Annotated in this window: 108 protein-coding genes and 1 pseudogene (1 of these 109 running past the window's edge); 44 read left to right on the top strand and 65 right to left on the bottom strand. The window is 70.1% G+C overall.

The window, feature by feature from the left end:
• Together ACFXI3_RS15650 and ACFXI3_RS15645 are read right to left on the bottom strand one after the other, a co-directional pair.
• On the bottom strand, positions 1 to 2569 hold the 5' portion of the coding sequence (locus ACFXI3_RS15650; RefSeq protein WP_378400049.1) for a hypothetical protein. 698 nt of this gene lie to the left of the window's left edge; 2569 of the gene's 3267 nt are visible here — the first part of the coding sequence; its start codon is at positions 2567 to 2569; its stop codon lies beyond the left edge, outside the window.
• A gap of 198 nt (positions 2570 to 2767) precedes the next feature.
• Positions 2768 to 3742 carry an alpha/beta hydrolase family protein gene (locus tag ACFXI3_RS15645; RefSeq protein ID WP_378400048.1) on the bottom strand — a complete coding sequence of 325 codons (975 nt, stop codon included), beginning with the start codon at positions 3740 to 3742 and terminating at the stop codon, positions 2768 to 2770.
• A 130-nt stretch (positions 3743 to 3872) separates the two neighbouring features.
• On the opposite strand from ACFXI3_RS15645, the gene ACFXI3_RS15640 reads away from it, so the two are divergent.
• Positions 3873 to 4505, top strand: coding sequence for a transglycosylase SLT domain-containing protein (locus tag ACFXI3_RS15640; RefSeq protein ID WP_378400047.1), 633 nt, complete (start codon positions 3873 to 3875; stop codon positions 4503 to 4505).
• A gap of 28 nt (positions 4506 to 4533) precedes the next feature.
• Here the strand turns inward: ACFXI3_RS15640 and ACFXI3_RS15635 are convergent, their stop codons facing one another.
• Genes ACFXI3_RS15635 through ACFXI3_RS15620 form a run of 4 tightly spaced genes read right to left on the bottom strand, consistent with a single transcriptional unit; the run spans position 4534 to position 7709 of the window.
• Positions 4534 to 5217, bottom strand: a complete 684-nt coding sequence (locus tag ACFXI3_RS15635; protein WP_378400046.1) for a hypothetical protein — start codon at positions 5215 to 5217, stop codon at positions 4534 to 4536.
• Positions 5214 to 5636 carry a hypothetical protein gene (locus ACFXI3_RS15630; protein WP_378400045.1) on the bottom strand — a complete coding sequence of 141 codons (423 nt, stop codon included), beginning with the start codon at positions 5634 to 5636 and terminating at the stop codon, positions 5214 to 5216. The genes ACFXI3_RS15635 and ACFXI3_RS15630 overlap by 4 nt, the downstream gene beginning before the upstream one ends.
• Entirely contained in the window at positions 5633 to 6031 is a 399-nt protein-coding gene (locus tag ACFXI3_RS15625; protein WP_378400044.1) for a DUF6389 family protein, read from the bottom strand. The genes ACFXI3_RS15630 and ACFXI3_RS15625 overlap by 4 nt, the downstream gene beginning before the upstream one ends.
• Positions 6032 to 6053: 22 nt before the next feature.
• Complete coding sequence (locus ACFXI3_RS15620; RefSeq protein WP_378400043.1) at positions 6054 to 7709, bottom strand: hypothetical protein; 1656 nt, start codon at positions 7707 to 7709, stop codon at positions 6054 to 6056.
• A gap of 322 nt (positions 7710 to 8031) precedes the next feature.
• Between ACFXI3_RS15620 and ACFXI3_RS15615 the strand changes: the two genes are divergently transcribed.
• Positions 8032 to 9222, top strand: coding sequence for an epoxide hydrolase family protein (locus ACFXI3_RS15615; protein ID WP_378400042.1), 1191 nt, complete (start codon positions 8032 to 8034; stop codon positions 9220 to 9222).
• A gap of 11 nt (positions 9223 to 9233) precedes the next feature.
• Here ACFXI3_RS15615 and ACFXI3_RS15610 read toward each other — a convergent pair whose 3' ends face one another.
• Complete coding sequence (locus ACFXI3_RS15610; RefSeq protein WP_378400041.1) at positions 9234 to 10124, bottom strand: helix-turn-helix domain-containing protein; 891 nt, start codon at positions 10122 to 10124, stop codon at positions 9234 to 9236.
• A 38-nt stretch (positions 10125 to 10162) separates the two neighbouring features.
• Between ACFXI3_RS15610 and ACFXI3_RS15605 the strand changes: the two genes are divergently transcribed.
• Positions 10163 to 10564, top strand: a complete 402-nt coding sequence (locus tag ACFXI3_RS15605; RefSeq protein ID WP_378400040.1) for a nuclear transport factor 2 family protein — start codon at positions 10163 to 10165, stop codon at positions 10562 to 10564.
• A 3-nt stretch (positions 10565 to 10567) separates the two neighbouring features.
• Here ACFXI3_RS15605 and ACFXI3_RS15600 read toward each other — a convergent pair whose 3' ends face one another.
• The 3 genes from ACFXI3_RS15600 to ACFXI3_RS15590 form a co-directional block, all read right to left on the bottom strand.
• On the bottom strand, positions 10568 to 11050 hold the full coding sequence (locus ACFXI3_RS15600) for a hypothetical protein (protein ID WP_378400039.1): 483 nt from the start codon (positions 11048 to 11050) through the stop codon (positions 10568 to 10570).
• 235 nt (positions 11051 to 11285) lie between these two features.
• Entirely contained in the window at positions 11286 to 11711 is a 426-nt protein-coding gene (locus ACFXI3_RS15595) for a hypothetical protein (RefSeq protein WP_378400038.1), read from the bottom strand.
• 170 nt (positions 11712 to 11881) lie between these two features.
• Positions 11882 to 12529: a hypothetical protein gene (locus tag ACFXI3_RS15590; RefSeq protein ID WP_378400037.1), complete on the bottom strand. Its 648-nt coding sequence runs from the start codon at positions 12527 to 12529 to the stop codon at positions 11882 to 11884.
• A gap of 68 nt (positions 12530 to 12597) precedes the next feature.
• Here ACFXI3_RS15590 and ACFXI3_RS15585 point away from each other — a divergent pair, with 68 nt between their 5' ends.
• Entirely contained in the window at positions 12598 to 13077 is a 480-nt protein-coding gene (locus ACFXI3_RS15585; RefSeq protein WP_378400036.1) for a hypothetical protein, read from the top strand.
• Between the two features lie 137 nt (positions 13078 to 13214).
• Here ACFXI3_RS15585 and ACFXI3_RS15580 read toward each other — a convergent pair whose 3' ends face one another.
• Positions 13215 to 13661: a hypothetical protein gene (locus ACFXI3_RS15580; protein ID WP_378400035.1), complete on the bottom strand. Its 447-nt coding sequence runs from the start codon at positions 13659 to 13661 to the stop codon at positions 13215 to 13217.
• Positions 13662 to 13931: 270 nt separating this feature from the next.
• Between ACFXI3_RS15580 and ACFXI3_RS15575 the strand changes: the two genes are divergently transcribed.
• A complete protein-coding gene (locus ACFXI3_RS15575; protein ID WP_378400034.1) occupies positions 13932 to 14096 on the top strand; it encodes a hypothetical protein in 165 nt (54 codons plus the stop codon).
• Positions 14097 to 14178: 82 nt separating this feature from the next.
• The gene (locus tag ACFXI3_RS15570) at positions 14179 to 14823 is read left to right on the top strand and encodes a carbonic anhydrase (RefSeq protein WP_378400033.1); all 645 of its coding nucleotides are present in this window, start codon (positions 14179 to 14181) and stop codon (positions 14821 to 14823) included.
• Here the strand turns inward: ACFXI3_RS15570 and ACFXI3_RS15565 are convergent.
• Together ACFXI3_RS15565 and ACFXI3_RS15560 are read right to left on the bottom strand one after the other, a co-directional pair.
• Positions 14745 to 15086: an NIPSNAP family protein gene (locus ACFXI3_RS15565; protein ID WP_378400032.1), complete on the bottom strand. Its 342-nt coding sequence runs from the start codon at positions 15084 to 15086 to the stop codon at positions 14745 to 14747. The two genes, ACFXI3_RS15570 and ACFXI3_RS15565, sit on opposite strands and share 79 nt — an antisense overlap.
• A 7-nt stretch (positions 15087 to 15093) precedes the next feature.
• Positions 15094 to 16044 (bottom strand): NADP-dependent oxidoreductase, encoded by a 951-nt coding sequence (locus tag ACFXI3_RS15560; RefSeq protein ID WP_378400058.1) that lies wholly within the window; start codon positions 16042 to 16044, stop codon positions 15094 to 15096.
• A 136-nt stretch (positions 16045 to 16180) separates the two neighbouring features.
• Here ACFXI3_RS15560 and ACFXI3_RS15555 point away from each other — a divergent pair, with 136 nt between their 5' ends.
• The 3 genes from ACFXI3_RS15555 to ACFXI3_RS15545 all read left to right on the top strand — a co-directional run bounded on the left by ACFXI3_RS15555 (position 16181) and on the right by ACFXI3_RS15545 (position 20371).
• A complete protein-coding gene (locus tag ACFXI3_RS15555; protein WP_378400031.1) occupies positions 16181 to 17161 on the top strand; it encodes a GlxA family transcriptional regulator in 981 nt (326 codons plus the stop codon).
• A gap of 522 nt (positions 17162 to 17683) precedes the next feature.
• Positions 17684 to 19297 carry a M4 family metallopeptidase gene (locus ACFXI3_RS15550; protein ID WP_378400030.1) on the top strand — a complete coding sequence of 538 codons (1614 nt, stop codon included), beginning with the start codon at positions 17684 to 17686 and terminating at the stop codon, positions 19295 to 19297.
• Between the two features lie 108 nt (positions 19298 to 19405).
• Entirely contained in the window at positions 19406 to 20371 is a 966-nt protein-coding gene (locus tag ACFXI3_RS15545) for a M28 family metallopeptidase (RefSeq protein WP_378400029.1), read from the top strand.
• Here the strand turns inward: ACFXI3_RS15545 and ACFXI3_RS15540 are convergent.
• Both ACFXI3_RS15540 and ACFXI3_RS15535 read right to left on the bottom strand, forming a co-directional pair.
• Entirely contained in the window at positions 20362 to 22383 is a 2022-nt protein-coding gene (locus ACFXI3_RS15540; RefSeq protein ID WP_378400028.1) for a hypothetical protein, read from the bottom strand. The genes ACFXI3_RS15545 and ACFXI3_RS15540 overlap by 10 nt on opposite strands.
• Positions 22384 to 22506: 123 nt before the next feature.
• Positions 22507 to 23169, bottom strand: a complete 663-nt coding sequence (locus tag ACFXI3_RS15535) for a GntR family transcriptional regulator (RefSeq protein ID WP_344273208.1) — start codon at positions 23167 to 23169, stop codon at positions 22507 to 22509.
• Between the two features lie 171 nt (positions 23170 to 23340).
• Here ACFXI3_RS15535 and ACFXI3_RS15530 point away from each other — a divergent pair, with 171 nt between their 5' ends.
• From ACFXI3_RS15530 to ACFXI3_RS15515, 4 genes are read left to right on the top strand one after another with little or no spacing between them, the layout of a single operon-like run.
• On the top strand, positions 23341 to 24354 hold the full coding sequence (locus ACFXI3_RS15530; protein WP_378400027.1) for an ABC transporter substrate-binding protein: 1014 nt from the start codon (positions 23341 to 23343) through the stop codon (positions 24352 to 24354).
• Between the two features lie 4 nt (positions 24355 to 24358).
• Positions 24359 to 25171, top strand: a complete 813-nt coding sequence (locus tag ACFXI3_RS15525) for an ABC transporter ATP-binding protein (RefSeq protein WP_378400026.1) — start codon at positions 24359 to 24361, stop codon at positions 25169 to 25171.
• Positions 25172 to 26761, top strand: a complete 1590-nt coding sequence (locus ACFXI3_RS15520; protein ID WP_378400025.1) for an ABC transporter permease — start codon at positions 25172 to 25174, stop codon at positions 26759 to 26761.
• A gap of 46 nt (positions 26762 to 26807) precedes the next feature.
• Positions 26808 to 28028, top strand: a complete 1221-nt coding sequence (locus ACFXI3_RS15515; protein WP_378400024.1) for an amidohydrolase family protein — start codon at positions 26808 to 26810, stop codon at positions 28026 to 28028.
• Positions 28029 to 28040: 12 nt separating this feature from the next.
• Here the strand turns inward: ACFXI3_RS15515 and ACFXI3_RS15510 are convergent, their stop codons facing one another.
• On the bottom strand, positions 28041 to 28850 hold the full coding sequence (locus ACFXI3_RS15510; RefSeq protein ID WP_378400023.1) for an IclR family transcriptional regulator C-terminal domain-containing protein: 810 nt from the start codon (positions 28848 to 28850) through the stop codon (positions 28041 to 28043).
• Positions 28851 to 28978: 128 nt separating this feature from the next.
• On the opposite strand from ACFXI3_RS15510, the gene ACFXI3_RS15505 reads away from it, so the two are divergent.
• From ACFXI3_RS15505 to ACFXI3_RS15490, 4 genes are all read left to right on the top strand, one after another.
• The gene (locus ACFXI3_RS15505; protein WP_344273192.1) at positions 28979 to 29542 is read left to right on the top strand and encodes a flavin reductase family protein; all 564 of its coding nucleotides are present in this window, start codon (positions 28979 to 28981) and stop codon (positions 29540 to 29542) included.
• Positions 29543 to 29565: 23 nt separating this feature from the next.
• Positions 29566 to 31134, top strand: a complete 1569-nt coding sequence (locus ACFXI3_RS15500; protein WP_378400022.1) for a 4-hydroxyphenylacetate 3-hydroxylase family protein — start codon at positions 29566 to 29568, stop codon at positions 31132 to 31134.
• A gap of 79 nt (positions 31135 to 31213) precedes the next feature.
• Positions 31214 to 31951, top strand: coding sequence for an adenylyltransferase/cytidyltransferase family protein (locus ACFXI3_RS15495; protein WP_378400021.1), 738 nt, complete (start codon positions 31214 to 31216; stop codon positions 31949 to 31951).
• Between the two features lie 97 nt (positions 31952 to 32048).
• Positions 32049 to 32537 carry a carbonic anhydrase gene (locus ACFXI3_RS15490; protein WP_344273183.1) on the top strand — a complete coding sequence of 163 codons (489 nt, stop codon included), beginning with the start codon at positions 32049 to 32051 and terminating at the stop codon, positions 32535 to 32537.
• Here ACFXI3_RS15490 and ACFXI3_RS15485 read toward each other — a convergent pair.
• The 6 genes from ACFXI3_RS15485 to ACFXI3_RS15460 are packed head-to-tail and all read right to left on the bottom strand — an operon-like array spanning position 32534 to position 38339.
• Complete coding sequence (locus ACFXI3_RS15485; protein WP_378400020.1) at positions 32534 to 33700, bottom strand: ROK family protein; 1167 nt, start codon at positions 33698 to 33700, stop codon at positions 32534 to 32536. The two genes, ACFXI3_RS15490 and ACFXI3_RS15485, sit on opposite strands and share 4 nt — an antisense overlap.
• A 53-nt stretch (positions 33701 to 33753) precedes the next feature.
• Entirely contained in the window at positions 33754 to 34107 is a 354-nt protein-coding gene (locus ACFXI3_RS15480) for a 4Fe-4S dicluster domain-containing protein (RefSeq protein ID WP_378400019.1), read from the bottom strand.
• Entirely contained in the window at positions 34104 to 35681 is a 1578-nt protein-coding gene (locus ACFXI3_RS15475) for an FAD-dependent oxidoreductase (RefSeq protein WP_378400018.1), read from the bottom strand. Before ACFXI3_RS15475 ends, ACFXI3_RS15480 begins: the two co-directional genes overlap by 4 nt.
• The gene (locus ACFXI3_RS15470) at positions 35681 to 36520 is read right to left on the bottom strand and encodes an ABC transporter permease (RefSeq protein WP_378400017.1); all 840 of its coding nucleotides are present in this window, start codon (positions 36518 to 36520) and stop codon (positions 35681 to 35683) included. The genes ACFXI3_RS15475 and ACFXI3_RS15470 overlap by 1 nt, the downstream gene beginning before the upstream one ends.
• Positions 36517 to 37335: an ABC transporter ATP-binding protein gene (locus tag ACFXI3_RS15465; protein WP_378400016.1), complete on the bottom strand. Its 819-nt coding sequence runs from the start codon at positions 37333 to 37335 to the stop codon at positions 36517 to 36519. Before ACFXI3_RS15465 ends, ACFXI3_RS15470 begins: the two co-directional genes overlap by 4 nt.
• On the bottom strand, positions 37335 to 38339 hold the full coding sequence (locus ACFXI3_RS15460; RefSeq protein WP_378400015.1) for an ABC transporter substrate-binding protein: 1005 nt from the start codon (positions 38337 to 38339) through the stop codon (positions 37335 to 37337). Before ACFXI3_RS15460 ends, ACFXI3_RS15465 begins: the two co-directional genes overlap by 1 nt.
• 234 nt (positions 38340 to 38573) lie before the next feature.
• Between ACFXI3_RS15460 and ACFXI3_RS15455 the strand changes: the two genes are divergently transcribed.
• Both ACFXI3_RS15455 and ACFXI3_RS15450 read left to right on the top strand, forming a co-directional pair.
• Positions 38574 to 39500, top strand: a complete 927-nt coding sequence (locus ACFXI3_RS15455) for a TauD/TfdA dioxygenase family protein (RefSeq protein ID WP_378400014.1) — start codon at positions 38574 to 38576, stop codon at positions 39498 to 39500.
• A 258-nt stretch (positions 39501 to 39758) separates the two neighbouring features.
• The gene (locus ACFXI3_RS15450) at positions 39759 to 40523 is read left to right on the top strand and encodes a helix-turn-helix domain-containing protein (protein ID WP_378400013.1); all 765 of its coding nucleotides are present in this window, start codon (positions 39759 to 39761) and stop codon (positions 40521 to 40523) included.
• Here the strand turns inward: ACFXI3_RS15450 and ACFXI3_RS15445 are convergent.
• From ACFXI3_RS15445 to ACFXI3_RS15420, 6 genes are read right to left on the bottom strand one after another with little or no spacing between them, the layout of a single operon-like run.
• Entirely contained in the window at positions 40490 to 41386 is an 897-nt protein-coding gene (locus tag ACFXI3_RS15445; RefSeq protein ID WP_378400012.1) for an acyl-CoA dehydrogenase family protein, read from the bottom strand. The two genes, ACFXI3_RS15450 and ACFXI3_RS15445, sit on opposite strands and share 34 nt — an antisense overlap.
• Positions 41386 to 42453: an acyl-CoA dehydrogenase family protein gene (locus ACFXI3_RS15440; RefSeq protein WP_378400011.1), complete on the bottom strand. Its 1068-nt coding sequence runs from the start codon at positions 42451 to 42453 to the stop codon at positions 41386 to 41388. Before ACFXI3_RS15440 ends, ACFXI3_RS15445 begins: the two co-directional genes overlap by 1 nt.
• Positions 42454 to 42458: 5 nt before the next feature.
• Positions 42459 to 43247: an enoyl-CoA hydratase/isomerase family protein gene (locus ACFXI3_RS15435; RefSeq protein WP_378400010.1), complete on the bottom strand. Its 789-nt coding sequence runs from the start codon at positions 43245 to 43247 to the stop codon at positions 42459 to 42461.
• Complete coding sequence (locus ACFXI3_RS15430) at positions 43244 to 44014, bottom strand: enoyl-CoA hydratase family protein (protein WP_378400009.1); 771 nt, start codon at positions 44012 to 44014, stop codon at positions 43244 to 43246. Before ACFXI3_RS15430 ends, ACFXI3_RS15435 begins: the two co-directional genes overlap by 4 nt.
• A complete protein-coding gene (locus ACFXI3_RS15425) occupies positions 44011 to 45285 on the bottom strand; it encodes an MFS transporter (protein WP_378400008.1) in 1275 nt (424 codons plus the stop codon). The genes ACFXI3_RS15430 and ACFXI3_RS15425 overlap by 4 nt, the downstream gene beginning before the upstream one ends.
• Before the next feature lie 40 nt (positions 45286 to 45325).
• Positions 45326 to 46501: a CaiB/BaiF CoA transferase family protein gene (locus tag ACFXI3_RS15420; protein WP_378400007.1), complete on the bottom strand. Its 1176-nt coding sequence runs from the start codon at positions 46499 to 46501 to the stop codon at positions 45326 to 45328.
• A 100-nt stretch (positions 46502 to 46601) separates the two neighbouring features.
• On the opposite strand from ACFXI3_RS15420, the gene ACFXI3_RS15415 reads away from it, so the two are divergent.
• On the top strand, positions 46602 to 47540 hold the full coding sequence (locus ACFXI3_RS15415; RefSeq protein ID WP_378400006.1) for a LysR family transcriptional regulator: 939 nt from the start codon (positions 46602 to 46604) through the stop codon (positions 47538 to 47540).
• A gap of 122 nt (positions 47541 to 47662) precedes the next feature.
• On the opposite strand, the gene ACFXI3_RS15410 is transcribed toward ACFXI3_RS15415, so the two are convergent.
• Positions 47663 to 48487 carry a DUF72 domain-containing protein gene (locus ACFXI3_RS15410; RefSeq protein ID WP_378400057.1) on the bottom strand — a complete coding sequence of 275 codons (825 nt, stop codon included), beginning with the start codon at positions 48485 to 48487 and terminating at the stop codon, positions 47663 to 47665.
• A gap of 74 nt (positions 48488 to 48561) precedes the next feature.
• On the bottom strand, positions 48562 to 48891 hold the full coding sequence (locus ACFXI3_RS15405; RefSeq protein ID WP_378400005.1) for a hypothetical protein: 330 nt from the start codon (positions 48889 to 48891) through the stop codon (positions 48562 to 48564).
• Positions 48892 to 49254: 363 nt separating this feature from the next.
• Between ACFXI3_RS15405 and ACFXI3_RS15400 the strand changes: the two genes are divergently transcribed.
• Together ACFXI3_RS15400 and ACFXI3_RS15395 are read left to right on the top strand one after the other, a co-directional pair.
• The gene (locus ACFXI3_RS15400) at positions 49255 to 49971 is read left to right on the top strand and encodes a GAF and ANTAR domain-containing protein (protein ID WP_378400004.1); all 717 of its coding nucleotides are present in this window, start codon (positions 49255 to 49257) and stop codon (positions 49969 to 49971) included.
• The gene (locus ACFXI3_RS15395; protein ID WP_378400003.1) at positions 49968 to 50741 is read left to right on the top strand and encodes a GAF and ANTAR domain-containing protein; all 774 of its coding nucleotides are present in this window, start codon (positions 49968 to 49970) and stop codon (positions 50739 to 50741) included. The genes ACFXI3_RS15400 and ACFXI3_RS15395 overlap by 4 nt, the downstream gene beginning before the upstream one ends.
• Positions 50742 to 50748: 7 nt before the next feature.
• On the opposite strand, the gene ACFXI3_RS15390 is transcribed toward ACFXI3_RS15395, so the two are convergent.
• Positions 50749 to 51003 carry a hypothetical protein gene (locus tag ACFXI3_RS15390; RefSeq protein ID WP_378400002.1) on the bottom strand — a complete coding sequence of 85 codons (255 nt, stop codon included), beginning with the start codon at positions 51001 to 51003 and terminating at the stop codon, positions 50749 to 50751.
• Positions 51004 to 51226: 223 nt separating this feature from the next.
• Here ACFXI3_RS15390 and ACFXI3_RS15385 point away from each other — a divergent pair, with 223 nt between their 5' ends.
• Entirely contained in the window at positions 51227 to 52195 is a 969-nt protein-coding gene (locus ACFXI3_RS15385) for an NAD(P)H nitroreductase (protein WP_378400001.1), read from the top strand.
• 210 nt (positions 52196 to 52405) lie between these two features.
• Positions 52406 to 53347, top strand: a pseudogene (locus tag ACFXI3_RS15380) (LacI family DNA-binding transcriptional regulator); the annotation flags it as partial.
• A 38-nt stretch (positions 53348 to 53385) separates the two neighbouring features.
• On the opposite strand, the gene ACFXI3_RS15375 reads toward ACFXI3_RS15380, so the two are convergent.
• On the bottom strand, positions 53386 to 53853 hold the full coding sequence (locus ACFXI3_RS15375) for a hypothetical protein (RefSeq protein WP_378400000.1): 468 nt from the start codon (positions 53851 to 53853) through the stop codon (positions 53386 to 53388).
• 170 nt (positions 53854 to 54023) lie between these two features.
• On the opposite strand from ACFXI3_RS15375, the gene ACFXI3_RS15370 reads away from it, so the two are divergent.
• The 4 genes from ACFXI3_RS15370 to ACFXI3_RS15355 are packed head-to-tail and all read left to right on the top strand — an operon-like array spanning position 54024 to position 59053.
• Positions 54024 to 55529 carry an ABC transporter substrate-binding protein gene (locus tag ACFXI3_RS15370; RefSeq protein WP_378399999.1) on the top strand — a complete coding sequence of 502 codons (1506 nt, stop codon included), beginning with the start codon at positions 54024 to 54026 and terminating at the stop codon, positions 55527 to 55529.
• On the top strand, positions 55526 to 56464 hold the full coding sequence (locus tag ACFXI3_RS15365) for an ABC transporter permease (RefSeq protein WP_378399998.1): 939 nt from the start codon (positions 55526 to 55528) through the stop codon (positions 56462 to 56464). The genes ACFXI3_RS15370 and ACFXI3_RS15365 overlap by 4 nt, the downstream gene beginning before the upstream one ends.
• Positions 56461 to 57294: an ABC transporter permease gene (locus ACFXI3_RS15360; RefSeq protein ID WP_378399997.1), complete on the top strand. Its 834-nt coding sequence runs from the start codon at positions 56461 to 56463 to the stop codon at positions 57292 to 57294. The genes ACFXI3_RS15365 and ACFXI3_RS15360 overlap by 4 nt, the downstream gene beginning before the upstream one ends.
• Before the next feature lies 1 nt (position 57295).
• On the top strand, positions 57296 to 59053 hold the full coding sequence (locus ACFXI3_RS15355) for a dipeptide ABC transporter ATP-binding protein (RefSeq protein WP_378399996.1): 1758 nt from the start codon (positions 57296 to 57298) through the stop codon (positions 59051 to 59053).
• On the opposite strand, the gene ACFXI3_RS15350 is transcribed toward ACFXI3_RS15355, so the two are convergent.
• The 6 genes from ACFXI3_RS15350 to ACFXI3_RS15325 form a co-directional block, all read right to left on the bottom strand.
• The gene (locus tag ACFXI3_RS15350) at positions 59040 to 59630 is read right to left on the bottom strand and encodes a dihydrofolate reductase family protein (protein WP_352267611.1); all 591 of its coding nucleotides are present in this window, start codon (positions 59628 to 59630) and stop codon (positions 59040 to 59042) included. The genes ACFXI3_RS15355 and ACFXI3_RS15350 overlap by 14 nt on opposite strands.
• Positions 59631 to 59744: 114 nt before the next feature.
• Positions 59745 to 61109 (bottom strand): hypothetical protein, encoded by a 1365-nt coding sequence (locus ACFXI3_RS15345; RefSeq protein WP_378399995.1) that lies wholly within the window; start codon positions 61107 to 61109, stop codon positions 59745 to 59747.
• Positions 61110 to 61283: 174 nt separating this feature from the next.
• Entirely contained in the window at positions 61284 to 61763 is a 480-nt protein-coding gene (locus tag ACFXI3_RS15340) for a DoxX family membrane protein (RefSeq protein ID WP_378399994.1), read from the bottom strand.
• 108 nt (positions 61764 to 61871) lie between these two features.
• The gene (locus tag ACFXI3_RS15335) at positions 61872 to 62339 is read right to left on the bottom strand and encodes a DUF3291 domain-containing protein (protein WP_378399993.1); all 468 of its coding nucleotides are present in this window, start codon (positions 62337 to 62339) and stop codon (positions 61872 to 61874) included.
• Positions 62340 to 62371: 32 nt separating this feature from the next.
• Positions 62372 to 63016 (bottom strand): helix-turn-helix transcriptional regulator, encoded by a 645-nt coding sequence (locus ACFXI3_RS15330; RefSeq protein WP_378399992.1) that lies wholly within the window; start codon positions 63014 to 63016, stop codon positions 62372 to 62374.
• Positions 63017 to 63047: 31 nt separating this feature from the next.
• Entirely contained in the window at positions 63048 to 63548 is a 501-nt protein-coding gene (locus ACFXI3_RS15325; protein WP_378399991.1) for a MarR family winged helix-turn-helix transcriptional regulator, read from the bottom strand.
• 128 nt (positions 63549 to 63676) lie between these two features.
• On the opposite strand from ACFXI3_RS15325, the gene ACFXI3_RS15320 reads away from it, so the two are divergent.
• Entirely contained in the window at positions 63677 to 64612 is a 936-nt protein-coding gene (locus ACFXI3_RS15320) for an NADP-dependent oxidoreductase (RefSeq protein ID WP_378399990.1), read from the top strand.
• 52 nt (positions 64613 to 64664) lie between these two features.
• On the opposite strand, the gene ACFXI3_RS15315 is transcribed toward ACFXI3_RS15320, so the two are convergent.
• Positions 64665 to 65921: an alpha/beta hydrolase gene (locus ACFXI3_RS15315; RefSeq protein ID WP_378399989.1), complete on the bottom strand. Its 1257-nt coding sequence runs from the start codon at positions 65919 to 65921 to the stop codon at positions 64665 to 64667.
• A 95-nt stretch (positions 65922 to 66016) separates the two neighbouring features.
• Here ACFXI3_RS15315 and ACFXI3_RS15310 point away from each other — a divergent pair, with 95 nt between their 5' ends.
• The 4 genes from ACFXI3_RS15310 to ACFXI3_RS15295 are packed head-to-tail and all read left to right on the top strand — an operon-like array spanning position 66017 to position 68205.
• Positions 66017 to 66454 (top strand): MarR family winged helix-turn-helix transcriptional regulator, encoded by a 438-nt coding sequence (locus tag ACFXI3_RS15310; protein ID WP_378399988.1) that lies wholly within the window; start codon positions 66017 to 66019, stop codon positions 66452 to 66454.
• Positions 66455 to 66513: 59 nt separating this feature from the next.
• Entirely contained in the window at positions 66514 to 67170 is a 657-nt protein-coding gene (locus ACFXI3_RS15305; RefSeq protein ID WP_378399987.1) for a TetR/AcrR family transcriptional regulator, read from the top strand.
• Between the two features lie 7 nt (positions 67171 to 67177).
• The gene (locus tag ACFXI3_RS15300; RefSeq protein WP_378399986.1) at positions 67178 to 67684 is read left to right on the top strand and encodes a pyridoxamine 5'-phosphate oxidase family protein; all 507 of its coding nucleotides are present in this window, start codon (positions 67178 to 67180) and stop codon (positions 67682 to 67684) included.
• 26 nt (positions 67685 to 67710) lie between these two features.
• Entirely contained in the window at positions 67711 to 68205 is a 495-nt protein-coding gene (locus ACFXI3_RS15295; protein WP_378399985.1) for a nitroreductase family deazaflavin-dependent oxidoreductase, read from the top strand.
• A gap of 26 nt (positions 68206 to 68231) precedes the next feature.
• Here ACFXI3_RS15295 and ACFXI3_RS15290 read toward each other — a convergent pair whose 3' ends face one another.
• Entirely contained in the window at positions 68232 to 68693 is a 462-nt protein-coding gene (locus tag ACFXI3_RS15290; protein WP_344273074.1) for an Asp23/Gls24 family envelope stress response protein, read from the bottom strand.
• A 185-nt stretch (positions 68694 to 68878) separates the two neighbouring features.
• Here ACFXI3_RS15290 and ACFXI3_RS15285 point away from each other — a divergent pair, with 185 nt between their 5' ends.
• Complete coding sequence (locus tag ACFXI3_RS15285; protein ID WP_037812879.1) at positions 68879 to 69088, top strand: CsbD family protein; 210 nt, start codon at positions 68879 to 68881, stop codon at positions 69086 to 69088.
• A 57-nt stretch (positions 69089 to 69145) separates the two neighbouring features.
• Here ACFXI3_RS15285 and ACFXI3_RS15280 read toward each other — a convergent pair whose 3' ends face one another.
• The 5 genes from ACFXI3_RS15280 to ACFXI3_RS15260 all read right to left on the bottom strand — a co-directional run bounded on the left by ACFXI3_RS15280 (position 69146) and on the right by ACFXI3_RS15260 (position 74285).
• Complete coding sequence (locus ACFXI3_RS15280; RefSeq protein WP_378400056.1) at positions 69146 to 69955, bottom strand: alpha/beta fold hydrolase; 810 nt, start codon at positions 69953 to 69955, stop codon at positions 69146 to 69148.
• 212 nt (positions 69956 to 70167) lie between these two features.
• Positions 70168 to 71559, bottom strand: a complete 1392-nt coding sequence (locus ACFXI3_RS15275) for an MFS transporter (RefSeq protein WP_378399984.1) — start codon at positions 71557 to 71559, stop codon at positions 70168 to 70170.
• 37 nt (positions 71560 to 71596) lie between these two features.
• Positions 71597 to 72619 carry an ADP-ribosylglycohydrolase family protein gene (locus ACFXI3_RS15270; protein WP_378400055.1) on the bottom strand — a complete coding sequence of 341 codons (1023 nt, stop codon included), beginning with the start codon at positions 72617 to 72619 and terminating at the stop codon, positions 71597 to 71599.
• Positions 72620 to 72633: 14 nt separating this feature from the next.
• Positions 72634 to 73569, bottom strand: coding sequence for a carbohydrate kinase family protein (locus tag ACFXI3_RS15265; RefSeq protein WP_378399983.1), 936 nt, complete (start codon positions 73567 to 73569; stop codon positions 72634 to 72636).
• A complete protein-coding gene (locus ACFXI3_RS15260; protein WP_344273053.1) occupies positions 73566 to 74285 on the bottom strand; it encodes a GntR family transcriptional regulator in 720 nt (239 codons plus the stop codon). The genes ACFXI3_RS15265 and ACFXI3_RS15260 overlap by 4 nt, the downstream gene beginning before the upstream one ends.
• A gap of 525 nt (positions 74286 to 74810) precedes the next feature.
• On the opposite strand from ACFXI3_RS15260, the gene ACFXI3_RS15255 reads away from it, so the two are divergent.
• The gene (locus ACFXI3_RS15255; RefSeq protein ID WP_378399982.1) at positions 74811 to 75395 is read left to right on the top strand and encodes a helix-turn-helix domain-containing protein; all 585 of its coding nucleotides are present in this window, start codon (positions 74811 to 74813) and stop codon (positions 75393 to 75395) included.
• A 43-nt stretch (positions 75396 to 75438) separates the two neighbouring features.
• Here ACFXI3_RS15255 and ACFXI3_RS15250 read toward each other — a convergent pair whose 3' ends face one another.
• A complete protein-coding gene (locus ACFXI3_RS15250) occupies positions 75439 to 76605 on the bottom strand; it encodes an LLM class flavin-dependent oxidoreductase (RefSeq protein WP_378399981.1) in 1167 nt (388 codons plus the stop codon).
• 209 nt (positions 76606 to 76814) lie between these two features.
• Here ACFXI3_RS15250 and ACFXI3_RS15245 point away from each other — a divergent pair, with 209 nt between their 5' ends.
• The 6 genes from ACFXI3_RS15245 (at position 76815) to ACFXI3_RS15220 (ending at position 81774) form a co-directional block, all read left to right on the top strand.
• Positions 76815 to 78182: a purine-cytosine permease family protein gene (locus tag ACFXI3_RS15245; RefSeq protein ID WP_378399980.1), complete on the top strand. Its 1368-nt coding sequence runs from the start codon at positions 76815 to 76817 to the stop codon at positions 78180 to 78182.
• On the top strand, positions 78179 to 78586 hold the full coding sequence (locus ACFXI3_RS15240; RefSeq protein ID WP_378399979.1) for a RidA family protein: 408 nt from the start codon (positions 78179 to 78181) through the stop codon (positions 78584 to 78586). The genes ACFXI3_RS15245 and ACFXI3_RS15240 overlap by 4 nt, the downstream gene beginning before the upstream one ends.
• A 23-nt stretch (positions 78587 to 78609) precedes the next feature.
• Entirely contained in the window at positions 78610 to 79398 is a 789-nt protein-coding gene (locus ACFXI3_RS15235) for a creatininase family protein (RefSeq protein ID WP_378399978.1), read from the top strand.
• Between the two features lie 33 nt (positions 79399 to 79431).
• On the top strand, positions 79432 to 80004 hold the full coding sequence (locus ACFXI3_RS15230; RefSeq protein ID WP_378399977.1) for an NADPH-dependent FMN reductase: 573 nt from the start codon (positions 79432 to 79434) through the stop codon (positions 80002 to 80004).
• On the top strand, positions 80001 to 80603 hold the full coding sequence (locus ACFXI3_RS15225; protein WP_378399976.1) for a 3,4-dihydroxy-2-butanone-4-phosphate synthase: 603 nt from the start codon (positions 80001 to 80003) through the stop codon (positions 80601 to 80603). Before ACFXI3_RS15230 ends, ACFXI3_RS15225 begins: the two co-directional genes overlap by 4 nt.
• 439 nt (positions 80604 to 81042) lie before the next feature.
• The gene (locus ACFXI3_RS15220) at positions 81043 to 81774 is read left to right on the top strand and encodes a twin-arginine translocation signal domain-containing protein (protein ID WP_378399975.1); all 732 of its coding nucleotides are present in this window, start codon (positions 81043 to 81045) and stop codon (positions 81772 to 81774) included.
• A gap of 511 nt (positions 81775 to 82285) precedes the next feature.
• On the opposite strand, the gene ACFXI3_RS15215 is transcribed toward ACFXI3_RS15220, so the two are convergent.
• The 12 genes from ACFXI3_RS15215 to ACFXI3_RS15160 form a co-directional block, all read right to left on the bottom strand.
• The gene (locus tag ACFXI3_RS15215; RefSeq protein WP_378399974.1) at positions 82286 to 82966 is read right to left on the bottom strand and encodes a winged helix-turn-helix transcriptional regulator; all 681 of its coding nucleotides are present in this window, start codon (positions 82964 to 82966) and stop codon (positions 82286 to 82288) included.
• Between the two features lie 12 nt (positions 82967 to 82978).
• On the bottom strand, positions 82979 to 83410 hold the full coding sequence (locus ACFXI3_RS15210; protein ID WP_378399973.1) for an acyl-CoA thioesterase: 432 nt from the start codon (positions 83408 to 83410) through the stop codon (positions 82979 to 82981).
• Positions 83407 to 88611: an SDR family NAD(P)-dependent oxidoreductase gene (locus ACFXI3_RS15205; RefSeq protein ID WP_378399972.1), complete on the bottom strand. Its 5205-nt coding sequence runs from the start codon at positions 88609 to 88611 to the stop codon at positions 83407 to 83409. Before ACFXI3_RS15205 ends, ACFXI3_RS15210 begins: the two co-directional genes overlap by 4 nt.
• Complete coding sequence (locus tag ACFXI3_RS15200; protein WP_378399971.1) at positions 88608 to 89540, bottom strand: enediyne biosynthesis protein UnbU; 933 nt, start codon at positions 89538 to 89540, stop codon at positions 88608 to 88610. Before ACFXI3_RS15200 ends, ACFXI3_RS15205 begins: the two co-directional genes overlap by 4 nt.
• On the bottom strand, positions 89537 to 91456 hold the full coding sequence (locus tag ACFXI3_RS15195; protein ID WP_378399970.1) for a CRTAC1 family protein: 1920 nt from the start codon (positions 91454 to 91456) through the stop codon (positions 89537 to 89539). The genes ACFXI3_RS15200 and ACFXI3_RS15195 overlap by 4 nt, the downstream gene beginning before the upstream one ends.
• Positions 91453 to 92391 (bottom strand): DUF1702 family protein, encoded by a 939-nt coding sequence (locus tag ACFXI3_RS15190; RefSeq protein ID WP_378399969.1) that lies wholly within the window; start codon positions 92389 to 92391, stop codon positions 91453 to 91455. Before ACFXI3_RS15190 ends, ACFXI3_RS15195 begins: the two co-directional genes overlap by 4 nt.
• Positions 92388 to 93650 carry an ABC1 kinase family protein gene (locus tag ACFXI3_RS15185; protein WP_378399968.1) on the bottom strand — a complete coding sequence of 421 codons (1263 nt, stop codon included), beginning with the start codon at positions 93648 to 93650 and terminating at the stop codon, positions 92388 to 92390. Before ACFXI3_RS15185 ends, ACFXI3_RS15190 begins: the two co-directional genes overlap by 4 nt.
• A gap of 293 nt (positions 93651 to 93943) precedes the next feature.
• Positions 93944 to 95062: a cobalamin-independent methionine synthase II family protein gene (locus ACFXI3_RS15180; protein WP_378399967.1), complete on the bottom strand. Its 1119-nt coding sequence runs from the start codon at positions 95060 to 95062 to the stop codon at positions 93944 to 93946.
• Between the two features lie 216 nt (positions 95063 to 95278).
• Complete coding sequence (locus tag ACFXI3_RS15175) at positions 95279 to 97387, bottom strand: acyltransferase family protein (RefSeq protein WP_378399966.1); 2109 nt, start codon at positions 97385 to 97387, stop codon at positions 95279 to 95281.
• A gap of 142 nt (positions 97388 to 97529) precedes the next feature.
• On the bottom strand, positions 97530 to 98552 hold the full coding sequence (locus tag ACFXI3_RS15170) for an LLM class flavin-dependent oxidoreductase (RefSeq protein WP_378399965.1): 1023 nt from the start codon (positions 98550 to 98552) through the stop codon (positions 97530 to 97532).
• Positions 98553 to 98602: 50 nt separating this feature from the next.
• Positions 98603 to 98881 (bottom strand): DUF1905 domain-containing protein, encoded by a 279-nt coding sequence (locus tag ACFXI3_RS15165; RefSeq protein ID WP_378399964.1) that lies wholly within the window; start codon positions 98879 to 98881, stop codon positions 98603 to 98605.
• 76 nt (positions 98882 to 98957) lie between these two features.
• Positions 98958 to 100580, bottom strand: coding sequence for an amidohydrolase (locus ACFXI3_RS15160; RefSeq protein WP_378399963.1), 1623 nt, complete (start codon positions 100578 to 100580; stop codon positions 98958 to 98960).
• Positions 100581 to 101015: 435 nt separating this feature from the next.
• Between ACFXI3_RS15160 and ACFXI3_RS15155 the strand changes: the two genes are divergently transcribed.
• The gene (locus tag ACFXI3_RS15155) at positions 101016 to 103367 is read left to right on the top strand and encodes an alpha-L-fucosidase (protein ID WP_378399962.1); all 2352 of its coding nucleotides are present in this window, start codon (positions 101016 to 101018) and stop codon (positions 103365 to 103367) included.
• On the opposite strand, the gene ACFXI3_RS15150 is transcribed toward ACFXI3_RS15155, so the two are convergent.
• From ACFXI3_RS15150 to ACFXI3_RS15140, 3 genes are read right to left on the bottom strand one after another with little or no spacing between them, the layout of a single operon-like run.
• Entirely contained in the window at positions 103348 to 103815 is a 468-nt protein-coding gene (locus tag ACFXI3_RS15150; protein ID WP_378399961.1) for a hypothetical protein, read from the bottom strand. The genes ACFXI3_RS15155 and ACFXI3_RS15150 overlap by 20 nt on opposite strands.
• Positions 103812 to 103994 (bottom strand): hypothetical protein, encoded by a 183-nt coding sequence (locus tag ACFXI3_RS15145; protein ID WP_378399960.1) that lies wholly within the window; start codon positions 103992 to 103994, stop codon positions 103812 to 103814. The genes ACFXI3_RS15150 and ACFXI3_RS15145 overlap by 4 nt, the downstream gene beginning before the upstream one ends.
• Before the next feature lie 2 nt (positions 103995 to 103996).
• Positions 103997 to 105214, bottom strand: a complete 1218-nt coding sequence (locus tag ACFXI3_RS15140; protein ID WP_344272985.1) for a helix-turn-helix domain-containing protein — start codon at positions 105212 to 105214, stop codon at positions 103997 to 103999.
• A gap of 215 nt (positions 105215 to 105429) precedes the next feature.
• Here ACFXI3_RS15140 and ACFXI3_RS15135 point away from each other — a divergent pair, with 215 nt between their 5' ends.
• Entirely contained in the window at positions 105430 to 107700 is a 2271-nt protein-coding gene (locus ACFXI3_RS15135) for an FdhF/YdeP family oxidoreductase (RefSeq protein WP_378399959.1), read from the top strand.
• On the opposite strand, the gene ACFXI3_RS15130 is transcribed toward ACFXI3_RS15135, so the two are convergent.
• Positions 107678 to 108727: an FUSC family protein gene (locus ACFXI3_RS15130; protein ID WP_378399958.1), complete on the bottom strand. Its 1050-nt coding sequence runs from the start codon at positions 108725 to 108727 to the stop codon at positions 107678 to 107680. The genes ACFXI3_RS15135 and ACFXI3_RS15130 overlap by 23 nt on opposite strands.
• Positions 108728 to 109227: 500 nt before the next feature.
• Here ACFXI3_RS15130 and ACFXI3_RS15125 point away from each other — a divergent pair, with 500 nt between their 5' ends.
• Positions 109228 to 109797, top strand: a complete 570-nt coding sequence (locus ACFXI3_RS15125; RefSeq protein WP_378399957.1) for a YbhB/YbcL family Raf kinase inhibitor-like protein — start codon at positions 109228 to 109230, stop codon at positions 109795 to 109797.
• Positions 109798 to 109926: 129 nt separating this feature from the next.
• On the opposite strand, the gene ACFXI3_RS15120 is transcribed toward ACFXI3_RS15125, so the two are convergent.
• Genes ACFXI3_RS15120 through ACFXI3_RS15110 form a run of 3 tightly spaced genes read right to left on the bottom strand, consistent with a single transcriptional unit; the run spans position 109927 to position 111883 of the window.
• Positions 109927 to 111009, bottom strand: a complete 1083-nt coding sequence (locus tag ACFXI3_RS15120) for a zinc-dependent alcohol dehydrogenase family protein (protein ID WP_378400054.1) — start codon at positions 111007 to 111009, stop codon at positions 109927 to 109929.
• A complete protein-coding gene (locus ACFXI3_RS15115) occupies positions 111009 to 111293 on the bottom strand; it encodes a putative quinol monooxygenase (RefSeq protein WP_378399956.1) in 285 nt (94 codons plus the stop codon). The genes ACFXI3_RS15120 and ACFXI3_RS15115 overlap by 1 nt, the downstream gene beginning before the upstream one ends.
• The gene (locus ACFXI3_RS15110) at positions 111290 to 111883 is read right to left on the bottom strand and encodes a glycerol-3-phosphate responsive antiterminator (protein ID WP_344272970.1); all 594 of its coding nucleotides are present in this window, start codon (positions 111881 to 111883) and stop codon (positions 111290 to 111292) included. The genes ACFXI3_RS15115 and ACFXI3_RS15110 overlap by 4 nt, the downstream gene beginning before the upstream one ends.
• Between the last annotated feature and the right edge of the window lie 244 nt (positions 111884 to 112127).

The raw sequence follows: 112127 nt of genomic DNA, 5'->3' as shown, positions 1-112127 counted from the left end.
GAGAGAACCGGAGCGCGGTGACGGCCGCGGTGTGTCCAGCGAGGACGGACACCCGCCGCGGGCGTTCCGGATCGCTGACCTCCCACAGGTTCGGCGAGTAGTCCCGGTCGTCGGCGGTGGCGAGCAGCCGCCCGTCCGGGCTGAACGCGGACCTGCTCTGGCCGTCCACAGTGGACATTCGGCGGGGCTGTGCCGGATCGCGCACGTTCCACAGCGCGGTGCCGTGGTCCGGGCCGGTGACGGCGAGCAGCGAGCCGTCCGGGCTGAGTTCGGCGGAGCGGACCGAGCCCGCCGAGACGGGGACGGCGCCGACTTCCCTCGGCGCGCGAAGGTCGGTGAGATCCCACAGCCGCACCGTTTCGCCGCCGGTGGCGAGCAGCCGTCCGTCGCGGCTGAACGAGACGGCGGTGACGTTCGAGGTGTGTCCAGTGAGGACAGTCAGCCGCCGCGGGCGAGCCGGGTCGGCGAGGTCCCACAACCGCACCGTGCGGTCCGCGCCCGCGCTGGCGAGCACCCGGCCGCCCGGCCGGAACCGTGCCGCACCGGTGTTGTCGCCGAGCGTGCCCAGCTGCCAGGGCTGGAAGGGATTGGCGACGTCCCACAGCCGTACCGTGCGGTCGGCGCTCGCGGTGGCGAGCAGGCGCCCGTCCTGGCTGTAGCTCGCCGAGTAGACCCGGTCGGTGTGCGCGGTGATCCGCGCGGCGTACGGCGTCGCGAACGTGCTGAGCAGGCCGTCGCGGGTCTCCGGCATCGGAGCCAGCCGGTACGCGGCGAGACTCAACTGCACCGAGAGCGCCGGATTGGTCGCACGGATCGCGGCGGCGTCCCCAACCGCCTTGCGGGCGAGCGCGGTGTCGCGCCGTTCGGTTGCGGTGTTCTCCGCCCGCACCGCGACCGCGATGGCCCCGGCGGCGAGCAGCAACAGCACCCCGAGCAGCCCGGCGAACTGCTGCAGCCTTCGGGTCCGGCGGCGCACCGCAGCCTGTTCCCGGGTCCGCGCGGCCAGGCTGGCGGCGAGGAATTCCCGCTCCGCCGGATTCAGCGCTCCGCAGTGGTCGCGCGCCCAGTCGTCGGCGAGGGTGAGCCGGGTGCCGCGGTGGAGGGCGCCGGGGTCTCGGTCGACCGCCTCCCACGCCTTGGCCGCCTCGGTCAGTTCCCGGTGCACGCGCAGCCCGTCGCGGTCTTCGGCGAGCCAGTCGCTCAGCCGGGGCCAGTTCCGGATCAGCGCTTCGTGGGTGATCTCGACGGTTTCGCGGTCGATGGTGAGCAGCCGAGCCGCAGCCAGCACTTCGAGGACCGCGGCGTCGTCCTCGCCGGTGTCCACTTCGGCCAGGTCGACCCGGCGCTTGGTGTCCTCGGTCCCCTCGCCCAGCGCCGTCAACCGCACGAACAGCCGCCGCGCGATCTCCCGCTGCCGCTCGGTCAGTGCGGTGTAGACCGTCTCGGCGGTGCGGGCGACCGCGTGCTCGATCCCGCCTGCCGCCTCGTACCCGGCCACGGTCAGCGTTGCGCCGCTTCGCCGCCGCCAGGTCTCCAGCAGCGCGTGCGAAACCAGCGGCAGCACCGAGGGCCTGCCGACCGCGTCCGCGACCAGCCGCGACACCAGCGCCGCCTCGACCATGCACCCCGCGGCCGCGGCGGGCCGGGTGATCGTTTCCCGCAGGTCCTCCGGGGTCATCGGCCCGACGAGCACCTGCGCGCCGCGCAGCGCGTCCACCAGCGCGGGATAGCGGGCGCAGTGCCCGTAGAAATCCGCCCGGACCCCGATGACGACGCGAGCCCTGCTCGTCGGCCCGGATGCCGCGGCGACCAGCGCGTCGATCAGCCACTCCCGCTCGTCCTCGGCACGGCAGAGCGTGAAGACTTCCTCGAACTGGTCCACGACGAGCAGCAGGTCCACATCGGACGGCCGGTCCGCCATCGCCTGCCGGATCAGCAGGCGCGCGTGTGCCGGATCGGCGGCGAGTTCGGCCCGCAGCGCGGGCGCGGACCTCCCGGTCGGCCCGGCGAGCGCGACCGCGAGCTCCTCCACCGGACACGCGCCCGGGGTCAGCACCACCACCGGACTGCCGCCGCGTTCGGCCCGCGCCGCGAGCCCCGCCCGCAGCACCGAGGACTTGCCCGAGCCCGAGGCGCCGAACACCCCGGTGAACCGGCGCCGCGCCGCCAGGTCCGCCAGTTCCTCGACCACCCGGTCCCGGCCGAAGAACCGGTCCGCCTGAGCCGCCTGGAACGCGGCGAGCCCCAGGTACGGCGCCCGCTCTCCCGGCTCGTGCTCCTCCGGCCCGGCGGACCGCTCGGCGGCGATCTCGGCGATCAGGGCGTGCCAGCGCTCGCGCCACTCCTCGACGTCGCCGCCGCAGCCGCGCACGTAAGCCAGCGTCACCACCAGACTGGGCACCCGGCGGCCGCTCGCGGCCGTCGACAACGCGGCCACCGAGTAGTTCACCCGCCCGGCGAGCTCGCGGTACGTGGGAGTGCCCGCTTTGTCCCGCAACCGGCGCAGCCCAGCGGCGAACCTCCCCAGCGCGCTGTCCTCCGCGTCCAGCGGGCGCTCACTACGCGGCACCGTCACGCTCCCTCGACCGATGCCATTGTTGACAGCCGCGTTGTCCACCGTCCAGCTTTCCGGCGGCAGACAACACTGTTGCCTTACCAAGATCTCCGTCCGAACGGTCAGGCCGCGCGGAGATTCGGGGCGATCTTCGGGCCTCAAGTGGCGAGATCGACCGATGTGTCGAATATGCTTCCCGAGTTGCTTCAGCCCTTACCGCAGGCGGCTGGAGAAGAACGACACGATCTCGCGAGCCGCGTCGCCGCGCTGCTGAGCCGGCGTCAGCTTGCCGACGCAGCTCGCGGGCGCGTCGTCCTCGCCGCCGATTTTGCCGGGCGACCATTCGGTGTTGTAGAAGTTGTGGTTCGCGCCGGCGAGCGTCACCGAGCTGACGTCGGGGTTCTTTCCCTTGGCGTCCTTGACGTATTGCAGGCCTACCGTGCCGACAGCGCCGTCACAGCTGCTGACTACGACCTTGAACGGCACCCGGGTGACCAGGACGTCGCTGTTGTCGTCCTCGGTCGAGTTGAAGTAGACCGGCGCGAGCGGGACGACCGCGCGGATCCGCACGCCCGCGGGCCATTCCGGCGTGTGTTTGTCGGAGGCCTGCCACATCACGCCCTTGCCGCCGCGGGAATGGCCCATCGTTCCGACGCGGGAGAGGTCGACGTGACCGCGGAACCGCCCGAGAGTGCTCGCCAGGGGGCCTTCGCCGCGGGCGAGGTCGCGCCACAGCTGCAGGTGCTTGTTGACCAGGTGGGCGCGGGCGAAGTAGCCCTCGTCGCCGAGGACGTGCGCGTTGATGGCGTTGGCGCTGATCGACACGACGACGAAGCCGCGTTCGGCCAGTTTCTCGCCGAGGTAGTCGTAGCCGCGGTAGCTCGGCAGCGTCCGCTGTCCCGGCGGGCAGGGCCAGTCGCCGCCCGGGGTTTTCGCGACCGGGTCCTGGCAGCTCCACCAGCTGCCGTGCTCCTGGACGATCAGCGGATGCGGGCGGGCGCCGAGGTCGCGCGGATAGTGCACGACGGCGGCCAGCTCCATCGGCACGGACACGGTGGGGTCGTGGAAAGCCTGATCGCCGAGGTTGTACTCGACGACGCCGACGCCCTGCGCGGCGGACGTCTGCGGTGCCGCAATGGTCACCAAGGCCAGCGCCAGTACGGCGAAGGCCATGCGAAGGAAGTTCATGGCGCACAGGGTGCCGAAGAAGTGTCAAGGACTCATGAGCGTCGGCCGGGCCGGTCGCTTCGCGAACTTGGCCGCCGAACGGCGACTTCTGCCAAGGTGGAAGCATCGAGGCGGAGGAAAGGCGGACACGATGCGGAATTGGCGAAGATGGCTGGCGGCGGCGGTGCCGGGATTGTGCCTCGCCGCCTGCACTGGCGCCACCAGCCAGCCGGAATCCGCACCGGCGGCCCCGAAGACGCCGGTTTCCGCGACGTCGGCCCCCTCGCTCAGCGGAAGCCAGGACACGGCGAAGTTCGCCCCGACGGCCCGGAAGCGCGCGCAGGAGGCCGGGGTGTCGCCGCGGCTGGTCATGGCGATCCTGTTCAACGAGTCGTACAAACCGCACGACCCTGGTCTCGAGCGCGCCTGGCAGCGGATGAAACCGGGAGCCGCGTTCGGGGTCGCGAACATGCACGAGGCGACCTTCGACGCCACGAAGAAGGGCCGGGCGTTCGCCGGGCGCGCCTGGGACCAGCTGCCCGACGATCCGGACCTGGCGATCCAGGCCGAAGCCTGGTACCTGCACGACCTGGCCGCGCAGCTGCCCTCGCACCGGTCCGGCTCGATCACCTCCGACGAGCTCCTCGCGCTCGGCTACAACGCCGGGCCCGGCGCGATGAAGACCTTCGCGCGCGGGACCAAACCCGGCCCGCAGGCGCAGTCCTATTTGGACACACTGCGCGGGAACTGGGGAAAGGCGGACCAGGCGCTCGGCGAGGCCTGAACGGATTCGCGTCCCGGCGGGCCGGCGCTCACCCGACGTCCGGCGAAGGAATTTTGACCGACCGGTACCCGGTGCCGTCGCGGCGCGGCGTCCAGCGTCGCCAGTGCTTGGCCGAGAGCCGCACCGGGGCGTTCTCCCGCACCTGGGCGGCCGCGGCGTCCAACCGGTCGTCGCCCGGGAACGAAAGCCACAGCGACAGCGAGGAGGACGCGGAGCCGATCGTCGCCCGCACCCCGGAGGCGCCGAGCGTCCGGCCGTATCCGTCGACCGCGAACCCAGCAGTGTCCTCAGTGGACACTTCGGCGTACGGTTCGCGTGTGCCCGCGTCGACCAGACGCACGGGAATGTTCAGCACCAGGCAGGCAAGGGACCGACTGTATTGCGTGACGTCCTCCGGCCCAGCGGCGTCGAGCGCATCGAGAACCGCGCGCACGCTGTCCTCCCGGACGCCCCATTCCCGGTGCGTGCGCACAGTTCGCCTCGGCCCGCCGAGCAGCTCCGCCGCGATTTCCTGCCAGCGTTGGGTCCGCTCGCCGGGCCCGCCTGCCCAGAGCTGGAAGGTCAACGCCGATGCGCCGACAGGCTCCGTGCAGGCGTCGAGGAACGCGCGCACTTTCGCGTGGGCCGCCGAGGGCTTGCGGATGCGCAGCGCGTGCGCGCCTCCCGAAGCAGCCGGAAGACCGTCGTAGGTCACGATGTCCGGACGGGTCATGATGGCGCCGCACCTGAGGCGTTGTCCCGAAGGAAGGCGAACCGGGCTCGCTCAGATTCCGCGTCGAAGTCGGGAACGCGCGCCGCTACGCGTGTGACGAGTTCGTCGAGCGCGGCATGCACGGCCGGGCGCAGCAGCGCGGCTGGATCCGTCGTCTGCAGCGCTTCCTCGCTGTTGAAGCGAAGCTCTCCGCTCACAGTGCGCTTGGCGAGCATGACCCGGGGCCGACGCAGTCCGGTCGGCTCGGTGACGACAGAGAGATCGCCGCCGACGGTCACGAACAGGTCGAAGTCGAACTGCCATCCGAGCCGGCTGAGTTCGGCGCGGATCCGGGTCAGTTCGGAGATCACGTCGAGTGGGATCGCCGGTCCGCCGTAGACAGTCCTGAAGGACAGGCGGCCCGGAAGCACCGTGCTCACGCGGCGGTTCCGATCCGCCAGAAGCCCTCGGGCGCGCCGGCGGGCATCAACGGCGTGATCCACTGCGTGACGACGTCGATGACAGCCGCTTCGAGGTCGTCTCGCGTCCACCCGCGCGGGCGCGGCGGAACTTCGGGCGCCCAGCCGTCTTCGCCCCACACCACCCCGAAAAGATGCCGATCGTCGTCGAACCGCCGGTCGAGCGCGAACGCGTCGCGCCCCTCGAAGCGGGCCCACACGTCGAACGGGCCTTCGCCGTCCTGATCGACGAAGACGTCGATCACGATGCCGTCGGCGCCCGCCGCGGCCCAGAATTTCTCGAGCCTGGCGGAAATTTCCTGCGCCGCGACGCCGAGGATCCCGGTCACCGCGGCCCGGTAGTCACCAGTGTCCACGGGGCGAGCTTATCGCCGAAGGTCAGGAACGGGTCAGAAGCGTCCAGTCCGCCGTGGACTCGGCCACCCGGAAGTGCTGCGCCAGGTAGCCGCCGTAGATCCGGGTCATCGCCTCGACGGTGTCCTGGCAGCAGCCCTGTCCGGCCCGCAGCTTCGGCACCATGACCCACTGCGCGTCCCGGAAAACCTGGTCCGCCGCCGGGTGGGTGCGTTCGTCGAAGCTGATCTCCAGGTCCCACCAGAGCGGGCCGCCGGTCACCGGCGCCAGATCGAGCGCGAACGCGAAGGGGTTGGCCAAGGACATGCTCGCCACGCGATCACCGGGCCGGAGATGCCGGCGCAGCAACGCGAGACCGTCGTCCAGCATGGCCGGGACCTCGGAGGCGTTGCGGTACGCGGTCTGCCACGTCGCGTCGGCCGGGACGACGAAGTCGCCGAGGTGCGGGCTGGCGATCCGCTGCGACGGCGGAGGAACGGCGACCACATCCTGGCGTGCCGCGCTGATGCCGAGCGCGAGCGCGTCTTTCCCGGCGATCGGCGCCGTCGTCACGACGAGCAGCAGGACGAGCCCAGCGAGCAACGGCACCGGAATCCGGCGGCCGCCGTCCCCTCCGGTCCAGCGCGGCAGCTCCGGTTTCAAGACCGCCACGAGCACGAGCGGGATGACGACCAGCGCGGCGAGGTCGGACTTTTCCGGGCTGTCCGCGGCGGAGATCACGACGCTCGAACCGAGCACGAACAAGGTGATCAGGAGAAGACGCCACGGCCGCGCCGAATCTCCGCGCCGTCGGGCGAGGAAGAAGAGACCGGCCACGACGAGCAAGGCGAGCGCGCCGACCGGAGCGTTGTACGCGACGGCGTGCAGCAGCAGACTCAGCCGTTTTTCGCTGCCCTGTGCGGCGAACGCCGTCGCGACGTCGCCCGCGTAGCCGATCGGGCTGATCCCGAAACCCAGCCAGAACACCGCCACGATCAGCCCGAAACCGGCGGCCAGGCCAGGCAGCTCCCGCGCGGCGAGGGTCCGCAGGAACAACCCGAGCACTACCGCGACTACGCCCATCAGGAAGAAGTTCGCCTTGTCGTAGGCGAGCAGTCCGAGCAGCAGGCCGAGGACGGCGCCGTCGGCGAGCGGCCGCCGGGTGCGCGGCCGGAGCAGCACGGCGAGCAGAAGCGCGGAGTAGAGCAGCCAGCCGAATTTGTTGTAGAGCATCGCGTAGGTCGTGGTGCCCGGCGAGTAGCCCGGCGGCCGGACGGAAATGACCAGCAAGGCCATGAAGACGGTGAATCCTGTCGCATACCCGCCGGGCAACCGCCGATGGGAAACGTATCCGGCGAGCACCGCCGCGACCGGGAGAAACAGCAAACAGCCGTACGTGACTGCGGCAAGCGAAGGAACCGCTTGCATCTTCATGCCGAGCGAAGTCAGCATATAGACCAGCGGGCCGATGGCGTTCGAGAAATCGGTTCCCGGAACCTGCCCCTGCGCGATCCGGTACCCGCCGTCGAGCAGGATGAAATTGTCCCACGGCGCCACGAGCGCGACCGGCCCGAGCCACCAGGAGTACAGGCCCAGCAGGACAACTCCGGTCACTGTCAGCAGCGGCCACCGCACCCGCCGGCGTTCCTCGGGCACGGAAACCTCGGAATCGCCGAGGCGGACATCATTTTCTGCCGACATGCGTTTCCCATCCCCGGGATTCGTTCGACTGATCATTTCGGGGCGGCAGAGACCCGGCCGCCCCGCGATGCCTCGTAATCGAGACGGAAACACCAGGCGTTACATTCGCCGGCCCATCATTTCGAGAAGGGAAAATTATCGACAAGATAATTGCTTGCACTATTTTCGACTGCTCCGGCAGCAGGATAATTTACGCCTGCGGGCGCTCCCGGTGTGCCGCCGACGCCGATCGGGACGACGCGTCGACGCAGAGCAATTATCGACTCGCACACAGCAATCTCAGACCTGGAGCCGGGACCCGCCCGGGCCTACGGTTCGTTCCGTGGCTGATATTTCCGCGGACGACCCGCTGCCCCGCCCCGAGCCCTTCGCCATCGGCGTCGCCGACGAGGATCTGGCCGATCTGCGCGCCAGGCTGGACCGGGTCCGGCTGCCCGAACACGAGACCGTGCCGGACGCGGCCCAGGGACTCCAATTGGCGCACCTGGCGACTCTGCTGACCGCCTGGCGCGAGCACGACTGGCACGCGCGACAGGAACAGTGGAACGCCATCCCCCATTACCGGGCGGTTCTCGACGGCCTGAGCATCGCGTTCTGGCACGTGCGCTCCCCCGAGCCGAGCGCGCTGCCGCTGATCCTGACGCACGGCTGGCCCGGGTCGATCCTCGAGTTCGAGAACGTCGTCGGGCCGCTGAGCGATCCGGTCGCGCACGGCGGTTCCGCGCGCGACGCCTTCCACTTGGTGATCCCGGCGCTGCCCGGGTTCGGGTTCAGCGAGCGGCCCCGGGAGCAAGGCTGGGATCCCGGCCGCACCGCACGCGCGTGGGCACAGTTGATGACGGTGCTCGGCTATCCGCGTTTCGGCGCGCACGGCGGGGACTGGGGCGCGTTCGTGAGCACCGAACTCGCGCGGATCGTGCCCGAGCGCGTCGCGGGGCTGCATCTCACGATGCCGGTGGCCTCGCCGATGCCCGACGACCTGCTCGCGCCCAGCCCCGCCGAACAACGCGTCCTCGACCGGCGCACCCGGCACCTGACCGACGGCTACGGCTTCGGCGTGCAAATGAGCACTCGCCCGCAGACCTTGGGCTATTCGTTGGTCGACTCTCCCGCAGGGTTGGCCGCGTGGCTGGGCGAGAAATTCGCCGCCTACTCCGACAACCGGCCCGAAATCGGCGGCGGCGTAAGCATTTCGCAGCAGATCGACAACATCGCCCTGTACTGGCTGACCGGCACCGGCGCCTCGTCGTCCCGGTGGTACTGGGAGGCGATGCGCTGGGTGCCGCGCAGCGCGGAAGCCGAGAACGCGCAACCGGTGACTGTGCCGACCGCCTGCTCGATTTTCCCGGCCGACCCGTGGCCAACCGTCCGGCACTGGGCCGAACGCCGGTACCTCGATCTGCGCTCGTGGCACGAACTCGACCGCGGCGGCCACTTCCCCGGTCTGGAGCAGCCTGACCTGCTGGTGTCGGAGATCAGGGAAGCATTCCGGCACGCGCGAACCGGTTCCTGATGCCGTCCCGGTCAGGAATCGCGGTAGGCCGAAGGCCGCATCCCGGTGTACCGCAGGAAAGCCGTCGACAGCACCGCCGGGTTCGCGAAACCGCACCGCCCCGCGATTTGGGAGATCGTCAGATCGGTGTCGCGCAACAGCCGTTTCGCCTCGTCGATCCGCAGCCGGGTCAGATACCGGTACGGCGTCGCCCCGGTCGCCTCCTTGAAGACCCGCACCAGGTGGTACACGCTCAGGTGCGCCTCCGCGGCGAGGTCGGCGAGGGTGATCGGCTCGGCGAGCCGCTCGCGCATCGCCGCGACCACCGCCCGGACCCGCGGATTCTCCCGCTTCGGCGGCGCCCCAGCGGACAGCCGGGCATGGCGGGTGAGCAGCTGCATCGTCAGGAACGCCGCTGCGGACTCGGCGTACAGATCGTCGGCCCCGCCCGCGCCGCCGAGGGCTCGGACGATCTCCTCGACCAGCGGATCCCCGGCGGTCAACGACGCGGCCATCGCGGCGAAGTCCACCGCGGCGCCACCGAGCTGGGCTGCGGTCGCGTCGACGGTGGCGCGCGGAAGGTGGACCTGCACGCTGTTCAGCACCTCGTCCGCCCGATAGCGGCGCACGACGGGCTGATCCGGCGGCATCAGCTCGAGGCGCCCCGGTGTCCACGGAGTGCGCGTCCACCGGCCGCCTCTGTGCGTCTCCATCACCGCGCGGCCCCTGGTCGGCAGCACCAGGTGCAGATCCGCCGCGGCCGGGAGTTCCATCTCCTCGGCCACCGGGACGTGCTCGAACCGCTGCACCAGCAAGGACTCCCAGCCGGAATCCTCCCAGCTGCAGTACGTCCGCCGGACGTAGCGGCCCATTTCGAAACCGGCATACGGCTGGAGATCCAGCCGCGTGGAGTCGAACACCATGATTCACAGGCTATCGACGCTCGACACCAGGAGGTTCCATGACCGCCGCCCGCACCGCCGCCCAGGCCTTGCACGCCGCCGTCCGGAGGCGGGACAAAGCGGCGTGGCTCGATCTGTTCGCCGCGGACGCTCTGGTCGAAGACCCGGTCGGCCCCTCGCAGTTCGACCCGGAAGGCGCCGGTCACCGGGGCCGCGACGCCATCTCGGCGTTCTGGGACCAGGCCATCGCACCCAACGAGTCGATCGAGTTCCTCTTCGACGATTCTTTCGCCTGCGGACACGAAGTCGCCTTCACCGGCCACGTCCGCAGCCGGCACGACGGACAGGTGCTCGAGGCCGAGGGCGTGTTCGTCTACCGGGTGGACGAGGCGGGCAAGATCGCCGCCCTGCGGGCTTTCTGGGAGGCCGAGCGCACCATGCGGACGATGCGGCCCGCCTGACCGCTACGCGCGGCCCGAGAGCTGGAGATGGGCTGCGGTCCTCCGCCAGGACAGCCAGAACGCCGCGTAGGGAATCCCCGCGAGCAAACCTAAAACGGAACTGCCCAGGCCGACGAAGTAGATCGCATAAGCACCGAGCCGGTCGAAGTGCACGGTTTGCTGAAGGAGCCAGATGATTCCCGCGCTCTGCAGGACGGCCCCGGCAGCGATCAGGATCACCGCCGCCACGGTCAAGCGGCGGAGACGGTGTTCCCAAGGCAGCAGAGGGACGGCGTGACGCCGCTCGTCCTTGGGGACCCGCCGCCAAGTCACCGCCGCCACCACGCCGGCCGCCAGGCCCAACCCGGTGCAGCACATCCCGAAAGCGAAAGCGGCGGCACCGCCGATATTGGCGCCGCTGTGGGGCGGCGCGGTGATCTCGGCGAGGAATCCCAGGCCCAGCAGCACCGCTCCGGCGCCGAAGAGCCAGATCGCGACGAACTTCAACGTCCTGACAGTAGTTCTCATGGTTCCTTCCGACTGAATGACGCTTCCGCGAGGAGCCCCGGCAGCCGGGTCGCCTCGCAGTCCCCCCTGATCACTCAGCCGTTCGCGTCGGACACCAGGAGTGAACAAAACGCATGAACAACTGATTTCAGGCAAACGCATCTTATCCGGTCGTAACCCGCCTGGCGGAGCCGTGGAACGGTGTCACCGAATGGTTACCGGGCGCCGCTCCCGCTCAACCCTCGCGAGGGGCCGGGATCACGACCCCGTCCGCGGGCCGGTTGCCGCGATAGCGGGCCACCGCGACGCGGACGCCGTTGCGGAACGCGTCCGGCATCGCCGCGAGGACGGTGCTGCGCGGCACCGGACGCGGAACGTCGAGCCCGGTCATCGGCCGCGCGAGGCCGATCCCGCGGACCGTCCAGCGCGGCCGCCCGTCCTTGTCCAGGTCGGTGAATTCCAGCGAGACCGGGCGCATCGCCGCCACGCGCACGAGCCCGCTGTCCGGCCCGGTCGGGATCAGGACGTCGCCCGCGTCGAGAAGGAGGCACACGCGCGGGACCGGCTGGAGGCCGTCGATCGCGACGATGCCGCGGCGGCCGCGTTCGGGCGACCGGAGCAGCCGGACGCATTCGCGATGCGTCAGCTCCACGTCGGCCATCGCCCCGCTCCTCCCCTGCGCCGTGTCCCGATTCCACCCCGCGACGGGCGGGAACGCCCACCGCCGGACGTCACTTCCTCAAGGGACTCAAGGCCTTCACTGCCCCAGGGATGAACTATTCGCCGGAAAAGTCGATCACGCCAGCCCTGTTCACCGGGTCGTGGAGCACGCTAGCCGCGGCTGTCCCACAAACTTCCGGCCCTCGTTCGGGTCGCACTGCCGCCGGGCGGCAGGCCGAGGATGTCGAGCAGGCTTGGGTCTTCGTCGATGGCGTGGTGCAGATGCCCGGTCTTGGCGGTGCCGCGGTCGAGGTCCGAGGCACCGAGAAGATGCCAGACGCCATCGTCGCCGTGCCGGACCCGCAGAATCGGCTCGCGGAGCTCGAACACCTCGGCGCTCTGGACGCAGGTCGTGCCCAGCAGCCAATGCCGCAGCCACCAGGCCCGCCGGTCGCGCTCCATGACCAGATCGGCCACCGCCCAGACGAACGGAAGGTCCCCATGGGCGCGCGCCTGCTCCGCAGTCAGGTGCGGGCCGCCCTCCGGCACGCGCTCGAACGGGTCGTCGACCAGGGAGAACGCGTGCCCGTCCCCGTGGTCGAAGATGACGGCGTGGAAGGTCCCGCCGCCCGGATTGCCCGCCCCGATCCCGACCGAAAGCCGGGCGACGTGCGGTTCCGCCCCGGTGGTCCAGCCGAGCGCGTACGAGGCCAGCTCTCCCCGAGGCCCGACGAACTCGCCGAACGCCCGCCGATCCATGCCGGTGACCGCGCTGGTCGGCACCTCGACCAGGGTGCCCTCCACTACCTCGATATCCACGGGCGAAAGATAGCGGATCAGCTGGTCGGCGCCGGGGCCAACGCCGATGTCGCGAGTACGGTGGCGCGATGGACTCCCGGGATTGGCACGCACTGCCTGGACCGACGTGGTACCGGCCTGCGGAAGCCGCTGCCGCTGCGGGAGATCTGGCCAAGTCAGCGTCTGCGGACGACGCCGCCTCGGCGGTCCGCCGTTTGGTCGACGCAGTCGGCAACGACCATGCCGGGACCCTGTACCCGGCCGCGGTCCCGGCGGTGCGCGTTCTGCTCGGCGTCGTCCGTGACCGGCCGGGCAAGCCGCGCGTCGCGGCGCTGAATGCGTTGCTGGACTGGTGGGGCTGTTTCGTCCCGGAGCCCGGATACGACCGCTACCGCGGCCACGACGGACAGCCGGTCGATCTGATCGACGCGGTCGAACGCGAGATCCGCGGCGCGGCGGGGGTGCTGCGCACCGTGGCCTGCCCGGACGGCGGCGCCGGGGAGATGGCCGAGGACTTGCTGGCGCGGCTGGAGGCGGGAAGCTGGTCGGATCTGGTCGCTGACCGCTGACAGGCGGATTTCGCCAGCCCCGGTCGGCGAACATCCGCTGGACGCCCGATCATCGCCAGCGATCCGCGCTGCTCAGCCAGAACTTGGGCAAGCAGGGCCGGAACCGGTCCGACCCCGCCTCCGTTGCCTGCCGTGGATCAGGCGCAGTCCCGGCGAATGGCCGCGTTGATCCGAGCGCCCTCGGCCCGGTTCACCGGATGCCGCGGAGTGCTGAAACTCCGGACCGCCTCGCCGTCCGGGTCGGGCAGGCGGGCGTTGAGCGCGGTGCACTGCCGGACCGCGCGCTGCGGGAAGTCGGGCAACTCCTGCAGGGAGCTCAGCCCGTCGTGGACGAGGTCGCTCTCCAAACGGGTCATCGCGGCCGAAGCGAAGTCCTGGGCCACCGCGTCCGCCGGGTTCTCGGCCGCATCCCGCATCCAGCTCGGCAGGTACTTCGGGTCCGCCTTGACCGGCGCGGGCGGCGGATCGGACTCCGAGGCAGACGCGCTCGACGACGGTGTGCTTGCGGGGCTGCTGGCGGGCGCGGTAGCGGGCGGCGCTGAGCCGCAGGCCGCCAGCGCAGCCGCGGTGCCGACAACCGCCAAGAGTCACCGGACGCGACCTGGCCTCCCCGCAAGCTGCGCCGAGGTCAGCCTGGTGAAGCGCCGCAGATCCCGTCCGTGCGGAGAAGTGGTCGCGCATCGCTGTCCGGACACTGGGCGCTCCGTTCCTGAGCCGGGCTCGTCGGCGGCAAGAGTGCCCGGCCCCGGCGGGAGGGGTCCCGACGTCGTCAGCGCGATCGGGGCCGCATGGTCCGGGCGCGGCGGGGTACCCGTCGGGTGAACCGCGATTTCCGGCGACGGTCTGGAGGACCCATGCTCGCGCTGCTCGGTCTGCTTTTGGTGGTCTGGCTGGTGTGCATCGTGCTCGGGGTGGTGATCAAGGGCCTGTTCTGGCTGATCGTGGTCGGCGCGGTCCTGTTCGTGGCGACCGCGCTGGTCGGGTTCGTCAAACGGGAGGCGCTGGGACGCGGACGCTAACCGCCCCGGCCCGCGTCGAAACCTCCCGGCGGCGAGACGATCGCAACACCCGGGCCGGCCCTTCCCGGCTTAGGCTGAAGCCATGGCCGACACGACACCGCCGACTCCGCAGGAAGCGTTCGACCTGCTCATGGCCGGCAACCAGCGCTTCGTCACCAGCGCTCCGGAACATCCGAACCAGGACGCGGCCCGGCGCGCGGCGATCGCGCCGAACCAGTACCCGTTCGCCGTCCTGTTCGGGTGCTCCGACTCCCGTCTCGCCGCCGAGATCATCTTCGACCGCGGTCTCGGCGACCTGTTCGTCGTGCGCACCGCGGGCCAGGTGATCGGCGGCGAGGTGCTCGGCAGCATTGAATACGGCGTCGACCTGCTGAGCTGCCCCCTCGTTGTCGTCCTCGGCCACGACTCCTGCGGCGCCGTCGGCGCGGCCCGCGCGGCGCTGGAGGACGGGCTCGCGCCGGTCGGCTACGTCCGCGACGTCGTCGAGAAGGTGACCCCCAGCGTCCTCGCGGCACGGGCGGCGGGCCGGGTCGAACCGCACGAGATCCTCGCCGAGCACGTCAAGCACACCGTCGACCTGTTGCTCGACCGCTCCCGCGTGCTCGCCGACCGGGTCGCGGACGGCCGGGCCGCCGTCGTCGGCCTGCGCTACCGCTTGGCCGACGGAAGCGCCGAAGTCGTGGCCGCGCACGGCATCGACGTGCCCGCCGCCAGCTCCCCGGCCTGAGCGACCGGCTTCGCCGCCCCGCGGGGCGGCGAAGCCCGTCCGTGAGTCCCATGTGGACAGACCGGCGCGCGACGGCCTTTCGGGCAGCGTCGGTCGAAACGGCGCATCCAGACGTAGCCGTCCTCGTGCTCGGCGTCCACAAAGGACGCCGTCACGTCCATGCCCAGCGAGGCCTGGAACGGGATGACCACGTCTTCCATGTAGCGCACCCATTCCGCGCGGCGTCCGGGCCGGGCCTGGTAATGGCGGATTTCGTAGTACACGGCCGGGTCACTCCGTCACTTCGAGAACGAGCTTGCCGCGAGTGCGGCCCGCCTCGCCGCGAGCATGAGCGACGGCTGCCTGCTCGAGCGGGAAGGTTTCCTCCACCTCGACAACGACCTCGCCGGCGTCGATCAGGCCCGCGATCGCGGTCAGCGCGGCCCCGTCCGGCTCGACCAGGAACGGCGTGACGCGCACGTCGGCCGCCCTGGCCGCCTGGGCCAGTTCCGGCGAGACACCGGCCGGGACGGCGACCAGCAGGCCTCCCGGACGCAAGACCTGGAGCGAACGGGTGCTGGTCTGGTCCTGCGCATCGCCGACCAGGTCGATGACGACGTCCACGTCGGCGACGGCTTCCTCGAAGCGGGTGGTGCTGTAGTCGATGGTCTCGTCGGCACCGAGTTCCTTGAGCCACGGATGCCGGGCGGCGCTGGCAGTGGCGATCACGTGGGCACCGAGGTGCCGCGCGAACTGGACCGCGAAGTGCCCCACCCCGCCGGCGGCGGCCGTGATCAGGACGCGCTGGCCAGCCTGCACATCTGCGGTGTCGACCAACGCCTGCCACGCGGTCAGCGCCGCCAGCGGCACGGCGGCCGCGTGCACGTGGTCGATGCTGGCCGGTTTGCGGGCCCACTGACGGGCCGGTGCCGTGACGTACTCGGCATAACCGCCCGCCGCGCGCGGGAACCACGGCATGGCGTAGACCTCGTCGCCCTTCGCGAGCGTCGTGACGCCGAAGCCGACTTCCTCGACGACGCCGGACACGTCCCAGCCCAGCACCAGCGGGAACGTCTGCATCCCCGCCATTCCCTGGCCCTCGCGGGTCTTCCAGTCCACCGGGTTGATCCCGGCGGCGCGCACGCGCACCAGCACCTCCGTCGGCAACGGCACCGGCCGCCCGACCTGCTCGACGGCCAGCGCCTCCGGCCCGCCGAATTCCCGGATCGTGACGGCCCGCATGTGCTCGCTCATGGTGTTCTCGCTCATTCCCGTCCCACTCTGGTCCTGCGCCGGGAGTGCGGCGCGAGACCAGAGTGGCGCGCGCTCGCGACCAGGAGTGAGTGGCCGGGGAGACACCTATCGTACTATTCCAGCCATGCCCCATCGCGTAGTCGTGCTTGCCCTCGACGGAGTCCTGCCGCTCGATCTGGGCATCCCGGCGCGGGTGTTCAACGAGGCCTGCGAACCGGACGGCACCCGGCTGTACTCCGTCACCACCTGCTCCCTCGGCGGGAAACCGGTGCGCACGCACGAGGACTACCGGCTCGTCGTCGAGCACGACGAGTCGGCACTGGAGACCGCGGACACCGTCGTGCTCGCCACGCAAGAGCCCAGCGAACACCTCCTCAAGACCGGAGAACTCCCGTCGGAAGTCGCCGCCGCCCTGGCCCGGATCGGACCGCGGACCCGCGTCGTCAGCCTGTGCACGTCGGCCTTCCTGCTCGCGGCCGCCGGACTGCTCGACGGCCGGCGAGCCACCACGCACTGGGCGCTGTGCGACGCCCTGGCACGGCTTTTCCCCGACGTCGCCGTCGATCCGGACGTGTTGTTCGTCGACAACGGGCGCATCCTGACCTCCGCGGGCGGAGCGGCAGGCATTGACCTCTGCCTGCACCTGGTCCGCCGCGACCACGGAACCGCAGTGGCTTCAGCCGCCGCGCGACGCTGCGTCGTCGCGCCGTGGCGCGAAGGCGGGCAGGCGCAGTTCATCGAGCACCCGGTACCGCAGGACACCGACCGTTCGACTTCCGCGACCCGGCAATGGGCGCTGGACCGCCTCGCCGAGCCGATCACGCTCGACGAAATGGCCCAGCACGCGCACATGAGCGCCCGCACCTTCACCCGGCGCATCCGCGGCGAGGTCGGCAGCAGCCCGCTGAAATGGCTGGCGCAGCAACGGCTCGCGCACGCCCGGCTGCTGCTGGAATCGACCGACCTTCCCGTCGCGCGGATCGCGACCGCCTGCGGTTTCGGCGATCCGGTCGCCCTGCGCAAGCACTTCTACACCAATCTGGGCATGTCACCTCTCGCTTACCGTCGAGCCCACCACGTGCCGGAGCCGTTGGCAGCACAGTGAAATCCAGTCACCCCTCCTCGAAGAACCCCGTTGAAAACGGCGGCCGCTGAAGTCATGACCCCGGACCTCGCCGAGGCGTCGGCGTCGTAGCGCATCGCACGCGCGAGTTCGTCCGGGCGGGTCACGACCTCGAGGCTCACCTCTCCTCGACGCCCGGGCGACGCGACCTGCCCGCACCGGTGGGCAAGAAAGCTCGCAGTGTCGCCGTCGTCCCGGGCAGTGAAGCAGGAAGCCGGAACAGCCGGCCGTTTCCGCGCGAACTTTTCCGACATTCGTACGGCACCCGGGACATTCCCTACGAAAGTCGGCCCGGCACCGAACGCACCGAGAATCCCAGCACCGGCAAGGCATATACCAATTGACCGGCGAATCCGGAACATTCCGTTGGTCCGTTTGGAGCATTGACGCCCCGATGCGCCGATCATTTACTCGACTGTGCTCGGCCGCATACCCACCGTAAGCGGCCGGGCGCGTTCCCTCTCCCCGCACCCATCGTCCTGCCTTCATGGAAGGAAGACCTCGATGCCCCATCGCGGATTCACGACGGGCCTGGCGGCTGCCGCCGGGCTCGCTATGACGCTCGTATTGCCGACGGCCCCGGCCAGCGCGGCCTCGGAAGCGCAGCCCGCGTCCCCGGACGCGGCCGCCGCTCGGGCCGCCGACCAGGCGGTCGCCTCCGGGCTCGCCGCGCTCAGCCGCGGTCCGGCGGAGGCGTTCCGGCGCGTCGGCCTGACCGCGGGCGACGCCGGACTCTTCTACGGCGCCTACGAGCGCACCTACCAGGGCCTGCGGGTCGTGGGCGGGGACGCGGTCGTCGTCGCGGACGGGGCCGGGAACGTCCGCGGCACCAGCGCCGCGGAAACCGCGCCCATCGCCGTCGGGACGCAAGCCGTTCTCGACGCCGCCAAGGCAGTTTCCGCCGCGCGCGCTCAACTGCCCACTGTGGACAGTGTGAGCACGCCGGAGAAGGTGGTGCTGGCCGGGACGAATCCGAAGCTGGCCTACGAGGTAGTCGTCTCCGGGCGCACCGCCACGGCGCCGAGCAAGCTGCACGTGTTCGTCGACGCCGCCACCGGCGCGGTGCTCGACAAGCGGGACGACATCAAGACCTTCAGCTCCGGGGCCAAGTCCCAGCCGCAGTCGAACGCGGTGAACGCCGCGGGCACCGGCAACAGCTACTACGTCGGCACCGTCTCGATCGACACGACGCAGTCCGGCTCCACCTACTCCCTGCGCGACCCCGGCCGCCCGGGCCTCAGCTGCGGCCGCGAGGGCGGGTCTGTCTACAGCGGACCGGACAACAGCTGGGGCAACGGCTCGGGCACGAACCTCGAAACCGGCTGCGTCGACGCCCTCTTCAGCGTGCAGACCGAGTGGAAGATGCTGAAGGACTGGCTGGGCCGCAACGGCATCAGCGGCACCGGCCGGGGCTACCCGGCGTCCGTCGGCCTGAACGACGTCAACGCCTACTGGGACGGCTCTTCGACGCACTTCGGCCACTCGCAGGACAACCGGCGCCAGGCCACCTCGATGGACGTCGTGGGCCACGAGTTCGGGCACGGCATCTTCCAGACCACCCCGGGCGGCGCGGGTTCCGGCAACGAGAACGGCGGCTTGAACGAGTCGACCGGCGACATCTTCGGGGCGATGACCGAGGCGTACGCGAACAACGCGAAGGACCGTCCGGACTACGAGGTCGGCGAGGGCGTCAACCTGGTCGGCCAGGGCCCGATCCGCTACATGTACAACCCGTCGAAGGTCGGCGACCCGAACTGCTACTCGTCGTCGATCCCGAGCACCGAGGTGCACGCCGCGGCCGGTCCGCAGAACCACTGGTTCTACCTGCTCGCCGAGGGCTCGAACCCGGGCGGCGGCAAGCCGGCCAGCCCCACGTGCAACAACAGCAGCGTCACCGGGGTCGGCATCCAGAAGGCCGCCAAGATCTTCTACAACGGCCTGCTGAAGAAGACCTCGTCGTGGAACCACCGGGCCGCCCGCAAGGCGACGCTGGAGGCCGCGATCGCGCTCTACCCGGGCAGCTGCACCGAGTTCAACGCCACCAAGGCAGCCTGGAACGCCGTCTCCGTGCCCGCCGTCTCCGGCGAGCCGACCTGCACGGCGCGGCCCGTGCGCTGACCTGACGCGGCCGGGTCCCGCTCCCCGCCGACCGGCGGGACCCGGCCGCGCATCAGGCAGTCCCCGTCCCCGAAATCCCCGCTCCCCCAACCGAAGGAACGCATCGTCATGAAGTGGAAGACAAGACTCGGCGCCGGGGTCACCGCCCTGGTGGCCGTGCTGGGCGTCGTCAGCGTGCCCGCGGCCACCGCCGCGCCCGCCTCGACGCTCGCCGCGCCGGACATCTCGCTCGCCAACATCAAGACGCATCTCAACCAGCTGCAGACCATCGCCCGCAACAACGGCGGTACCCGTTCGCCGCGCGGCGGCGGTTACGCGGCCTCGGTGTCCTATGTGGAGAACCTGCTCAAGAACGCGGGCTACACGACGAAACGGCAGACGTGCACGAGCTGCACCGGCCAGTCGCAGAACCTGATCGCCGAATGGCCGCAGGGCGACGCGAACCAGGTCCTCATGCTCGGCGCGCACCTCGACTCGGTGAGCGCCGGTCCCGGCATCAACGACAACGGTTCCGGCAGCGCGTCGATCCTCGAGGTCGCGCTGACGCTGGCCCGCACCAACCCGGCGATGGCCAAACGCGTGCGCTTCGCGTGGTGGGCCGACGAGGAATCCGGCATGGTCGGCTCGCGGTACTACGTGAGCACGCTGTCGGCCGCCGAGCGCGCGAAGATCAAGACCTACCTCAACTTCGACATGATCGGCTCGAAGAACTGGGGCTACTTCGTCTACGACGACGTCGCTTCGGTCAAGGCTGTCTTCGACGAGTACTTCGCCTCCATCGGCATCGAGACCGAAGGAGACACCGAGGGCGACGGCCGGTCCGACCACGCGTCGTTCAAGCGCGCGGGCATCCCGGTCGGCGGCCTCGCGACCGGAGCCGGCGACATCAAGAGCTACGAACAGGCCGACAAGTGGGGCGGCACGGCGGGCGCACCGTTCGACAACTGCTACCACCGCGCCTGCGACACGACGGCGAACATCCCGGACACCCCGCTGGAGAAGAACTCCGACGCGATCGGGTACGCGGTATGGAAGCTGGCTGCCGCCGCGCCCGTTGCGACGGCTCATCGCTGAACCTGATCGAACAGCTGCTCCGGGTCGTCGTCACGAGGGCGGCGGCCCGGAGCGTCCGGCTGCCCGGCGAGAATCGGCTCGATCAGGAACGGGCGGTATCCCGCCGTCTCGGGCAGGTCGAAATGCTCGAACGCGTTCCGCTCCAGATGCCACCGGACGACGCGGCGGGTCGACCCGCGGTTCGGTTGGGAAAAGACCAGCGTGTCCGGGGTTTCCCAGATCGGTGAGGTCGACGGGCCACCGCTCGCGTCGCAGCCCTCGGGGAGCGGGTATTCGGCGGTTGTCCCCGCGGCCAGGTCGAGCACCTCGACCGCGGGCGGCTCGTAACCGGACGAATGCATCAGCGCGCCGCCCGGCACGAAGCGCCAGCGATGGGGTTCCGGCAGCTCCCGCCGCTCTCCCGACGCGGTGAACACTGTTGCCGCTCCGGCTTCTTCGCGCACTTGAGCGCCGGAAAGGGGGTCGAGCTGATGCAGAGACGAGGCGAGCTCGACCGGTTCCTGGCCTGGCGTCCAGCGGGAAGCGGTGCGCGTCTGGTATCCCGACGTGGTGGTGAAATAGACCGAGCCGTCGTGAATGCCCAGGACGCTGCGGGTCAGCTTCTCTGATTTCGGCAGGCTCCACACTTCCTTGGCGGCCACGTCGAATACGTGCACCTGGTCCCAGGTCTGCCGGCCAACATGTGTTTGCACACCCGCCAAGTACCGTCCGTCGACGCTGCGGACCGGCAGCGTTCCCAAGTCGACCGGTACCTCGACGGCAGCACCGGTCCAGTCGATCAGCTGTCCTTGTTCTCCGGAACCGGCAACGTAAATGCCTGCCAGGGTCTCGAACGCGCGGTAGCGGTATTCGCTCTCGACCCGGCCGAGGACCACCGGTTCACCCGCGCGCCACACGACAACCGTGCCGTCGCCGGAGACGAAACCCGCTTTCGGCGGCGAACCGGCCACGGTCGCGGGTTCGTCTCTGCGCACGGTCTTGACCCGCATGCGTACCGGCCTGGTCGGCTGCGGTCGAGGAGGAAGCGCTGTGATGGCACCGTCTTCCCGGTGGATCAGCTTGTCGCTGACCGCATACTCGAGCAAGGGCTCGATCGTTTCCTCCGGCACAGCCAGCAACTCGGCCAAATCCCTTACGTGCGCCGGATTCGACCACGCGGCGACGTTGACAAGATCGGCCGCGAGCCAGACGTAGACGGCCCGGACCGCGGCGGCGTCTATCCGCTTCGCCTGTTCGTCCGGGAGATCGAGCACCTCCGTGGCCCGCCGCGGCTTTCCCGCCTCGTATCCGCCCTTGCCGTCCCCCACCAGCAACCCAGCGGCGAGCAGCAACGGGATCCCGTCCCGGCGCGTGCGCGGCGGGTCGACGCCTAACTGGGCACACACACTTTCCGACGGCTGTTCGCCGGTCAAGGGTTCGTCCAGCCAGCCGTCCGGGCGAAGCATGCCAACGAGCGTGAAGTACCACGACACTTCGATCACCTCGTACCCGAATACCTCCTGCCAGCCCGGCTCTTCCCGGTGAATCGCCGGACGCGTGCGTTTAAGCCACCGCGGCGCTTCCAAGACCTCCTGCGGCCAGAACTGGAACAGCCAGACGTCGCCCTCTTCCCCGGCTTCCGCCGGTTTCCGGCACATCCGGACGCGGTAGAACCCTTTCGCTCCCAGACTCAGTTCCTGGCTGAGGCTCCCGCCGGTCAACCATCCCAGACCAGCGGTCCCCGAACGGCTGTGGAAGGGCGATTCGACGATGTCTTCCCAGTCCCCGAGTCGCACTTCTGGTGGCCCGTCGTGCGCTTCGCAGCGAATTGCCTGACAGAAGTGGTCGGCCGTGGCGTGCAGCCAGCCGTCGCCCGCGGTCGCGACTGTGCCGGACACTGTCGGTGTCCCGTGCTCGCCGAGAAGTTCGTTGTCCAGCGCGGGCAAGGTCTTGTCGCGGTACACGTCTCGAAGCACGATGGTGCCGTAATCGGGCGAGTACTCGTCGTCCTCGCAGAACTCCAGAAGCGTCATGCCGAGAAAGGTAGCGGCGGGGTCCGACAATTTCGGCGGCGGCGATCTTCCGGCGGAGAGTCCGATGTGGTCAGTTCTCCGTCATCCGCCGAAAAACATCGAGAAGAGAACGGAATTCCGCACTCAGCCCAGCAACCGGCGAAGGAAATCCCGGTACGCCTCATGCAAAAACTGGCACACCTCGACCGCCGCGTCGACCTCCCCGCCCAGCATTCCGCCTGCCAGCAGACGATGCCGTTCCAGATCGTCCCGATCCATCACGTGCCCCTTGGGATCGATCTGCACGATCTGGTCGATCTCCGCGGTGTGCTCGTCCCACAGGCGGATCAGCGACTCGGATCCCGTCGCCTGCACCAAAGCCCGGTGCAGCGCGTGGTCGGACTCGCTGAGTTCCTGCCCCGCCTCCACAGTCTTCTCCAGCCGGTCCAGCGCCTCGCGCACGGTCGCCTGCCCCTCGGCGGAGACGCCGCGCCGCCGGGCCAGCTGCAGCGCTCCGACTTCCAGGACTTCCCGCACCAGGTCGATGTCGGTCAGCGACCGCTGCACCTCCTGCGACTGCGCCGCGACGTCCTTTTCGGTCACGAACGCGCCCCGGCCGACCTGGATCTCCACCAGGCCCAGCGAGCTCAGCATCCCCAGCGCCTCCCGGACCACCGGACGCGAGACCTCGAATTCCAGCGCCAGCCTCCGTTCCGACGGCAGCTTGCTCCCGCCCGGGTACCGGCCGTGCCGGATTCCCCGGAAAAGCTCGTCCGCCACCCGCGCGCGCTGCGTACTGAAGGCCACCGCCTCCTCCTTCTCCCCTGTCGTGCCGGAGGGTCCCCCGCCACGGCAGCTTAGGCCGCGCCGGCCGTCCGCGACCGGCGGAGCAAACTGGTATTACCGGTATTGCCTCTGTCCGGATTTGAGCTTAGCCTTCCTCCACGGCACCCGACCACTGCAGGCAGAGGAGCAAGCGTGGACGACAACCTCCCCCGCGCCGGGATCAGCCGGCGCGACGCGCTCAGACTGGCCGGAAACGGCGCGCTCCTCGTCGGCGCCGCCTCGCTGCTGAGCGCTTGCGGCGGCGGCAGCTCAGGCAGCCAGGACTTCAGCCTTCAGCTCGGCTGGGTCCCGGACGCCGAGTACTCCGGCTTCTTCATGGCCGCCGAGAACGGGCACTTCGCGAAGAACGGCTTGACCCCGAAGATCCTCCCGGGCGGCCCCACGACCAGCCCGGAACCGATCGTCCTCACCGGCAAGGCGCTGCTCGCGGTCGAGCCGGTCCCGGAGAACGTCGCGAACGCCGCGCAGCGCGGCAACGACCTGAAGATCGTCGGCGCGCAGTTCCAGCGCAGCCCCGAATGCTGGGTCTCGCTCGCCAAAGCACCGGTCAAGACGCCGGGCGACATCGTCGGCAAGAAGCTCGGCATCACGCTGTCCGGCAAGAACACCGCGCTGGCGTTCCTCCGGAAGAACGGCGTCGATCCGGCGAAAGTCACGCTCGTGCCGATCAGTTTCGACCCCGCTCCCCTGGTCGCCGGCGAGATCGACGCGCTGTGGGGCATCGCGACCAACCAGCCGGTGACGCTCGGCGAGAAGGGCACCCAGACGCATACCATGCTGCTGGCGGACTACGGCTTCAACCGGATGCAGGACGTCCTGGTGACGACCGGTGCCGCACTGAAGGATCCGGACAAGGCGGCGCTGCTGAAGAAAGTCGTCGCGGCGAGCCAGCAGGGATGGCAGGACGCGCTGGGCAATCCGGCCGCCGCCGCGCAAACAACCGTGACCAAGTACGGCAAATCCCTTGGCCTGACGGCGACTTCGCAGGTCAAGACGCTCGAAGCGATGAAGCCGTTCATGCAGCCCGCGGCGGGCGGGCCCGTGCTCACCATGTCGGACGCGTTGATCAAGGACACCGTCAACGCGCTGCAGAACATCGTCGGTGTCAAGACTTCGCCCTCCTTGTTCACCAATGAACTCTTCTGACGCCATGGCCGCGGCACAGACCCTTCCCGCCCGTCCGGACAAGGACGACCAGGGCGGCCTCGACCTGTCCGGCGTGACGAAGACCTTCCACGACGGCAAACAGCACGTCGAAGCGGTCCGGGAGTTCTCGCTGACCGCGCCGAAGGGCGCGTTCGTCGGGATCATCGGCCCGTCCGGCTGCGGCAAATCCACCGTGCTGCGCATGCTGGCCGACCTCGACACACCGACGTCCGGCACGATCTCCGTCAACGGCGCCGCTCCGCGGGAACTCCGTTCACAGCACGGGATCGGGGTCGCCTTCCAGGACGCGGGCCTGCTCCCCTGGCGCAGCGTCGAAGCGAACATCACCCTGCCGCTGCAGGTCGCCCGGCGAACGCCGGATCCGCACGACGTCGCCGAACTCATCGACCTGGTCGGCCTGTCCGGCTTCGGGAAATCACGGCCGTCTCGGCTTTCCGGCGGCATGCGGCAACGAGCCGCACTCGCCCGCGCGCTCATCAACCACCCGAGCCTGCTGCTGCTCGACGAACCCTTCGGCGCGCTCGACGATCTCACCCGGCAGCGGCTGAATTTCGAATTGCAGCGGATGTGGCTGGACCGCGGCACCACGACTGTCCTGGTCACGCACAGCATCTCCGAGGCGGTGCTGCTGTGCGACACCGTCGTGGTGATGAGCCCGCGACCCGGCACGATCTCCAAGGTCGTCACCATCGATCTCCCCCGGCCGCGCACCGCCGCGACGCTGCGCGAACCGAAGTTCCACGAGTTGTGCGACGAATTGTCGGCGGTGCTGTTCGAGAACCCGGCGGGCAGCTGAATGCCCCGGCGCACGATCCGCAGATACGGCGGTGCCGCCCTCGCCGCCGTCGTCGTTGTCGCACTGTGGCAACTGATCTCGCTGTCCGGACCGTACGCCAGCGTCGTTCCGTCACCGGTCGAACTCCTCCGGCAGATGTGGAGCGACCGCAGCTTCTACGGTCCCAACATCGCCGCGACGATGAGCGAAGCGGCGCAAGGGTTCTTGTGGGGCAACGTCCTCGCGATCGCCGCCGCCCTGCTGACGTCCCGGTACCGGATCCTGCAGCGGATGCTGGAACGGTTCGCGGTCACCGCGATCGCATTGCCCCTGGTCGCCGTCGCGCCGATTCTGTCGATCCTGTTCTCCTCCGGGACACCGAGCGTGATCCTGGCCGCCCAGTCCGTGGTGTTCCTGACCGTCGCGTCCGTCCTCTTAGGACTCCGGTCGGTCGGAGCCGGCTCGGTCGACGTCATCCGCGCCGCCGGCGGCAGCGAATGGACCGTGCTGCGCCGCGCCCGGATCCCCGCAGCGCTGCCGCATCTGGTCGGCGGACTGCAGATCGCCGCACCGAGCGCGCTGCTCGGCGCGATCATCGGCGAGTACCTCGGCGCCGACCACGGACTCGGCGTCGCGATGATCCAGGCGCAGGGCGCGTTCCAGGTGGCCCGGCTCTGGGGCCTGCTCGTCGTCACGTCACTGCTCGCCGCGGTGTGTTACGCCGCGATCCCGCTGATCGCGAAACTGCTGGTCCCCGCGTTGCGTTCGGTCGAGACGACCCTCGGCGCGGCCGAACGCGCCGCGCCGAAACCGAGCGCGGCCCGGCGACTGCTCCGCGGCGTGCTCAGCCTGGTGAGCACCCTCGCCGTCATCCTCGCCGCTTGGTGGGGCATGGCGATCCTGCTGCCGGGCGCGTCCTCGATCGCGCCAGCCCCGGACCGCGTCATCCCGTACCTGCTCCACGGCCAAACCTCGCTCGGCACCACGGATGCCGAGTCAGCCCAGGCGCTTCCGTACATGCTCGGCCAGCTGCTCCGAACGCTCGGCGACACCGGGCTCGGCCTGTTCTCGGGCGTCGCGCTCGCGGTGCTCGTCGCGATCGCCGCCTTCGAGTTCAAGGCGATCGAGAGCGCTGTCCTCGGGGTGTCGGTCGCGCTGCGCTCCATTCCGATGCTCGCGATCATCCCGTTGCTCGCCCTGGTTTTCGGCCGGGGACTGGTGGCGGTCACCGTGCTCATCGCGGTGATGACCTTCTTCCCGACCGTCGTCAACATCCTGGTCGCCATGCGGGCGATCCCCGCCGCGGCCGAAGACATCCTGCGCTCCGCCGGAGCACCGCGCTGGCAAACGATCCTGCGGTTGCGGATCCCGTACGCGCTGCCCGGGCTTCTCGCGTCGGTCAAGATCGCGATTCCCGTTTCGATCGGCGCCGCGATGGTCGCCGAATGGCTGTCCACCGGCAGCGGACTGGGCGCGACGCTCACCGTGGCGGCCGCCGTCTACGACTACGACTTCATCTGGGGCGCGGTCTTCCTGATCCTGCTGACCTCGCTCGCGGCGTACCACCTCGCCGCCGCGGCGGAGGCCAGGCTGGCCGCCCGCCGCTCCTGAATCCCGCTGACCCCGCGTCCCCCGACGCGGGCAGAGAGGAGAAGCAATGCCACGCACCGTGCTGACGAACGGGCGGCTCAACGGAGCCCCGGAGGCACAGACGCTGGTGATCGAAGACGGACGGATCGCAAAGGTCCTCGCCACGGCGCCGCCCGCGGAGCCGGGAGAAGAACGTCTCGACCTGGCAGGCCAGATCGTCCTCCCTGGTTTCGTGGACGGGCACGCCCACCTGGACATGAGCCTGTGGGGCGAGCCGTGGGTCCGGCGCACGTCGGAGGCCATCACGATGGAGCAGATGTTCGCCGACACCCTGCAGGACTGGCGGGAAACTACGACGCCCAGCGCACTGCGCGGCGGCCGGTTCCTCGCCGAATGCATCCGCCACGGGTCGACCAACGTGCGCACTTTCGCCAATGTCGCACCGGAAATCGGGCTCGAGGGCGTGCACGGGATGCTCGAAGTGCGCGCCGCCTTCGCCGAGCAGGTCGATCTGGAGATCATCGCGTTCGGGCAGATCGGCGTCCTCAGCCATCCCGGAACCGCCGACTTCCTCGACGAGGCGCTGAAGCTCGGCATCGACGGAGTGGCCGGAGTCGACCCGGCCGGAATCGACGGCGACGCCAAAGCCTCCATCGACACCATTTTCGGGCTGGCGGGCAAGTACGGCGTCGCGGTGGATTTCCACCTGCACGAGACCGGCGAACTCGGCCGGTGGCTGATCAGGCAGATCGCCGAACGCACGAAAGCACTGGGGCTGCAGGGGAAAGTGTCCTTGTGCGACGTCTTCTGCCTCGCCGAGCCCTGGCCGACGCCGGACCAGCTCGCCGAAACCAGCCACGTCCTGGCCGACGCGGGAATCGCCGTCGCCGTCGGCGTGCACGGCCTCCTGCCGGTGCCGGACGTGCGGCGGCTGGCCGAGTTCGGGGTCCCTATGTGCCTCGGTTCGGATTCCTCGCGAAGCCGCTGGTCCCCCTGGGGCGACGGCGACATTCTCGCGCGGGCGATGATCCTGTCGTACAAGTCGTACTTCCGGCGCGACGAGGATCTGGAGTTCGCGCTGTCGATGACTTCCCAGCGGGGGCGAGCTGCTTTCGGTTACGAGAAGGCTGATCTCGCCGCGGGCGATGTCGCCGATCTTCTTGTGCTGCCAGGCGAAGCGCTCGGCGAGCTGGTGGTTCTTCCGCCTCCGCGCAGCCTGGTGATGAAGCGGGGAAAGATCATCGCGCGCGACGGGGCGCTCACGCAAAGCCCTTCGCTGATCGGGTAACCCACCGGGAACTCAGTAGAAGCCGTCCCGCTTCACTGGCACGGGCCTCGGGTCGTACCCGAGGTCCGTGCTGATCGCCGCCGCGGTTTCGAGCAGCACCGGAACGGTTTCCTTGCGCAGCCGTTCCGGGGCGAACCGCCCGGTGGTCGTCGACGAAGCCAGCGCCGCGACGACCGCCCCGGTCCGGTCGCGCACCGGGGCCGACGCGGACAGCAGGCCCTCCTCCAGCTCTCCGTCCACAACGGACAGACCGGCGTCGCGCACCGCGGAGAGTTCGAGCCGCAGCTTCGCCGGATCGGTGACGGTGCGCGCGGTGTACGACCGCAGCGGCACCTCCTCCAAGTAGCGGGTGATCCGTTCCGGCCCCGCCCACGCCAGCAGCACCCGGCCCATCGAGGTCGCGTGCGCGGGCAGCCGGGTGCCGACCGCGACGTTGATGCTCATGATCCGCCGCACCGGCACCCGCGCGACGTAGACCGCCTCGTTGGCGTCGAATTCGGCCAGCGACGCGGACTCCCCCGTCGCCTCGGCCAGCCGCAGCAGGTGCGGATGCGCCAGGTCGATCATCGCCCGGGTCGCCGTGTAGTGCTGGCCGATCGTCAACACGCGCGGGGTGAGCGACCAGCGAGGTCCGTCGCTGGTCACGTAGCCCATCCGCTGCAGGGTCAGCAGCAGGCGGCGGACCGCCGGGCGGGACAGGTTCGTCGCCGTCGCCAGTTCGGTGAGCGTGGGGTTGGTGCGCTCCTCGTCGAAGGCGAGGAGCACGGCGAACCCGCGCTCCAGGCTCTGCACGAAGTCGCGCTCGTTTCCGGCTGCCGTCACGCTCCGCAGTATTTCACCCGCTCCGGGCACGGCCTTGACCTCCGCCGCCTCCTGATGCATCCTTCCTCTCACTGCACGCATAGCGTTCACTTCGTACGCATAGCGTACATCGCACGAGGAGGTGCGAGATGACGGTTCCGTCCCGCGAACTGCGCGACGCGTTCGGCCGGTTCGCCACCGGGGTCACCGTGGTGACCTGCCGCAGCGACCAGGGGACCCCGCACGGGGCCACGGTCAACGCGTTCACCGCGGTCTCGCTCGAACCCGCGTTGTGCCAGGTCACGCTGACCCGGCGATCGAAGGCCTGCGGCTACCTCGACGGCGCCGCCTTCGCCGTCAACGTGCTCGGCGCGGACCAGGCAGACACCGCCTGGCACTTCGCCGGACGCCCGGCCGATCCCGGGCCAGAGTGGGCCGAAGGGCCGGTCGCGCCGGTCCTGGTCGGCTCCGCCGCGGTGTACTCCTGCCGCCCGTGGCGCACCTACGACGGCGGCGACCACCTGATCGTGGTCGGCGAAGTCGTCGACATCGCCGTCGAAGACCGGCAGCCGCTGCTGTTCTACGCCGGCGCGTTCCGCGAACTCGGCCCCCGCGAGACCGGCACCCACTGGGGCGGCTCGCTCGACTGCCCCGAGGCCGGCTGGTTCGGCGCCTCGACCACGTTCACCCCGCTGCGCCCGCACGCGGCTTGACCCTCATCCGAAAGGACATCGCGATGACCATCCAGCAGGACCGCTCGGCGGCCGCCGCCCCCACCGCTTCCGCGCCGATGACCGGCGACGAGTACATCCAGTCCATTCAGGACGGACGCGAGGTGTGGATCTACGGCGAGCGCGTCAAAGACGTCACGACGCACCCCGCCTTCCGCAACCCGGTCCGGATGACCGCCCGGCTGTACGACGCGCTGCACTCCCCCGACACCCGCGAAGCGCTGACCGTGCCGACCGACACCGGCAACGGCGGCGTCACGCATCCGTTCTTCCGCAGCCCGCACACCGTCGACGACCTGCTCGCCGACCGGCGCGCGATCGAAACCTGGTCGCGGATGACGTACGGCTGGATGGGCCGCAGCCCGGACTACAAGGCCAGCTTCCTCGGCACGCTCGGCGCGAACTCCGACTTCTACGCGCCGTTCGAGGACAACGCGAAACGCTGGTACAAGGAGTCGCAGGAGAAGGTCCTGTACTGGAACCACGCGATCATCAACCCGCCGGTCGACCGGAACCTGCCGCCGGACGAGGTCGGCGACGTGTTCATGAAGGTCGAGAAGGAGACCGACGCGGGCCTGATCGTCTCCGGGGCGAAGGTCGTCGCGACCGGTTCGGCCATCACGAACTACAACTTCATCGCCCACTACGGGCTGCCGATCAAGAAGAAGGAGTTCGCGCTCATCTGCACGGTGCCGATGGACGCGCCGGGCGTGAAGCTGATCTGCCGCACCTCCTACACCCAGCAGGCCGCGGTGATGGGCAGCCCGTTCGACTACCCGCTGTCCTCCCGGATGGACGAGAACGACACCATCTTCGTGTTCGACAAGGTGCTCGTGCCGTGGGAGAACGTGTTCCTCTACGGCGACATCGAGAAGATCAACGGGTTCTTCCCGGTCTCCGGCTTCATCCCGCGCTTCACCTTCCACGGCTGCATCCGGCTCGCCACGAAGATCGACTTCATCGCCGGACTGCTGCTGAAGGCGCTGGAAATCACCGGCAGCAAAGACTTCCGCGGCGTGCAGACCCGCGTCGGCGAAGTCGTCGGATGGCGCAACACGTTCTTCGCGCTCGCCGACGCGATGGCGCGCAATCCGGACGAGTGGACCAACGGGACCCTGCTGCCCAAGCTCGACTACGGCCTGACCTACCGGATGCTGATGATCCAGGCCTACCCGCGGATCAAGGAGATCATCGAATCCGACGTGGCCAGCGGCCTGATCTACCTGAACTCGCATTCGGTCGACTTCAAAACCCCCGAGGTGCGGCCGTACCTGGACAAGTACGTGCGCGGTTCCAACGGCTACGAGGCGGTGGATCGGGTCAAGGTGATGAAGGCGCTGTGGGACGCCGTCGGCTCGGAATTCGGCGGACGGCACGAACTCTACGAGCGCAACTACTCCGGCAACCACGAGAACGTGAAGGCGGAGCTGCTGTTCGCCGCCGAGGCCCAGGGCACCACCGAGTCGATGAAGGGCCTGGCCGAGCAGTGCCTGTCGGAATACGACCTCGACGGCTGGACCGTGCCGGACCTCATCGGCAACGACGACGTCTCGTTCCTCAAGAAGCGGCGCTGACCTCCTGATCCGCCGCGGCGCCTCCGCGTTCCCCGGGGGCGCCGCGGTTCCCACCTCGGCACCAGCGCGGGAGGTTCGCGTGAGCACTGTTTTCTGGCACGGCACCGCCGACGTGCCGGCCGGCTGGGGCCGGTCCGTCGTCGCGCTCGGCGTTTTCGACGGCCTGCACCGCGGTCATCAGCGCGTTCTGGAGCACGCTGTACGTCTAGGCCGGGAGCGCGGCGCGCCGGTGGTCCTCACAACCTTCGACCCGCACCCGGCGACGATCGCCGGACGACCGCGCGACACCAGGCCGGTGGCGACGCTGGAACATCGCGCCGACCTGGCGCGGAGCCATGGCGCCGACGAGGTCCTGGTCCTCTCCTTCACCGAATGCCTCGCGCGGACGTCGGCCGAGGACTTCGTCGCGGAGGTGCTGATGCGCACGCTCCACGCCACCGCTGTGGTCACGGGCAGCAACTTCCGGTTCGGCCACCGCGGAGCCGGGGACACCGCCCTGTTGCGGAAGCTCGGGCCTGCCTGCGGTTTCACCGCGCACGCCGTCGACCTGCTTCCCGGTTGTTCTTCGACGCTGGTCCGCACCCTGGTCACGACGGGCGATCTTGTTGGTGCCGCGGCGGTTCTCGGCCGTCCGCACCGGGTGCACGGGACTGTCGAAGGGGAAATCTTCACGCCGTGCACCACGTTGCTGCCGCCGCCGGGGAAATACTGGGCTCACACCCCGTACGGAGAGCGGACTGTCGCGGTGGAAGCCGGTCTGCTGATCGCGGATTTGCCGGACGGCCCGACCGCGGTGGATCTCGTCGGCACGAGGTGAACTCGCGGCCGGGTCCGCCCAGGTGGTGGACACGATTGCGCCCGGATGCGAGGAGCGGTCCACTCGGCCCGTCCACCCTTCTCGCGGAAGGATCATCATGTCCGTCACCGACGAGCTTCTGGCCAACAACGCCGCGTACGCCGCGAATTTCACCGGGCCGCTCCCCCTGCCGCCCGCCAAGCACGTCGCGGTGCTCGCTTGCATGGACGCCCGCCTCAACGTCTACGGCGTCCTCGGTCTCGAAGAGGGCGACGCGCACGTCATCCGCAACGCGGGCGGCGTCGTCACCGAGGACGAGATCCGTTCTCTCGCCATCAGCCAGCGGCTGCTCGGCACCACCGAAATCATCCTGATCCACCACACCGACTGCGGCATGCTCACTTTCGGCGACGACGAATTCCGGAACTCGATCCGGCGCGAGACCGGCATCAAACCCGCTTGGGCCGCCGAGGCTTTCACCGACGTCGAGGAGGACGTTCGCCAGTCGCTCGCGCGAATCCGGACGAGTCCTTTCATTCCGCACCAGGATTCGGTCCGCGGCTTCGTTTTCGACGTCGCGACCGGGAAACTCGCCGAAGTCCGTTAGGCGAGAAACGCGTGCGGGTCGGTGTAGAGCGCGTCCAGTTGCACCGCCCCGGCGGCGACGCCGAGCAGGTCCCGGACGGGAAAACTCGTCGGGAGCACTCGGCTCGCCGCGTCGACGCGTCCCCGGGACCGCGCCGAGACCTCCGCGCGCACGGCGGCCCGGCAGGCAGGCAGATCCGCGATCCCCGGCTCGGCGACCACCAATACCTCGGGATTGACCACGTCGAACAACAGCGCTGCCGCCCGGCCGATCGTGCGGGCCCGGCCGAGCAGGACGTCGAGCGCGACCGGATCGCCGGCGCCGGCGGCCTCAACCGCCTCCGCGATGGACGCTCGCCCGGCGCGAGCGGTGACCGCCCATTCGGCGGCATCCGCTTCGAAACAGCCGGACCGTCCGCAAGCACAGCGCGTGCCCGGCGAGCCGAGCGGAAGGTGCGCGACGGTGCCGGCCGCCGAGCCCGGGCCGCGATACAGCCGTCCGCCGGAAACGATCGCGGCGTCGACCACGTTGCCGACGAACAGGTGCACCAGCGAACCGCCGCCGCGGGCGGCGCCGAACATGGCCTCCGCCGAGGCCAGCGCGCGGGCGTGCCCGTCGACCCGGGTGGGCAGGCCGGACAGTTCCGCCAGGATCGGCCCGGCGGGCACGTCGTACCAGCCGAGCGAAGAATGCTCGACGAGCACGCCGGCGTCCGGGTCGACCCAGCCGCCGCTGGCCACGCCGAGCCCCACCGGGACGCGGCCTTTCTGGTGGTGCTGCCGGAATTCCCGGAGCCGAGCCGCCGTCCCGACAAGGATCCGCTCGGGTTCGCCGCCGGGGTGCGGCACCTGTTCCGAGGCGAGGACGCGGCCTCGCAGGTCCAGTGCGGCGAGGGTGGCGAAGTGGTGCGCGATGTGCACGCCGAACACCACGTGCCGGTCGGCGGCGATGTCGAGTTCGGTCCGAGGCCGCCCGGCCCGGCGGTCCGGTGGCCGGGCCGCCGGGCGCGTGACGAGGAGGCCGAGGTCGGCGAGGCTCGCGCACTGCCTGCTGATCCCGGCCGGGCTGATTCCGGTCAGTTCCGCGATCGCGTCGCGGGCCAGCGGGCCGTGCGCGAGCACGGTCCGGAGCACGGCCGCGGCCGAGGTGATGCCGTGGTCGCGCGCGAGAACACCCGTCGTCATCGATCAGCTCCCGGCTCGCTCCTCACGGACCGCGCCAACGCTGGTCTCACCGGTCAGCTCGTGATCGGGTCCGCGCCCGGGCGCAGCGGCGGGCCGATCGCCAGGCTGGGAGCCGGCGCGCGGCCCTTTCCCCATCCGAGCCGTTCCCGGTAGCTGCCCAGCAAACCGCCGTCCGTCAGCAGGTCGGCGTCCTTCGCCATCGCCCCCTCCGGTTCCGGCGACGTCCGCGGCGAGACGAACAACGCGTCGACCGGGCAGTTCGCCTCGCAGTGGAAGCACGTCTGGCAGTCGTCGTGCCTGCTGATCACCGGGATGCCGTCGGCTCCGCGGTCGAAAACGTTGGTCGGGCAGACTGTGATGCATTTGTCGCAGGCGATGCAGCGCTCCGCGGACACCAGTTCGATCACGACGCCGCCTCCACGACTGTCCTTTCCGGACGGACCCAGACTGTGTCGAGACCACCGGTGTGCAGGCGATGCCGCTGACCAGGGTCCTGCGCGGGGAAATCGAGCCGCTTCGCCATCCCCCGCGTTTCGGTGCGGGCGAGCGCCGACCGGTACATCCACCGGGCGTGCGCGGCCATCGCCGCCGCTTGCCGGGTGCGGACGGACAGTTCGCCGGTGCCGCCCAGCGACGCTCGCAGCCGGGTCCAGACGTCGTCGAGCGAGGCGAGCGCCGGGGTCAGCACATTCCCGTGCCGCAGGTAATTCTTGTCGTAGGGCAGGACTTCGCGCTGGACCGCGGCGATCACTTCGCGGTGGTCTCCGTCGGCGCGCCCGCCCGACCGAAGCCCGGCCTCGCCGAGCGCGAGCGTCCGGCGGTTGTGCGCACGGGATCCGAGCGACCGAGCGTAGCGGGCGGCTCCCCGTCCGGCCCAGGAGCCCGACGACATCGCCCAGGCCGCGTTGTGGCTGCCGCCGCCGGTGAAACCGCCGCAGATCAGTTCGCGGGTAGCCGCGTCGCCCGCCGCGTACAGGCCCGGAACCGTAGTGGCGCAGTCGTCCGAGACGATCCGGATGCCGCCGGTTCCGCGGACCGTGCCCTCGGCGATCAGGGTGATCGGGAACTTCTCGGTGAACGGGTCGATGCCCATCCGATCGAAGGCGAGAAAGAAGTTCGGCTGGGCCAGCCGCATCGCCGCGCGGGACTGTTCGTCGGCGCGGTCCAGGCGGCAGTACACCTTGCCGCGCAACAGTTCCCGCGCGATCGGCGAGCGCCGGACACCGCTGGCTCCCTCGAGCACGCTGCCGTCGGCCCGGAAGAAGGTGGCGAAATGGTAGAACGCGGTTTTGGTGACCGACGTGCCTTCCGGAGCGATGCCGTAGGCGTTGGAGAACTCCATGCCGGACAGCTCGGCCCCGGCTTCGGCGGCGAACAGCGCGCCGTCCCCGGTGTTGACGTCGCAGCCCAGCGCCTTGGACAGGAACGCGCAGCCGCCGGTGGCCAGCACGACCGCGCCGGCCCGCACCCGGTAGTCCTGCCTGCCCTGGCGCTGGTAGCCGGCCGCGCCCGCCACCGCGCCGGAGGGATCGGCGAGCAGTTCGGTCACCGGGCTGTGGTCGAGGATCCGCACCCCGGCGCGCCGGACGAGTGCCCGCATGCGGCGCAGGTATTCCGGGCCGTGGAGGCCGTTGCGGAGCTGGCGTCCGTCCGGGCCGACGGGGAACGGGAACCGGGCCGAGACCGCGAGTTCGTTGACCCGTTCGTAGGTCTCGTCCAGCACCCGCGCCGCCCATCGCCGGTCGGCGAGCCTGCCGCCGAGTTCCTCGCGCGAATCCATCGCCGCCTCCCGCGCGGCCGGGTCCGGGGGCACGTACCAGACGCCGGTGCCCGCGGCGGCCGTCGCGCCGCTGGTTCCGCAGTAGCCTTTGTCCGCCAGTACGACCTCCGCGCCGTCGCGGGCCGCGTGCAAAGCCGCCCACGTCGCGGCCGGGCCGCCGCCCGCCACGAACACATCGGCGGTCAACTCGAGCGTTTCCATCAGACGATCCCTTCCGTGCGCCAGGACGTGAACCGCCGTTCGACGGTCACGAGCAGCTGGTTGAACGCGACGCCGAGAACGGAGATCGCGACGATTCCGGCGTACATCTGTGGGATGGCGAAGTTGTACTGCGAGAAGTTGATCAGGTAGCCGAGCCCGGCCTTGGCGCCGACCATCTCCGCGGCGATCACGACGACGATCGCCGCCGCCCCGGCGAGCCGGATGCCGGTGAAGATCGTCGGCACCGACGCGGGCAGCACCACCCGGGCGAACAGCCGCGGCGCCGAAAGGTCCAGCGAGCGCGCCAGTTTGAGCAGGGTCGGGTCGACGGAGCGGACCGCGCTGATGGTGTTCAGCAGGATCGGCCAGGTGCAGGCGTAGAAGACGATGGCGATCTTCGACGTCTCGCCGATGCCGAGGATCAGCACGAACACCGGCAGCAGCGCCAGCGCCGCGGTGTTGAGGAACACCTGCACCAGCGGGGTCAGCACGTCCGAAACCGGTTTGTACCAGCCGATCAGCACGCCGAGCGGCACCGCGGTCACGACGGCGAAGGCGAATCCGGCCAGCGACCGGGTGAGGCTGGCCCCGGCGTTGGAGGCGAGCTGCCCGTTGCCCGCCAGATCAGCCAGCGCGCCGAGGACGGTGTGGAACGGCGGCAGGAAAACCGGGTCCACCAGACCGGCGCGCGGGGCGATCTCCCACGCCGCGAGCAGCAGGATCAGCGCGATGCTCTTCACGAAGGCCGCTTGGAACCGGCCGCGTCCAGCTCGCGGGCGGGGTGCTGCGGGCTCCGTCCGCTCGGTTCTCGTGGTCTCCGGGACAGTGGTGACGCTCATGCTCCGACGGCCTCCTTCTCCAGTTCGTGCGCCCGGGCCACCTCGTCGTGCAGCAGTTCCCAGATCGCGTGCCGGTACCGGGCGAACTCGCCGGTCGAGCGGACGTCCGCCACCTCGTCGCGCCTCGGCAGGTCGATGTCGACCACGCTCTTCACCCGCCCCGGCCGCGACGTCAGGACCACGACGCGCTGTCCCAAGTAGACGGCCTCGTCGATGCTGTGGGTGATGAACAGGACGGTTTTCCCAGTACGCCGCCAAATCCGCAGCAACTCGTCCTGCAGCGACTCCCGGGCCTGGGCGTCCAGCGCGGCGAACGGCTCGTCCATCAGCAGCACGTCCGGGTCGTAGGCGAGGCTGCGCGCGATGGCGACGCGCTGTTTCATGCCGCCGGACAGCTCGTGCGGATGCCGGTCGGCGAACTCCAGCAGGCCGACGAGATCGAGGTACTCCCTCGCCCGCCGCGCCCGGTCGGCCCGCCGCACGCCGGTCGCCTCCAGGCCGAATTCGACGTTGCCCCGCGCGGTGCGCCACGGCAGCAACGCGTACTGCTGGAACACGATTCCCCGGTCCCGGCCAGGCCCTCGCACCGGCGTTCCGTCGAGCTGGATCAGGCCGGTGTCCGGTTCGGCGAGCCCGCCGAGCAGGTCGAGAAGAGTCGATTTGCCGCAGCCGCTCGGCCCGACGATCACCGCGAACTCGCCCGCGCCGATCTCCAGGTCGATCCCGGCCAGCGCGGTCAGTTCGCCGCCGGATCCCCGGGCTGGGAAGGTTTTGCCGACATCGGCGAGCCTGATTCCGCTGTGCACCCCGCTCATCACTGGCCCTTCGCGTACGAGTTGAACTTGTTGGTGTAGAGGTCGCCCGCTTTGACCGAACCCGGCCGGATGTCGCCGCGCCCGCCCAGCCAGTCGATCCAGAGCTGCAGTTCCTTGTCGGTGATCACGCCGCCGTTGTCCGCGACTCCCCAGGAATTCCAGTACTTCAGCGGGTCGGTGTCTTCGTTCCGGTTGCGGCCCTTGACGATCTTCGTGAAGCGTTCGATGACCTTCTCGCGCGGCGTGGTCTTGCTCCATTCGATGGCCTTGGCCACTCCGCTGACGAACGTGCGCACGGTGTCCGGATTGCGTTCGATGAAAACCTTTCGCAGCACGTAGGTTCCGGCGGTGAACGCGCCGAGCAGCTGGTAATCGGTGAACAACGGCCGGATGCCGCCGCGCGCGAGCGCCTTGTCGCGCAGGATGCCGTCCAGCACGGCCACCTCGATGTTGCCTTGGCGCAGCGATTGTTCGGTGTTCACCGGGGGCAGCGCGACCGGCTCCGCCTTGGCGATGTCCTCTTTGGACAGTCCGCTGCGCTGGAGGTAGATGTCGAGCATCGCCTCGGAGTGCGCGCCGAGGGTGTTCATGCCGATCTTCTTGCCCGCCAGGTCGTGCGGGCCGCGGATCGGGCTGTTTTCCAGCACGTAGAAACCGTTGAACTCCAGCTTGTCCACGCCGTAGTAGCCGAGCACCGAGGTGATCGGGGCCCCGGCCGCGGCGAGTTTGACGACCGCTCCGTTGAACGCGCCGCCGAAGTCCACCTGGCCGGTCGCCGCGGACTGGATGTCCTGCGGCCCGCTGATCGTGTCGCCCACCCACTGCAGCGTCACGTCGCCGAGGTAGCCCAGGTCGGCGGCCAGTTCGGGCGGCGTGACCTGGCCCGCCCAGCCCTGGTAGCGCAGGGTTTTCGTGGTGCCGCCGCTCGCCGCGGCGCAGCCGGCCGCCGTCGCCGCGAGGCCCGCGAGGGCAAGTCCCAGAAAGTTCCTTCGGCTCGTGGTCACGGTGGCACGTCCTTTTTTCGAACAGGGGAAAAGGGAGCACGGAATGGCCGGAAGCGGCGTGCGGATCAGGCTGGCAGCAGGCTTTCCGGCAGGCAACGACGTCCCACATCCCGGACTCGCGGCGGCTGCCCGGATTCTGGGACGAATTCGGTTCACCCTGAACGCAATCTTGCTTTCCGGGCTCGCGCCCGCCCAGTCTTGAAGGCAGCCGAGCACACCGAATGGGAGTACCTGATGACCCTCGCCGACGCAGTGGACACGCGCCTCGCCGTGCACAAGACCGGAGCCGCCGTCGGCGCCCGGATCGACGGAATCCGGCTCGGCGGCGATCTGCCCGCCGACACCGTCGCGCAGATCCGCGACGCCTTGCTCGCGAACAAAGTGATCTTTTTCCGCGAGCAGCACCACCTCGACGACGAAGGGCAGCAAGCGTTCGCCCGGCTGCTCGGCGAGCTCACCCAGCCGCATCCGACGGTCCGCAGCACCGGGCTGGGGAACATCCTGCCGATCGACGCCCAGCACGGGAAAGCCAACAGCTGGCATTCCGACGTCACGTTCGTGGACCGGGTCCCGGCGATCAGCGTGCTGCGAGCGGTCACCCTCCCCGCATACGGCGGCAGCACGACGTGGGCGAACACCGCGAACGCGTACGCCAAGCTGCCCGCGTCGCTGCAGGCGCTGGCGGAACGGTTGTGGGCGGTGCACACCAACGCCCACGACTACGCCGGCCGTGCGGACGAATACCGCGTCGGCGGGGTCGATGTGAAAGAACAGTCCTATCGGGACGAATTCCGGTCCGAGGTCTACGAAACCGAACATCCGGTCGTCCGCGTCCACCCGGAAACCGGCGAGCGGGTCCTGCTGCTGGGACATTTCGTCAAGCAGCTGGTCGGCTTGTCGAGCACCGAATCGGCGGCGATCTTCGAGCTGCTGCAGGCCCGCGTCACCCGGCTGGAGAACACCGTGCGCTGGCAATGGGCGCCCGGCGACGTGGCGATCTGGGACAACCGCGCCACACAGCATTACGGAGTCGCGGACTACGACGATCTCCCTCGCCGCCTGCACCGGGTGACGGTGTCCGGCGATGTGCCGGTCAGCGTTGACGGGGTCCGCAGCACCGCGCGGCTCGGCAACGCTGCGGAATACTCGCCACTGGCCTGAACACGCGTCCGGCCGTGCTGCGGTTCAGCACGGCCGGACGTATCGTTTTCAGCCCAGCCGCGGGAAAGGGCGGCCATGCCGCGCCCGGTCCAGCCCGCCACGCTCGGGGCGGTGAGCGACAGTACGCTCGAGGCGACGCCGTTGGCGTCCACGGCGACAGTGTCCAGCCCGACGGATCGCCGCCGTGCTGTGCGAGGGCCTTGCCCCAGAGCGGAGGGACCAGGTGAGTGTGATTCCCCTCCCCCGGAGTCTTTGCTGATGGCGCGCGACCCTCGGCTCACGCAACTCGGAGCGTTCCTGCACGCCCGCCGCGACGAAGCCCCGCCGCCCGCCTCCGCCGATCCTGGACGGCGGCAGGTTCCCGGTCTGCGCCGCGCCGAGGTCGCCGCTCGTGCGTTCGTCAGCGACGAGTACTACACCAGGATCGAGCAGGGCCGGGTCCTGCCCAGCGCCGACGTGGTCCGCCGCGTCGCCGCCGCACTCGAACTGGACGACGACCAGACCCGCTACGCGCTCGATCTTCTGGCCGACCCCGTCGCCCCGCCGGAGAATCCCGAACCGAGCGATCCGCTGCGCCGCCTGGTCGACCGGATGGGCGACGTACCCGCCCTCCTCGTCGGACCGGCCACCTTGATCCTCGCCTGGAACACCGCCGCCGCCCGCCTGCTCACCGACTTCGGCGCCATCCCGCCGGAGCAACGCCGCTTCGTCCAGATGGTGTTCACCGACCCTGTCCTGCAAAGCCGGTTCACCGACCTGGAAGCCATGCAGCGCACCGTGATCGGCATCGTCCGCGCCAGCACCCCGGCAGGCCCGCCTACCGGAGACTGGATCGACGACCTGCTCCGCACCAACTCTGACTTCGAAACCCTGTGGGAACGCAACGACGTCGTCCGCCCGCACACCAGCATCCGCGTCCGGCTCCGCCTGCCCGACGGAACCGAGGAAACTCGGGACCAGGTAGTGCTCCAGGTCGTCGACGACCCTCATCAGCGACTGATCACGCTCGTCCCCGCCGAGTAAGGAGCAGTCAGCGACCACAGGGCCGTCTCATCGACCGGCACCGCATCCACGCCTTCGTCGCCCCATCGCGCGCCCTCGTCGCAATCCGCCCACAGCAGCCGGGTTCGCCAATGCAGTGCGGCCTCGTACGTGATGCCCATCGCGCCGTGCAACTGGTGCGCGGTTTGGGCGATGCGCGGGGCCACCGTCGCGGAGACCTCGCGCGCCGTAGCCAGCGCGAAGGCAAGGGCGCGGTCGTCGCCGGAAAGGCGGGACCTGGCCTCGTGCGTGACCGTTTCCAGTTGCCGGACATCGACTTTCAGCTGTCCCAGCGTGGTCCGCACCGCCGGGATGGCGGTCAGCGGCTTGCCGAACTGGACGCGGTCGGTGACGTACCGCCGGGCCTCGCCCACCGCGCCCTGGGCCGCACCGAGCATCTCCTGGAGCCGGAGGACTTCGGACAGCGCGGCGAGCCGCAACGGGATTTCGGTCGGCGGCACCAGAGAATACGGCCGGTCCGCGAGATCTCGTCCGGCTTCCTCGAACGCGCTGCCGTCCGCGATCGGCGCCCAGATTCCTTGTGCGGCAGGGTGTACGGCGATCGCGTCCACTGTGGACAGCGGAGTCCCGGCCGCAGCGCGGGCGACCAGCGTCTGGCGGAGCGGGAGCGCGATCCCGCCGCGGCCGAGGGCGGTGACCGCGCCGCAGGCCGCATCGATGAGGTCCTCCCCCGGCGCGTCGGCGCGGAGGTCGTCCAGGATGGCGGTCCAGCCGAGCCCGGCGGCGATCCGCCACTGCTCGCGCAGGTCGCCGGGGCGTTCCCAGCCCGCGATCACCTCGCTGACCGAGGCGTCCAGGTCGGCTTCCAGGGTGGGTGTGGTCATCAGTTGTCCCTAGCGATCATCGACAGCATGACGGGGGCCGCGCCGCCCCGCAGGCCGGAAGCGGGGGCGGCGGCGAGGGCTTGGTCGTAGAGCGCGCGGACCTCCGGGGCGGCTCGCGGCATGAGCGGCCGCGCCCAGTCGATGACGCTGAGCTCGAACTCGTGGCCGAGGTATTTGCTCGTCGCGGCGGGCACGACCGGGGAGCCGCCCGCGTCGAGCACCTGCGCGGTCTCCAGCACCCAGGCTCGCAGGATCTGCAACCGAGCGGCCAGTGCGCGCAGTTCACGCCGGGCGGTGTCGTCGACGAGTCCAGCGGCGAGCACGGCGGACAGCAGCGGATAAGTCGAGAGGAACCGCTCCGGGCCTCCCCGTTCGAACGCGAGCTGCCCCACGACCTGCCGCCAGCCCTCTCCGACGCGGCCGATCGCCCACCTGCCCGGAACGGCCACCTCGTCCAGGACGACCTCGTTGAAGTGGTGCTCGCCGCGCAGGTCCAGGATCGGCGTGACGGAGATCCCCGGGGAATCCAGCGCCACGACGAACTCGGTGAGCCCGTCGTGGCGGTCGGCCTCGCGGGAGGTGCGGGCCAGGACGTACAGGTGGCTCGCCCGGTGCGCGCCGCTGGTCCAGATCTTGCGCCCGGTGATGCGCCAGCCGTCGCCGTCCCGGACGGCGGACGTGCGCAGCGACGCCAGGTCCGAACCCGCGTCCGGCTCGCTCATCCCCAGCGCGAAGGTGTATTCGGCGCGTGCCAGCGGCGGGCAGAATTCCTCCTGCAGTTCGGGGCTGCCGTGCCGGAGCAGGGTCGGGCCGATCTGCCGTTCTCCCACCCAGTGCGCGGCCAGCGGAGCACCGGCGCGCAGCAGTTCCTCGGTGACGGCGAGCCGGTCGACGGCGGTGCCGCCTCCGCCGCCGAGGCGTTCCGGCCACGAGACGGCCAGCAGCCCGGCTTTGCCGAGTTCGCGGCTGAAGTCCAGGTCATAGGAGCCCGCCCAGGAATCGCAGCGCGGCGTGAACGGATGGGCGGCGAGGAAATCCCGGACGCGGCGGCGAAGGTCTTCGGTCATCTGGCTCACTCTCCGAGGTACTGCGCCGGGCGCTTGCCGACGAACGCCGCGAGCGCTTCGGCGGAGTCGGCGGTCGCCTGGACGACGGCTTGGTGCGAGGCGATCAGGTCAAGCGAGGTCCGCAGGTCCGCGTGTTCTCCCGCCCGCACCGCGCGTTTGATCAGCTCGACGGCGACCGGCGGCCGGGACGCCAGTGTCGCGGCGAATTCCCGGGCCCGCGCCGGAAGCTCGTCGTGCGGGCAGGTCTCGTCCGCCAGCCCCCAGGCCAGCGCCTGGTCCGCGTCGACGAACTCGCCGGTCCACAGCAGCCGCAGCGCTCGCGACCGGCCGACGATCCGCGGCAGGTAATGGCAGCCGCCGTCGCCGGGGACGAGACCGACCCGCACGTACCCTTCCGAAAACCGGGCGCGCTCGGAGGCGATCCGGTAATCGCACATCAGGGCCATGTCCATGCCGGCGCCGACCGCCGCCCCGTTGAGGGCGGCGATCAGCGGTTTGGCGAGGTCTTCCGCGGCCATGGCCACCGGGTGCACGTGCTCGGTCATCAGCCGCCTGCTGCCCAGCGGGGTGCGAGGCTGGCCGAGGTCACCGAGATCGGCGCCGGCGCAGAAAGCGTCGCCGGTGCCGGTGACGACGACGGCGCGAACCTGGTCGTCTGCTTGGAAAGCGCGGTACGCCTCGGCCCAGGCACGCAGCATTTCGCCGGTGAAGGCGTTCTTCTGCCGCGGCCGGTCCAGGACGATCCAGCCGACGTGGTCCTCGACGCGGACGTCGAGGCCGGGTGTGGAAGTCATCGCGACTCCTTCCTGATGGTGAAACGGGTTGCCGCCCAAACCGGGCTTCGGCGTTCGAGAAAGGACGCGATCCCTTCCCTTGCTTCGGCGCTGTCGCCGAGCCGCGCGGCGAGTGCGGCCAGCTCGCTCGCGTGGGTGCCGAAGAACTGTCGCGCGGCTGTCGTGGTCAGGTGCTTGGCGGCGGCGAGTGCTCCGGGTGCGGCGGAGCGCAGCCCTGCGAGCACCGGTTCGAGCGCCTCGTCAACGTCGTCGGCGGCGAGCGTGATCAGGCCGATGCGCGCGGCCTCGGCGGCGTCGAAGCGTTCTCCGGTGAGGTAATAGCGAGAGGCGGCGCGCGAATCGAGGCGCGGGAGAACCGTGGTCGACAAGACGGCCGGGGCCAGCCCGATGCGCACCTCGGTGAACGCGAAGCTCGCGGCCGGGCTCGCCGCGACGATGTCGCACGCGCCGAGCAGCCCGAGCCCTCCTGCCCTGGCGTGCCCGGCCACGCGAGCGACCACGGGTTTCGGCATCTCGACGACCGTGCGCAGCAGGTTCGTCAACTGCTCGGAGGTGAGACCCGTGCCCGCGCGGGCTTCGGCCAGATCGATACCTGAGCAGAAGGTCTCGCCGGTGTGGGTGAGCAGTACCGCGCGGACGGCCGGATCCTCAGCCGCGCGGCTCAAGTGCGCGGTGAGTTCGCCGACCAGCTTGACCGACAGGGCGTTGCGATTGTGCGGCGAGTCGAGGACAAGGGTGGCGATTCCATCTTCGTCGGTACGCTTCATGCGGCACTGACGCTTTCCGGTGAGAGCGTGGGCAGCCGCCGCTGGTCTCGCTCCGGATTGATCAGCACTGTGCCCATGACCGCTCCCACCAGCAACAGCGCGCCGCACACCCCGAACCCCGCCGCATAACCGTTTCGCGCGGTGAGGAAGCCGCCCATCACCAACGGCGCGAACACCCCGGCCGAGGTGGCGACAGCAGTCGTCGCGGCGGTCACAGCAAGGCGGCGCTCCGGCGGGACCAGTTCTCCGATGAGCAGCCACACCATCGGATAGAACGCGCTCGGCAGTCCGAACGCGACCGTGATCAGCACGATCGCCGTCACCTTTTCCGTATGTGGAAAGAGAATCATCGCGGCCCCGGAGACTGCGAGCAGCGCCATCCCAGGCAGGCAGTACGCGCGCCAGCTGCCCGCTCCCCGGCGGCGGAACCTCGTGGAAACCGCGCCCATCACCACGATCACGACGGTCGCGAACAAGGACGGCAGCGCGGAAAGAGTGCCCGCCTGCTGAGGCCCGATCCCGAGCTCGGAAGACAGGTAACGGGGCAGGAAACCCAATGCGGTGGTGGTCGCCCAGAAAGCGACGAAGCCCGCGAGGACCGCGCCAAGCACCGTTCCCGACCGGAAAAACACCCGGTACGGCACCGGTTCGCGGCTCGCGCCGGAGGGCACAGCCGACTTGGCGTACGGACCGTCGTTCGCGAACAGCAGCCACGCCGCCGCCCACACCACCGAAAGCGCGAACAGCACGCCGAACGCCGTCCGGTAGCCGAAGTCCGCGATGATCCAGCTGAGCAGCGGCGCGCTCGCCACGACGCCGAGTGTCGGTCCAATGTGGACCAAAGCGTTGGGAAGGGCCCGGTCGCGCGTGGGGAACCAGCCGTAGACGGTGTGCGTCGCGGCGGGCACCGCGGGCCCTTCCGCCGCGCCGAGCGCGATCCGCGAAGCGATCAAGGCACCGAAGCCGAGCCCGGCGGCCATCGGCAGCGCGGTCAGTCCCCAGATCAGAGCGAGCACAGCCATCACCCGGGTCGTGCGGCGTTTCGCGGCGGCGAACCCGACGACGATGCCGGAAACGCTGAACAGGAAATAGAAACTGGACTGCACGAGGGCGTAGTGCTCCTCGCCGAGGCCGAGATCTTTCATGATCGGCACAGCGGCAAGCCCGACCACTGTCTTGTCCGCGTAATTGATCAGCAGGAACAGCAGCACGAGCGCGGTGACGGCCCACGCCCTGCCTGGACGCGGGACGAGGGGTTCGGACGGTGCCATGGGTTCTCCTCGGGACGACGGCGTTGTCGTTAGGTCCGGTTCAGTCGAGGCAGGAAGGGTCGAAGCCCGCTTCGGCCAGCACCTGCGCGGTGTCCGCGCCGACGGGCGGGAAGTGCCGGTAGATCCCGGGCGGGGTGCGGGAGTAGCGCACCGGCGGGGCCACGAGACGGCAGGCACCCTCGGTCGGGTGCTGCACCGTCTGGACGAGACCGCCTTGCCGGGCGTACTCGCTCTCGGCCGCCTCCTGGAGGCTGTACACGGGATGCGCGGGAATGCTGACGCGGTCGCAGAACTCCTGCCACTGCGCGGAAGTGAACTGCGGGGTGAGTTCGCGGACCTGGCCGTACAGGTCGTCGGCGTGCGCGACGCGGGCCGGCATGGTCGCGAAGCGCGGGTCGGCGGAAAGCTCGGGACGGCCCGCGTGGGCGAAGAAGTCGCGCCAGTTGCGGTCGTTGTAGGGCAGGATGCACATCCATCCATCCGCCGTGCGGCACGCCCGCCGCTGCTTGCTCAGCACGCGCGGGTAGCCGTAGCCGGGCTCCTCCACCGGTTCCAGCGAGGCTCCGGCGAGGTGCTCGACGAGGTTGAACGCGATCATGGTGTCGGCCATCGGCACCTCGACGTGCTGGCCCTCGCCGGTGCGGTCGCGGTGGCGCAGCGCGGCCAGCACGGACTGGACGATGAACAGGCCGCACACCTTGTCCGCCAGCACGGTCGGCACGTAATAGGCCTCGCCGGTGACCTGTTCGTTCAGCCAGACCAGACCGGAGGCCGCCTGGAGGATGTCGTCGTAGGCGGCGTTGTCGCCGAGCGCGGAATCGCTCCGGAAACCCTGCGCGCTCACGTAGACGAGCCCGGGAAAGCCGTCCGCCAGGTCGTCGTAGGCCAGCCCGAGCCTGCGCAGCGCGCCCGGCCGGACGTTGGTGATGAACGCGTCGGCGGTCGCCAGCAGCGCGAGCAGCGCGTCCCGCCCGGCCCCGGTCTTCAGGTCGAGGCACACGCTGCGCTTGTTGCGGTTGAAGTTCAGCGCCGCGCCCGCCATCCCGGGGTGCCGGCGCGGCTCGAAGTGCCGGGTCGGATCCCCGCCCGGCGCCTCGACCTTGACCACGTCCGCGCCGAGGTCGGCCAGCTGCGCGCCCGCGTACGGGCCCATGATCACGGTGGCCAGCTCGACGACTCGCAATCCGGTCAGCGGGCCGGTGGGCGTCCCGTCCATCGCTCGTACCTCCTGTGTCCTCGGCAGCTGGACCCAGTCAAGACGAGGTCATTCATCTGCCGCCAATACTTCTTGGCCCGTTATCCATATGCTTGGGGATATGGATCTGACGACTCGCCTGCTGGAGCAGTTCGTCGTGCTGGCCGAGGAGGAGCACTTCGGCCGGGCCGCCGAACGCCTTTCGATGAGCCAGCCGCCGCTGAGCCAGGCGATCCAGCGCCTCGAACGCGGCCTCGGCGTGCGGCTGCTGGAACGCAGCACCCGCGCCGTGCGGCTGACCGCGGCCGGCGCGGCGTTCGCCCGCGACGCCCGGCATCTGCTCGAAGCCCAGCAGGCCGCCGTCGGCCGCGCGCGGCGGATCGCCGACGGCGCCGAGGGAGAACTCCACCTCGGTTTCATCAGCGGCATCTCCTACACGTTCCTGCCGCGGGTGCTCCGGCTGACGCGGGACCGTTTTCCCGGGCTGCGCCTGCACCTGCACCAGAACACCTCGGCCGAACTGGCGTCGATGGTCCGGTCCGGCAGGCTCGACCTCGCCTTCGTGCGCGGCCCGCTCGCCGATCCGGACGGACTCGACCTGCGCACGGTGGCGGCCGAACGGCTCGCCGTCGCGCTGCCCGCCGGACATCCGCTAGCCGGGCGCACCGCTGTGGGACTGGCCGATCTCGCGGGCGAAAACTTCGCGCTGCCCTCGCTGACCGCACTGGCCGGACTCGCCGAACAGGTCGCCGCCGCCTGCCGCGCCGCCGGTTTCGCCCCGCGCGACGGCGCCCGGGCGGACAGCCTCCCCGGCTTGATCAGCCATGTCGCGGCGGGGAGTTGCGTGTGCCTGGTGCCCGAACAGGTGCCCGCCGGAGCGCTGCCCGGGGTGGTGTTCCGGACGCTCGAAGCCGCACACCGGGAGGGACCGGACGACGACCTGGCGCTGGCCATCGTCGCGATCGTCCGCGCGGGACAACGAGATCCCGCCGTGGAACGGGTTCTGGCACTGGCACGCGACGAACAAACCGACGCGGCACGAGAATCCACGCCCGGCTGATCACGTGTCCCGCCGTCCACAAAGGACAACAGGATCCCGCCGCACAACGGGCACTGGCTCTCGCACGCGACGAACGACCCGACCCGGCAACGGAATCCGAGTCCGGCCGACCCCGCGGTCGCTCAGAACAGCGTCGCGGGCTCGACCGGCTCCGGCTCCGGCAAGGCATCCACGTCAGGCGCCAGCGCCCGCACGTCGTCATGGAAGCGGCGGGCGAGCGCGGGTGCTTCGGCGTTGTCGGGAGTGTGCACGAAAACCGTCGGCGAACGACCCTCCCGCAGCCACCCCGCGACCACCTCGGTCCACGGCCGCCAACCCTCGACGGTCTCCTCCGCCGAGTCCCGGCCCAGGTAGCGGACGACCGGCCGGTCGGTCAGCGCGCGCGTCCGGCGCGGCAGCCGCGGTTTCTTGGCCCAGGCGTCCTGCTCCGCCTCGCTGGTCGGCGGGCTCTGGAAGAAAACCGTGGTGTCGAACGGCACCCACTCGGCGTCCGCGGCGCCGAGCGTCCCCTCCAGCAGCGACGTCGCGCTGGCGTCGGTGAAGAACTCGGGATGCCGCACCTCCACCGCACGCCGGAGATTCGCCGGAAGGCGGCGCAGGAAACGGCCGAGCGCCTCGACGTCCGAGGGGCCGAACGAGCCGGGCACCTGCGTCCACAGCACCGCCCGCTCGCCGAGGGGTTCGACCGCGTCCAGGAACGCCCGCATCTCGGTCTCGACTCCGGCGAAGCGGCGTTCGTGCGTGACAGTTTTGGGCACCTTCACCACGAACCGGAAGTCCGGGCCGGTCTGCTGCGCCCACGTCTCGACGGTGGCCCGGGCGGGAGTCGCGTAGAAGGTGGTGTTGCCTTCGACCGCGTTGCACCAGCCGGCGTAGGCCCGCAGGCGCTCCTTCGCGGTCAGCGACTGCGGCAGGAACCGCCCCGGCCACGCCTTGTGCGTCCACATCGCGCAGCCGACATGAAGACGTACCACTGTCGTCCGCTCCCCTCTCTCCTCAGGGGAAATTACTACCCGGGCGGCTATCCGTGGGCCCGGGGCCGGTAGTCGCCGTACTGCTGCCGACGGGCGGGACCCCGGCGGCGGAGCAGGTGCGCGGGCACGTAGTGGCTGACCGGCCGCGACCACTGGTCGTCGGCGGTGACCAGCTGATAGGTGACCCAGCCGAGCAGCCCGCCGTCCTCGCGGCGCGCCCATTCGAACAGCAGCCCGGGATGCTCCGTCTCGATCCGCAGCCCGGCGCGGTCGCGCGGCGCGAGGATCTCCGTGCCGAGCACGAGCAGCTTGCGCACGCCCACCCACACCGGAATCGGCGGATCGACTCTCCGCACGGTCGACGGCCACTCGCTCACCTCTGGCTCACCTGCTCGCTTCCCTGCTCCGGGCCGCCCGCGGTTCCCGGCGACCCGAAACGGGAGTCGAACATGTGTTCGCATGAAGTGTCAAATTGGACTGGGCAGCGGAGCGCGCCATGAGCTTCGGGCATCCGCCGCTTGTCCTGCGCAGCCGGGACTTCCGGAGAGGGGACGGTGTGCGCGACGGCACACGCCGGGCACCCTTCTGTCCATTGTGGACTCACCTGGCCGAGGCGCGGGCGAACGCGGCAGGACGACCGGAGTGCCGCTTTCCTCGCGAAACAGGCCGGACTGCCCGTCCGCGACGCGTCTCGTAGGGTGGAGGGTCTGGGATGTCCGGCCGCAAAGGGGGCCACGAAGGTGGAGGGCCAGCACCGGCAGCCGCTGTGGAAGGCACTCGCCGCCGCGCCCGACGAAGCAGGCCGCCGCGACAGCTGGGCGCAAGGAGTGTGCCTCGCCTGCGTGGAGACGATGGACCAGGTCGACGCCGCGATCCTGGCGCTGCGGGCGGGCCCGCGGTCGGAGGAGGTGCTGGGGGCGAGCGACGCCTGGGCGGCCCGGCTGGCGGAACTGGAGTACACCGCCGGGGAAGGCCCGGGGGCGGAGGCCTTCGACACCGGAAGCCCGGTGCTGGTCCCGGACCTGACCGCCGACCAGGTGCGCTGGCCCGGGTTCGCCCAGACCGCGCTCGCGGCGGGCCTCGGCGCGGCCTTCGCGTTCCCCCTGCAGTTCGGCGGCATCCGGCTCGGCACCCTCGAACTCGCCCGGCGCCGTCCCGGCGGGCTGACCAGCGCTGAGACGCGGGACGCCGCGCTCGCCGCCGACCTGGCCACCGCGGCGCTGCTGCGGCAGTCCCGCGAGGCCGAGCGCGCCGGGGTGGAATTCGCCCCGCGCACGGTGCTCTCCTACCAGGACGTGCACATCGCCACCGGCATGCTCTCCGCCCTGCTGCGGATCAGCCTCGACGACGCGTTCGCCCGCCTGCGCGCCCACGCCTACAGCACCAACCGGCCGCTCCTCGACGTGGCCCGGGACGTGCTGGAGCGCCGCATCACCCTTGAGGAGTCGTCCGAATGACCCATCCCACCGACGAGAACGCCGGCCGCCGGACGCCCGCCGGGCGCGTCGGCCTCCTGCCCGCGGACGCGCCCGCCGCGCTGGCCGCGATCACCTCCCGCCTGGTCGGCGCCTCGGACAACGCCGCGGTGCTGCGGCTGATCACCGAGGTCGGCACCGGGCTGCTCGGCGCGCGCGGCGCCGCGGTGCTGCTGAAGGACCCGGGCGGCGATCCCGCCGTCCTCGCGGCTTCGGACGAGTCCGCGCAGTTCGCGGAACTGCTGCGGACCGACGTGCGCCAGGGACCGTGCGTCGACTGCATCGCGACGGCGGCCGTGGTCGCGGTCCCCGATCTGACCCTCGAACGGGACCGCTGGCCGGGCTTCGCGACGGCGGCGCTGGCGGCCGGGTACCAGGCCGTGGTCGCGGTGCCGCTGCGGCTGGACGGCGAAGCGGTCGGCGGGTTCACCCTGCTGTTCGCCGCGCCGACCGAGCCGCAGCCGTGGCAGCTGTCGCTGGCGCAGGTGGTGTCGGACCTCGCGGTGCTGGCGCTGGTCCGGGAAACCGGCCCGCGGCGCGCGGACCGGCTGTTCGAGGCCACCCTCGCCTCGCTGAACGACCGGGTCCGGCACGACCAGGCGGTCGGGGTGGTCGCCGGCCTCCTCGGCACCGACCCGGACACGGCCCGCGCGCTGGTGAACGACTACGCGGCCCGGCACGACCGGCCGCTGCGCGACGTCGCCAGATCGCTGATCGACCGCACCCTCGACCCGGCCGACCTCACCGGCTGACACCGGGTCAGACCCAACCCCAGTACTCCGGATCCGCCCCGCTCTCGGCAGCGGCATCGGCAACCGCCGTCACCCGCGCCGCTTCCGCCCCCTCCCCGCCCGCACCGCGAGCCAAGACGCGCAACGCCTCGGCGGCATCACATCCCTGGTCGCACTGGACAACGCCGACCGCCTCGCCGATCGTCGTCCGTTCCGCCAGCGACGCGCTCAGCAGCCGGGCCGCCGCGGTGCACGCGGCCTCGTCGAGGCGCTGAGGGGACATCCCCCTACCGTCCTCTCCCGTTCCGGTGCGCGCCAGTACCCGGCGAGACCGGACGGGGCGACCCGCTGGCGTCCTGAATGCGAGGTCAGCGAACTTCGCGGAACGAGGCCGCGGATCGCCCCGAATTGATGAACCTTCGCCTCTATCGCGGGCCCGTGCGGGGGCGCACCATGGAGCCTGGCACCGACCGGACGCACTCCCCCGACTCCAGCGGGAAGCAACCATGCCGAATTCGCGGGTTCCCAGCCCCGCCGCCGTCGAGGCGGCGGTGGCGGCGGCACTTCTCGCCCCAGGCGCCTCCGACGCCCCGCTCTGGCAGTGGCGCATCGGCTACCGCACCCTCCACCTCTACGCGGAGCCGAGCCGGCGGCGAGCGGCCGACGATCCCGCCGGGCGATGGCAGACGCTCAGCAGCGGCGCGGCACTGCACCATCTCCGGATCGCTTTCGCCGGTCTCGGCTGGGCGTGCGCGGTGGACCGGTTGCCCTCGCCGGGCGAACCGGACCGGCTGGCCGTCGTGACGCCGCAGCCGGGCGAACCGGGTCCCGGCGAAGCCGCGCTGGCGACGTCGATCGCGCGGCGCCGCGAGGACTTGCGGCCGTGCGGCGGACGACCGGTGCCGTCCGACTGCCTTGGCCGGCTTTCGCACGCAGCCGCCCGCGAAGGCGCGGTCTTGCACCCGGTGGAAGACCGCGCAGTCCGCGGCTACCTCATGACCGCGGGCGGCGAAGGCACCAGGGTTCCCGCCCAAATGCGCCGCGAAGAGGCGTACGCACGCAGTGCGTCCCTCGTCGCTTCACAGGGTGTTCTCGTCCGCGCTGCCGCCGGGACGGCGGGAAACCGGCCGCCGCTCGCGCGAGGCGAAGCCGAACCTCGGAACGACGGGGCGTCGCTGCTCGTGCTCAGCACCCCGGGCGACGATCGCCTTGCCTGGCTGCGCGCCGGAGAGGCGCTGAGTTCGGTGCTGCTGACCGCGACGGGGTACGGATTGTCGTCCGGGCGGCTGAGCCGGACCGGGCCGCGGCTGCGCGAGACTCTCGCGGAACGCGTCACGCTCGGCCAAGCGCCGCAAGCGGTGTTGTGGGTGGGACGGCCGCCGGTCGGCGTGAAGCGACTGCAGCGGACGAGGTCGCAGGCGAGCGTCGACGACGTGCTCGAACCGCTTCAGGCGCCAGCGAAACATCGCTGCTGACCAGCCCCGGCGCGGTCGTCCACTTCCCAGGTCGTCCACTTCCCACTGTGCCGAATGGACGCCGCCCGCGCTCCGGTGCTTTAGAGTGGCACCGTGGCAGCGGAAACCGGGGAATATCGTGACGCCGCGCGCCCCGGGCGCCGGCCGGTCCTTTCCGATGTCGCGCGGCTGGCCGGGACCTCCACGGCGGTGGTCAGCTACGTCCTCAACGACGGGCCCCGTCCGGTGGCCGACAAGACGCGGCGCAAGGTCGAGGACGCCATCCGGCTGCTCGGCTACCGGCGCAATCCGCTCGCCGGGGCGTTGAGCGGCGGCCGGTCCAATTTGGTCGGACTGCTGGTGCCGGACACCGCGAACGGCTTCTACGGCGAGATGTCGCGCTGCCTCGAAGCGGAGGGCCGCCGCCGGGGATTGCTGACGCTGCTCGGCAATACCGCTTACCGGCCGGGGCTCGCCGACGAATACGGCGAGGCGTTCTCCGAACTGCGGCCGCGCGGGATTTTCGTGACGACCGGCGAAAAACCGCGGCTGGCGGCCGAAACACCGTGCGTGTTCCTGCAGTGGGCCGCACCGGACGACAGCTCGCCCAGCGTGGTGTTCAACGATTTCGACGGTGCGCGGCTCGTCACCGAGCACCTGCTCGGGCACGGGTACGAAGACATCTTTTGCGTGGCAGGCGAAATCGCGGTGGGACCGGCCGAAGGCCGCGAAGGCGGCTGGCGCGAGGCGATGGCGGACGCCGGCCTGCCCGCCGAGGGCAGGCTCGTCCGGACGTCCTTCGACAAGGTCGAGGCGGGCCGGGCGGTGCGCGACGTGCTGACGAGCGGCCGCCGGATCCGCGCCGTCTACGCGACCACCGACGAGCAGGCGCTGGTGACCATCCGGATCGCGCACAGCCTGGGGTTGCGCGTGCCGGAGGACCTCGCGGTCGTCGGCTTCGACGGGACGAGGGAAGCCCGCCTCGGCAACGTTCCGCTCACCACGGTGCACGTTCCGCTGGAGGAATTCGCGGTGCGCGCGTTCGACGCCTTGGCCGGCAAAGGCGACTCGTCGGTCGTGTTGGCCGGAGCCCTCAGCATCGGCGTCACGTGCGGCTGCGAACCCGGCACTGCCGAGCAGGCCGTCCACGCCGGAGCGGCCGCCAGCGGATAACCGCCCCGCCACGGAGAAACCCGCGACGGGGCCGTTCGCTACCGCGCGAGAGTGTTGTGCTCGTCCGAGGCGTACTCCGGATTCAGCGACAGCGCGCTGAACCGGAACGGCCGGTCCACCCGGGTGAACCCGAGCGGGCAATGCCGGGTGCCCGCGGGCAGATACACCGAACCGCTCGTGGTGATCACGTGCCGGACGCCCTCGACGTCAAGGTAGATTTCCGCGCCTAGGTCGTCGGGGTCCTCCGGATTGTTCCCGTGCCAGATCAGGACCTCGTCGTAGTCGTGCTGGTGCTCCTTCACCCACTGCACCGGAGTGTCGCATGCGCCGATCCACGTGTAGGTGAGGTGGATCTTGCTCTCCGGCACCTCCTTCGCGCGCATGAGGGCGAGCGATTCGCCGACATTGGGCGGTTCGACGACGCCCGCCGCCGCGCCCTCGTTGACGAGGTCGTCGAGACAGTTGGGCATTTTCCTCACGAACAGGCGCTCGTACGGACTGGTCATGCGGCTGCTTCCTCCTCTGCTCCCGGGACGGGCCGAGCCGGCCGCAGCACACTCTAAACGATTAGCTTCTCCACTTGTAGACTCTTCCCTCGCGCCGGAACTGGCCGTACCCTGTGGCGACGCCTGGCAGATCTAACGGTTTAGATTTCTGGCTTCCCTGGAGGTTCCCAGTGTCGCGCGGACCCCGATGCCTGCCCGTTCTCCTGCTCGCCGCCGCGCTGCTCGCCGGCTGCGGCCGTCCGGACGACGCGGACGACCCAGCCGGCGCCGGCACGCTCCGCATCTCCGTCTCGACCGACGCGGGCGAGGTCCTCAACCCCTACGCCAGCAACCAGGGCCCGATCCAGGAGCTGCGCAGTTCCCTGGTCTTCGAGGGGCTCACCGCGCTCGGCCCGGAGGGCAGGACCGAATGGCGGCTGGCGACCGGCATGGCGCCGAACGCCGACCGGACACAGTGGACGATCACCCTGCGCCCCGGCGTGAAGTTCAGCGACGGCACCGAGTTCACCTCGGCCGACGTCGTCTCGAGCATCAAGTACCTGCGCGATCCCGCGCACGCCGCGCAGGGCCTGGCGCTGATCCAGATGATCGACCCCGCCTCGATCCAGGCCGTGGACAAGCTGACCGTCCGAGTAGGGCTGACCGAGCCGTTCAGCCCGTTCAAGGACATCTGGACGAGCGTGCTGCTGCCGATGACCAAAACCGGGTCGGCCCCGGCGAAGCCGATCGGCACCGGGCCGTTCGCGGTCAAGTCGTTCGCCGCGGGCCGGGAGTCCACAGTGGAGCGGTTCGACGGCTACTGGGGCAGGAAACCGAAGCTCGCCGCCGTGCAGCTGATCGAGTACCAGAGCCAGCAGGCGCAGGCGAACGCGCTGCTGTCCGGCCGGGTCGACATCGCGTCGAACACGACGCCGACGATCGCGAAGTCTCTTGTCGGCCGCGGCGGCATCCAGTTGCTCGACAGCAAAGGCACCTTCAGCCTGCAGATCGGACTCGACACGGCCGTCGCGCCCTTCCGCGACGTCCGGGTGCGCCAGGCTTTGCGGCTGCTGGTCGACCGGCAGCAAATCGTGTCCAACGTCTTCAGCGGCTACGCCCGGATCGCGAACGACTACGAGACGACCACGCCGCAGTGCGCCGCGCCGAACCTCCCTCAGCGGGCTCCGGACATCGCCGCCGCGAAACGGCTGCTGGCCGAGGCCGGGCAAAGCGATCTGTCGTTCGCGATCACCACCGACGGCCTGCTGCCCGGCATGTCGGAGCTGGCGCAGGTCTTCGCGCAGAACGCCGCGCTGGCGGGGGTCAAGGTGACCGTCAACGTGGTCCCGACGCCGGAATTGCTCGCGAAATGGGGCCAGTGGCCCGCTTTCGTCGACTACAACCCGGTCCCCTACCTGCCGTCCGTGCTCGGCGGGCTGCTGCCGGACCGGGTCGGCAACGCCGCGCACTGGAACGACGCCGCTTTCACCGGCCTGGCGGGCGAACTGTTCAGGTCGCCCGAGCAGCAGCAATGCCCGCTCATGAACCGGATGCACGAAATCGAGTACACGAACGGCCCGTACATCATCCCCGCGTTCTCCGACGTGCTCCTGCCGCACCGGGCGGCGGTGCAAGGGCTCGTGCCGGATGTGAACGGCCGCCCGCTGTCGTTCCTGACCGACGTGACCGTCGGATGACCGCGCGCTGGCTGGTGCGGCGGCTCGCGCTCGGCGTGCTCGTGCTGTTCCTGGTCTCGGTGCTGGTTTTCCTGGTGACGCAAGCCTTGCCGGGCGACGTGGCGCGGATCGTCCTCGGCAAGGACGCCACCGTCGAGCAGGTGGCGAATCTGCGCCACCAGCTCGGCCTCGACCAGCCGCTCCTGGAGCAGTACGGCCGCTGGCTCGGCGGCCTGCTCACCGGGCATCCCGGAGTGTCGCTGCAGAACAAGGAACCCGTCGCGGAGATCCTCGGGCCGCGGATCGTGAACTCGTTCACTCTCGGCTTCATTTCGATGGCGCTGATCCTGCCGCTCTCGGTGGCCGCCGGGGTGCTGAGCGCCGCGCGCCGCGACAGTTTCGCGGACAAGGCGTTCGTCGCGGTCACGTCGCTGAGCATGGCGCTGCCGCCGTTCGTCGTGGGGATGCTGCTGATCGCGCTCTTCGCCACCTCGCTGCTCGGGGTGCTGCCGGGAGTTTCGGACATCCCACCCGGCGACCTGCCGTGGTGGCATCCGGCCGAACTCGTGCTGCCGGTCGCCACGCTCACGTTCATGGGGGTGATGTACTTGGGACGCTTGGTGCGCGCTTCAGTCATCGACGCGCTGGACAGCGAGTACGTGCAGATGGCCGTCCTCAAAGGACTGAGCCGTCGGCGCATCCTGTTCCGGCACGCGCTGCCCAACGCCATCGCGGCGAGCCTGCCCGCGGCGGGCCTGGTCGCGGCCGTCACGATCACCGGCGTCGTGGTCGTCGAATACGTGTACTCGTATCCCGGGCTCGGCACGGCGCTGGTCAGCGCGGTGAACTCGCACGATCTGCCGGTCCTGCAGGCGTGCGTGCTCATTCTCGCGGCCACGTACTACCTGTGCAATCTCCTCGCGGACGTTCTCGCCGCGGCAGGGCGCACCCGATGAGCGTTTCGGTGGCGCGCCGCGCGGCTCGGACCGGTCGCGCCCGGCTCGGGCTCGGATTGCTCGCCGCGATCGCCTTCGTCGTCGTCTTCGGCCCGCTGCTCGCGCCGTGGCCGCCGACCGCGATCGTCGCGCCTCCGCTGGAGGGACCGAGTGCGCAATTCCCGCTGGGCACGGATCTTTTGGGCCGGGACGTGCTCAGCCGCCTGCTGTCCGGCGGCGGCACCCTCACCTGGATGACGCTCCTCGCCACCGGAATCGGCGTCGTCCTCGGGGCGCTCATCGGACTGACCGCCGCCTACCGCGACGGCGTCGCCGACACCGTCCTCATGCGAGCGATGGACATCGTGCTGAGCTTCCCGGAGACCATCTTCGTGCTGGTGTTCGTGGCCGCGTTCGGCCGCCACCCGCTGCTCACCGCGTCGCTCGTCGGGGTCGCGTTCGCCCCCGGCGTCTCGCGAGTGCTGCGCGGCGCCGCGCTGCCGGTGCTCGACAGCGAATATGTGTTGTGGGCCAAGGCGAACGGCTTGCCCGGACGGCAGATCGTCCTCGGCGAAGTGCTGCCCGGCGTGACGTCGCCGCTGATGGTGGAAACCGGGATGCGGCTGGTGTGGGCGGTCACCGCGATCGCCTCGCTGAACTATCTCGGCTTCGGCATCACACCGCCCGCGCCGGATTGGGGGCTCATGGTCAGCGAAAACCAAGACGGCCTCGCCGTCGCGCCGCTGCCGGTGCTGGCGCCGATCGCGCTGATCCTCATGATGGCTCTCGGCGGCAACCTCGTGGCCGAGTCCGTCGCCAGGACAGTCAGCCGCACGGAAGAAAAGAGCTGACGTGGCCAAGGAAGTCGCGGTGTCGGGCGTGACCGTCGAAGCCGCCGGACACGCCATCGTGCAGGACATCGGCTTCGAACTCGGCCGCGGCGAAGTCCTCGGCGTGGTCGGCGAATCGGGCTCCGGCAAAAGCACCCTCGCGCTCGCGCTGCTGGGTTTCGCCCGCTCCGGCGCGACCATCACCAGCGGACAGGTCGTTGTCGACGGAGTAGACCTGCTTTCCCTGCCGCCAGCGGAATTGCGCCGCGCACGAGGCCGGAAAGTCGCGTACGTACCCCAGGATCCGGCGACCGCGCTCAACCCGAGCCTGCGTGTGTCGACTCAGCTGACCGAGGGATTGGGCCAGCCCGCGCGGACCCGCGTACGGCAATTGCTCGACACCGTCGGGCTGCCCAGCGACGACGCGTTCCTGCGCCGCCGCCCGCGCCAGCTTTCCGGCGGCCAGCAGCAACGGGTCGCCATCGCGATGGCGATCGCGGCCGGTCCGCGGCTGATCGTGCTCGACGAACCGACGACCGGGCTCGACGTCGCCACCCAGGCCCGGGTGCTCGACCTGGTGCGGGAACTGTGCCGGACCCAAGATCTGGCGGCGATCTACGTCTCGCACGATCTCGCGGTAGTCGCCGACGTCGCCGACCAGGTGATGGTCATGTACGGCGGCGAGGTCGTCGAACACGGCCCCGCCCGCTCGGTGCTTACTCGCGCCGCGCATCCCTACACCCGCGCCCTGCTCTCGGCCGTGCCGTCCGCGACCCATCGGCACCGGCTGGTCCCCATCCGCGGCCGTGCCCCCAGCATCGACGATGCCCGTGCCGGGTGCGCCTTCGCACCGCGCTGCGACTACGCGACACCTTCTTGCAGCACAACGCATCCAGCGTTGGCGCTCGAGCCCTCCGGCACCCTCGCACGGTGCATTCACGCGGAAGAAGTCGCCCGGAATTTCCGGAGCGTGCCGCGCGCTCCCGAACCGGTCGTACCTCCCGCGGACCAGCCAGCTCTGTTGTCCGTCTCCGGCCTAAACGCCAGCTACCGCGGACGACAAGTCGTCTTCGACGTCTCCTTCGACCTGCGGCCCGGCCAATGCCTCGCCGTGGTCGGCGAATCAGGCAGCGGCAAAACCACCATGTCCCGCTGCCTCGCCGGACTGCACCCCGAACACCAGGGCGAGGTGACCTTCGACGGCAGCCCGGTCCCGGCCGCCGCCTCCCGGCGCGACTCCCGCACGCGGCGCGAACTGCAGTACGTCTTCCAAAACCCCTATGGTTCTTTGAGTCCACATCGGACAGTCGAGGACGGCCTGCTGGTCGCCCTGCGCCACTACTTCCGCGTGCACGCCCGCGAAGGCCGCCGCCGGGCCCGCGCCGCGCTCGACCGCGTCGAAATCCCGTCGCGGCTGGCTGGCCGCTACCCGTCGGAGCTGTCCGGCGGGCAACGCCAGCGAGTCGCGATCGCCCGGGCTCTGGTGTGCGAACCGAAACTGATCATCTGCGACGAGGTGACGTCCGCATTGGACGTTTCGGTGCAAGCGTCCGTGGTGGAACTGCTGCGCTCCCTGATGGACGACGGCCCGTCGATGATCTTCGTGACGCACAATCTCGCGGTGGTGCGCAGCATCTCGGACGAGGTCGTCGTGCTCAGCGAGGGCCGGGCCGTCGAAGCGGGACGGACTGACCAGGTGCTGACGTCGCCGTCGCACGCGTATACGAGAAGCCTGCTCGCCGCGACGCTGGACGTGCCCGACCAGATCAGCCCTCGCTGACGCGGCGGTAGCGGATGTGGGTGGTCAGCGGCGAATGCAGCACCTCGACCGGTTCGAAGCCGAAGGACTCCACCCCGTCGAACATGCGCTCGCCGGAGCCGAGCAGGACAGGCGCGATATCGAGAGTGAGCTCGTCGATCACCCCGGCGTTCAAGGCCTGCCGAACGGCCGACGCCCCGCCGGCGATGTCGACCCCCTTGTCCCCGGCGGCCTCGCGCGCCGCCGCGTAGGCAGCGTCGAAGCCTTCGGTGACGAAGTAGAACGTCGTCCCGCCCTCCATCGGAATCGGCTCGTGAGCGTGGTGAGTCATCACGAAAACCGGCGCGTGATACGGCGGTTCCGCGCCCCACCAGCCCGACCAGTCCTCGTCCCAATCGCCGCGAACGGGGCCGAACATGTTGCGCCCCATCACATACGCGCCGCGAGGCCGCATGAGCCACTCGGCGGCGGTCTTGTCGGCGTCGTTCGCCCGGGGATCGCCGATGTGCCACCCGTGCAACTCCCGCCCCCGCACCCCGAGCGGCTCGTCCCGGCTCTGCCCCGGCCCGGCGACGAAGCCGTCCAGCGAGATGGACATATGACAAGTCGTGTCCGCCACGGCGGGCCTCCCAAGTGATTGCGGTTTGCAAGCGGTCGGAGGGAAGATAGCAGGTGCGGGGCGGTGCGCGCTACGCGTTCGAGCGGCCAGTCGTCATTCAGCGTTCAGCAAGGCCCTGAGTTCCTCGACGGAAAGCCGCCGCGCCGGGTCGGCCGCCCCGCCGGCGAACCGCACGCCCTCCCGTCGCAGCACCTCCGTGACCGTCTCGTCGCGGCCGTCCTCCCAGCGGAAGTGGGGCGACGGTTTGCCGTCCGCCGAAAGCACCCGCCAAGCGTTCTCGCATTCCGGGCAGGTGCTCAAGTGCCGGCCCAGCGGCTGCCCGGCGGTGCCGACCACGGTCGCGACGTCGCCGTAAGTCGTCCAGCGCCCTGCGGGGATCTTGGCGAGCAACCGGTGCGGCTCCGACCAGTCGAAGGGACCGGCCCCGGCGCCCGTGCCCGCGAGGGCGGCGAGAGTCCGCCCGTCGGGAGCGGCGACCAACCGCGTGGCCGCACCGGCGGGCACCGCAGCTTGCGCTTGACGGTAGAGGTACTTCACGAGTCCGGTGACGGTGAAGTTGCCGGTCGCGCCCCATTCCGCGGCCTCCGTCCCGGTCCAGCGCAACGGCCTGCTGGCGGTGCCGGTCCAGACCGCGCGGTCCCGGTGCGCGGCCGCGGCCCACGACGCGAACCGCGCCGCGTCCGGCCCGCCCGGCAGCACCCGCAACTCGGTGCCCGGTTCGAGAACGTCGCTGGCGATCAGCTGCCGCACCGCCGGCTCCTGCCGAGCCGCACGACGCACGTCCTCGTCGCGTTGGCGCTTGGCGAGCAGCGGCGAGACGGTGAACTCTTCGACCGCCGGCGTCGGGTAGAGGGCTCCGACGGAAACGACCGGCCCGCCGCCGGTCTGGTAAGCGCTGATCGTGCGCAGGCTGATGTCGATGCCCATTTCCCGCAGCCACACCGCGACCGCCGTGGTCGACGCGGTGAACCCTCCCGCCAGCAACACGATCTTCGGCTGGCCCAACGGCGCGGCGGGCAGCCCGCCGACGTCCTCCCCCAGGTGTGCTTCCAACCGCGCGAACGCCTCTTCCTCGCTGAGGTTTTCGCCCCGGCTCGCGCGCCACGCCCGGTACTCGCCGACCAGTGTTTCCGGGGTGAACCGGCTGCAGTACGCCGCGTATTTCAGCGCCTGCGTCTCCACCGTCTCCGGGGCGACGTCGCGTTTGAGCTCAGCCACCACCAGGTGCCCGTCCGTGTCGATCGCCAGGACGTCGAGCCGGTCCCGCTCCCGGCCGCGGGCGGAAGTCCACCGATCGCATTCGCTCGTGATGACCAGCAGGCCGTCGCCGAGCATCTCCGAGTGCTCGAGCACCCACTCCTGCAAGTGGTCGCGCTCCTTCAACCCGGCCTGGGCCAACGTGATCGGAGCCGCGCGCTCGGCCGCCGCACCGGCGACCTGATAGACCAGTTCGTCCATGATCCGACCCTACTGCGGTTTCGAGGACAACCCCTTCCAGGCGACCCGAGGGCTTCGACGACCGGGTGCCGTTGGCGCGGCCGGTCCCGGGCGAGCACGTAGACCCCGGCCATGCGGACCACCGCCGCATTGGCCCTCAGCATCTCGGGTGCAACCGGCTCCCGAGCGCGGCGATCAGAAAAGGGACCCCACCGCGACAGCCGCGCACACCGACAGGAACAGCCCGCCCACCGCGAAGCCCAGCGGTTTCTGCCGCCAGGCCGTGTGGCGGTCCAGGGCGTACCAGCCGGGGCCGGTCAGCAGCAGGGCCAGCGCCATCGCCGCGAGCGTCAGTTCCAGTTCGAATCCCGGGCCGGTGCTGCCGAACAGGCCGCCCGACCACTTCACGCGGACCGCGCTGAGGGCCACGCCCAGCAGGCCGGCCGCGGCGAGCGGGGTCAGCAGGCCCAGTGCCAGCAGGACGGCGCCGCCGACCTCGGTGATGCCGGTCAGCCAGGTCAGGAACTCGATGTTGTGACTGAAACCGTAGCCCCGCAACAGGTTCTCGAAGTGCGCCATCCCCGCGCCGCCGAACAGGCCGAAGACCTGCATCAGCCCGTGCGCCCCCATCGCGACCGACAGCATCAGCCGCAGCACCAGCAGACCGAAGTCCAAGCCGCCATTCTCATCCGACCAACGGGACATGTTCGCCACGCCGACACCCTAGCCATCCCGCGCGCCGCTCCGGGCGACCCACCGGACGTGTCGCCCGACAAGACCGCGTCACGGCGCGGAGGCAGCGCCTTCGGGCAGATAGCTGTCCCGGAAACCGAACGCGCTCGTCGAGGGCCCCTTCCCCCGCAACAGTTCCAACCGCTCGACGGCCTCCTCGACCGTCGGAATGTGCCCGGCGGGAACCCACCACAGCACTTGGAACGGCGACTTCGGCAGTGCGAACCACTCCGAGCGGCGGCGCAGCATGTCCAGGTGGCCGCTGCGGTAGACGTAGTCCCACAGGGCGTCGCGGGTTTCCCACACCGACATGTTCACCAGGACGTCGTCGCCGAGCGAGGTCCGGATCGCGGTGGCGTCGTTGCCGCCGTCCTCGACCAGCCGCCATACAAAGCCGGGCGCGCGGTCGGCGACCTCGTTCAGCGTGTCGAGCATCGAGGTGAAGCCGTGCATGCGGGCGTCCGCGAGCGGGAATTTCAGAATGCCCACGTTGAGCTGGGCGAGGTGATGTTCCGTCACTCCTTCACCTCACCATCGCCGGGCCTTCTATGTCAACTCTCATTATTTTTAGAATGCTCGACGACCACGCAACACAGTCCGGGGCGCGGGTCCATGCGAGCGGTCAGGCCTTCGGCGTCTTCGAGCAGCCCTTCCAGCAGCGCCAGATTCATGCCGCACACCAGCCCTGGATGCCGCTGCGAGAGGACGTGGAAGGGGCAGTTGGCGAGGAGCAGGACGTCGTCGGCCAAACGGGGCTCGTATCCGCGGGCGGCCAGCAGGTCCTTCGCGGCGGCGAGGTCTTCGACCGGGCCCGCGGCGGCGCGGCCCTCCCGCCGGGCGGCGGCCTGCAGTTCGGTGTCCAGCCGGGCCACCTCCGCGACCTCGGCCAGCAGATCGGCGGCGGTGCGGTAGTCGCGCGCCGGGACGGAGAACTGCCGCTCGGCGGCGGACCGGCGGTAGAGCTTCGCCGGACGGCCGGCCCCCGGGCCCGAGCGTCCGCTCAGCCGCTTGCTCTCCGTCTCCAGCAGGCCTGCGTCCACGAGTTTGTCGAGATGGAAGGCGGCGAGCGTGCGCTGGATCCCGGCCCCCTCGGCCGCTTCGTTCCGGCTCACGTCGTGATCCTGGGAAACCACGTAGTCGTACAGCCGCCGCCGGACGGGATCCTGCAGGACGGCGATCGCCTCGATGTCTTCCACGCCGCCATTCTAAGAACAACGAGGATGCGCGTTAGAGGTGCTCATTCCTTGCCGAGCTCCGGCGAGTGGCGACCGACCGCGGCGGCTCGGCGCGCATGTGGTCGCGGACGCGGGCCATGATGCCGCCCAGCGCGTCCAAGTCCGAAGTGGACAGTGGGGCGACCAGCAACCGGCGGACGACCTCGACGTGCCCGGGAAGCACCTTCGCGACCAGCTCCCGGCCCGCCTCGGTGACCGCGACGACGGTGGCCCGCTGGTCCTCCGCACTGGGACCGCGGGTGACCAGCCCCGCCTTTTCGAGCAAGCCCGCCTGATGAGTCAGGCCGCTGCGGCTGTAAACGACGCCGTCGGCCAGCTCCGTCATCGTCAGCGGCCCATCGGAATGGGAGAGCCGGGCGAGCAGCTCGAACTGCACATAACTGAGGTCGCCCTCGGCCCGCAGCTGCTGCGTGACGGCGTGCTGCAGCAGGCTCACGGCCTCCATCAGCGAGAAGTAGGTGTTGAGCTGCCCGGGCTCCAGCGCGTCCGCCATGCCGTCAGTCTAGATGCTTCGAAGTCGAATCATTGTGGCCGCCCTCACATCCGCGGGACTTTGCTTCGATATCGAAGCATACTCGTCTTCAGGTTGCTTCAACTTCGAAGCACATTCTGGAGGATGTCATGAAAGCAGTGCGCTACCACCGCTACGGCGGAAGCGAAGTCCTGGCCTTCGAAGAGGCCGAGCGCCCGGCGCCCGCCGAGGGGCAGGTGCTCGTGAAGGTGGCCGGCACCTCGTTCAACCCGGTCGACCTCGGGATCCGCGCGGGCGGCCTGCAGGAGGTGTTCCCCTTGGCGTTCCCGCACATTCCGGGCGTCGAGGTCGCCGGGACGATCGCCGAGCTGGGTCCCCGGACCGAAGGCCGTCAGGTCGGCGACGCGGTCGTGGCCTTCCTGCCGATGAACGCCGACGGCGCGGCGGCCGAGTACGTCCTCGTTCCCGCCGAAGCACTGGCTGCCGCCCCGCAGACGGTCGACCTGCCCGACGCCGCCGCGCTGCCGGTCGGCGGGCTGACCGCGTGGCAGGCGCTCTTCGACGACGCTCGCCTGGAAGCGGGCCAGACGATCCTGATCAACGGTGCCGGCGGGGCAGTCGGCAGCTACGCCGTTCAACTCGCGCATCAGGCAGGCGCGACCGTCACCGCAACCTCGAGCCCCCGCACCGAAGAACGCCTCCGCGAGTACGGGGCCGACCGGATCATCGGGCACCTCGACTTCGCCTCCGGCGCACCCATCGCCGACGGCGGGCCGTTCGACGTCGTACTCAACCTCGTGCCCACCACTCCCGAGGAGACCGCCGCGCTGGCAAACCTGGTCGCCGACGGTGGCGCGCTGGTCAGCACCACCACTCCCCCGCCGGAGAATCCGGGACGCGGGATCCGCACGGCCCGGGTGTTCGTCGCCAGCAACGCAGGGCAGCTGGCCGAACTCGTCTCCCGTGTCGACGCCGGGACCTTGCGGATCACCGTCGCCGACCGCCGCCCCTTGGCGGATCTCCCGGCGGTGCACGATGAAGCGGCGTCAGGGCGGCTGGTCGGCAAGACCGTTCTCGTGCCCTGAGAGCCACCGGTTCGAGCGCCGAAGAACCCTTCGGTGCTCGAACCGCGCAGCTTCAGTTCCGCGCTGCCGCCAAACCGGCCGGTGTCGCGCCCAGCCACCAGCGCGGGTCCGCCGTTCCCTCGGTAGTGCGGCCGTCACGGTGAACGAAGAACCGCTCGTCCCGGCCCGGCGTGTCGAACTCGCCGTCCAGCCCGCGCATCAGCCATTCCGCGCCGAACGCGAACACCTCCGCCGCCGTCCCGCCCAGCGGATGGAATTCGTCCTCGTAGACCCGCATCTCCTTGGGAGCACGGATCTTCTCGTAAGTCTCGAGCGCGTTCTCCACCGGCGTCAGCTCGTCGAATTCGCCGATGCCCAGCAACACCGGGCACCCGATTCCCTCCACCAGGTCGCCCAGTGGCATCTTTTCCTTGAAGTCGCGGTCAAATGCGGCTTCGTCGGCGTAGCCCGCCATGTACAGATAGTTGTTCTTGAAACTCGGCTGCGCCCGTTCGAAGATCGTCTCGAAATCACCGGACACCGCTTCGAACGCGGCCACCGCGCGCAACCGGGTCCCCGGCGAGGCCGCGGCGCGCAGTGCCCAATAGCCGCTCATGCTGATGCCGAACATGCCGATCCGGTTTTCGTCCACTTCGGACAGACCGGCGAGATACGCCGCGTAGGTTTCGAGAGCGCGTTCGTAGTTGTCCAGGGTCACGGTCAGCCCGCGCGCCCGAGTCTCCCCCTGTCCCGGCCCCTCGATCGACAGCGCCACGACTCCGCGCGAGGTGTAATAGCGCTCGGCCGCGAAGATGTAGTCCTCCTTGATCATGTCCATGCCGGGACCGAGAATCACCGCCGGGGCACCGGAAACCGGCTGCGCGGGCAAGTGCAGCAGACCGAAAATCTTGCCGCCCTCGAAGTCGAGTTCGACCCGCCGGACCGTGTTTCCGCGAAGCTCTCCCAACCGGGCCACGCACGAATCGCAGCGCTCGCGGAACTTCGCCTTGCGCCCGTCGCCGGAGTCGAAGATCGAGTACTGCGCGCGGCCGTACATCACCGCCGCCCGCAGGTACAGATCCGACGCCGTCCTGCGGTACCCGAGCCGCTCGTGATGCGCGGCCCGCTCTTCGGCCTGACCAGCGACGACTGCCCACGCCTTCGGCAGCATCGCTCCGGCGCGCACCATCGCGAACACCTTGTCGAAGTCGGCGTGATCGTGCCCGAGCTGTTCGAGCGTGCCCTTGCCTTCCGGGTGCAACGCGTCGAAGCCGCCCTGCGCCAGCGCGATGTCCAGGGCCCAGCTCTGCCCGGCCGAACGTGTCGTCATGCTCGCCTCCTCAACTAACTAAGTACTTAGCTAATGTGCCACGGCTAGACTCCGCCCGGCAAGGAATGCGGCGGGCACCACAGGAGAGCGAACCGATGGGCGACGAGGCGATCACCCGGCTGGCGCGAGCCGCTTACCGGCTCAGCGCGGCCGATTCCCGGCTGCGCGGCCGCGCGACCCGCAGCGCCGAAGCCCTCTCGCTCGCGCACGCCCGGGCGCTCAAGAGCCTCGCCGAACACGGGCCGATGACGGTCAACCAACTGGCCGGGCACGTCGAAACGACCGGAGCGGCAGTCACTCAACTGGTCAACGGCCTGGCCGGCGCCGGTTACGTCACGCGCGAACGGGCCGCCTCCGGAGACCGCCGCACGGCGATCGTCGCCCTGACCGACGCGGGCCGTCGACGGCATGAGGAACGGGAGCAGGTCCTCGCCGCCGGGCTGCGCGAGCTGACCCAGGACCTCGACGAACGCGCGATCGACGCCGCGGGCGTAGTGCTCGACCGGCTGGCCACGCTGTACGACCGCCTCTGATCGATCAAGGCGCGAGCGAACTCTATCAACTGATTGAATCGACTGATAGAGTTCGCGCCATGGGCACCGAGGCCGCGCGGATCCCCGCCAGTCGCGGGACGGCGACCGAGCAGCGCCTGATCGCCGCCGCGGAACGGCTTTTCGCCGAACAGGGCGTCGGCGCGGTGTCGCTGCGGACCGTCATGCAGGCGGCGCAGACGAACGTCGCGGCGATCCACTACCACTTCGGTTCCAAGGAAGGCCTGCTCGACGCCGTCCTGCGCAGCCGCCTCGGCCAAGTCGCCGGCGAGCGGAACGCGGTGCTGCGAGAGGTCCCCGAGAAGGACGTCACCGCGCGCGAACTGGCCCGCGCGTTCGTGCAGCCGGTGGTCGCGGTGCTCGAATCCGGCGGCGAATGCTGGATCCGGCTGGTCGGCCAGTTGCTCGCGACCGGCGGCGACGGACTGGACGCGGTCGCCGAATCATTCTTCGAGCGCAACGCCGCGTTCGTCGAACTGCTCGACCGGCTGAGCCCGGGCGTCCCCCGCCGGACGCTCGATTTCCGGCTGTCCCAAGCGATGACCGTGACGCTGAACGTCCTCGGCGACGTCGGCCGCACCCGCCGCCTGCACGGCCCGGACGCGGCCGGCTGGACCACCGGCCAGATCGTCGACGACCTCGTCGACGTCGTGACCTCCGTACTCGCCGGCCCGCCCGGGGCCGGCCGCGGGAAGTGAGGAACCGATGGGAACCAAGCAGCGAGCGCAGATCGAGATGACACCCGAGGAGGTTTCGGCCTACCTTTCCGCCCAGCGCACCGCGACGCTGGTGTCGCTCGGCCCCGGCGGGCATCCGCACGCGGTCGCGATGTGGTTCGCGGTCATCGACGGCGTACTGTGGTTCGAAACGAAAGCCAAGGCGCAGAAGGCAGTCAACCTCCGCCGCGACCCGCGCGTCACGGTGCTGATCGAGGACGGCCAGACCTACGACGTCCTGCGCGGCGTCTCGCTCGAAGGACGGGCCGAGGTCGTCGACGACCCGGAGGCGCTCTGGGCGGTCGGGGTCAACGTCTGGGAGCGATACCATGGCGAGTACACCGACGAGGTGAAACCGATGGTGGAATTCATGCTCCGCAAACGGGTCGCGATCCGCGTCGACGTCGAGCGGATCCGTTCGTGGGACCACCGCAAGCTCGGGCTGCCCCCGATGCCGCTCGCCGGATCGACCGCCGCGCAACCGTCTGCCCGCTGACGCATTCGCCCCGCCAGGAGGTCACGATGGGACGCTTTTCCCTTCCCGAGCAGGCGCCGAAGGGCCTGGACTCGCCGGTGACGGCGGCGATGATGAAGTACCTGGCCAGAATCCAGACCAAGGTCTTCACCCTGACCGGCGGCCGGATCGGCAGCAAATGGCGCGTCGGAGCCGGCTTCCGCAAGCCGGTGCCGACGCTGCTGCTGGAACACCGCGGCCGCAAGTCCGGCCGGTTGTTCACCACCCCGCTGCTGTACCTGCGCTCCGGCGACGACCTGGTCATCGTCGCGTCGCAGGGCGGCCTGCCGAAGCATCCGCAGTGGTACTTCAACCTGCTCGCGGAGCCGGAAACCCGCGTGCAGCTGAAGGGCCGCCGCGACGTCCCGGTCACGGCGAGGGTCGCGCCGGCGGACGAGCGGCGCGACCTCTGGCCGCGACTGGTCGAACTGTACGGCGACTTCGCGAAGTACCAGGAGTGGACCGACCGCGAGATTCCGGTCGTGGTGCTCACGCCTCGCTGACCGCGAGCCTGGCCCGCAGTTTCAGCTCACTGCACCCGGCCGCTGTCGCCGGACGCGTCCTCCTCGTCGTCCGACGGCAGGTGCAGGTCGCCCACGTTGATGTTCACCTCGACCACCTCCAGCCCCGTCATTCCCTCCACCGCGCTGATCACGTTCCGCCGGATCGACCGCGCGACGTCCGCGATCGAAACGCCGTACTCCACCACGATCTGCAGATCCACCGCGGCCTGCTTCTCCCCCACCTCGACCGAAACACCCTGCCCGGCCGACGCCGTCGCACCCGGAATCCGCTCCCGCAGCGCCGAAAACGCCCGAGCCGCACCACCGCCCAGTGCGTGCACCCCGTGGATTTCCCGCGTCGCCAAACCGGCGATCTTCTGCACCACCACGTCCGCGACCGAGGTCGTCCCCTGCGAACTGGTCAGCGGCCCGGCGTTGACCTTCTCCACGTCCTGGGACTTGGCCGCCGCGTCAGTCGTCGAAGCCATCGATTCTCCTCCGGTCGTTTCCCGTTGTTTCAGGTCACCGGGTTCGACTCCGGAACCGCGCGAAACTCACTCCCCGAACGAGTGGCGACGATCACATCATCGGGTGAGTGACGATTCCGGATCCGCGTTGTCCTTACCCCTGACGCATTCTCGCGTCCGTTGTTCGGCGATGAAGGAGGACATCCATGTCGATGGGCGACAAGATCGGCGCCAAGGCAGACGACTTCGGCGGCAAGGCCAAAGAGGCAGCGGGTTCGCTGACCGGCGACGAGAAACTCGAGAACGAAGGCAAAGCCGACCAGGCGAAGGCCGGGATCAAGGAAGCCGCCGAGAATGTCAAAGACGCTCTCGGCGACGCGGCGGGCAAAGTCAAGAACGCGCTGAAGAAAGACTGACTTTTCTCCTGAGGACGCGGGGTCCCGGCACCATCGCCGAGGCCCCGCGTTCGCTTTTCAGCGCACCTCTTTCAGCAGGTTCTCCACCGCTGTTACAACCACGTCCGGACGGTCGAGGGGGATGTCGTGGGAACTGTGCTCGGCGGTGACCAGAGTCCGGTTCGGCGCGACGTGGGCGAAGTCTTGCTGGGCCTGCCGCCACAACTGGGCGTCCTCCGGAGTCGGAAACGGCGTCTCGGCGGATACGATCACGGCAGCGGGAATGCCGGACGGCCAGGTCAGCTGGTGGTACGCCGCGTGCACCGGTCCGTAACCGTCGGCTTGGGCGAGAAGCTGACGGGCCTGCCGGGTCGAAGGCGCTTTCTTGAGATCTTCGACTTGTTTCTCGTTCAACGCCACCAGCTTCGCCGTCTCGCTCGGGGTGAAGAACTGCGGCAGGTTCGCGTCCACGAGCACCGTCCCCGCTACCCGGTCCGGGTGGCTGCGGGCAAAGGAGAACGCGACTTCGCCCGCCAGTGAATGCGACACCAGGACCACGTTCTTGGTGACGCCCAATTGCGTCAGCCCGGCAGCGAGATCGGCGGCGGCGTTGTCCGCTCGCCACGGGCCGGGCGACTCGTCGCTTTTGCCCTCCCCCGCCCGGTCGTAGGCGATGACCTCGGATCCGGTCCTCGCGGCAAGATCCGGAGCGACCTTGCTCCATTCCGACGAATCCATCCCGCCGCCCGCGTCGAGCACGATCGCGGGCAACCGGCCCGGCGTAACGGAAAACGCCGTGGTGCGCCCGTTCACCGGTACCAGGTGCAACTCAGCCGTCGGAGGACCGGCCTCGGCATTGCACGCGGTCAACCCGCTCGCGATGACCATCGCAGCCACCAAGACGACACTAGACCGACGGAATCTTCGCCGTCGCACACCAGAATCAGTCACCGAATCCCCTCCGCGCGCCAGGAACGGCACTCCAGAAGTCCTTTGTGGACAGAAGTGCCCGATCAATCCCAGCATCGCGAACAACCCGGTCGAGCGCGATACCGCTGCCTACCCGAACGCGGTAGGGCCAACCCCACCCAGCGGCGCTCTCAGGACCGCTCCCCGAAGGAAACCGACCGTTCTCCCGCCGCGGCCCGCCGTTCGGCCAGGTCCTTCTCCACCGCCGGGTAGATCCGCTCCAGCCGGTAGGCCCAGAACAGGACGATCAGCAGCACGAACAGCACCATCGGCACGTACACGAACAGCGCGTTGATCGCGGCCAGCGCCGAATCCGGCTGGGTGTGGTTCAAGCCGTTGTAGCCCGCCGCGCCCATCACCCAGCCCAGCACCGCCGCGCCCAGGCCGTAGCCGAGCTTCTGGCCCATGCTGCCCGCGCTGTACAGCACGCCTTCCAGCCTGCGGCCGTTCTTCCATTCGCCGTATTCGATGGTGTCGGGGAGCATGCCCCAGATCGCGCCGAAGATCGGGATGCGCCCGATGCCGCGCAGGATCGACCCGGTGACCGCCAGGGTCATGTTCGCCGGGTCGATCGCGATGACCAGCGAACCCGCGACGAAGATCGCCGCGCCGACGATCATCGGCGCGATTTTGCCGAAACGGTTGTACACCGGCTGCATGAACAGCATTCCGAGCAAGGCCGGAATGTAGAGCATGAACGACATCAGCGCGGCGAATCCGGCATTGCCGAGGAAGTACTGGGCGAAGTAGGCAGTCGCCCCGGTGTAGAGCGATTCCGCGACGCTGAACACGATGAAGATCGCGAACAGCAGCAGCCAATACCGGTTCCGGGCCGCGAGCTTCAGCGATTCGACGATCCCCGGCTGATCCTTCGGCGGCGCGGTGTCGACGATGCGCTCCCGCGTATTGCGGAAGGTCACGAAGAACAGCACCGCCGCGAGGGCGCCGAAGAGGCAGAACGTGATGATCCACGCCCGCTGGTCGTCGCCGAGCGCGCTCACCAACGGCAGGGTGAGGACGGTGACGACCAGCGAGCCGAGGGTGGCGCCGAACATCCGGGTGACGTTGAGCCGGGAGCGTTCGGTGAAGTCCCGCGTCATCCGGGTGTTCAGCGTTCCGTACGGGATCACCGCCGCGCTGAGGGCGATGTTCATCAGCGCGTAGGTGATCGCGATGTACACCAGCGTCGGCGTCGCTTCCATGCCCGGCACGGTGAACACCAGGATCAGCGCGATCGCGAACGGCGCGGCGGCCCACAGCACCCAGGGACGCGCCTTGCCCCAGCGGGTCGACGTCCGGTCGACGATCGCGCCCATCCCGACGTCGACCACGCCGTCGAACAGCCGCGCGATGAGCACGATCGTGCCGACCGCCGACGCCGCCGCCCCGATCACGTTGGTGTAGAAGAAAACCACGTAGGTGGCCAGCGCGCCCCAGGCGATGTTCGTGGCCAGGTCGCCGCCTCCGAAGGAGAGGCGTTCCTTCCAGCTCACTGTGGCGAATTCTTCGTTGCCTGCGCTCATCGTCGAGCGTCCCTTCGGATCGGGGTGGGGAGAGGGGTCAGTGCCGGGTCGCGGCCAGGAGTTCGTCGGCGAGCGCGGCCAGGTCGAGATCGTTCGCGCGTTCCACCTCGGCGACGGCGGCCTCGTCGATCGCCTCGATCCCCCGGTAGGCGCCGGCGATCGCGGCGGCCATGCAGCCGATGGTGTCGCTGTCGCCGCCCGCGTTGGCCGCCAGCCGCGCGACGCGCACCGGATCTCCGCCCGCGGCAACGAAAAACCCGAGCGCGGCCGGCACTGCCTCCGCGGCGGGCAGGCCGACGCCGATCTCCCCGGCGATCAGGTCGATCGCGTGCTCGTCGTCGCGGGCCGTGATGGCCAGCGCGACCGCACGCTCGATCCGCCGTTCGACCGACGCGCCCGGCACGTCGCGACCCTCGGTCCGGCCGAGCTCGGCACCGGCCCGCGCGCCGTCGACGGCAGCGCGAACGATGTCGACGATCTCCGCGCCAGGAGTGCACGCCCGTGCGACCGCGGCGGCGATGGCCGCGGCGCCCGCGACACCGGGCGGCGTGTTGTGGCTGGGCACGCAGGTGGTGAACGCGGTCCGGACAGCCGCTTCCGGGTCGCCGTGGTGGAACAGCCCGACCGGCCCGACCCGCATCGCGGCGCCGTTGCTGGCCCCCTGGGTCATGATCGTCCCGGTCCGGCCGACCTCGCGCGGGTCCTCGCCGCGTTCCAGCCGGGCGATGGCCTCCCGGGTGGTCGGCCCGGCGAAATGCGGGAAGTAGTTCTCGTTCTTGGACCATTCGATCAGCAGCCGCGCCATGTCGTCCGGGCTCAGCGCGGCCCCGGTGCGGGCGAGCAGCCGGGTCAGCAGGATCATCTGGCTGGAGTCGTCGGTGATCTGCGCGGCCGCGCGGCCCTTGGCGTAGGGCGCTCCGGGAAGCGGGGCGTGGAATTCGGTGACGTAGCTGCCGAACGCGGCGCGGATCTGGTCCCGGCTCAATTCCTCGGTCGGCGCGCCCAGCGCGTCGGCCAGGCAGGCCGCGGCGAGACTGCCGTGGATCTTGGAACGCAGCACAGAATTCAACTCGGTTACCTCTCAGTCGTGATGGTGATCAGGTCGTCTGGCCAGTCGCCGCACCGCGAGCCGGACAGATAGGTGCGGCCGCCGACGGCGGTGACGCAACGGGTCGCCTGGGCCACCGCCCGGCGAAGGCTTTCGCTCGCTTCGGCTCCGGCGAGCAGCGCGCCCAGGAACGCTCCCGCCAGCGCGTCGCCGGCCCCGGTGGTGTCGACGGCGGTCACCTCGCCGTTCAACCGCGCGCGATGGACGACGCCGTTATTGTCCACAGTGGACGCTCCGTGCGCACCCTCGCTGATGACCACGAGTTCCGCACCGAGGTCGATCAGTCGCTGGGCAGCGGTACGCGGGGTGGCGGCGAGTTTGGTCGCCGAGGCGGCGTTGAGGAAGACGATGTCGCTGAGCCCGAGCAGCCGCGCGAACTCCGGCTGATCCGGTTCGAACGCGTCCGGTTCGAGGTCGACGGCTACCCGTGCTCCGCGTTCCCGGCCGAGTTCGGCTACGGCCGCGGCCCACTCGAGGTCGTCGGCCAGCGGCGCGACGAGGTCCGCGCCCGCCAGGACCGACGCGTCGATCTCCTCGATCGCCGGAATCTTGATCCCGGTGTCGGCTCCGGTCAGCGCCTTCTCCCCGCTCGCGTCGAGCTGGACGAAACACATCCAGGTCGGATGTGCGAGGTCGCGCAGGGAGTGTTCGAGCGACACCCCGAGCCTGCGGAGTTCGGCCAGCGCGTCGTCGGTGTCCGGCCCCGCTCCGGTCTTCGTGATCAAGTCGACCGCGATCCCGTGCTGCGCGGCCGCGGCGGCGAGGTTGGCGCTCATCCCGCCGCCGTAGACGCCGGACAGCGAGCCGATGGCTTTGTTGTCGTTGCCCGCGATGTGCGGGACCCGCACGAAGTAGTCGATGCTCGCGTCCCCCACGACGACGAGCCGCGGCCGGGCGCTCATCGCTCGCTTCTGAGGTCGATGTCGAGGTGGTAGCGATCGCCGCGCAGGATGTAGCGGGTGAACTCCAGCGGACGCTGATCCGCGCCGAACGACGTGCGCTCGCGCAGCATCGCCGCGGCCCCGGGCTCGACCCGCAGCCGTTCGGCCTCCGCCTCGGAGAGATTGACGGCGCTGACCCGCTCCCGCGCGTGGGTGGGCTGCGCGTCGCGGCCGGAAAGGAAGGCGTACAGCGAATCCCCGGTGAACTCGGCGAAGTCGATTCCGGGCTGCGGCACCAGATAGTGGTCGAGAAAGACGAACGGATCGTCGCCGATCCAGTAACGCCGCTCGATGTGGCTCACCGTGTCGCCGGGTTCGAGGTCGAGCGCCTTGGCGACCGCCTCGGCGGCGGGTTCCTCGGCGTTGCCGAGCAACTCGGGCCGGATCGCGAAGCCGCGCTGCCGCAGCTCGCGGCCCAGACCGAGCATCGGACTCATCGCCCGGATCTCGTTGGACGCGACGATGCTGCCCCGCCCGTGGAACCGCTCCACGAGGCCGAGCCGCTGCAGCTCCTGGAACGCGCGCCGCACAGAGGTCTGGGACACGCCGTACTGCGCCCGGAGCTGACTCTCCGAGGGGAGCCAGTCACCCGGCTTCAGCCTGCCGCTCAGGATGTCGCGCTGGATCTCGCTCTGAATCGTGCGATACAGCGGCGCACGGCTTGGTCGACCGGTCATGCAACTTAGTGTACTAAGTGTGTCAACCAGCCTTCGGGACGCCTCCGCCCGAGGTCCGTGAAGGACTCCCTGAGGGAATCTGACCCCAATACCAGGGGCTTAAGCTGCGCAACCACGCGCGCCGACCGTCCACAAAGGACGCCAGTGCCCGCCGAATTGCCCGATTTGTCGCCAGGTGGCCGGGTCTTGACGTCCGTGAGGGGAACCCTGCGGGACTCTGAGTCCCTCGGGGTTCCCCTCACGAACGCCTGGCCTCGCCCAGATCCTTCGACCTGGGCAAACTGCACCCGCGGCGTCGCCGTAAGCCCCTGGCATTCCCTCAAGGGGCCCCTCACGGAACCAGATTCCCTCAAGGAGTCCTTCACGGACCCGTGCGCAAGCTGAGAGCTACATCGCCGCACTGCCGCGGACTGCGGCGGCCACAGTGCTGTCCGCTCAATTCGCCGCGCCCTTTCCCTTGCGCATTACGGCGTTTCCCCCGCACAGTCCACTTCGGAACACCCCCGCTCCGGTATAGTCGGGCCAATGCGAACCCCTCCCTCCCCCGATTCCGGATCCGCGCCGGACCCGGCGCAGGTGCTCGGGGCGCGGGTGCGCGAACTGCGGCGCGGCCGCGGGCTGACGCTCAAGCAGGTCGGCGAGGTTTCCCGCCTGTCGCACGCTTTTCTCAGCCAGTTCGAGCGCGGGCTGGCCGCCGCGAGCGTCAGCACGCTGCAGCGGATCGCGGTCGCGCTGGGCACCACCGTGTCGGCCCTTCTCGCCGGGCCCGCGGAGCAGGGCGTCGGATTGCTGCGGGCCGACGAGGGAATGGTGATGCCCGGGGCCGAAATCCCGACCGGTTCCACGGCGCGCGCGCTGTCGCGGGCGGGTTTTCCGGTGCAGCCCATCGAATACACCGGCGGCCCGGCGGAGTTCGGCGAGTATTTCGAGCACGTCGGGCAGGAGATGCTGTACGTCGTCACCGGGCGGATCGAGCTGGATTTCGCCGACGGGCGCCGCGAGCAGCTGGGCGAGGCCGATGTCGCGACCTATCCGGGGTCGCGGCCGCATCGCTGGCGCAGGCTGGGCGACGAACCGGTCCGGGTCCTGCTGATCAACGCCGGGGAATGACGGACCGCGCGACCCGGGGAGGGCCGCGCGGTCCGGGAGCGGGTCAGCGCAGCAGCGGCACGACCTGTTCGGTGTAGCGCCGCATCTGCTCGGCGGCCATGTCGTAGGTGTGCCCGGGGAAATGCGGGAACACCACCAGGTGTTCGAGGCCGAGCGTGTCCTTGTGGTGCTGCACGATCTCGGCCACCTCCTCCGGCGTGCCGACCGCCCAGCACTTCTGCCGCGTGGACTGCTCCAGCGTCGGCACCAGCCCGGCCGGCGCGCGGTTGCCGTCGTCGCCCTGGTAACCGCTGCTCCAGCCGAACGGCGCGAGCAGGTTCCAGAACTCGTCGTGCCCGATCCGCCCGGTGCGCCAAGCCTCTTCGTGGGTGTCGGCGATGTGCATGGGCAGCACCAGAATGCGCTTCTCCCCCGGTGCCAGCCCGACGCCGTGGCGCTGTTCGTACAGCTCGGCGTAGCGCTCCCACTGGTCGCGGATGTAGCCGTGGTACTGGTTCCACCACACGCAGCCGTGGCCCACCTCGGCCGCGTAGTCCAAAGTGGGCGGGCTGGTGACCGCCTGCCAGATCTCAACGGGATGCAACGGACCCGGCACGAGCGTCAGCGTGTCCGCCTCGTGGTCGGGGTCCCGGTTGTCCGGCGGCGGAAGCTCGAAGAACTTTCCGTGGTACGAGAAGGTTTCCTGGCTCAACGCCGTGCGCACGATGTCCATGTACTCGGCGAAAACCTCGCGGTTGTGCCCGTCGATGACCTTGCGTTCCTCGGCAGACGACAGCACGCCGATGTCGGCCTGATGCGCGGTGAGGCTGCGCAATTCGCGAGACACCGTGCCCCGGCCGACGCCGAGCACCGCGCGTCCGCCGGAGAGATTGAGCAGGCTGCTGAAGTCCTCGGCCAGCCGCAGCGGATTCCACTGCGGCACGATGCTGAACATCGAACCCAGCTGAATCCGCGAGGTCCGGGCGGCCAGATGCGCTTCGAGCATCATCGCGTTCGGCACGACCTCGTAGCCCTCGTGCTGGAAGTGGTGCTCCGCCAGCCAATAGCTGTCGTATCCCAGCTCCTCGGCCAGCACGCCCATCCCGACCAGCCGCTCGTGCGCGTGCCACACCTGCTCGCGGGTCGCGCGGCGCCGCGCGGCCGGCACCGGGTTCCCGGCCAGCACGTCCGGCATCTCGACCGAACCGAAGAAGAACACTCCGTGGCGCACAGGGCCTCCATCCCTCCCGGGCTGGGCCGGGCTGTGAGCAGACGCAAAATGTAACTAATATCAACACTGTGCGGCTCGACCTGCGGAGTGTCAAGCCCAAACAAGCTCTTGACATCTCGGGAAGGCTCAGCGCAGGCTGTGGCAGCCGTGTTACCTATATCAACATGGACGGTGAATCCGCCGCAGGGGGTTCTTCCGCTGGAGGACAGATGGTCAAAGACGCCCACGCAGTCCGCGCACCCGCCGTATCCGTCGAGCACCACGGCATCGAAAGGATCCCCGACGACCAGCGCCACGGTTCGCCGCGCTCCGCCTTTTCCCTGTGGTTCGCGGGAAACCTGCAGTACTCGGCGCTCGCGGTCGGCGCCATTCCCACCGCGTTCCTCGGCCTGGGATTCGGCGAAGCCGTCCTGTCGCTGGCCATCGGCATCCTGATCGGCAGCGTGCTGCTGGGCTTCGCCGCTTCGATGGGGCCGCGCGCCGGGGTGCCGCAGATGATCCAGTCGCGCATTCCGTTCGGCTACTACGGCAATTTTCTGCCGGTGCTGCTCCTGTGCCTGACCGGACTCGGCTACTTCGCGGTGAACACCGTGCTCGGGGCCTACATCGTCCGCGAACTGTTCGGGCTGCCGTTCCTGGTTTCGCTCGTCGCGGTCGCGGCGGTGCAGATCGTCATCGCGATCGTCGGGCACGATCTGGTGCACCAGGCCGAACGTTTCCTCGCGATCGTCGCGTCCGTGCTGTTCGTGATCCTCACCTGGTACGGCCTGGCGAAAGGCAACCTCGCCGCGTCCGGCGACGTCCTGCACCGAGGCGCGGGCGGGGTCGCCGGAGGCATGCTGACCACCGTCGCGCTCGCTTCGACCAGGACGTTCGGCTGGTGCATCGGCGGTTCCGACTACACACGCTACCTGCCGCGCGACACGTCACGGCGTCGCGTGCTGCTCGCGGCGTTCTCCGGTGCCTCGCTGGCCGGACTGTGGATGGCGGTCGTCGGGGCCGCGATCGGCACCGTGATCACTGTGGACAGTCCGACCGACCTCGTGGCGAAGCTGATCCCGTCCGGGCTGGCCGCGGTGATCCTGGTGGCGCTGCTGGCGGCCTCGATCTCCGGCAGCGTGCTGGACATCTACACCGCGTCGCTCGGCCTGCTGATGGTGGGCGCGCGGGTGCGCCGCTGGATCTCCGCGATCATCATCGGGGTGCTGGGAACCGCGGTGGGGTTCGTCGCCGGGCACAACGCAGGGTCCGTGTTCGGCACCTTCCAGAATTTTCTGTTCCTGATGGGCTATTGGATCGGTCCCTGGCTGGGGATCGTCGTCGTGGACACGCTGGTCTTCGGCCGCGGCGAGCCCGACCCGCAGCGGTATTTCGACCGCACCCGGCGGTTCCGTCCCGGCTTGGCGGCGTTCGTGCTCGCCATCGCGGTCTCGGTGCCGTTCATGGACCAAAGCCTTTACACCGGCGCGTTCGCGGCCCGCTTCCCGCAGTTCGGCGACCTCACCCCGTGGGTCGCGGGCGCGGCGGCCGCCTTGGCCTACTACCTCATCCGACGTTATCGAAAGGCCGACGAGTGACGAAACAAGCGCTTGGCCAGTTGAAGTACGGCACGACGGTCCAGCCCTGGGGAAGAGGAGCCGCGGCGGGCGGCTTCGTCTTCCTCAGCGGGATCGACGGCGTGACCGACGAGCACGGCCGGCCCGCCCACGGCGTCGCCGCGCAGACCCTGGTCACGCTGAACCGGGTGCACCGGCTGCTCGTCGACGCGGGCGCGGAGTTCGAGGACATCGTGCAGTTCGACCAGTTCCTCGCCGATCCCGCCGACCGCGCGGAGTACATGCGGGTGCGCGATGCCTGGCTGGCCGAGCACGCGCCGAAGCTGCTGTCCGAGCGTTCGTACGCGTCGCTGCTGATCTACCCCGCGCTGGCCACGCCCGAGATGCGAGTGGAAATCCGGGCCGTCGCTTACCTCGGCTCCTGAGCACTCTGGAAGGAGAATTCCTGATGGCTTCACGGTTTTTCGCCGAGCTGCGGGCGTCCCAAGTCGAGGCCGCCTGCGGACCGTCCTCGGTCGCGGTGCTGCCCGTCGGCGCGATCGAACAGCACGGCCCGCACCTCCCGCTGGCCACCGACGCGCTCGTGGCCGAAGCAGTGTCGAAGGAAGTCGTGGCCACCCACGGCGAAGACCTCGATTTGTGGCTGCTGCCGACGATCAGCTACGGCCGGTCCGTCGAACACACCTGGGCGGCGGGCACCCTGTCCCTGTCCACTTCGACCTTCGCCGCGACGCTCGACGACATCGGGCGTTCGGTCGCCGCCGCCGGCATCCGCAGGCTCGTCCTCGTGAACGGGCACGGCGGGAACGTGTCCGAAATCCAGACCGCGCTGCGCGACCTGCGCCTGGCCTACGGTCTCCTGACCTTCGCCGTCAACGTCTTCCTCCCCGAGTCGCACGACCCGGCCTGGGCGGCGAGCGAAAGCGGGCTCGGGATCCACGGCGGGGCCGCGGAAACGTCCCTGGTACTGCACCTGCGTCCCGACCTGGTCGACCTCGGTTCCGCGCAACGGCGGATCCCCGCGCAGATGGCCGACAACGTGCACGCGCGGTTCGGCGGCAGCGTCAGTTTCGGCTGGCTGGCCGACGATTTCGGTTCGGAAGGCTACCTCGGGGACCCGACACTGGCCAGTGCCGAGGCGGGCGCGCGCGGCTTCAAGTCGCTCGTCGGCACTCTCGGCGACCAGCTCGCGGAAATCGCGCGCTTCGACTTCCCCGATTCCGCCCGGACGCGCTAGCCCAGTCCCTTCGCCGCAGGAAGCCGGTCCACCATGCACAACCCCCTGATCGTGGGCATCGGCGGCACTGTCCGCCCCGATTCCTCTTCCGAACGAGCGCTGCGCGCGGTGCTCGAAGACGTGCGGGCACACGGGGCCCGCGCCGAACTGTTCACCGCACGAGACCTCGGATTCGCCATGTACGAACCGGATCTCGCGCATCGATCCCCGTCCGCGACCGCGTTCCTCGACGCGATCCGCCGCGCCGACGGCGTCCTGATCTCGACACCCGGATACCACGGCGGTTTGTCCGGCCTCCTCAAGAACGCGCTGGACTACCTCCAGGATCTCGCCGAGGACGACCGCCCTTACCTGCACGGACGCGCTGTCGGCTGCATCGTCAGCGCGTACGGGCCACAGGCGGGGGTGACGACGTTGACGTCCCTGCGCTCGACCGTCCACGCCCTGCGCGGCTGGCCGACCCCGCTCGGCGTCGTGGTCGACTCGACCGGCCAGCCGTTCACAGCCGACGGCCGGGTCGCCGACCGGAAACTCGCCGCGCAGCTCGCCACCGTCGCCGAACAGGTCGCGCGGTTCGCGACGGCGGAGATCCGGACCGTCGCGTGACTACGACCTCGTTCGACGTCCTCCCGCTCCACGCCTTGCTCGCGCCCGGACGGCCGCTCGTGCTCTCCTCTGAGGCCGACGCTGCCCTCGTCCTGCCCGCGGCCGAGGCGTCCACGGCCGCGCTGGCGTTCGTCGTCCGGCATTCCTCCGGCCTGGTGGGCGTCGCGCTGCCCGGCGACCGGTGCGACACGCTCGAACTCCCGCCCATGCGCCCGAGTTTCCGCCGAGGTCCCGGCTGGTGCGTCGCCGTCGACGCCGCGACCGGCGTCAGCACCGGGATCTCGGCCGCGGACCGGGCGGAGACGATCCGTCGCCTCGCCTCCCGCGACACCCGGCCGGAGGACCTCCACCGGCCAGGGCACGTGCTGCCTTACGCCACCCACCCGAGGGGAATCCTCGGCCGGCTCGCGATCCCCGAGGCGGCTGTCGAACTGTGCCGGCTGTCCGGATTGCCCGCGGCGGCGGCCTTTGCCGCGCTGGTCAGCCCATCCGATCCGACGCGGATGGCCGCGCCGGACGAATCGGCTGACTTCGCCGCCGCGCATGGCTTGCCGGTGCTCGACATCGCCGCGGTTCTGCAGTCGACTGCCTCTTGCTGATTGCCCCTGGCCTGCCGGGATGACCGCCCTGGGGCTGTCGGGGCCGCCCGCCATCGCAGCGCTCTACGCCAGGGCCTCCGACGTCATCCGGGAATTCGGCGTCCCGCTGCTTTCGGCCGGGCCTCGGAGCGCCGTCTCGACGACGTTCCCGCCGGTTTCGCCCGCGTCGCCAGCCCTCTCGATAGTCCTTTGTGGACGGATGGCGGCAGCGCTTTTCGCCGATGTCCTCGAATCCGTCGCCCGGTCCCGACGAGCGACCCCTGATCTGGTGACTGGTGTCGCCTGTCCGGCTGGCCCGGTCCCCCGGTCCCGGTCGCCGTCGGTCATCGACGCCGGACACGACCGGGTCGATCTTCCTCCGGCCCCTGGTCGCCCGCGTCGGCACTACCTTAAATTCAAGCGAGCCAGAGTCTTCGACACGCACCTGCGGAGGTAGAGGATGCCTGCTCCGAACGACGAGAAACCCGAGGAGCCCGGTTCCGGCAAGGACCGCCGGGACTTCCTGAAGGGGGCCGCCGCCGCGGCCGCGCTGGGGGTGGGCGGGGTCGCGGCCGGCGGTCTGCTGGGCGGGCAGCAGGCCCAGGCTTTCCCCCAGCAGACCGGGCTGCCGCCGATCGGGGCGGAGATCCCGTGCAGCTGCCTCGCGATCAACACCCCGCTGCAGATCCGGACGTCGCTGGTCAGCGTGGATTTCCGGGGCGGGATCAAGGTCCGGGTCGACGTGAACCCGGACGACCCGGTCAACTCGGTGCGGCTGCGCGTCGTCGGGCACCGGGTGTCGGCCGAACTGCCCGGCGCCGCGGGCACGGACCAGGGCGGCGGCACGATCACGATCGAGCAGAACGACATCGACGTGGACGCCAAGAGCCTGCTCAAGCTGACCCAGCGGTTCCCGCCGCGCTACGAGCAGGTCATGGTGCTGAGCTTCACCATGACGATCGACCAGCCCGAGGACCTGCTGCGCCGGGCGGGCATCCAGTCCCGGAAGGCGTACGAGCCGCTGGTGCTGACCACGAAGGACCCGGCGCAACTGGTCGGGAAGCTGACCCAGTTCCCGCCCCGGGGCGACCTCTACCAGTTGCAGAACCCGGTGGACCTGGTGCTGCCGGACGACCCGGACACGACGATCGCGACGATCCAGAAATTCCCGGTGAAGGTGGGCGGGCTCTGAGATTCGGGCTCGCGGAGCGGCCTGGTCCCACTCGCGCGCGGGTGGGCTGGGCCGCTTCTGGCGCATCGTGAGGCACCGCGCCAGGACAGCCGGATCGTCGATGACCGCGCGCCGCCCTGCCCCGCGCCTCGCCGGACCAGCCGACGCGCCACCGTCGAATACGACATCCGGATCGCCAACGTCTCGGCCCACCCGCTCGCGAAGCCCAGCACCTCGGCTACCGGATCACTTGGCTACCGGATCACCGGGACAGGTAAAACGAGCCCCATCCCCGCAAGCCGCGCGACTCACGGCCGAATCGGGCCGCTACGCCAGACCTGACACCGCCCGAGGACCCCGCCACGCCGCATCCGGATCACCGACCAACACCCGTCGGTCTTCCCACCGCAGAACAGCCCGCTTCACGCGCCCGCAAGCGGATCGGGCCGCTCCGCCAGACCCGACGCCGCCCGAGCACCCCGCCGGTCACCGACCAACACCGCGGGTCTCCCCGCCCGCACAACAGCCCACCTCACGCGCCCGAATGCGAACCGGGACGTTCCATCAATCCCAGCACCGTCGAGCAGCGCACCACCGCTTCCGCGTCACCGGTGAACGTCAGCTTCCCCGTCGCCAGCGCCTCGAACGGGCCGAGTGCCCCGGCGCCGATGCGGACGAACGTCGTCGCGTCGGTGCGGATGCTCAGCACCGGCGATTCAGCGGGCCCGCGCGCCGTGGTCAGGGAGCCGCGGTCGACGGTCAGGTGGAAGGTTTCCTCGTCCACCCCGAATTCGTACGTCTCCGCCACCTCCGGCAGCCGGCTCGCGTCTGCCATGGACTGGACGGCCAGCAGCGCCCAGTGCGGCCGCGTGACCATGTCGGCGCTCGGTTCGCCCAGCAGGCCGATGCCCCACTTCGACAGCGCCAGCACCGGTTCCCGCAGCTGTTCGCCCAGCGGGCCGAGCCGGTAGGCGTGTCCGGCACCGGTTTCGGAGCGCTCGACGACGCCGGCGGCGCTCAGCTTCTTGAGACGGTCCGCCAGGAGATTGGTGCCGATGCCGGGCAGGTCCGCGAGCAGCTCGGTGTAGCGGCGCGGGCCGAGGAGCAGTTCGCGCACGATGAGCAGCGTCCAGCGTTCCCCGACGGTGTCGAGAGCGGCGGCGAGCCCGCAGTACTGGCGGTACTGCCGCTCCCCTCTTGCGGTGGTCGTCACCACCCCAGCGTACTACTGGATTTTCAAGTACGGTGTGAGGGCCGTCCGGAGTTGCTCGGGGACGGGGACCGGTTCGAGTCCGGCGGGTCCGCGGGTCATGCAGGCGACGGCCTGGTGCCCGCGGGCCACGAGTTGCGGCACCGCGACCTCGGTCCGGTAGTAGTCGAACGCCATCGCGACCCGGTGGGCGTCGAGTTCGGTCAAGGTCATGCGCAGTTCGACGACATCCCCGGCGGTCAGTTCGCCGAAGTACTCGCAGCCGCAGCCGGTGGTGACCACGGCGAAGCCGTCGGTGAGCGAGGCGAGGACGTCGGGGGCGTGTTCGGCGAGGAACCGTTCCCGGCAATGTCCTTGCCAGCGAACGTAATGCGCGAAGTAGACGTTGCCGACGAGGTTGGTTTCCTCCAGCGTGACGGGATGGCGGTACCGGTACGCCGGGGTCATCGGGCACCGCCGACGGTGAGCAGTGCGATGGCGACTGGCAGCCGGTATCCGTCCACGGTGAACACCGCGGAGGCGATCCTGGCACCGCCGGCTGCGAGGACGAGCCATCCTCCGTCGTAGGCTCCGGAAAGCCTTGCATCCGATGGACTCGCGCTCACCTGCGTCAGGCATCGCGTCACTGTCGAGGCTCGTGCGGCCCGAAGCTCGGATGACTCGTTGCAAGGGCCGGAGATGACGCGGAGCAACCCAGCGTCCGGCGGCTCGTGTGGTTCGACGAACTCCCAGGCGCTAGCGACCGGGCAAGAGCTATCGGCGTCCACAGTGAACGGTTCACCGATCGACACTCGCAGCGACGGATCGAGTCCGAGCGCGACGGCCGTCCGGGTGATCGCCACGGACAGCAAGGCCGGGGGCCAAGGCCGGTCGTCGGGAAGCGGGCCGGTGTCGGCCAGGCGCAGGCCGGTCCATCGGACGGCGGGGCGGCCTTCCGCGTCCGTGGCCAGGACGTCCCAGGTGTAGCGGCCGTCGGCGGCGTGTTGTTCGGTGCCACGGAGGTCCCATACGCCCGTCGCGCGCGGGTCGAAGTCGACGCGGTCGCAGGCGATGGGCAGGAGACGGCGCGTCGGGACGCAGGACTGCAGGACGTGCACGGTGGCGTCATGCGCGGCTGGGTCGCCGAGCACCGAGGTGTACCAGGGTTCGTCGTTCGGAGTGATAGTGGCCCGGCAGGACCATGGGTCCGGGACGGCCACCGCGGCGACGCGGCGGAACTGTCCATTGTGGAACAAGAGCTGGTCGTAAAGGTCAGCTGGTTCGATTCGGCCTCGATCGGGCACTTCGGGCGGCGCGGTGGCGTTTTCCGAAGGAGACAAAGGGAAAACGGCGCTGAAGTGGTCCACGAGGAAGCCGGATTCGGCGCAGCGCAGCACGGTGGTGACGACGTCGCCGTCCCGCAGCGCGCATACTCGGACGACGTGCTCGCCGGTGTCGGGGATGACCACAGGCCGGTCGAATCTGACGTCGCAGGCGGTCGTCAGTGCCCGGCCCGCGACTGTCGAAGCGGCTTGCGCCAGGGCTTCCAGCCCGACGACGGCGGGCAGCAGCGCCGTCCCGTCGACGCGGTGGCCGTCCAGCCACGGGTCGGTGCGCAGGGAAAGCGTCGCGTCGGCGACGAGTTCGACGCCGGGATGGCCTGCCCGGATCCGCTGCAGGAACCGGCCTGTTCCCGCCGGGAGTTCCTCGCCGAGCCGTCCGTGCACTGACACGTCGGCCGACGTCGACGGCGTGCGCAGCAGGCGCAGGAACAGTTCCGTGCCTTCCTCGACCGGGATCGGCGTGGCACCGGAACGGGCGAGGGCCCGCGCCGCGCCCATGCGTTCGGCCATGCCGGTGCCCGACCACGCGGACCAGGCGAGGTCGAGCACCCGGCAGCTCGGCAGTTCTCGGGAGAGCCGTCGCACTTCGGCGCGCAGGAGGCCGTTGGCCAGTGCGTAGTGGCACTCCCCCGCCATCCCGGCCGACCCGATCACCGAGCCGAACGTGACCAGCAGCTTCAGCGATTCGGGCGGGACAGCCGCGAGCAACGCGCGGAGCCCGGCGATCTTCGGACGCAGGTGCGCGTGGACGCGGTCGGGTGTCAGGTCGGCGAACCGGGCGGGCTCGTTGATGCCGCTCGCGTGCAGCAGCGCGGTCACCGGCCCGGTTTCGGCGGTGAGCTTTTCCACGGCGAGCGCGACCGCATCGGGGTCGCCGACGTCGGCGGCCTCGTAGGCGACGCGGATGCCGTCCGCCCGGAGCCGGTCCAGATTGGACTGGAGAAGTTCGTCGGTCTCCGGGTGGGCGCGGCCGAGGACGGCAAGGGCGAGGCCGGTCGTGCTCGCCAGTGCGTGCGCGCAGGCGTAGCCGATGCCTTTGCCACCGCCGCTGACCAGCAGTACGTCTTGGTCGTCGAGTGGCGTTTCGGCAGGCACCGCGGACACAAGCTGCTCGCGCGGTTCGTACCAGGTGCCGTCCTCGCCGAGGACCAGTTCGCGGAATCGGCCGGGTTCGGCGTGGAGCGCGGAGAAATCCGTCGCGTGCACCGGGATTTGGGCGAGAGTGATGCCGATCTCGGGATGTTCCTGGTGCAGCGAGCGGAAGAAGCCGCTGATCGCGCAGTCGTGCGTCACCACGACGAGTGCCTTGTGGCGCAATGCTTTCCGCGCGGCATCGAGCAGTGCCTCGACGTCTTCGGGGTCGGCGAGGCACACGGTTTCGGTCGGACGCCAGGGTTCCGGCCGGGCCGGGACCAGCGTCTCGGTGAAACAGCCGAGCCACGGCCGCACGCCCAGTGTCTCCGCGTCGGATTCCGCGGTCTCCGGGAGTCGTTCGATCTCCGCGATCACCTCGCCGACCGAACTGTCGGCGAACGCCATCGACACCGACGGCAGCGTCCGGCCGAGCGCCGCCGCCGCCTCGACGACGAGCTGGGTCGCCCGCAGCGAACTCAGGTTGAGGTCGGCGAGCAGGCGGGCGTCGGAGCCGATGAGTGCCGCGTCGAGTTCGGTGGCTTCGGCGAGCAGGCCGGTGACCGTCGCGGCCGCATCGCGGGCCGGAGCGGCGTCCATGGCCTCCCTCGGCGCGGGGATCACCGACGGCGCCACGGAACAGGGGTTCGTGAGGAACTCCGGTTCGCGGTCGAGGTCGACGGGGCGCGCGGACCGGCCCGCGAACCACGGGACGAGACTCGCCGCTGCCCCGGCGGCGAACAGCGCGGCGGCGGAATCGGCGGCTGCGCGATCGCCGATGTCCAGGCTGACCGTCGGGGTCTTCTGACCGGCCAGGGTGCTCAGGGCGCGGCCGGGACCCGCTTCGCAGAACAAGTCCGCGTCGACGGCCTCGACCGCGGCCCGGAACTGCACCGGCGCGCAGAGTTGCGTGACGAGCAGTTCGACGAGGTCGTCGCCCTCGGTCAGTTGCCGACCGTACACAGTGGACATCACGGCGCGGCGTATCGGAGAAAATTCGATGCTGCTGAGGAATTCGCGCCACGGAGCGGCGCAGGCGGCCATGGCGGGGCTGTGGAAACCGTGTGACACCGGAAGCCAGGTGACGCGGAAGCCGCGCCGCTCGGCCTCGCGCGCCACCGCCCGGAGTTCGGTCACCGGGCCGGAAAGCACCTGCGACTCGACGGAATTGTCCGCGGCGAGCACGACGTCCGTACCTGCGCAGAGCGCTTCGGCCTCGCTCGTCGCGACAGCGAGCATCCCGGTGCCGGACGTGCCGTATTCGCCCATGATCCGCCCGCGTTCGACTGCTAGCCGTTCGCCATCCTCCGCGGACAGGCAGCCCGCCCACGTGAGCGCGGTCAGTTCGCCGAGGCTGTGCCCGATCGCGACGGTGGCGGTCACACCCAGTTTCTCGAGCCAGGACAGCGCCGCCTGGGACGCGCGGTAGATCGCGGGCTGGGCCAGCGTGGTGTCGGCCGGTTCCGCGCCGCTCGCCCCCTGTCCGGGGAACAGCAGCGCGACCCGGCCCGGCACGGCGTTTCCCAGCCAGGATCCTGGTGCCGTCGAGAGCTGTCCGCGCGCCAGCGACGGCACCTCGGCCGCCGCGCGGGCGGCGTGAGCGGCGAGTTCGGCCGGGGTTCGGGCGACGAGCGCGGCCCGGACCGGACCGGCTGGGTCCCGGCGTCCGTAGTGGCAGGCCAGATCGTGCAACTCGGCTCGCGACAGGCGTGGCGCGGCCTCGGCGATCCGGCTCAGCTCAGCGGCGACCCGAGCGGGATCCGGTCCGCTGACGACGATGACGTCGCATTCCGGAGCCGGACGGCTCGTCACCGGCGACCGCACCGAGCGGGGCCGCGCCGGGGAACCCAGCACGACGTGGGTGTTGATGCCGCCGAAGCCCATCGCGCTCACCCCGGCGAACCGGCGGCCGTCCGGCCAAGGCTCTGGAGCGCGCAACACCCGCAGGGTCTCCCCGAGCGCCGGATGCGGTGCCGCGCAGCCGGTGGTCGGCGGCAGAAGCCCGGACGACACGCTCAGCGCGGCCTTGACCACCCCGGCCGCGCCGGCGGCCGCCTTGGTGTGCCCGATGTTCGCTTTGACCGAGCCGAGCGCGGCGGCCGAACCGGCTCCGGACCGGGCCCGGTTCAACGCGGTCAGCTCCACGACATCGCCGACCGCCGTCCCAGTGCCGTGTCCCTCGTACAGCCCGATCTCGGCGTGCTCGACCCCGGCCATCTCGCCCGCCCGGCGCAACGCGAGCAGCTGCCCGTCCGCCTCGGGCCGGGTGATGCCGCCGCGGCCGTCCGAGGAGACGCCCCAGCCGAGGATTTCCGCGTACACCGGTAATCCCGCCGCCCGGGCGTCTTCGGCGCGGGCGAGCGCGAGCATCCCGCAGCCCTCGCCCGGCCAGAATCCGGCCGAACGCTCGTCGTAGATCCGCATTTCCTCGGCGGCGAGCGCGCCGGTCTTGGCGAATCCGACCAGCTCGAACGGGTCCAGCGACAGGTCCACTCCCCCGGCCAGCGCGAAGTCGGCTCCTCCGTCTCGGAGCGCCCGGCAGGCGGTGATCACGGCGAGCATCGACGACGCGCACGCACCGTCCACTGTGTACCCGCCGCCATGGAAACCGAAGTGGTTGCAGATGCGGCCCGCGATGGTGTTGGCGAGACTCCCCGCCAGCGTCTCGTCCCCCACTTCGGGAAACGCAGCCAGGTAACGCTTTTCGACCGCGGCGAGGTCCACGTCGTCGAGCGTCGCGCGCAGGACGTCGCGGACATAAGGCCAGCGCAGCCGCAGTGCCCGGGCGCGGGTGACTTCGCCGGTCAGGCTGTTGCCGACGATGACGGCTACCCGATCGGCGTCCAGGCCCACACCCGACGGATGCCCCGCGTCGGCGAGCGCGCGGTCCGCGGTCTCCAGCGCCAGCCAGTGCGCGGGGTCGGCGGCGCGGAACGTCGAGCCGGGGATCCGGAACGCTTCCCGGTCGAACTCCCAGTCCGCCAGCACCGCGGCCTGGGTGCTGTAGGTCCGGTCCGGGACGCTCGCGTCGGCGCTCCAGTAATCGGCGAGGTCGAGCCGGCCCGGCGGCAGCCGCCGGAACGCGCGGCGTTGGTGGAGCACGGTTTCCCACAGCTGCGCCGGGCCGTCCGCGTCCGGGTAGCGGCAGGCCATCCCGACGATCGCGATCGGCTCGCCGGATTCGCGGCGGGTCACGCGGGTTCCCGAGCCGGTACCGGATCGGCGGCAGTGCGCTGTGCCGGAACCAGGACAGTCCACTGAGGACTCTTGCGAGCGGCGACCGCGAGCACCGCAGCGCGCAGCGCGCAAGTGATCGTCAAGGCGAAGAACAGGCCGAATACGACGTGGAATTGCACCAGCACGCCGTAGACCGCGGCCGTGGCGAGACCGAAGCAGACCTGGTTCCGACGGGACGACGGCGTCGTGCCGGGGTCGGTGATCATGTAGTTGGTGAACAGGACGAACGCCGTCCCGGTGATCGGCAGCACCGCGCTGACCAGCGAAATGTCGGTGAACAGCGCGCGCAGCACGGCTTGGCCGAGGAAGCCGCCGACCCAGCCGAGGATCAGCGGCACCTTGCCGGTGAGCTTGGCGTTCAGCATGGTCCCGGCGATCAGCAGCAACGCGGGCACGACCGCGCCCCACCAGCCGGTGACCCATTCGGTGAACTCGTACGGCGGCGCGATGCCGACCCAGCCGAACAGCAGCAGGACCACCACGATGCCGACGTTGCTCGGGTTCAGCACGTGCCTGCTCTTGCCGCCGATCCGCACCCGGACGAGGTACTTCGAGGCGACGCCGACGACGGAGGCGAGCACGGTCGGCATGAACCGGTCGTTCGCGTACAGGAGCATCGCGCACGCCATGCCGGTGATGTAGGCGGGAAGCAGGAAGTCGGCCACCGCGCCCGGTTTGCCGAGGTACCGGGGCCGACGCCCGGCGGTCGCGGACTCCACCGACTCCAGCACGATCTCCGCGCTCAGCGCGGCGAACACGGCGACCACCGGCGTGAGATACGCCTGTTCGAAGCCGAGCACGGTGTGCCCGAGCACGGTCAGCACGGTGATCGACGCGCCGAACCGGCGCAGGGCGGCGGAACGGCGTTCGCTCGGCGACTTGGTCACCGGTCCTCCTCGATGGTGCCGTCGGGGTTGAGGCGCAGCTGGTGCCAGCCGGGCGGAAGCATCACCGAACCGTCGTGCCGGTGTCCGCAGCCGTCCCGCCACGCCAGCCGGACCGGTACGGAGGACGGCGGTTCGCTGCCCAGGCCGAAGTGCAGATCGGGAGCATTGACGCCGTTGTGCCCGTTGGCCGGGTACACCTGCTGCAGCCGCTTCCCGCCGCCCGGCGCGGCGACCTCCGCTTCGGCCCCGATCGCCGGCGACGTCGGCCCCGGCGCGTTCGCGCGGCACGCGTTGTCGCCTACGGGTTTTCGCAGGCGCAAGCCCAGGAAAGCGCCGGCTGGCGAGGTGTTGCGGTACAACGTGGACGGTGCCCATTGGTTGGCGACGACGAAGTCGAGCCGGCCGTCTCCGTCGACGTCGCCGACCGCGAACGAGCGGCTGACCGCGTCGGTGCCGACCCCGACCTGGTCCGCGACGTTCACGTAGCGGCCGTCCGAGCCGCGCGCGAAGAACGTGTTGCGGTCGTGTCCGGACAGGTCGGTTCCCTCGGTGAAACGCGGCCACAGCGCGGGATGGCTCAGCACGAGGTCGTTCGACATCGCGGTCTCCTGCAACTGTGCCCACCGGTTCACCTCGCCGGCGACGAAACCGGTCGCGTGCATGACTTCCTCGGAACCGGAGTTGCCGAAGTCGGCGGCTTTGACGTCCCACGACCATCCGGTGCGGGACAGGCCGAGGTCCTCGCTGTGGTCGTCGTAAGGTGCGACGCCGTTGCGCAGCTGGTCGCCAGTTTCGGCGCGGTCCGCGGTGGACTGGTAGGCGAAGTTGCTTTCCTGCAACGCGTACGGCTCGGTGATGTTGCTGACCAGGATGTCCGGGACGCCCTTCGCGTCGAGGTCGGCGAAGGCCACGCCCATGCCCTTGAACGAATCGTTGCCCAGCACCTTCGACTTCGGCGTCGTCGCGTGCCGCGTGCCGGTCGCCGTGCGGAACGCCGCGTGGCCCGGGGTGGATTCGTTGACCAGCAGGTGGTCGGGGCCGAAGTCGTTGGCCACGTACAGATCCGGCCGTCCCCGGCCGCCGATGTCCTGGGCGGCGAGCGCGAGCGCCCACCCGGTCCGCGTGCCCGGTGGGAAAGCGTCGGGCTCCTCGGCGAACCGGCCGGCTCCGGCGGAGCGGAACAGCCGGAGCGTGCCCCCGTTCACGGCGTGGGACAGCGAATCGTTCATCACCAGTTCGGGCTGGTGCGCGGTGGGATCGAGCACCCGCGCGCCGTCCGGGAAGTAATTGCCGAACACGAGGTCGGTGTGCCCGTCGCCGTCGAAATCGCCGATCGTGGCGGCGTTGGTGTTCCATACCTGGCACGGGCTGACCAGCTCGCGCGGCCGGAACGCCGCCGCCGACGGGGTGTTCCCCGGGAGTCGCTCGAAGATGACGGGGGAACGGCCCCAGTAGTAGACGACGACGTCCTGGCGGCCGTTCTCGTCCACGTCGGCGGGAAGGCAGCCCATCGGGGCCGCGAAGGACGGCATCTCCAGCCCCGACGGGACCAGGGTGAACGGCTGGTATCGCGCGCCGGTGCCGGGCGCGGGTTCGACGGTGACGGTGTCCGTGCGGGGATCCACCAGGCAGACGTCGTGCGCGATCAGGCCGCCGTCCGCGGCGAACAGCGCGGTCGCCGCGCCCACGGAGGAGATCCAGGACCGGATCTGCTCGTAGGCCGGAGCGACGGTCCGCACGTGCCGTCCGCCGGGTGCGTTGTCCGGGCTGATCTGGGCGGAGGTGAACGAGAACTGGTGCGCCAGCTCGGTTTCCTCCGCTGAGGACGGCTGCGGGACGACCGTGAACGCGAACACCGCCGTGCAGCCGAACAGCGCGACCAGGCGGGCCAGATGCCGGCGAAGAAAGGGTCTCATCGGCTCTTCCTCTCCCAGAGATACCGGATTTCCGCGCGCCAGCGCTGGTAGTGCGCGAGCGTGGACGGGTAAGGCGCGCACTGTCCGAGCGCCAGGACGGTCCAGTCCGCGGCGACGTCGGTACTGGCTCCGGCCAGCACTTCCGCCGCTTTGTCGGTGTGCGCGGGCACGATCCCGCTGACCCGCCGCGCGGCGCAGGCGAACGCGCACCCTTGGGCCAGGTGCGCGCGGTACGTCCCGGACAGGTCGGCGAGCCGGGCGAGTTCGGCGGCGTCGGCGCCGCCCGCGTAGGTCGCGGCGAGGCCGATGCCGCTCCACAGGTCCGCCTGCCGTCCGGCGGGGAACTCGGCGATCCGCAGGGCCACCCCGTCGGGGTCGGCGCATTCGCAGAACCACAGCGCCCGGCCGAGCCCTTGGTCGCGGACCTGCCGCGGTCCGCGGCCGATCCCGGGTTCTACGCGACGGCGTCCGATGACCCGGTCGGTGTGGAAAAAGCCTTGGTGGAAGCCGTATCCGTCCCAGGCCAGCCAGCGCAGCAACGGATCCGTCGCCGTGCTCCGGAAGGGGCGCAGCCGCAGCCGGGCGCAGGCCCAGCCGACCCCGACGTGCACGAGGTGCGGATACTCCGCGGCCGGTCCGTTCAGCAGCGCCCCGACCCGGCCGCGCCGGAGCGGGAGGAGCACGTCCAGCAGGGCACAGCCCATTCCCGCGCCCTCGAACGCGAACCCGCGCAGTTCCGGTTCGAGCGCGGACACCTGCTGGCCGAGGACGGCGGGGTCCGGTTCGATCGAGGCGTTCAACCCGGTCAGGAAGGCACGTCCGGCCGATTCCAGGACGCCGCGAGCCGGGCCGGGACGCAGCCGGAACCGGCGCAGGCCGAAGTCGACCTGCCGCGGGTCCTGGCGCAGCGCCCGGGCCACGATCCCGGCGCTCACCTCGCTTCCCTCGGCGCGGCCACGACGTGTTCCATCAGGGCGGTGACCAGCATCGGCCGGGCCTCCCGCTGGAAGTCGACGTCGGGATGGAATTCCCGGACGGTGCCCTCCAGCACCAGCAGGGACAGGATCGGGAACACGAACTGCGGGTCGGCGTGGAGGCCGTGCCGGCGCTGGATGTCGAACAGCTTGGCGGCGAAGGAAACCAGGTCGAAATCGGCGGCGTTGCGTCCGGTGTGCTTCTCCACCAGCGCGGCCAGCTCCGCGCGGAACCCCTCAGTGTCGCAACCTGGCGGCGCTTTCGCCGTCGACAGCACAATGTCGGCGCAGGCCTCGCCGTCGCCCTGGCTCATGCAGTAGAAGAACGCGGCGAACTTCTCCCGCGCGGACTCCGACAGCCGGACGGTGAACCCCGCGTCCAGGATCACGATCGAACCGTCCTCGCGGAAGTAGAGGTTGCCCGGGTGCAGGTCGCAGTGCACCACTCCGTCCAGGAAAAGCATCCGGTAGACCGCGCGCAACGCCCGCACGACCGCGTTCCGGCGCTCTTCCTCGCCGAGATCCTCCGGACGGCGGCGCACCAGCCCGTCGAGGAAGTCCATCACCAGAGTGTCCTCAGTGGACATTCCAGGACGGACACCGGGAACGGTCACTCCGTCCGCGAAGCTCAGTGTTTCCCGGAAGCCTTCGAGCCGCTCCGCTTCCCTCGCGAAATCCAGTTGCGCGCGAATGCTTTCGGCGAGCTGCGCCGCGACGGCGGCGACCGGCACGCCGCGCAGCATCGGCAGCCTCGCCGCCAGCCCGGCGCCTCGTTCCAGCATCGCGAGATCAGCCGACAGCGACCGGACGATGCCCGGCCGGCGCACCTTCGCCGCGACCGCCCGGCCGTCCGGGAGCACCACCCGGTACACGCAGGCGATGCTGCCCGCGCCGACCAGTTCCGGCTCCCCCGCCCCAAGCCTCAGCGCGGGCGGCATCGTGCGCGGCGGGACCGGGCGAACCTGGTCGTGCAGCCGGGAAAGCGCGCGGCACACCCGAGGCGGCAGGATGTCCGCTCGCGTGCTCAGAAGCTGGGCGGCCTTCACGAACGCCGGACCCAGCGCCACGACTGTGTCCGCCAGCCAGACGTCTCGGTCGAACCGTTCGCCGCGCAGCCACGCCGCCGCTGTCGCCGGTCCCAGCAGCAGCGACCGCCCGGCGAGCACCGCGAACGCACGTGCTGTCCGCAGCACCACCGTGCCACCCCTCGAAAACGTCATCTCTCCCCTTCGCCGCCTGGGCCGGATGCCCGACAACCGACGTTACAACCGGTAGTGCGAGATATGCTCCGAGTGACCACAGGACCATCCGTTTCAGCGAAACCGGGGCGGAAACACTCGGCCGGGCAAGGTGTTTCCCTATCGGGGCAGGGAAACCGGCCGGGCTCGCTACCGCCCCTAGGCCGCGGGGCACGGCCGCCGCCTCGGTCGTGACCGCGACTGGCACGATCCAGGCACGGTGAACCACCCTGCGTAGCCGTCGCCCGGCCGGTTTCCCTTACGCGGCGCGATACTCAGTCGACAGCGGCGGTCCGTTGCGCTTCCCGGCTGTTGCGGGCCGCGGGAAAACCGACTCCGAGCTGGTCCGCGGCGAGCGCGGTGCCTTCCAGCCGGGAACGGATCTTGGCGAACGCGGTGCTGCGCGACGTCGACTGGTCGTCAGCGAACGGGGAAAACCCGCAGTCGTCGCAGGTTCCCAGCTGCTCCACCGGGATATGCCGGGCCGCACGCAGCACGCGGTCCCGCACCTCTTCCGCGGTCTCCACCCGCGGGTCGATCGGATCGGTCACCCCGACGAACACCCGGATTCCCGGCCTGAGCTGATCCGCGACGACGCGCAACACCCGGTCCGGATCGGACTCGCTGGCGAGCTGGAGGTAGAAATTGCCGGCATTGTGCTGGAAGAGGGCCGGAAGCAGGTCGGCGTAGTCGACGTCGAGGCTGTGCGTCGAGTCGAGGTCGCCGCCGGGGCAGGTGTGGACGCCGATGCGCGCCCGCTCGGATTCGCTGAACCTCTCCAGGACCCGGTTGTTCAGCTCGACGAAATCGCGCAGGACCTGCCCGCTGGGGTCGAGCTTCAGCGACAGGCGTCCCTCGGTGAAATCCAGCTGGACAACGTGCGCGCCCGCGTCCAGGCATCCGCGGATATCGGCCTCGGCGCCGTCGACCAGGTCGTCGAGGAAATTCTCGCGCGAATAGCCGTCGATTCCGGATGCCGGGTACAGCAGGGACAGCGCGGAAGGCGCGATCACCGCCTGTTTCACCGGAAGGTTCGTGCACTCCCGGGCGGCCCGCAAATAGCGCTCGGCGTGTTCCTGGTAGCGGAACGGTCCGGAGGTCAGGCACGGCAATTGCCGCTGGTGCCCGTCGGCGAACGGGATGACGACGCCGTCCGCGGAAAGGTTCTCAGAGCCCGCGATCGGGTAGGTGACGAAGCTGGGTTTGCGCTGCTCGCCGTCGGTGACCACGGTCGCGCCCATCGCCGCCTGGCTTTCGATGGTCTCGCGAACGGCCCGGTCGAGAACGGAGGCGAACGCCGCGTCGCCGAGCTGCCCGCTTTGCCGCGCGGCAAGGGCGCCGAGCAATTCGGGCGAACGGGGGATGCTGCCGATGGGCTCGGAAGGAATGGTCATGCGGCGAGCCTAGAAGCGGGGGTGCGAGGAGGATCGAAGAAATACACCGCTGGACGTCGCTCTCCTTCTTTCGTGCCATTACCGGCTCGAAAGTGTTGACACGGCGCCGCGGCAGGACGAGTCCGCTTTATTGGCGGAGTGCGAAAAAGGTGCTTTTACCGCGCTGACAAGAATGCAGTGCCTGTCCGCGAGACTTATTCGATTCCTTGCCGTCCCCTAATCCGGGATTCCTGCGGCCGCGGCAATGCCCTGCTCCAGGCTCAAGCTGTAGTCCAGGTTCAAATGGTCGGCGTCGTAGTACACACTGACCTTCCCGATCACCGCATAGCAGCGTTGCTGGTCGCAGAAGGAGTCGGTCAGGTCGAGCAGCCGGACCTTCGGGTCGGTGCTCGCCTTCGCCGCCGCCGTCAGCGGGTCCGCCGGTTGGGCGACCGACCGGGCGACCGCGCATTGCCTAGGGTCGTCCGGATTCAGCACTACGCAGTCGGTGGCGCGGACAAGTCCGTTGAGCGGCGGGTCTGCCATCACGAACACCGTCGCGCCGGTGCCGGTCCACTGCGCCCAGTACGAGTTCAGCCCGTCCTGGTACTGCTCCGCTTGCGACCGTCCGCTGTGGTCGTCGGCTCGCTCGTGCCTGCTGTAGAACGACGTGAACACGTACGCGGGCCGCGTTTTCGCGATGTCGCCGGCCATCTGTTTCGTCCAGGCCATGCACCGCCGGTCAAGGGCGGTGCCGTGGTAGTTCAGGGCTTGGATCCCGGCGAACGGGCAGCCGCCCAGGTAGCTCGTGTACATCAGCCAGTGGTTCTTGCGGGCGAGGCTCAGCAGCGGGCCTTGCCATTGCTGGGCGTGCGAATCGCCGGCCAGCCACACCACCGTGGGGTTGGCCGCGCCTTGGCTGAAATCGCATTTGGTGGTCGTCTTCGTGCCGTCGTTCGCCGAGTACTGCGACAGCGGCGGCGGGCAGTCCGCGGGCGGCGTGTAGTACCGGTTGGCCGGACCCATCTCGACGCTCCTGGCCGGGCCGAACGGGTCAGCGCACGCGTTGCCCGCCATCAGCGCCCTCGCGCCGTGGCAGGGGCCGGTCATCTCGGCGGCCAGGTCGCGCGCCGCTTGGTCGACGTGCCGTTGGTACGTCCAGGTCAGGCCGCCTGCCGCGGCGCACACCACGAGCATTCCGGCCGCCATGGCGGCGAAGGTCGCCCCGGCGGTGCGGCTCAACGGCCGCCAGGTCCGGAGCGGGTCCTCGACGAGCCGCTTCGACGCGTACGCCGCGATCAGGGACGCGGCCACGATGCCCGCCTTGACCTGCCAGGTCAGTGTGCCGGCGACGAGCGCGCCGGGGAAGGCGAACGGGGCCAGCATGATCAGCGGCCAATGCCACAGGTACAGCGAGTAGCTGACATTCCCGAGCCACTGCACGGGAGGCGACGAGGACAGCGGGGTGTGCCATTGCCGTCCCTCGCGGCTGCCGCCGAAGATGACCAGCGCGGTGCCGACGGCGGGCACCAGCGCGGTCGCACCGGGGAATGCGGTCTGATCGTCGAACAGCATCGCGGCGACGGCGACAGCGGCGAAACCGGCCAGTGCGGACAGATTCGCGGCGATCTTCGGCAGAACGTATTTCGCGCCGCCGAAGGCCAGCAACGCGCCGAGCGCGAACTCCCACACCCGCACCGGCGTCACGAAGTACGCCTGGCTTTTGGACACGTCGGTGAACCAGATGCTGAACCCCAGCGAGGCGGCCCCCACGATCGCGACACCGGCGATCCGCGCCCGTCGCGCCCGGATCTTGAACAGCACCAGGAGAAGCAGCGGCCAGAACAGGTAGAACTGCTCCTCGACCGAGAGCGACCAGTAGTGCTGGGACAGGCTCGCCGACTGGGTGAAATGCGAGTAGTCGACGGAATGCGCGGCCAGCAGCCAGTTTTCCCAGTAGAGCGCGCTCGCGACGACTTCCTGCGCGTTGGACTCCCAGCGCGGATAGGGCATCAGGAAGTACGCGGCGACGATGACGAAGGCCAGGACGAGAAACGCCGCGGGGAGCAGGCGGCGCACGCGGCGGGCGTAGAACTTCGCGAGCCGGATCCGCCCGGTGCTCGCGACCTCGCGGACCAGATGCGAAGTGATCAGGAAGCCGGAAATGACGAAGAAGACGTCGACGCCGACGTAACCGCCGGTCAACCGCTGGGGCCAGAGATGGTTCAGCACGACCAGTCCGACCGCCACGGCGCGCAACGCCTGGATGTCCGGCCGGAACGCCGGTCTTCGCTCCCCTGACGACTGCGAGGGCCGCACAGGCCCGCTCAACGTCCCCGTGCCCATTCCGCCCCTTATGTCCCGCCCCGCTGAAAACTCAGTGATGCTAGCGGGACCGGCCGACGGACTCGGCACGGGCTGGCCGAATCGCCGACGCGACGTGCGCAAAGAGGGGACGGCAGCTGCCGTCCCCTCTTTCGGTCCGCGCTCAGCGCCAGCCCAGCTCCGGAGCGACGTGGGTCAGGATGCTCTCCAGCACATGGGCGTTGTAGTCCACGCCCAGCTGGTTCGGCACAGTCAACAGCAGCGCGTCCGCGGCCTGCACCGCCTCGTCTTCCTTCAGTTCCCGCACCAGCTCGTCCGGCTCGGCCGCGTACGAGCGGCCGAAGATGGCTCGGGTGTTTTCGTCGATCATGCCGATCTGGTCGCGCGAGTTGCGATCGCGGCCGAAGTACGCGCGGTCCAGGTCGTTGGTCAGCGCGAAGATGCTGCGGCTCACCGAGACCCTCGGCTCGCGTTCGTGGCCTGCTTCCTTCCACGCTTCGCGGTAGGCCTCGATCTGCTTGCGCTGCTGGACGTGCAGCGGTTCGCCGGTCTCGTCGTCCTTCAGCGTGGAGCTTTGCAGGTTCATGCCCAGCTTCGCCGCCCAGACCGCGGTCGCGTTCGAGCCCGAACCCCACCAGATGCGGTCGCGCAGGCCTTCGGAGTGCGGTTCCAGGCGGAGCAGGCCGGGCGGGTTGGCGAACATCGGGCGCGGGTTCGGCTGGGCGAAGCCTTCGCCTTCGAGCAGTTTCAGGAACACCTCGACGCGGTCGCGGGCCATGTCCGCCTCGGTCTCGCCGTCGGCGGGGGCGTAGCCGAAGTAGCGCCAGCCGTCGATGACCTGCTCGGGGGATCCCCGGCTGACGCCCAGCTGGAGCCTGCCCCGCGAGATGAGGTCGGCCGCGCCCGCGTCCTCCACCATGTACAGCGGGTTCTCGTAGCGCATGTCGATCACGCCGGTGCCGATTTCGATCTTCGACGTGCGCGCGCCGATGGCCGCGAGCAGCGGGAACGGGCTGCCCGCCTGGCGCGCGAAGTGGTGCACGCGGAAGTACGCGCCGTCGACGCCCAGCTCCTCCGCCGCGACCGCCAGGTCGATCGACTGGTGCAGGAAGTCGGAGGCCGACCGGGTCTCGGAGTGCGCGCTCGCCGACCAGTGGCCGAACGAGAGGAAGCCAATCTTCTTCACGCATCGTCAAACGTTCAACTACCCGGCATCATTCCCGGGCGTCCGAGAGCTCAGCGGGCGAGGCGTTCCAGCAGGACGACGGTCACCGTGTCGCCGGCCTCCTTGCCGATCGCCTTCCGGAGTCCGGCGTTGACCGGGAGTTTGTGGGTGCCGTCGCCCAGCGCCATGAACGAGCTGCGGAACGGCTCGCCATCGACGGTTCCGCGGACCTTCACCAGGCCGTGGGTGCCGAAGAACTCCGCCGAGCCGGGCCAGACCAGGTAGGTGTGGCCGCCCTTGGCCGGGCTCTTGCGCAGGGTCGCGGTGAATTCCTCGTGGAGTTCGGTCATGATCGGGTGCTCCTTGCCCTCGGATGGCTGGTCATCCCGAGGTACGAACCTGGTCGCGGGATTTCGACATCGGCTCTCATCCGTGCGTGCGGCGTCCGTTCAGGTAGGTGGCCTGGACCGGGATGTCGCGGATCGCGGACGGGTCGGTGTCGTGCGGGTTGCCGGCGAGGATCACCAGGTCAGCGGCCTTTCCCTCAGCGAGGCTGCCGACGTGCCGGTCGAGGTGGAGCTGCCAGGCGGCGTCGATGGTCTGCGCCCTGATGGCCGCCTCGACGGTGACGCGCTGCGAAGGGGCCAGCACGCGACCGGAGCCGCGGGCGGTGCGGGTGACGGCGGTGGCGATGTTGCCGAGCGGGCTGGGCGGCGTGACGGTGCCGTCGTTGTGGAAGGACACGCGCAGCCCGGCGTCGAGCGCGGATTGGGCCGCCATCCAGTGGCCGCCGTGGTCGGGGCCGAAGAGGTCGTCGAGGAGCACGTCGCCCCAGTAGTGCAGGTGCTCGATGAACAGGCTGACGGTGACGCCGAGCTTCGCGGCTCGCTGGAACTGGTCGGGACGCATGGCGCCGGCGTGTTCCAGCCGCAGCCGCCAATCGCCGGGATGCGCGGCGAGGGCGGCTTCGTAGGCGTCCAGGACGTCGTCGACGGCACCGTCGCCGTGCACGTGGCAGGCGACTTGGAACCCTTGTCCGACAAAGGAAACAGCGAGTTCGCGGAGCTGGTCTGCGGTCCAGTTCGCGCCGCCGTGGTGGTGCGGTTCGAGACCCATCCGGCGAGTGGCGTCGGTGTCGAGGTAGCCGAAGGTGGTTTTGATGTTGCCCTGCCACGGCGACCCGTCGGCCCAGATTTTCATGCCGATCTGGCCGAACAGGTCGGTGTCGGCGGGCCACGGTCCACTGCGGCGAGCGGGGTCGCGGGCGAGGTCGAGCGTGGCCATTTCGTACGCGCGCAGCCGGACCAGCGCGTCGGGGCCGGCGGCGGACAGCAGTTGCTGTTGTCCTGCAGAATACGCGAGTTCGCTGACCGTCGTGGTTCCCGCGGCGGCGTGCTGGCGGAAGGCCCAGGCGAGGTTGGCCGGCAGGTTCTTGGCGATGGCCTCGACGGCGGGGCCGCCCAGCCGCTGGATCGCGGCGGCTTCGAGAACCTCGCCGGTGAGGTCGCCGGAATCGTCGCGGACGAAGGACGCGCCGGGCGGGTCGGGGGTGTCGCGGGCGAGGCCCGCGGCGGCGAGCGCGGCGTGGTTTCCGTAGGCGGCGTGGCCGCTGTTCGCGACGACCACCACGGGATTGCGCGGGGCGAGCCGGTCCAGCACGTCGGCGGTCGGCAGTTCCAGCCCGGGCTGGAGCAGGACGTCGATGCCGTAGAAGAGCAGCGGCACGCCCGGTCGCGCCCCGGCGGCGGTGTCGGCGATGGTCCGCAGCACGGCCGCGCCGTCCTGGATCGCGAAGGGCCGCACGTCCACCGACGGCGGAGCGAGCGCCAGCGCCATCTGCGTGGGATGGCCGTGGGCCTCGACGAAACCGGGCAGCAGCGCCGCGCCGCCCAGGTCGACCACCTCGGTGGCGGGCGTGCGGCGCGCCACGACCTCGTCGCGGTCCCCGACGGCGGTGATGATCCCGTCCCGGACCGCGATCGCCTCGGCCTCGGGCCGCCCGCCGTCGGCGGTCAGGATCGGGCCGCCGGTGAAGATCAGGTCGGTCATAACCCGACAGTCGACCACGGATCCGCCCGCCGCGCCCTCCCCGGACGGCCTCGGCATCCACGGCAGGGTGTCGGTCGCGGCCGCCGGCCCGCCGAATTGGTTCCGGCCGCCGCCGAAAAGGGCCTGTTCGGCGAGCCCGATTCACGAACGATGTCATTGGCCAACGAATTCGTGGTCCGCGAATCAGGTGGCGCGCCGCCCATTCGAATCCGCACGACGAATCACGGTTTCCGTTCCGCGGCGCGGCGCCCGGACGAGACCGAAGCACGTCCCGCCTTCGCACTGCTCCGCTGAGCGGGATCTCCTTGACAGCACCTCGGTGCGCGCCGACGATGATTCATCAGATGTATCGGCCACTCGCTCGCCCCGATTCCCCAGAAGATCGAGAAATTCCCCGCTAGGCATCGGACCACTGGACTTCACCGTGGAGGTTCCATGACGACCTTTCCTCGTCGGCACGCACTCGGCATGGCACTCGGCGGCGCGGTGCTGCTCGGCACAGCGGGCACCGCGGCGGCCGCGAGCGGGCCTGCGCAGCCGGTGGTCACAGACGGCGCTGGCACCCCGGTCGTGCCGCCGCCTCCGCCCGTCCCCGTCCCTCTCGACGCGTGGTTCGACAACGACGGCATCGACTCCGCGAGCGCGCACGACGGGAACTTCGACGGCTCCGGCTACACCTTCCCGGCGGAGCAGATTCCCGCGGGCAGCACCGTCACCGCAGGCGGCGTGCCCTATCTGCTCGGCTCGGCCGCCGCCGGAGCCAAGAACAACGTCATCGCGCTGGGCCAGCGCATCGACCTGCCGAAGGGCCGGTACTACGGAGCCGCGTTCCTCGTCGCGTGCAGCTACGGCAGCACCGGAGGCGACGCGACCGTCCACTACGCCGACGGCAGCACCAGCACCGCCACCCTGTCCGGCTCCGACTGGTGGGGCTCCGGCGGCGCCGTCGTCTCGACCTTCCGGTACGGCCCGGGCGGCGTCACCGACCAGAACCCGGTGTCGATCAGCACCGCGCAGGTCTGGATCGACCCGGCACGCGAAGCGGTCGCCCTGACCCTGCCCAAGACCGCCCCGCCCGCCGCGAATGTGCCGAGCCTGCACGTGTTCGCGCTGACGCTGCAACCGATCGCGCAGGGTCGTTCGGCCACCGTCCTCGACGCCCGCGCCACCGCCAACCTGCTGCAAGACGGCGGTCCGCAAGCTGTCGAGGCGACGATCGTCAACACCGGCACCGTCTGGCTCGAAACGCGCGACCGGATCACCGTCACGCTCGACGTCCCCGGCGGCCGGGTCCGCACTCCCGCGCCGATTCCGCGCCTCGCGCCGGGCGAACAGACCACCGTGCGGCTCGGCCTCACCCCCGACCGCGGCCTGCCCGCCGGAACCCCCGCGACCGGCCGGATCCGCGTGCTCGCCGACCGTTCGACCATCGCCACCCAGACCCTGCCGGTGCCGCTCGGCATCCCGGACTTCCGGCCCACCGACGCGTCGCTGTCCACGCATCGCGCGCCGTATTGGTTCTGCGACGCCAAATTCGGGATCTTCATCCACTGGGGCGTGTACTCGGTGCCCGCGTGGGCTCCGGTCGGGCAGCAGTACGCCGAGTGGTACTGGAACAACCAGCAAGATCCCAATGGCCCCACCTACGCCTACCACGCGAAGACCTACGGCGAGTCGTTCGTCTACGACGACTTCATCCCGAAATTCACCGCCGCGCGGTTCGATCCGCGTTCATGGGTGCAGCTGATCGAGGACGCGGGCGCGCAATATTACGTGCTCACGTCCAAGCACCACGACGGTTTTGCCTTGTGGGACACCAAAGTCAGCGGCCGCAACGCGAAGAAGCTCGGCCCGCGCCGGGATCTCGTCGCCGATCTGTTCGCCGCCTCGCGCAAGTACACGCCCGGTCTGCGCAACGGTCTGTATTTCTCGCTGCCGGAGTGGTTCAACCCGGACAACCCGTGGATGGGCCACGCGCCGCGCAACCCCTACACCGGCGCTCCGGTGCCGTACACCGGCTACACCGCCGGCCGCGATTTCGTGAAGGACCTTCAGGCGCCGCAGGTGCTGGAGCTGATCTCCGGCTTCGACCCGGACGTGCTCTGGTTCGACATCGGGGGTGTGAACGACAGCCGCGACGTGCTCACCGAGTATTTCAACCGGGCCAAGAACCGGCGTCGCCCCAAGGACGTCACGTACAACGACCGCGGCGGCATCCCGGACCACGACTTCACGACGCCCGAGTACACGACGTACCCGAACACTGTCGTCGCGAAATGGGAGTCAAGCCGGGGACTGGACCCGTACTCGTACGGCTACAACCGCGCGACGCCGGACGACAAGTACATGACCACCGACGATGTGGTGCACACGCTGGTCGACGTCGTGTCGAAGAACGGCAACTTCCTGCTGGACATCGGCCCGGATTTCGACGGCGCCATCCCCGCCGTCATGCAGCAGCGGCTGCGCGAGACCGGGGCTTGGCTGCGCACCAACGGGGAAGCGATCTACGGCACGACTTACTGGTCGCGCATGGCCCAGCTCGGCGACCTGCGGTTCACGGTCCAGCCCGGTTCGGCTTTCTACCTCATGTCGCTCGTCGCACCTGGGTCGCAGCTCGTGGTCGACGCCCCGATCCCGATCCGCCGCGGCGACCGCGTGTCGATGCTCGGCTACGGCGGCCCGCTGCACTGGAGTCAGAACGACGGCCGCCTGGTGATCGACGTTCCCGCAGCCGCGCGGGCGGCGGGGAAGCACGCATGGGTGTTCAAAGTGGACTGGCGCTGACCCTGACCGGGGCGGTCCGCGACGGGCCGCCCCGGCAACCGCTCTCCAGATCCCTCGCCCGGGCCGCCACATCGGCGTCCGAACAAAACCCGCGGCCGCTGCGCTTCAAACACAGCAGCCCCAGCAGCTTCCCGCACCTATCCACCACAGCCAGTCGCCGACGGGACATCCCCAGCCACGTCGAATACAGATCCGCGTCCGGGCCAACGACCCGACCAGACAACCGCCCCGCCCGATACGCCGGAAGCGCCTCCGCCAGCCCGTCGAGATCCGGCCGTTCCACGACGCTCAGCAGCGTCTCCCCGGAAACGACCAGCGCGGCATGCACATGATCATCCTCGAACAGCCCCCGCACCTCACCGACGGTCGCCGACGCGTCGAGCACCTTCGGGGCCCGGAGCATCGCCTCGCCGGCCGTCGACGCGCCGCGGAAATCCGGAGACGTCACTGCGGGTTGTCCCACTCCGCGTCGGACTGGTCCTCCGCCGCCGTGCGCTCCCGCGCCAGTTCCAGCGCGCGCCGGGCGGTGGCCTCGTCCGGGTACGGGCCGAGCCGGTCGACGCCGCGCGACTGGCGGCCGCGTTCGACCTCGTTCGTGCGCGTGTTGTAGTACCACTCTTCGGACATCGTCAGCTCCCCAAAGAATCGATCGAGCGAGCCGAATCGACTCGCAGCGCCTGCATCGCGGTGACCAGTTCGGCCAGGTCCCGCGGATCGGTCAGCGTCCGGTCGGTGAGTTCCCGGATCCGGCGCAACCGGTACCGGACCGTGTTCGCATGGCAGTGCAGCACCTGCCCCGCGCGTTCGGACGAACCGCCGTGCGCGAAGTACGCGTCCAGCGTCTCCAGCAGCACGTCGCGTTCCTCGGCGGGCAGTTCCAGCACCGCCCCGAAGACCTGCTCCCCCAGCCGGCGGCCCTCGTCCGGGTCGTAGGCGACGAACGCCGCCAGCGGGCTCGGATCGAACGCGCGGACCTCGCCGCGCTCCGGCGGGATGCCGGACAGCGCGGTCCGCGCCAGGTGGACCGCGCGCGGGGTTTCGGTCAGGGAGCGAAACAGCGGGCTGACGCCGGTGCGGGCCAGCGCCAGCTCGCGCAGCAGGGCGAGCATCGCGTCGTACTGCTCCTCGCGCAGCGAGACTACGCCGGCCTGCAGCGTCGGCGAGAGATGCCATGCCGACACGATGCCGAGCTGCCCGAGCCGCCGTTCGATGCCGACCAGGCTCTCCTCGGCCAGCCCGCGCGTCTCGGCGGCGACCACGGTCAGCTTCCCGTCCAGCGACAGGCCGAGCAGCCGTCCCGCCTCCCACGGCCCGGAATCGGATCCGCGCGCGCCGGTCAGCAGCACCTCGGCCAGCGCGGACCGCCGCCGCTGCTGCGCGACCAGCAGTTCCGCGCTCGCCGCCCGGTACGCCTCGGTCACCCGGACCGCGTGCTCGTCGGTGACCTGCCACAACAGGCTCGCGACGTCGATCAGCACATCGGTGCTTCCCGTCGCGCGGGCGCGGCCGACCAGCAGGTCCCACAGCATCGCGCAGGCGATCCGGTACACCTGCAGCACCTCGGGCAGCGGCGCGCCCTGGTGCGCCCGCCGCCGGCCGGTCTCCTTGGGCGCGCGCTGGTCCGGGGCCTCGGCGCCGCCCAGCGCGTCGACCATGAACCGGAGGTTCACCGCGATCGAGCGGTGCAGGTCGGCGCGCGGGACGATCTTCTCGTCCCGGTACATCCCGATCCGCTCGCAGCTGGCCGCGCAGACGTCGTCGATCAGCCGGGGCAGCCGTGCGTCGGCCCAGGCGACGAGTTCGGTCAGGGCGGCGGTCCGCACAGCGTTTTCCTCCCGGTCGGCCACGTCCGGGATCGTACCCGCGCCCCGGACCGGCCGCCCGCGCGGATTTCCCCCGACCGGAAACGCGCGACGATTTACCGCGCATTTTGTGGGCCGCTACAGAAATGTTTGTCGGCGCCCACAATGGCGCTGTTCGCATTCTCCGCCCGGATGCCCCGCACGGTCCGCTGTGCTTGAATCAGAGAAGAGAAGCACAGATTCGGGCCGAGAGGGTTACGGTGGACGAGCAGCGCGAGGACCAGCCGGAGTTCAAGCCTTACCACCATCCGGCCGCGGGCTGGGGCGCGGCGAAAAGCGTGACGCAGTTCCTCGTCCGGGAACGGGAACTTCTCGCCGGGCCGCGCGCGATCGTGAAGATGAACCACGAGAACGGCGGGTTCGACTGCCCGGGCTGCGCGTGGCCGGACGACACCAAGGGCCTGCATCTCGACATTTGCGAAAACGGGATCAAGCACGTCACCTGGGAGATGACGCGGAAACGCGTCGGCGCGGAATTCTTCGCCGCGCACACGGTGTCCGAACTGGACGGTTGGAGCGACACCGCGCTGGAGGCGCAGGGCAGGCTCACCGAACCGCTGCGGTACGACGAGAAGACCGACCGGTATGTCCCGATCTCGTGGGACAAGGCGTTCCAGCTGGTCGGCGACACGCTGCGCGGCCTCGACTCCCCCGACCAGGCGGCGTTCTACACCTCCGGACGGCTGGGCAACGAGGCGACGTTCCTGTACCAGCTGTGGGCGCGCGAGTTCGGCACGAACAACCTGCCGGACTGCTCGAACATGTGCCACGAGGCGAGCGGCCGCGCGCTGCAGGCCGCCATCGGCACCGGCAAGGGCACCGCGGACATCCACGACTGGGAAGCCGCCGACGCACTCTTCATCATGGGCGTCAACGCGGCGTCGAACGCGCCCCGGATGCTCACCGCGCTCGCCGAGGCACACCGGCGCGGCGCGCAGATCGTGCACATCAACCCGCTGGTCGAGGCCGGGGCGACGCGCACGATCATCCCGCACGACTTCGCCCGGATGGCCACTTTCCGCGCCACCCCGACGTCCACGCTCAACCTGCAGCCGCGCATCGGCGGCGATCTCGCCTTCATCCGAGGCATGGCGAAGGCCCTGCTCGAGATGGCGGAAACCGATCCTGCGGCGATCGACTCGGATTTCCTGGAGACTTACACCTCCGGCGTCGAGAAGTACCGCGTAGTCTGCGAAACCACGCCCTGGGCGGACCTGGAACGGCAGTCCGGGCTGTCCGAGGCCGAAATCCGGGCGGCGGCGAAGATCTACCGCGACGCCGACCGGTCGGTCATCAGCTGGTGCCTCGGCGTGACGCAGCATGAGCACGGCGTCGACACCGTCCGCGAGATCGTGAACCTGTTGCTGCTGCGCGGAAACATCGGCCGCCCCGGCACCGGGCCGTCGCCGGTGCGCGGGCACAGCAACGTGCAGGGCAACCGCACCTGCGGCATCGACCACCGCCCGGCGCCGGAGTTCCTCGACAAGCTCGCGCGGGTCTGCGGCATCGACCCGCCGCGCCACCACGGGCTCGACACGGTCGGCACGATCGAGGCGATGCACCGCGGCGACGTGCGGGTGTTCGTCGGCATGGGCGGCAACTTCGCGCTCGCCGCGCCCGACACTCCCTACACCTTCGCGGCGTTGCGCAAATGCGAGCTGACCGTGCAGGTCAGCACGAAGCTCAACCGCAGCCACCTCGAACACGGCAAACAGGCGCTGATCCTGCCCTGCCTCGGCCGGACCGAAAAGGACTTCCAGACCGCCGGGCTGCAGTCGACGTCGGTCGAGGACGCGATGAGCATGGTCCATTTGTCGACGGGGATGAAGAAGCCGGCCTCGCCGCACCTGCTGTCCGAACCCGCGATCATCGCCGGGATGGCGAGCGCGACGCTGCCGGAGAGCGCGACGCCGTGGGCGGACTACGTCGGCGACTACAACCGGATCCGCGACACGATGGCGCGGGTGCTGGACGGTTTCGAGGATTTCAACACCCGCGTCCGCGAACCGCTCGGCTTCCGCATCCACCAGGCCGCGCGCGAACGGGTCTTCCACACGCCGTCCGAACGCGCCGAGTTCTCGACCGCGGACCTGCCGGACGTCGTCCCCGCCGCCGGCACGCTCGCGCTGGGCACGATGCGCTCGCACGACCAGTGGAACACGACGATCTATTCCGACGACGACCGGTACCGCGGCATCAAAAACCTCCGCACGCTGGTGTTCCTCAACGCCGAAGACATGCGCGACCGAGGTCTGGGCGAGTTCGACGAGGTCGACATCACCGCCACCGCGAAGGACGGCACGACGCGTTCGGTGCGGCGCTACCGGGCGATTCCGTACGACATCCCGCGCGGCTGCGCGGCCGGGTACATGCCGGAGATGAACGTGCTGTGCGCGATCGGCGACTACAGCACGCAGAGCGATCAGCCGCTGATGAAGCATCTGAAGGTCACGGTCGAACGCTCCGCGTGAGACCGGCGGTTCGGCACGGGGCACGGACCAGCACCGCTGCCCCGATGCCGGCCGCGACGCCGACGAGCGTGTCCGCCACCCGCGCCGTCAGCAACGTCTCCGGCGCGGCAGGCGCGGCTAGCTCCGTCATCACCAGGATCAGCGGTGTGAAGAACCCCAGCGCGATTCCGTAGTGGCGGGACATGAACAACTCCGTCGGGAACAGCAGCACGATCACCGCCAACGCAAGCGGCGCGGCCCCGAACCCCGGCAACAGCAGCAAAGCCGTGACGACCAGCCCGGCCAGTGTTCCGAGGACCCGGTGCGCGCTGCGGTCCAGCACGCTGCGCAGTCCCGGATGCAACCGGCTGCGCGGATCGGCCGCCGCCAGCGGAACCGCCGCCGAGGCCATCGCCCAGTTCGCGTGGTCCACGCCGAGCAGCAGCCCGACCGCGCCCGCGGCAGCGATCGCCAACGCGTACCGAGCCGCGTGCACAACCGCGCACGCCGCACCGCAACCCGGCGCGCACCCCGGCGTTGCCGGTGCGGCCGAACGCTCCGGACCAGTCAGTCCAATAAGGACACACCCGGCGATTGTGCCCGCACACAACGCGATTCCCGCCCACGGCCCGACCCGCCCGGCAGGCACCAACGCGATCGCACCGAGCGCGAAAATCCCGAAGAACGGCCCGCGCGGACTCAAGTCCAGCCGATTCGTCACCAGCGCACAGCCGAACGAGAACGCCGCTTCGGTGACCACCAGCAACCAGGCCGGTGCGTGAGACGCTGACAGGAGGACACCCAGCGAGACCCCGCTCAACAGCACCGCGCCCGCCTGGAGCTGGTGCCGGAAGCGAAGAGCCCGCGTCTCGGCGCGGCCGTACATCCCGGCGAACGAACCGAACGCGGCGAAAATGATCAGATCCGGACGCCCCGCCGCGAGCAGCGCCAGCCCCGGAATCAGCAACCCCGCCGCGACCCGGCTTGCGTGCCACCATTCGCCGCCGCCGAACGAGCGCGCGGCCGCGGCCGAGGTCGCCACCGGCACGCTGTCCTCCGCTTGGTTGTTCTTGTTCGAACGTCGGCTACCGGGATCCGCCGGTCGTCCCACGATACCCGCGCGAGGGGCGGCGACCGGCCGGATTGTGGCGCGCCACAACGAAGTCTGCGCCGGGTGCCAATCAGCCGAGCTGGCTGAGCGCGCAGGCGATGTTCTGGTCCACGACGTCCAGCGTTGCCGCCCGGCGAGGTCCAGCGTGCCGCCGGTTGTCCAGGAACAACCGGTAGACGCCCTTTTCGAACCGCCCCGCAGCCTCCGCACCGACATCAGTTCGCGCGTGCCGAACGCCGCGCGTGCCACCCCGGTCAAGTCCTGGTGGCCGAGCCGCCCCGGGTTTCGCTCACTTCCGCGCCCTGCTGCCGCGGCGGATGTCACTCTTGGCGGGAAACGTGGTACTCACTGCCGCTGGCGCGACGGTCCCCGCCGGTTCCGGCGCACACTCTCCCCACGAAAGGACACGAGACCACCAGCAGCCTCGGGAGCCTCCAGTGAGACGCACCAGAATCGCTCTCTTCGCCCTGCTCGTCCTCTGCGCCGCGAGTTTCAGCCCCGCCGCCGCGTCGGCGAAACCCCGACACGACGCCTTCGCCCTCTCCAGCACCGCCTTCGCCGACGGCGGGATGATTCCGAAGGTCCACGACTGCGCCAGCAGCGGCGACGGCGACCCTGAAAAGAAGGACGAGTCGCCGCCGCTGGCCTGGTCCGGGGCGCCGGAGCAGGCCAAGAGCTACGCGGTCGTCATGCACGACCTCGACAACGGCATCATCCACTGGGTCATCTACGACATCCCGGCCGCCACCGCCGAGCTGCCGCAGAACGTCGACCACGCGTATCAGCCGGCCGTTCCCGCCGGGTCGCGGCAGGCCTACTACCGCGGCAGCGCGAACTTCTTCGGCTATCAGGGGCCGTGCACGACGAACCACACGTACGAGTGGGCCGTGCACGCGCTGAACAAGGAGTCGCTCACTGAGCTCGACTCCAGCTCGTCCACCCAAGCCGCGGAGACCGCCATCGACGCGGCCACCATCGCGACTGCTTCGCTGCGGGGCAACTCGTAGGCGGGGTTCGAGGGGCGCGGCGCCAGAAGGCGATCGCCTGACGGGCCGCGCCCCGTCCAGCACCCGCGTTGATCTCCGCCCGCGCGGCAACCGGCGGTCACCTGAAGCGAGAACCGTCCGGGCGCGGGTTCAGAAAGCGATCACCTGGCGGACCGCGTCCCCGTCCCGCAGCCGGGCGAACCCCGCGTTGATGTCCTCCAGTTCGATCGAATGCGTCAGCAACGCTTCCACCGGCAGCAACCCAGCCTGGAACAGCGCGATGAACCGAGGCACGTCCCGCCGCGGCACGCACGAGCCCAGGTAGCTTCCCCGCAGGGTTTTTTCCTCCGCTACCAGGCTTTGCGCGGGCAAGGTGAGCCCGGCCGACGGGTCCGGCAGGCCCACGGTCACCGTCGTCCCGCCCGGCCGGGTCGCTTCGTACGCCTGGCTCAGGGCGGCGACCACACCGGTGGTGTCGACGGCGTAATCCACCCCGCCGCCGGTCAGCTCGCGGATCTCCGCGACGTCACCGGTCAGCACCGTGGCTCCCAGCGAACGCGCCAGCTCCCGCTTGCTCGGCACCGGATCGATCGCGAGCAGAGTGCTGGCGCCGGCGGCCTTCGCGCCGAGCAGCGCAGATAGGCCGACTCCGCCGAGGCCGAACACTGCCACGCTGTCCCCGGGGCGCACGTCCGCGGCGTTGAACACCGCGCCCGCGCCGGTCAGCACCGCACAGCCGAACAGCGCCGCGATCTCGAACGGCAGCGCCTTGTCGATCCGCACCGCCGACCGGTCGGACACGACCACGTGCGAGGCGAACGCGGAAACTCCGAGGTGGTGCAACGGATTCCCGACCGGAGACGACCACCGGACGTCCCCGCCCAGCAGCGTGCCCTCGCGGTTCGCGGCCGCGGCGGGACCGCACAGCGCGGGGCGGCCTGCCGTGCACGGGGCACAGTCGCCGCAGGAGGGCACGAACGTCAGGACTACGTGCTCGCCGGGCTGGAAATCGCTGCCCGGTCCGGCTTCGACGACTTCACCGGCCGCCTCGTGGCCGAGCACCATCGGCACCGGGCGCGGGCGTGAGCCGTCGATCACCGACAGGTCCGAATGGCACAACCCGGCCGCGCGCACGCGCACCAGCAGCTCGCCGGGTCCGGGCGGGGCCAGCGTCAGCGTCTCGATCTCCAGCGGCTTCCCGACCTCGCGCAGGACCGCGCCGCGAACCTCCATCACGCACCGACCGGGACGCAGCGGGTGACGAGCCGTTCGGACAGCAACGGAACGACCTCGCCGAGCACGATCCGCGTGAAATGCTCCGACGCGCAGTGCGCGGTGAAGTCCGCCTCGCTGTCGTACTCCTCGACGATCACCACGACCCCGTCCTCGATTCCCGTGTGGACGGTGTACCGCCGGCAGCCGGGCTCGCGCCGCGACGCCTCCGCCATCGGGCCGAGCAGTTCGACGACCCGGTCCCGCTCCGCGGTCACATACCGGGCCACCACTACGAAACTCATTCTTCTCCTGTACGCAGCCGGGACCGGGTCAGCGACCACAGCCCCGGATCGGAGGACGCGGCGGCCGCCGCGCCCATCGCCAACGAATGCGCCACGCCGTCCCGGTCGGTGACGAAACCGGCCGCGACGAACGGCGACATGACCTCCCGCGCCGACTCCGACATCCACGGGATGATCGGGGCCGGCATCAGCTCCACCAGGTCGGGGCCGCTGCGCTTGACCGCCTCCAGGCTCCGGTTGAGGTTCGAGCGGTCGGTGACGAACACCTTGTGCATCGTCAGCATCGACAGCGCCCGCGCCCGTTCGATCGGCGCGACCCGGGTGCTGACCACCCCGGCCGCCCCGATCTCCTGGAGGAAGTCCACGCCCGCGCGGTCGGTCGCGAGGCCGGGGCACGAATCGATGTTGACGAACACGAGCTTCTCCCGCCCGGCCAGCGCCGCGACGATCTTCGGCAACTGGCCGACCGGGACCGACGCCAGGATCCCTACCCTCGACGCGGCGGTCAGGAAATCCGGCACCTTCGCGACGCCGACTACCGACGCGCACACCGGGACGTCTTCGAACGCCGCTGTGATCTTCTCGTTCATGCGGTTCACCGTTTCATGCCTTCCGCGACTTCTCTCTCCCGTCCCGACCGCCTGGTCTGTTTGGGGTCCCGTCCCGAAACCGTGGAGCGGTGGGGCCCCGCACCCCGAAGCTTGATTGTGCTGACGGTCTGGGGTTGCTTGTCAAGGCGGGAAAGATGCCTTGACAAGCAACCCCAGACCGCAGGGAGGCTTCGTATCGGGGTGCAGGGCGCTGTGTCTTATAAACATCTGAAGCAGCCGCCGA

The sequence above is a fragment of the Amycolatopsis sp. NPDC059235 genome, assembly GCF_042754125.1.
Taxonomy (GTDB): domain Bacteria; phylum Actinomycetota; class Actinomycetes; order Mycobacteriales; family Pseudonocardiaceae; genus Amycolatopsis; species Amycolatopsis albidoflava.
This window is presented reverse-complemented; position numbering and strand designations above follow the sequence as displayed.

Coding starts and splice junctions, on each gene's coding strand:
- ACFXI3_RS15410 (WP_378400057.1), bottom strand. CDS start 48,487: ATGTGGACGCACAAGGCGTGGCCGGGGCGGTTCCTGCCGCAGTCGCTG.
- ACFXI3_RS15610 (WP_378400041.1), bottom strand. CDS start 10,124: ATGGTGTTCGACTCCACGCGGCTGGATCTCCAGCCGTATGCCGGTTTC.
- ACFXI3_RS15350 (WP_352267611.1), bottom strand. CDS start 59,630: ATGTCCATCTCGCTGGACGGCTTCGTCGCCGGGCCGGGGCAGAGCCGG.
- ACFXI3_RS15160 (WP_378399963.1), bottom strand. CDS start 100,580: ATGACCGACCTGATCTTCACCGGCGGCCCGATCCTGACCGCCGACGGC.
- ACFXI3_RS15430 (WP_378400009.1), bottom strand. CDS start 44,014: ATGAAGCGTACCGACGAAGATGGAATCGCCACCCTTGTCCTCGACTCG.
- ACFXI3_RS15275 (WP_378399984.1), bottom strand. CDS start 71,559: ATGAGCGCAGGCAACGAAGAATTCGCCACAGTGAGCTGGAAGGAACGC.
- ACFXI3_RS15440 (WP_378400011.1), bottom strand. CDS start 42,453: ATGACCGAAGACCTTCGCCGCCGCGTCCGGGATTTCCTCGCCGCCCAT.
- ACFXI3_RS15310 (WP_378399988.1), top strand. CDS start 66,017: ATGGGCGACGAGGCGATCACCCGGCTGGCGCGAGCCGCTTACCGGCTC.
- ACFXI3_RS15255 (WP_378399982.1), top strand. CDS start 74,811: ATGCGAACCCCTCCCTCCCCCGATTCCGGATCCGCGCCGGACCCGGCG.
- ACFXI3_RS15545 (WP_378400029.1), top strand. CDS start 19,406: ATGAAGTGGAAGACAAGACTCGGCGCCGGGGTCACCGCCCTGGTGGCC.
- ACFXI3_RS15220 (WP_378399975.1), top strand. CDS start 81,043: ATGCCTGCTCCGAACGACGAGAAACCCGAGGAGCCCGGTTCCGGCAAG.
- ACFXI3_RS15515 (WP_378400024.1), top strand. CDS start 26,808: ATGCCACGCACCGTGCTGACGAACGGGCGGCTCAACGGAGCCCCGGAG.
- ACFXI3_RS15595 (WP_378400038.1), bottom strand. CDS start 11,711: ATGGCCGACGTGGAGCTGACGCATCGCGAATGCGTCCGGCTGCTCCGG.
- ACFXI3_RS15555 (WP_378400031.1), top strand. CDS start 16,181: ATGCCCCATCGCGTAGTCGTGCTTGCCCTCGACGGAGTCCTGCCGCTC.
- ACFXI3_RS15210 (WP_378399973.1), bottom strand. CDS start 83,410: ATGACCCCGGCGTACCGGTACCGCCATCCCGTCACGCTGGAGGAAACC.
- ACFXI3_RS15415 (WP_378400006.1), top strand. CDS start 46,602: ATGGATCTGACGACTCGCCTGCTGGAGCAGTTCGTCGTGCTGGCCGAG.
- ACFXI3_RS15315 (WP_378399989.1), bottom strand. CDS start 65,921: ATGACGACACGTTCGGCCGGGCAGAGCTGGGCCCTGGACATCGCGCTG.
- ACFXI3_RS15180 (WP_378399967.1), bottom strand. CDS start 95,062: ATGACCATTCCTTCCGAGCCCATCGGCAGCATCCCCCGTTCGCCCGAA.
- ACFXI3_RS15295 (WP_378399985.1), top strand. CDS start 67,711: ATGGGACGCTTTTCCCTTCCCGAGCAGGCGCCGAAGGGCCTGGACTCG.
- ACFXI3_RS15420 (WP_378400007.1), bottom strand. CDS start 46,501: ATGGACGGGACGCCCACCGGCCCGCTGACCGGATTGCGAGTCGTCGAG.
- ACFXI3_RS15620 (WP_378400043.1), bottom strand. CDS start 7,709: ATGTCGGCAGAAAATGATGTCCGCCTCGGCGATTCCGAGGTTTCCGTG.
- ACFXI3_RS15345 (WP_378399995.1), bottom strand. CDS start 61,109: ATGGACGAACTGGTCTATCAGGTCGCCGGTGCGGCGGCCGAGCGCGCG.
- ACFXI3_RS15455 (WP_378400014.1), top strand. CDS start 38,574: ATGACCCTCGCCGACGCAGTGGACACGCGCCTCGCCGTGCACAAGACC.
- ACFXI3_RS15365 (WP_378399998.1), top strand. CDS start 55,526: ATGACCGCGCGCTGGCTGGTGCGGCGGCTCGCGCTCGGCGTGCTCGTG.
- ACFXI3_RS15360 (WP_378399997.1), top strand. CDS start 56,461: ATGAGCGTTTCGGTGGCGCGCCGCGCGGCTCGGACCGGTCGCGCCCGG.
- ACFXI3_RS15285 (WP_037812879.1), top strand. CDS start 68,879: ATGTCGATGGGCGACAAGATCGGCGCCAAGGCAGACGACTTCGGCGGC.
- ACFXI3_RS15305 (WP_378399987.1), top strand. CDS start 66,514: ATGGGCACCGAGGCCGCGCGGATCCCCGCCAGTCGCGGGACGGCGACC.
- ACFXI3_RS15550 (WP_378400030.1), top strand. CDS start 17,684: ATGCCCCATCGCGGATTCACGACGGGCCTGGCGGCTGCCGCCGGGCTC.
- ACFXI3_RS15560 (WP_378400058.1), bottom strand. CDS start 16,044: ATGCGGGCCGTCACGATCCGGGAATTCGGCGGGCCGGAGGCGCTGGCC.
- ACFXI3_RS15570 (WP_378400033.1), top strand. CDS start 14,179: ATGGCCGACACGACACCGCCGACTCCGCAGGAAGCGTTCGACCTGCTC.
- ACFXI3_RS15575 (WP_378400034.1), top strand. CDS start 13,932: ATGCTCGCGCTGCTCGGTCTGCTTTTGGTGGTCTGGCTGGTGTGCATC.
- ACFXI3_RS15500 (WP_378400022.1), top strand. CDS start 29,566: ATGACCATCCAGCAGGACCGCTCGGCGGCCGCCGCCCCCACCGCTTCC.
- ACFXI3_RS15245 (WP_378399980.1), top strand. CDS start 76,815: ATGGTCAAAGACGCCCACGCAGTCCGCGCACCCGCCGTATCCGTCGAG.
- ACFXI3_RS15375 (WP_378400000.1), bottom strand. CDS start 53,853: ATGACCAGTCCGTACGAGCGCCTGTTCGTGAGGAAAATGCCCAACTGT.
- ACFXI3_RS15435 (WP_378400010.1), bottom strand. CDS start 43,247: ATGACTTCCACACCCGGCCTCGACGTCCGCGTCGAGGACCACGTCGGC.
- ACFXI3_RS15145 (WP_378399960.1), bottom strand. CDS start 103,994: ATGTCCGAAGAGTGGTACTACAACACGCGCACGAACGAGGTCGAACGC.
- ACFXI3_RS15505 (WP_344273192.1), top strand. CDS start 28,979: ATGACGGTTCCGTCCCGCGAACTGCGCGACGCGTTCGGCCGGTTCGCC.
- ACFXI3_RS15485 (WP_378400020.1), bottom strand. CDS start 33,700: ATGACGACGGGTGTTCTCGCGCGCGACCACGGCATCACCTCGGCCGCG.
- ACFXI3_RS15155 (WP_378399962.1), top strand. CDS start 101,016: ATGACGACCTTTCCTCGTCGGCACGCACTCGGCATGGCACTCGGCGGC.
- ACFXI3_RS15300 (WP_378399986.1), top strand. CDS start 67,178: ATGGGAACCAAGCAGCGAGCGCAGATCGAGATGACACCCGAGGAGGTT.
- ACFXI3_RS15540 (WP_378400028.1), bottom strand. CDS start 22,383: ATGACGCTTCTGGAGTTCTGCGAGGACGACGAGTACTCGCCCGATTAC.
- ACFXI3_RS15425 (WP_378400008.1), bottom strand. CDS start 45,285: ATGGCACCGTCCGAACCCCTCGTCCCGCGTCCAGGCAGGGCGTGGGCC.
- ACFXI3_RS15640 (WP_378400047.1), top strand. CDS start 3,873: ATGCGGAATTGGCGAAGATGGCTGGCGGCGGCGGTGCCGGGATTGTGC.
- ACFXI3_RS15230 (WP_378399977.1), top strand. CDS start 79,432: ATGCACAACCCCCTGATCGTGGGCATCGGCGGCACTGTCCGCCCCGAT.
- ACFXI3_RS15605 (WP_378400040.1), top strand. CDS start 10,163: ATGACCGCCGCCCGCACCGCCGCCCAGGCCTTGCACGCCGCCGTCCGG.
- ACFXI3_RS15325 (WP_378399991.1), bottom strand. CDS start 63,548: ATGGCGGACGCGCTGGAGCCCGGGCAGCTCAACACCTACTTCTCGCTG.
- ACFXI3_RS15475 (WP_378400018.1), bottom strand. CDS start 35,681: ATGGAAACGCTCGAGTTGACCGCCGATGTGTTCGTGGCGGGCGGCGGC.
- ACFXI3_RS15115 (WP_378399956.1), bottom strand. CDS start 111,293: ATGAGTTTCGTAGTGGTGGCCCGGTATGTGACCGCGGAGCGGGACCGG.
- ACFXI3_RS15395 (WP_378400003.1), top strand. CDS start 49,968: ATGACCCATCCCACCGACGAGAACGCCGGCCGCCGGACGCCCGCCGGG.
- ACFXI3_RS15465 (WP_378400016.1), bottom strand. CDS start 37,335: ATGAGCGGGGTGCACAGCGGAATCAGGCTCGCCGATGTCGGCAAAACC.
- ACFXI3_RS15195 (WP_378399970.1), bottom strand. CDS start 91,456: ATGAGACCCTTTCTTCGCCGGCATCTGGCCCGCCTGGTCGCGCTGTTC.
- ACFXI3_RS15470 (WP_378400017.1), bottom strand. CDS start 36,520: ATGAGCGTCACCACTGTCCCGGAGACCACGAGAACCGAGCGGACGGAG.
- ACFXI3_RS15120 (WP_378400054.1), bottom strand. CDS start 111,009: ATGGAGGTTCGCGGCGCGGTCCTGCGCGAGGTCGGGAAGCCGCTGGAG.
- ACFXI3_RS15645 (WP_378400048.1), bottom strand. CDS start 3,742: ATGAACTTCCTTCGCATGGCCTTCGCCGTACTGGCGCTGGCCTTGGTG.
- ACFXI3_RS15260 (WP_344273053.1), bottom strand. CDS start 74,285: ATGACCGGTCGACCAAGCCGTGCGCCGCTGTATCGCACGATTCAGAGC.
- ACFXI3_RS15635 (WP_378400046.1), bottom strand. CDS start 5,217: ATGACCCGTCCGGACATCGTGACCTACGACGGTCTTCCGGCTGCTTCG.
- ACFXI3_RS15235 (WP_378399978.1), top strand. CDS start 78,610: ATGGCTTCACGGTTTTTCGCCGAGCTGCGGGCGTCCCAAGTCGAGGCC.
- ACFXI3_RS15385 (WP_378400001.1), top strand. CDS start 51,227: ATGCCGAATTCGCGGGTTCCCAGCCCCGCCGCCGTCGAGGCGGCGGTG.
- ACFXI3_RS15165 (WP_378399964.1), bottom strand. CDS start 98,881: ATGACCGAACTCCACGAGGAATTCACCGCGACCCTGCGCAAGAGCCCG.
- ACFXI3_RS15390 (WP_378400002.1), bottom strand. CDS start 51,003: ATGTCCCCTCAGCGCCTCGACGAGGCCGCGTGCACCGCGGCGGCCCGG.
- ACFXI3_RS15175 (WP_378399966.1), bottom strand. CDS start 97,387: ATGGGCACGGGGACGTTGAGCGGGCCTGTGCGGCCCTCGCAGTCGTCA.
- ACFXI3_RS15320 (WP_378399990.1), top strand. CDS start 63,677: ATGAAAGCAGTGCGCTACCACCGCTACGGCGGAAGCGAAGTCCTGGCC.
- ACFXI3_RS15520 (WP_378400025.1), top strand. CDS start 25,172: ATGCCCCGGCGCACGATCCGCAGATACGGCGGTGCCGCCCTCGCCGCC.
- ACFXI3_RS15265 (WP_378399983.1), bottom strand. CDS start 73,569: ATGAGCGCCCGGCCGCGGCTCGTCGTCGTGGGGGACGCGAGCATCGAC.
- ACFXI3_RS15110 (WP_344272970.1), bottom strand. CDS start 111,883: ATGAACGAGAAGATCACAGCGGCGTTCGAAGACGTCCCGGTGTGCGCG.
- ACFXI3_RS15185 (WP_378399968.1), bottom strand. CDS start 93,650: ATGACGTTTTCGAGGGGTGGCACGGTGGTGCTGCGGACAGCACGTGCG.
- ACFXI3_RS15445 (WP_378400012.1), bottom strand. CDS start 41,386: ATGACCACACCCACCCTGGAAGCCGACCTGGACGCCTCGGTCAGCGAG.
- ACFXI3_RS15525 (WP_378400026.1), top strand. CDS start 24,359: ATGGCCGCGGCACAGACCCTTCCCGCCCGTCCGGACAAGGACGACCAG.
- ACFXI3_RS15290 (WP_344273074.1), bottom strand. CDS start 68,693: ATGGCTTCGACGACTGACGCGGCGGCCAAGTCCCAGGACGTGGAGAAG.
- ACFXI3_RS15450 (WP_378400013.1), top strand. CDS start 39,759: ATGGCGCGCGACCCTCGGCTCACGCAACTCGGAGCGTTCCTGCACGCC.
- ACFXI3_RS15585 (WP_378400036.1), top strand. CDS start 12,598: ATGGACTCCCGGGATTGGCACGCACTGCCTGGACCGACGTGGTACCGG.
- ACFXI3_RS15280 (WP_378400056.1), bottom strand. CDS start 69,955: ATGGTCATCGCGAGCGGGTTGACCGCGTGCAATGCCGAGGCCGGTCCT.
- ACFXI3_RS15490 (WP_344273183.1), top strand. CDS start 32,049: ATGTCCGTCACCGACGAGCTTCTGGCCAACAACGCCGCGTACGCCGCG.